The organism is Streptococcus infantis, assembly GCF_019929665.1.
GTDB lineage: Bacteria > Bacillota > Bacilli > Lactobacillales > Streptococcaceae > Streptococcus > Streptococcus infantis_H.
Genome location: NZ_JAHZPZ010000002.1, coordinates 288,358 through 403,700 on the forward strand (window position 1 = coordinate 288,358; position 115,343 = coordinate 403,700).

115 protein-coding genes and 1 pseudogene (1 of these 116 running past the window's edge) are annotated in these 115,343 nt (G+C 40.2%); 28 read left to right on the plus strand and 88 right to left on the minus strand.

Features of this window, described 5'->3' with window-relative positions:
* The first annotated feature begins 133 nt into the window (after positions 1-133).
* From trkA to K1I61_RS04750, 3 genes are all read left to right on the plus strand, one after another.
* The gene (trkA, locus tag K1I61_RS04740) at positions 134-1,483 is read left to right on the plus strand and encodes a Trk system potassium transporter TrkA (RefSeq protein WP_223333620.1); all 1,350 of its coding nucleotides are present in this window, start codon (positions 134-136) and stop codon (positions 1,481-1,483) included.
* Between the two features lie 3 nt (positions 1,484-1,486).
* Positions 1,487-2,926 (plus strand): TrkH family potassium uptake protein, encoded by a 1,440-nt coding sequence (locus K1I61_RS04745; protein WP_223333622.1) that lies wholly within the window; start codon positions 1,487-1,489, stop codon positions 2,924-2,926.
* An 855-nt stretch (positions 2,927-3,781) separates the two neighbouring features.
* Positions 3,782-4,486 carry a CPBP family intramembrane glutamic endopeptidase gene (locus tag K1I61_RS04750; RefSeq protein ID WP_036756939.1) on the plus strand — a complete coding sequence of 235 codons (705 nt, stop codon included), beginning with the start codon at positions 3,782-3,784 and terminating at the stop codon, positions 4,484-4,486.
* Between the two features lie 243 nt (positions 4,487-4,729).
* Here K1I61_RS04750 and K1I61_RS04755 read toward each other — a convergent pair whose 3' ends face one another.
* The 3 genes from K1I61_RS04755 to K1I61_RS04765 all read right to left on the minus strand — a co-directional run bounded on the left by K1I61_RS04755 (position 4,730) and on the right by K1I61_RS04765 (position 7,885).
* Positions 4,730-6,274: a peptide chain release factor 3 gene (locus tag K1I61_RS04755; RefSeq protein WP_223333624.1), complete on the minus strand. Its 1,545-nt coding sequence runs from the start codon at positions 6,272-6,274 to the stop codon at positions 4,730-4,732.
* A gap of 209 nt (positions 6,275-6,483) precedes the next feature.
* Positions 6,484-7,176 (minus strand): YwaF family protein, encoded by a 693-nt coding sequence (locus K1I61_RS04760; RefSeq protein WP_223333626.1) that lies wholly within the window; start codon positions 7,174-7,176, stop codon positions 6,484-6,486.
* Between the two features lie 34 nt (positions 7,177-7,210).
* Positions 7,211-7,885 (minus strand): YwaF family protein, encoded by a 675-nt coding sequence (locus K1I61_RS04765; RefSeq protein ID WP_223333629.1) that lies wholly within the window; start codon positions 7,883-7,885, stop codon positions 7,211-7,213.
* A 212-nt stretch (positions 7,886-8,097) separates the two neighbouring features.
* Here K1I61_RS04765 and gatC point away from each other — a divergent pair, with 212 nt between their 5' ends.
* The 8 genes from gatC (at position 8,098) to nusB (ending at position 15,163) form a co-directional block, all read left to right on the plus strand.
* Positions 8,098-8,400, plus strand: coding sequence for an Asp-tRNA(Asn)/Glu-tRNA(Gln) amidotransferase subunit GatC (gatC, locus tag K1I61_RS04770; RefSeq protein ID WP_036756926.1), 303 nt, complete (start codon positions 8,098-8,100; stop codon positions 8,398-8,400).
* On the plus strand, positions 8,400-9,866 hold the full coding sequence (gatA, locus tag K1I61_RS04775; RefSeq protein ID WP_223333631.1) for an Asp-tRNA(Asn)/Glu-tRNA(Gln) amidotransferase subunit GatA: 1,467 nt from the start codon (positions 8,400-8,402) through the stop codon (positions 9,864-9,866). Before gatC ends, gatA begins: the two co-directional genes overlap by 1 nt.
* Complete coding sequence (gatB, locus tag K1I61_RS04780; RefSeq protein ID WP_036756922.1) at positions 9,866-11,314, plus strand: Asp-tRNA(Asn)/Glu-tRNA(Gln) amidotransferase subunit GatB; 1,449 nt, start codon at positions 9,866-9,868, stop codon at positions 11,312-11,314. Before gatA ends, gatB begins: the two co-directional genes overlap by 1 nt.
* Positions 11,315-11,386: 72 nt before the next feature.
* Positions 11,387-12,373, plus strand: coding sequence for a zinc-ribbon domain-containing transport protein (locus tag K1I61_RS04785; protein WP_223333633.1), 987 nt, complete (start codon positions 11,387-11,389; stop codon positions 12,371-12,373).
* A gap of 9 nt (positions 12,374-12,382) precedes the next feature.
* On the plus strand, positions 12,383-13,696 hold the full coding sequence (locus K1I61_RS04790; protein WP_223333635.1) for an SPFH domain-containing protein: 1,314 nt from the start codon (positions 12,383-12,385) through the stop codon (positions 13,694-13,696).
* A gap of 80 nt (positions 13,697-13,776) precedes the next feature.
* Positions 13,777-14,337 carry an elongation factor P gene (gene efp / locus K1I61_RS04795; protein ID WP_004251910.1) on the plus strand — a complete coding sequence of 187 codons (561 nt, stop codon included), beginning with the start codon at positions 13,777-13,779 and terminating at the stop codon, positions 14,335-14,337.
* Positions 14,338-14,358: 21 nt separating this feature from the next.
* Entirely contained in the window at positions 14,359-14,748 is a 390-nt protein-coding gene (locus K1I61_RS04800; RefSeq protein ID WP_223333637.1) for an Asp23/Gls24 family envelope stress response protein, read from the plus strand.
* Positions 14,741-15,163, plus strand: coding sequence for a transcription antitermination factor NusB (gene nusB / locus K1I61_RS04805; protein WP_075566409.1), 423 nt, complete (start codon positions 14,741-14,743; stop codon positions 15,161-15,163). Before K1I61_RS04800 ends, nusB begins: the two co-directional genes overlap by 8 nt.
* Positions 15,164-15,214: 51 nt before the next feature.
* On the opposite strand, the gene K1I61_RS04810 is transcribed toward nusB, so the two are convergent.
* The 15 genes from K1I61_RS04810 to K1I61_RS04880 form a co-directional block, all read right to left on the minus strand.
* Positions 15,215-15,940, minus strand: a complete 726-nt coding sequence (locus tag K1I61_RS04810) for a CPBP family intramembrane glutamic endopeptidase (protein WP_223333639.1) — start codon at positions 15,938-15,940, stop codon at positions 15,215-15,217.
* A gap of 153 nt (positions 15,941-16,093) precedes the next feature.
* Positions 16,094-16,861, minus strand: coding sequence for an acetyl-CoA carboxylase carboxyl transferase subunit alpha (locus K1I61_RS04815; protein WP_004251895.1), 768 nt, complete (start codon positions 16,859-16,861; stop codon positions 16,094-16,096).
* A complete protein-coding gene (gene accD, locus K1I61_RS04820) occupies positions 16,861-17,724 on the minus strand; it encodes an acetyl-CoA carboxylase, carboxyltransferase subunit beta (RefSeq protein ID WP_004251892.1) in 864 nt (287 codons plus the stop codon). Before accD ends, K1I61_RS04815 begins: the two co-directional genes overlap by 1 nt.
* A gap of 32 nt (positions 17,725-17,756) precedes the next feature.
* Positions 17,757-19,124 carry an acetyl-CoA carboxylase biotin carboxylase subunit gene (accC, locus tag K1I61_RS04825; protein WP_000488670.1) on the minus strand — a complete coding sequence of 456 codons (1,368 nt, stop codon included), beginning with the start codon at positions 19,122-19,124 and terminating at the stop codon, positions 17,757-17,759.
* 11 nt (positions 19,125-19,135) lie between these two features.
* Positions 19,136-19,558, minus strand: coding sequence for a 3-hydroxyacyl-ACP dehydratase FabZ (gene fabZ / locus K1I61_RS04830; RefSeq protein WP_000565515.1), 423 nt, complete (start codon positions 19,556-19,558; stop codon positions 19,136-19,138).
* Positions 19,555-20,034, minus strand: a complete 480-nt coding sequence (gene accB / locus K1I61_RS04835) for an acetyl-CoA carboxylase biotin carboxyl carrier protein (RefSeq protein ID WP_223333641.1) — start codon at positions 20,032-20,034, stop codon at positions 19,555-19,557. Before accB ends, fabZ begins: the two co-directional genes overlap by 4 nt.
* A gap of 2 nt (positions 20,035-20,036) precedes the next feature.
* A complete protein-coding gene (fabF, locus tag K1I61_RS04840) occupies positions 20,037-21,272 on the minus strand; it encodes a beta-ketoacyl-ACP synthase II (RefSeq protein ID WP_223333643.1) in 1,236 nt (411 codons plus the stop codon).
* A gap of 22 nt (positions 21,273-21,294) precedes the next feature.
* Complete coding sequence (fabG, locus tag K1I61_RS04845) at positions 21,295-22,029, minus strand: 3-oxoacyl-[acyl-carrier-protein] reductase (protein WP_036756905.1); 735 nt, start codon at positions 22,027-22,029, stop codon at positions 21,295-21,297.
* Positions 22,030-22,061: 32 nt separating this feature from the next.
* Entirely contained in the window at positions 22,062-22,982 is a 921-nt protein-coding gene (fabD, locus tag K1I61_RS04850; protein WP_223333645.1) for an ACP S-malonyltransferase, read from the minus strand.
* A complete protein-coding gene (gene fabK, locus K1I61_RS04855; RefSeq protein WP_223333647.1) occupies positions 22,975-23,949 on the minus strand; it encodes an enoyl-[acyl-carrier-protein] reductase FabK in 975 nt (324 codons plus the stop codon). Before fabK ends, fabD begins: the two co-directional genes overlap by 8 nt.
* Before the next feature lie 116 nt (positions 23,950-24,065).
* Positions 24,066-24,290, minus strand: a complete 225-nt coding sequence (locus K1I61_RS04860) for an acyl carrier protein (RefSeq protein ID WP_000257840.1) — start codon at positions 24,288-24,290, stop codon at positions 24,066-24,068.
* Positions 24,291-24,348: 58 nt separating this feature from the next.
* Positions 24,349-25,323 carry a beta-ketoacyl-ACP synthase III gene (locus K1I61_RS04865; RefSeq protein WP_006151802.1) on the minus strand — a complete coding sequence of 325 codons (975 nt, stop codon included), beginning with the start codon at positions 25,321-25,323 and terminating at the stop codon, positions 24,349-24,351.
* Complete coding sequence (fabT, locus tag K1I61_RS04870; RefSeq protein ID WP_004251873.1) at positions 25,323-25,757, minus strand: fatty acid biosynthesis transcriptional regulator FabT; 435 nt, start codon at positions 25,755-25,757, stop codon at positions 25,323-25,325. The genes K1I61_RS04865 and fabT overlap by 1 nt, the downstream gene beginning before the upstream one ends.
* Before the next feature lie 91 nt (positions 25,758-25,848).
* Positions 25,849-26,634 (minus strand): enoyl-CoA hydratase, encoded by a 786-nt coding sequence (locus tag K1I61_RS04875; protein ID WP_025170321.1) that lies wholly within the window; start codon positions 26,632-26,634, stop codon positions 25,849-25,851.
* A 108-nt stretch (positions 26,635-26,742) separates the two neighbouring features.
* The gene (locus K1I61_RS04880) at positions 26,743-27,303 is read right to left on the minus strand and encodes a hypothetical protein (protein ID WP_223333648.1); all 561 of its coding nucleotides are present in this window, start codon (positions 27,301-27,303) and stop codon (positions 26,743-26,745) included.
* A gap of 159 nt (positions 27,304-27,462) precedes the next feature.
* Here K1I61_RS04880 and K1I61_RS04885 point away from each other — a divergent pair, with 159 nt between their 5' ends.
* From K1I61_RS04885 to serS, 3 genes are all read left to right on the plus strand, one after another.
* Entirely contained in the window at positions 27,463-28,827 is a 1,365-nt protein-coding gene (locus K1I61_RS04885) for an aspartate kinase (protein ID WP_223333649.1), read from the plus strand.
* 2 nt (positions 28,828-28,829) lie between these two features.
* Complete coding sequence (locus tag K1I61_RS04890) at positions 28,830-29,201, plus strand: DUF956 family protein (RefSeq protein ID WP_075566377.1); 372 nt, start codon at positions 28,830-28,832, stop codon at positions 29,199-29,201.
* A gap of 213 nt (positions 29,202-29,414) precedes the next feature.
* Entirely contained in the window at positions 29,415-30,689 is a 1,275-nt protein-coding gene (gene serS, locus K1I61_RS04895; protein WP_223333651.1) for a serine--tRNA ligase, read from the plus strand.
* A gap of 93 nt (positions 30,690-30,782) precedes the next feature.
* On the opposite strand, the gene groL is transcribed toward serS, so the two are convergent.
* The 22 genes from groL to K1I61_RS05005 all read right to left on the minus strand — a co-directional run bounded on the left by groL (position 30,783) and on the right by K1I61_RS05005 (position 48,896).
* Positions 30,783-32,402: a chaperonin GroEL gene (gene groL, locus K1I61_RS04900; protein WP_223333653.1), complete on the minus strand. Its 1,620-nt coding sequence runs from the start codon at positions 32,400-32,402 to the stop codon at positions 30,783-30,785.
* 15 nt (positions 32,403-32,417) lie between these two features.
* Positions 32,418-32,702, minus strand: a complete 285-nt coding sequence (groES, locus tag K1I61_RS04905; protein ID WP_223333655.1) for a co-chaperone GroES — start codon at positions 32,700-32,702, stop codon at positions 32,418-32,420.
* Between the two features lie 307 nt (positions 32,703-33,009).
* Positions 33,010-33,405: a single-stranded DNA-binding protein gene (locus K1I61_RS04910; protein WP_223333657.1), complete on the minus strand. Its 396-nt coding sequence runs from the start codon at positions 33,403-33,405 to the stop codon at positions 33,010-33,012.
* A gap of 72 nt (positions 33,406-33,477) precedes the next feature.
* The gene (locus K1I61_RS04915; RefSeq protein ID WP_223333659.1) at positions 33,478-34,239 is read right to left on the minus strand and encodes an SDR family NAD(P)-dependent oxidoreductase; all 762 of its coding nucleotides are present in this window, start codon (positions 34,237-34,239) and stop codon (positions 33,478-33,480) included.
* 40 nt (positions 34,240-34,279) lie between these two features.
* Positions 34,280-34,906: a YtpR family tRNA-binding protein gene (ytpR, locus tag K1I61_RS04920; protein WP_223333661.1), complete on the minus strand. Its 627-nt coding sequence runs from the start codon at positions 34,904-34,906 to the stop codon at positions 34,280-34,282.
* A 9-nt stretch (positions 34,907-34,915) separates the two neighbouring features.
* Positions 34,916-35,233, minus strand: a complete 318-nt coding sequence (locus tag K1I61_RS04925) for a thioredoxin family protein (RefSeq protein ID WP_223333663.1) — start codon at positions 35,231-35,233, stop codon at positions 34,916-34,918.
* Positions 35,230-35,520, minus strand: a complete 291-nt coding sequence (locus K1I61_RS04930) for a DUF4651 domain-containing protein (RefSeq protein ID WP_024053819.1) — start codon at positions 35,518-35,520, stop codon at positions 35,230-35,232. Before K1I61_RS04930 ends, K1I61_RS04925 begins: the two co-directional genes overlap by 4 nt.
* A 235-nt stretch (positions 35,521-35,755) precedes the next feature.
* Entirely contained in the window at positions 35,756-36,010 is a 255-nt protein-coding gene (locus K1I61_RS04935; protein WP_223333666.1) for a DUF1912 family protein, read from the minus strand.
* A 9-nt stretch (positions 36,011-36,019) separates the two neighbouring features.
* On the minus strand, positions 36,020-37,354 hold the full coding sequence (locus tag K1I61_RS04940) for a DUF438 domain-containing protein (RefSeq protein WP_223333668.1): 1,335 nt from the start codon (positions 37,352-37,354) through the stop codon (positions 36,020-36,022).
* Complete coding sequence (locus K1I61_RS04945) at positions 37,354-37,587, minus strand: DUF1858 domain-containing protein (protein WP_000368732.1); 234 nt, start codon at positions 37,585-37,587, stop codon at positions 37,354-37,356. Before K1I61_RS04945 ends, K1I61_RS04940 begins: the two co-directional genes overlap by 1 nt.
* A 104-nt stretch (positions 37,588-37,691) precedes the next feature.
* Positions 37,692-38,471, minus strand: coding sequence for a hypothetical protein (locus K1I61_RS04950; protein WP_223333670.1), 780 nt, complete (start codon positions 38,469-38,471; stop codon positions 37,692-37,694).
* Positions 38,472-38,618: 147 nt separating this feature from the next.
* A complete protein-coding gene (gene rbfA, locus K1I61_RS04955; protein WP_223333672.1) occupies positions 38,619-38,969 on the minus strand; it encodes a 30S ribosome-binding factor RbfA in 351 nt (116 codons plus the stop codon).
* Between the two features lie 165 nt (positions 38,970-39,134).
* Positions 39,135-41,876 (minus strand): translation initiation factor IF-2, encoded by a 2,742-nt coding sequence (gene infB, locus K1I61_RS04960; protein ID WP_223333674.1) that lies wholly within the window; start codon positions 41,874-41,876, stop codon positions 39,135-39,137.
* A 16-nt stretch (positions 41,877-41,892) separates the two neighbouring features.
* On the minus strand, positions 41,893-42,192 hold the full coding sequence (locus tag K1I61_RS04965) for a YlxQ-related RNA-binding protein (RefSeq protein ID WP_223333676.1): 300 nt from the start codon (positions 42,190-42,192) through the stop codon (positions 41,893-41,895).
* On the minus strand, positions 42,185-42,478 hold the full coding sequence (gene rnpM, locus K1I61_RS04970; RefSeq protein WP_004251817.1) for an RNase P modulator RnpM: 294 nt from the start codon (positions 42,476-42,478) through the stop codon (positions 42,185-42,187). Before rnpM ends, K1I61_RS04965 begins: the two co-directional genes overlap by 8 nt.
* A gap of 21 nt (positions 42,479-42,499) precedes the next feature.
* Positions 42,500-43,636 (minus strand): transcription termination factor NusA, encoded by a 1,137-nt coding sequence (gene nusA / locus K1I61_RS04975; RefSeq protein WP_004251816.1) that lies wholly within the window; start codon positions 43,634-43,636, stop codon positions 42,500-42,502.
* A 41-nt stretch (positions 43,637-43,677) separates the two neighbouring features.
* Positions 43,678-44,157, minus strand: coding sequence for a ribosome maturation factor RimP (rimP, locus tag K1I61_RS04980; RefSeq protein WP_004251813.1), 480 nt, complete (start codon positions 44,155-44,157; stop codon positions 43,678-43,680).
* A gap of 165 nt (positions 44,158-44,322) precedes the next feature.
* Entirely contained in the window at positions 44,323-45,474 is a 1,152-nt protein-coding gene (locus K1I61_RS04985) for a glycoside hydrolase family 3 protein (RefSeq protein WP_223333678.1), read from the minus strand.
* Positions 45,475-45,644: 170 nt separating this feature from the next.
* Positions 45,645-46,280, minus strand: a complete 636-nt coding sequence (gene trmB / locus K1I61_RS04990) for a tRNA (guanosine(46)-N7)-methyltransferase TrmB (protein WP_223333680.1) — start codon at positions 46,278-46,280, stop codon at positions 45,645-45,647.
* On the minus strand, positions 46,277-47,071 hold the full coding sequence (gene ccrZ / locus K1I61_RS04995) for a cell cycle regulator CcrZ (protein WP_024053516.1): 795 nt from the start codon (positions 47,069-47,071) through the stop codon (positions 46,277-46,279). Before ccrZ ends, trmB begins: the two co-directional genes overlap by 4 nt.
* 47 nt (positions 47,072-47,118) lie before the next feature.
* Complete coding sequence (locus tag K1I61_RS05000) at positions 47,119-48,168, minus strand: ABC transporter permease (protein WP_223333682.1); 1,050 nt, start codon at positions 48,166-48,168, stop codon at positions 47,119-47,121.
* Complete coding sequence (locus K1I61_RS05005) at positions 48,165-48,896, minus strand: ABC transporter ATP-binding protein (protein WP_223333684.1); 732 nt, start codon at positions 48,894-48,896, stop codon at positions 48,165-48,167. The genes K1I61_RS05000 and K1I61_RS05005 overlap by 4 nt, the downstream gene beginning before the upstream one ends.
* A 67-nt stretch (positions 48,897-48,963) precedes the next feature.
* On the opposite strand from K1I61_RS05005, the gene K1I61_RS05010 reads away from it, so the two are divergent.
* From K1I61_RS05010 to K1I61_RS05020, 3 genes are all read left to right on the plus strand, one after another.
* Positions 48,964-49,374, plus strand: a complete 411-nt coding sequence (locus K1I61_RS05010; RefSeq protein WP_223333686.1) for an HIT family protein — start codon at positions 48,964-48,966, stop codon at positions 49,372-49,374.
* Between the two features lie 9 nt (positions 49,375-49,383).
* Positions 49,384-49,671 (plus strand): hypothetical protein, encoded by a 288-nt coding sequence (locus K1I61_RS05015; RefSeq protein ID WP_004251799.1) that lies wholly within the window; start codon positions 49,384-49,386, stop codon positions 49,669-49,671.
* Positions 49,672-49,754: 83 nt separating this feature from the next.
* Entirely contained in the window at positions 49,755-50,396 is a 642-nt protein-coding gene (locus tag K1I61_RS05020; protein ID WP_223333688.1) for a hypothetical protein, read from the plus strand.
* 69 nt (positions 50,397-50,465) lie between these two features.
* Here K1I61_RS05020 and dnaJ read toward each other — a convergent pair whose 3' ends face one another.
* From dnaJ to K1I61_RS05055, 7 genes and pseudogenes are all read right to left on the minus strand, one after another.
* Complete coding sequence (gene dnaJ, locus K1I61_RS05025) at positions 50,466-51,602, minus strand: molecular chaperone DnaJ (protein WP_223333690.1); 1,137 nt, start codon at positions 51,600-51,602, stop codon at positions 50,466-50,468.
* A 198-nt stretch (positions 51,603-51,800) separates the two neighbouring features.
* Complete coding sequence (locus K1I61_RS05030) at positions 51,801-52,433, minus strand: DJ-1/PfpI family protein (RefSeq protein WP_223333692.1); 633 nt, start codon at positions 52,431-52,433, stop codon at positions 51,801-51,803.
* A 298-nt stretch (positions 52,434-52,731) separates the two neighbouring features.
* Complete coding sequence (dnaK, locus tag K1I61_RS05035; RefSeq protein WP_006151653.1) at positions 52,732-54,555, minus strand: molecular chaperone DnaK; 1,824 nt, start codon at positions 54,553-54,555, stop codon at positions 52,732-52,734.
* A gap of 261 nt (positions 54,556-54,816) precedes the next feature.
* Positions 54,817-55,332 carry a nucleotide exchange factor GrpE gene (grpE, locus tag K1I61_RS05040; protein ID WP_223333694.1) on the minus strand — a complete coding sequence of 172 codons (516 nt, stop codon included), beginning with the start codon at positions 55,330-55,332 and terminating at the stop codon, positions 54,817-54,819.
* A gap of 26 nt (positions 55,333-55,358) precedes the next feature.
* On the minus strand, positions 55,359-56,393 hold the full coding sequence (gene hrcA / locus K1I61_RS05045; RefSeq protein ID WP_045763634.1) for a heat-inducible transcriptional repressor HrcA: 1,035 nt from the start codon (positions 56,391-56,393) through the stop codon (positions 55,359-55,361).
* A gap of 161 nt (positions 56,394-56,554) precedes the next feature.
* On the minus strand, positions 56,555-57,067 hold the full coding sequence (locus tag K1I61_RS05050) for a DUF2812 domain-containing protein (protein WP_223333696.1): 513 nt from the start codon (positions 57,065-57,067) through the stop codon (positions 56,555-56,557).
* Positions 57,068-57,088: 21 nt separating this feature from the next.
* A pseudogene (locus tag K1I61_RS05055) lies at positions 57,089-57,307 on the minus strand (DUF2812 domain-containing protein); the annotation flags it as partial.
* A gap of 354 nt (positions 57,308-57,661) precedes the next feature.
* Between K1I61_RS05055 and hsdR the strand changes: the two are divergent.
* From hsdR to K1I61_RS05070, 3 genes are read left to right on the plus strand one after another with little or no spacing between them, the layout of a single operon-like run.
* Positions 57,662-59,995, plus strand: a complete 2,334-nt coding sequence (hsdR, locus tag K1I61_RS05060; protein WP_006147897.1) for an EcoAI/FtnUII family type I restriction enzme subunit R — start codon at positions 57,662-57,664, stop codon at positions 59,993-59,995.
* A gap of 12 nt (positions 59,996-60,007) precedes the next feature.
* Positions 60,008-61,471: a class I SAM-dependent DNA methyltransferase gene (locus K1I61_RS05065; protein ID WP_000029046.1), complete on the plus strand. Its 1,464-nt coding sequence runs from the start codon at positions 60,008-60,010 to the stop codon at positions 61,469-61,471.
* Positions 61,471-63,018 carry a restriction endonuclease subunit S gene (locus K1I61_RS05070; protein WP_223335807.1) on the plus strand — a complete coding sequence of 516 codons (1,548 nt, stop codon included), beginning with the start codon at positions 61,471-61,473 and terminating at the stop codon, positions 63,016-63,018. Before K1I61_RS05065 ends, K1I61_RS05070 begins: the two co-directional genes overlap by 1 nt.
* On the opposite strand, the gene K1I61_RS05075 is transcribed toward K1I61_RS05070, so the two are convergent.
* The 4 genes from K1I61_RS05075 to K1I61_RS09020 form a co-directional block, all read right to left on the minus strand.
* On the minus strand, positions 62,966-63,574 hold the full coding sequence (locus tag K1I61_RS05075) for a restriction endonuclease subunit S (protein WP_223333700.1): 609 nt from the start codon (positions 63,572-63,574) through the stop codon (positions 62,966-62,968). The genes K1I61_RS05070 and K1I61_RS05075 overlap by 53 nt on opposite strands.
* Positions 63,561-64,358, minus strand: coding sequence for a tyrosine-type DNA invertase PsrA (psrA, locus tag K1I61_RS05080; RefSeq protein WP_006147894.1), 798 nt, complete (start codon positions 64,356-64,358; stop codon positions 63,561-63,563). Before psrA ends, K1I61_RS05075 begins: the two co-directional genes overlap by 14 nt.
* Positions 64,359-64,414: 56 nt before the next feature.
* A complete protein-coding gene (locus K1I61_RS09015; protein WP_223335810.1) occupies positions 64,415-65,629 on the minus strand; it encodes a restriction endonuclease subunit S in 1,215 nt (404 codons plus the stop codon).
* A gap of 431 nt (positions 65,630-66,060) precedes the next feature.
* Positions 66,061-66,210, minus strand: a complete 150-nt coding sequence (locus K1I61_RS09020) for a cell envelope (protein WP_080555153.1) — start codon at positions 66,208-66,210, stop codon at positions 66,061-66,063.
* On the opposite strand from K1I61_RS09020, the gene K1I61_RS05095 reads away from it, so the two are divergent.
* Positions 66,157-66,294: a hypothetical protein gene (locus tag K1I61_RS05095; protein ID WP_029689678.1), complete on the plus strand. Its 138-nt coding sequence runs from the start codon at positions 66,157-66,159 to the stop codon at positions 66,292-66,294. The genes K1I61_RS09020 and K1I61_RS05095 overlap by 54 nt on opposite strands.
* Positions 66,295-66,383: 89 nt before the next feature.
* Here K1I61_RS05095 and glnA read toward each other — a convergent pair whose 3' ends face one another.
* The 13 genes from glnA to recJ form a co-directional block, all read right to left on the minus strand.
* Complete coding sequence (gene glnA / locus K1I61_RS05100; RefSeq protein ID WP_004251784.1) at positions 66,384-67,730, minus strand: type I glutamate--ammonia ligase; 1,347 nt, start codon at positions 67,728-67,730, stop codon at positions 66,384-66,386.
* Between the two features lie 35 nt (positions 67,731-67,765).
* Positions 67,766-68,122, minus strand: coding sequence for a transcriptional repressor GlnR (gene glnR, locus K1I61_RS05105; protein ID WP_000659542.1), 357 nt, complete (start codon positions 68,120-68,122; stop codon positions 67,766-67,768).
* An 82-nt stretch (positions 68,123-68,204) separates the two neighbouring features.
* Positions 68,205-68,726 carry an FUSC family protein gene (locus K1I61_RS05110; protein ID WP_223333702.1) on the minus strand — a complete coding sequence of 174 codons (522 nt, stop codon included), beginning with the start codon at positions 68,724-68,726 and terminating at the stop codon, positions 68,205-68,207.
* Between the two features lie 131 nt (positions 68,727-68,857).
* Entirely contained in the window at positions 68,858-69,838 is a 981-nt protein-coding gene (gene mraY, locus K1I61_RS05115) for a phospho-N-acetylmuramoyl-pentapeptide-transferase (RefSeq protein ID WP_223333704.1), read from the minus strand.
* A 1-nt stretch (position 69,839) separates the two neighbouring features.
* On the minus strand, positions 69,840-72,095 hold the full coding sequence (gene pbp2x, locus K1I61_RS05120; RefSeq protein WP_223333706.1) for a penicillin-binding protein PBP2X: 2,256 nt from the start codon (positions 72,093-72,095) through the stop codon (positions 69,840-69,842).
* A 3-nt stretch (positions 72,096-72,098) separates the two neighbouring features.
* Entirely contained in the window at positions 72,099-72,416 is a 318-nt protein-coding gene (ftsL, locus tag K1I61_RS05125) for a cell division protein FtsL (protein ID WP_024053600.1), read from the minus strand.
* 9 nt (positions 72,417-72,425) lie between these two features.
* A complete protein-coding gene (rsmH, locus tag K1I61_RS05130) occupies positions 72,426-73,376 on the minus strand; it encodes a 16S rRNA (cytosine(1402)-N(4))-methyltransferase RsmH (RefSeq protein ID WP_223333708.1) in 951 nt (316 codons plus the stop codon).
* A 68-nt stretch (positions 73,377-73,444) separates the two neighbouring features.
* Complete coding sequence (uvrC, locus tag K1I61_RS05135; protein ID WP_223333710.1) at positions 73,445-75,271, minus strand: excinuclease ABC subunit UvrC; 1,827 nt, start codon at positions 75,269-75,271, stop codon at positions 73,445-73,447.
* A 69-nt stretch (positions 75,272-75,340) separates the two neighbouring features.
* Entirely contained in the window at positions 75,341-76,042 is a 702-nt protein-coding gene (locus K1I61_RS05140) for a M57 family metalloprotease (RefSeq protein WP_223333712.1), read from the minus strand.
* A 107-nt stretch (positions 76,043-76,149) separates the two neighbouring features.
* Positions 76,150-76,929 (minus strand): alpha/beta hydrolase, encoded by a 780-nt coding sequence (locus K1I61_RS05145; protein WP_223333714.1) that lies wholly within the window; start codon positions 76,927-76,929, stop codon positions 76,150-76,152.
* Between the two features lie 68 nt (positions 76,930-76,997).
* A complete protein-coding gene (locus K1I61_RS05150; RefSeq protein ID WP_223333716.1) occupies positions 76,998-78,659 on the minus strand; it encodes a ribonuclease J in 1,662 nt (553 codons plus the stop codon).
* A gap of 324 nt (positions 78,660-78,983) precedes the next feature.
* Complete coding sequence (locus tag K1I61_RS05155; protein ID WP_223333718.1) at positions 78,984-79,640, minus strand: COG3942 and LysM peptidoglycan-binding domain-containing protein; 657 nt, start codon at positions 79,638-79,640, stop codon at positions 78,984-78,986.
* Positions 79,641-79,853: 213 nt separating this feature from the next.
* Positions 79,854-82,073, minus strand: a complete 2,220-nt coding sequence (gene recJ, locus K1I61_RS05160; RefSeq protein WP_223333720.1) for a single-stranded-DNA-specific exonuclease RecJ — start codon at positions 82,071-82,073, stop codon at positions 79,854-79,856.
* 218 nt (positions 82,074-82,291) lie between these two features.
* Between recJ and K1I61_RS05165 the strand changes: the two genes are divergently transcribed.
* Positions 82,292-82,870: a class I SAM-dependent DNA methyltransferase gene (locus tag K1I61_RS05165; RefSeq protein ID WP_223333722.1), complete on the plus strand. Its 579-nt coding sequence runs from the start codon at positions 82,292-82,294 to the stop codon at positions 82,868-82,870.
* A gap of 219 nt (positions 82,871-83,089) precedes the next feature.
* Positions 83,090-86,827 carry a pullulanase gene (locus tag K1I61_RS05170; RefSeq protein ID WP_223333724.1) on the plus strand — a complete coding sequence of 1,246 codons (3,738 nt, stop codon included), beginning with the start codon at positions 83,090-83,092 and terminating at the stop codon, positions 86,825-86,827.
* Between the two features lie 101 nt (positions 86,828-86,928).
* Here K1I61_RS05170 and K1I61_RS05175 read toward each other — a convergent pair whose 3' ends face one another.
* From K1I61_RS05175 to K1I61_RS05185, 3 genes are all read right to left on the minus strand, one after another.
* Positions 86,929-87,072: a hypothetical protein gene (locus tag K1I61_RS05175; protein WP_223333853.1), complete on the minus strand. Its 144-nt coding sequence runs from the start codon at positions 87,070-87,072 to the stop codon at positions 86,929-86,931.
* A 74-nt stretch (positions 87,073-87,146) separates the two neighbouring features.
* Positions 87,147-87,578, minus strand: coding sequence for an Rrf2 family transcriptional regulator (locus K1I61_RS05180; RefSeq protein WP_223333726.1), 432 nt, complete (start codon positions 87,576-87,578; stop codon positions 87,147-87,149).
* Between the two features lie 70 nt (positions 87,579-87,648).
* Positions 87,649-88,488 carry a metallophosphoesterase family protein gene (locus tag K1I61_RS05185; RefSeq protein WP_223333728.1) on the minus strand — a complete coding sequence of 280 codons (840 nt, stop codon included), beginning with the start codon at positions 88,486-88,488 and terminating at the stop codon, positions 87,649-87,651.
* A 144-nt stretch (positions 88,489-88,632) separates the two neighbouring features.
* Here K1I61_RS05185 and K1I61_RS05190 point away from each other — a divergent pair, with 144 nt between their 5' ends.
* Entirely contained in the window at positions 88,633-89,085 is a 453-nt protein-coding gene (locus K1I61_RS05190) for a universal stress protein (protein ID WP_223333731.1), read from the plus strand.
* A gap of 33 nt (positions 89,086-89,118) precedes the next feature.
* Here K1I61_RS05190 and K1I61_RS05195 read toward each other — a convergent pair whose 3' ends face one another.
* The gene (locus K1I61_RS05195) at positions 89,119-90,510 is read right to left on the minus strand and encodes a Cof-type HAD-IIB family hydrolase (RefSeq protein ID WP_223333733.1); all 1,392 of its coding nucleotides are present in this window, start codon (positions 90,508-90,510) and stop codon (positions 89,119-89,121) included.
* A gap of 65 nt (positions 90,511-90,575) precedes the next feature.
* On the opposite strand from K1I61_RS05195, the gene K1I61_RS05200 reads away from it, so the two are divergent.
* Positions 90,576-91,538 (plus strand): asparaginase, encoded by a 963-nt coding sequence (locus K1I61_RS05200; protein WP_223335808.1) that lies wholly within the window; start codon positions 90,576-90,578, stop codon positions 91,536-91,538.
* A gap of 39 nt (positions 91,539-91,577) precedes the next feature.
* On the opposite strand, the gene ccpA is transcribed toward K1I61_RS05200, so the two are convergent.
* Positions 91,578-92,585, minus strand: coding sequence for a catabolite control protein A (ccpA, locus tag K1I61_RS05205; protein ID WP_004251755.1), 1,008 nt, complete (start codon positions 92,583-92,585; stop codon positions 91,578-91,580).
* Between the two features lie 204 nt (positions 92,586-92,789).
* On the opposite strand from ccpA, the gene K1I61_RS05210 reads away from it, so the two are divergent.
* Positions 92,790-93,107: a DUF960 domain-containing protein gene (locus K1I61_RS05210; RefSeq protein ID WP_004251754.1), complete on the plus strand. Its 318-nt coding sequence runs from the start codon at positions 92,790-92,792 to the stop codon at positions 93,105-93,107.
* A gap of 33 nt (positions 93,108-93,140) precedes the next feature.
* Here K1I61_RS05210 and K1I61_RS05215 read toward each other — a convergent pair whose 3' ends face one another.
* The 7 genes from K1I61_RS05215 to K1I61_RS05245 form a co-directional block, all read right to left on the minus strand.
* A complete protein-coding gene (locus K1I61_RS05215; protein ID WP_223333738.1) occupies positions 93,141-94,424 on the minus strand; it encodes a DUF308 domain-containing protein in 1,284 nt (427 codons plus the stop codon).
* Positions 94,408-95,238 (minus strand): dihydroneopterin aldolase, encoded by an 831-nt coding sequence (gene folB / locus K1I61_RS05220; protein ID WP_223333740.1) that lies wholly within the window; start codon positions 95,236-95,238, stop codon positions 94,408-94,410. Before folB ends, K1I61_RS05215 begins: the two co-directional genes overlap by 17 nt.
* A gap of 37 nt (positions 95,239-95,275) precedes the next feature.
* Positions 95,276-95,830 (minus strand): GTP cyclohydrolase I FolE, encoded by a 555-nt coding sequence (folE, locus tag K1I61_RS05225; RefSeq protein WP_004251744.1) that lies wholly within the window; start codon positions 95,828-95,830, stop codon positions 95,276-95,278.
* A gap of 3 nt (positions 95,831-95,833) precedes the next feature.
* Entirely contained in the window at positions 95,834-97,132 is a 1,299-nt protein-coding gene (locus tag K1I61_RS05230; RefSeq protein WP_025170543.1) for a bifunctional folylpolyglutamate synthase/dihydrofolate synthase, read from the minus strand.
* A 1-nt stretch (position 97,133) separates the two neighbouring features.
* The gene (folP, locus tag K1I61_RS05235) at positions 97,134-98,078 is read right to left on the minus strand and encodes a dihydropteroate synthase (protein ID WP_223333742.1); all 945 of its coding nucleotides are present in this window, start codon (positions 98,076-98,078) and stop codon (positions 97,134-97,136) included.
* A 298-nt stretch (positions 98,079-98,376) separates the two neighbouring features.
* On the minus strand, positions 98,377-99,576 hold the full coding sequence (locus K1I61_RS05240) for a phosphoglycerate kinase (protein ID WP_006147868.1): 1,200 nt from the start codon (positions 99,574-99,576) through the stop codon (positions 98,377-98,379).
* Between the two features lie 235 nt (positions 99,577-99,811).
* Positions 99,812-104,581 (minus strand): endo-beta-N-acetylglucosaminidase, encoded by a 4,770-nt coding sequence (locus K1I61_RS05245; protein WP_223335809.1) that lies wholly within the window; start codon positions 104,579-104,581, stop codon positions 99,812-99,814.
* A 298-nt stretch (positions 104,582-104,879) separates the two neighbouring features.
* Here K1I61_RS05245 and K1I61_RS05250 point away from each other — a divergent pair, with 298 nt between their 5' ends.
* Positions 104,880-106,511, plus strand: a complete 1,632-nt coding sequence (locus tag K1I61_RS05250; protein WP_223333746.1) for a Na/Pi cotransporter family protein — start codon at positions 104,880-104,882, stop codon at positions 106,509-106,511.
* Positions 106,512-106,539: 28 nt separating this feature from the next.
* On the opposite strand, the gene K1I61_RS05255 is transcribed toward K1I61_RS05250, so the two are convergent.
* From K1I61_RS05255 to K1I61_RS05310, 12 genes are all read right to left on the minus strand, one after another.
* The gene (locus K1I61_RS05255; protein WP_036751909.1) at positions 106,540-106,836 is read right to left on the minus strand and encodes a bacteriocin immunity family protein; all 297 of its coding nucleotides are present in this window, start codon (positions 106,834-106,836) and stop codon (positions 106,540-106,542) included.
* Positions 106,837-106,860: 24 nt separating this feature from the next.
* Entirely contained in the window at positions 106,861-107,925 is a 1,065-nt protein-coding gene (gene pepA / locus K1I61_RS05260) for a glutamyl aminopeptidase (protein ID WP_223333748.1), read from the minus strand.
* Between the two features lie 114 nt (positions 107,926-108,039).
* The gene (gene yidD, locus K1I61_RS05265) at positions 108,040-108,276 is read right to left on the minus strand and encodes a membrane protein insertion efficiency factor YidD (RefSeq protein ID WP_223333750.1); all 237 of its coding nucleotides are present in this window, start codon (positions 108,274-108,276) and stop codon (positions 108,040-108,042) included.
* The gene (locus K1I61_RS05270) at positions 108,276-109,001 is read right to left on the minus strand and encodes a pseudouridine synthase (RefSeq protein ID WP_223333752.1); all 726 of its coding nucleotides are present in this window, start codon (positions 108,999-109,001) and stop codon (positions 108,276-108,278) included. Before K1I61_RS05270 ends, yidD begins: the two co-directional genes overlap by 1 nt.
* Positions 108,988-109,557, minus strand: coding sequence for an SMC-Scp complex subunit ScpB (scpB, locus tag K1I61_RS05275; RefSeq protein WP_223333755.1), 570 nt, complete (start codon positions 109,555-109,557; stop codon positions 108,988-108,990). Before scpB ends, K1I61_RS05270 begins: the two co-directional genes overlap by 14 nt.
* 12 nt (positions 109,558-109,569) lie before the next feature.
* Complete coding sequence (locus K1I61_RS05280; RefSeq protein WP_223333757.1) at positions 109,570-110,304, minus strand: segregation/condensation protein A; 735 nt, start codon at positions 110,302-110,304, stop codon at positions 109,570-109,572.
* Positions 110,304-111,038, minus strand: coding sequence for a site-specific tyrosine recombinase XerD (gene xerD / locus K1I61_RS05285; RefSeq protein WP_223333759.1), 735 nt, complete (start codon positions 111,036-111,038; stop codon positions 110,304-110,306). The genes K1I61_RS05280 and xerD overlap by 1 nt, the downstream gene beginning before the upstream one ends.
* On the minus strand, positions 111,035-111,496 hold the full coding sequence (cbpB, locus tag K1I61_RS05290; RefSeq protein ID WP_223333762.1) for a cyclic-di-AMP-binding protein CbpB: 462 nt from the start codon (positions 111,494-111,496) through the stop codon (positions 111,035-111,037). Before cbpB ends, xerD begins: the two co-directional genes overlap by 4 nt.
* Entirely contained in the window at positions 111,493-112,014 is a 522-nt protein-coding gene (locus tag K1I61_RS05295) for a metallophosphoesterase (RefSeq protein ID WP_223333764.1), read from the minus strand. The genes cbpB and K1I61_RS05295 overlap by 4 nt, the downstream gene beginning before the upstream one ends.
* Entirely contained in the window at positions 111,990-113,000 is a 1,011-nt protein-coding gene (locus K1I61_RS05300; RefSeq protein ID WP_398576701.1) for a nucleoside-triphosphate diphosphatase, read from the minus strand. The genes K1I61_RS05295 and K1I61_RS05300 overlap by 25 nt, the downstream gene beginning before the upstream one ends.
* Positions 112,958-113,752, minus strand: a complete 795-nt coding sequence (gene racE, locus K1I61_RS05305; RefSeq protein WP_223333768.1) for a glutamate racemase — start codon at positions 113,750-113,752, stop codon at positions 112,958-112,960. The genes K1I61_RS05300 and racE overlap by 43 nt, the downstream gene beginning before the upstream one ends.
* A gap of 207 nt (positions 113,753-113,959) precedes the next feature.
* Complete coding sequence (locus K1I61_RS05310; RefSeq protein WP_004251708.1) at positions 113,960-114,205, minus strand: YneF family protein; 246 nt, start codon at positions 114,203-114,205, stop codon at positions 113,960-113,962.
* 313 nt (positions 114,206-114,518) lie between these two features.
* On the opposite strand from K1I61_RS05310, the gene K1I61_RS05315 reads away from it, so the two are divergent.
* Positions 114,519-115,343: the start of an SIALI-17 repeat-containing surface protein gene (locus tag K1I61_RS05315; protein WP_223333770.1), read on the plus strand. It continues 4,332 nt past the right edge of the window; only the first 825 of its 5,157 coding nucleotides appear in the window; it begins with the start codon at positions 114,519-114,521; its stop codon lies beyond the right edge, outside the window.

Below are 115,343 nucleotides of genomic sequence, written 5' to 3' on the forward strand. Positions count from 1 at the left end.
GATGTTTAAAGCAAAATATTTGTTCGAATTCCCCTAATCCCTTTATTAAAGAAGGAAGCAGTCGGTTGTTAAGTGCATTTTTTTCTAAAAAAAGGTATGATAGAGACATATTGAAAAAGTAGGTTAACTAACTATGAAGATTATTCTTGTCGGAGGGGGAAAAGTAGGTTCTGCCCTCTGTCGTTCACTGGTTGCTGACAACCATGATGTTGTCTTAATTGAACAGAACGAAACTGTTCTAAAATACTTGACCAGCCGTTTTGATATTATGGGAATCGCAGGTAACGGAGCTGACTTTGCTATGTTAGAAGCAGCCAATGTTCAAGATTGTGATATTTTCATTGCTATGACTCAATATGACGAGGTCAATATGGTTTCGGCTGTTTTAGCCAAAAAAATGGGAGCAAAGGAAACCATTGTTCGTGTTCGAAATCCTGAATATTCTAATCCTTACTTTAAAGAAAAAAACATTCTCGGATTTTCACTCATTGTAAACCCTGAACTCCTAGCTGCTCGTGCCATTGCAAATATCATTGACTTCCCGAACGCTCTATCCGTTGAACGTTTCGTGGGTGGCTTGGTTAGCCTGATGGAATTCGTCGTTCGAGAAGATAGCAATATTTGTCAGATGTCCATTGCTGATTTTCGTAAAAAGTTCGGTAACGTTATCATCTGTGCTATTGAACGCGATCATAAACTGATGATTCCTAGTGGCGATGTTATTTTACAAGATAAAGACCGCATCTTTGTAACAGGACATCGTGTCGATATGATGCTATTCCACAACTATCTCAAATCCAGAGTCGTCAAGAGCTTGCTCATCATTGGGGCTGGTAAGATTGCTTACTACCTACTAGGTATTTTAAAAGACAGTCGAATTGACACAAAAGTAATCGAGGTCAACCAAGAAAGAGCTGTCTTCTTTAGTGAAAAATTCCCTAAACTCTATATCGTTCAAGGGGATGGAACAACTAAAGACACGCTCTTAGAAGAAAGTGCTCAGAACTACGATGCTGTTGCCACTCTGACTGGAGTCGACGAGGAAAACATCATTACATCTATGTTCTTGGATAGTATTGGCGTTCAAAAAAACATTACCAAAGTTAACCGTACTAGTCTCTTGGAAATTATCCACGCGACGGATTTCTCAAGTATCATCACCCCTAAAACAATCGCTGTTGATACCATCATGCACTTTATCCATGGTCGTGTAAATGCGCAATATTCTGACCTTCAAGCTATGCACCATCTAGCAAATGGACAGGTAGAAACTCTTCAATTCCTAATCAAGGAAGCCAATAAAATGACTGGCAAGCCTTTAACTCAATTGAAGCTCAAAAAGGATGTCTTGATTGCTGCTATTATCCGCAATGGGAAAACGATCTTCCCAACAGGAGAAGATACCCTCCAGGTCGGTGATAAGCTAGTGGTTATCACTTTGCTTTCAAATATCACCAAGATTTATGATTTGTTAGAGAGGTAAGCTATGAATAGAAGTATGGTACGCTTTCTTCTTGCAAAGCTACTCTTGATTGAAGCTGGGCTACTTTTAGTTCCGGTTGGTATTGCTCTTTACTATCGAGAATCTAATCAAGTTTTTACAGCTCTTTTCTCTACCATCGGGATTCTTGTTGTCCTAGGTCTTCTCGGAATCATCAGTAAGCCTAAAAAACAACGTATCTATGCTAAAGAAGGAGTCTTAATTGTTGCCCTATGTTGGATCCTCTGGTCTTTCTTTGGCTCCCTTCCCTTTGTCTTTTCAGGCCAAATCCCCAATTTTATAGATGCCTTCTTCGAAACTAGTTCCGGCTTCACTACTACGGGAGCAACTATCTTAAATGATGTTTCTGTCTTAAGCCGTTCGCTTCTATTTTGGCGGAGCTTTACCCACCTCATCGGAGGTATGGGGGTGCTAGTTTTTGCCCTAGCTATTATGGACAATGCTAAAAACAGTCACTTAGAGGTTATGAAGGCCGAGGTTCCTGGACCAGTATTTGGTAAGGTGGTGTCTAAGCTAAAAAATACAGCACAAATCCTCTACATCCTATATCTGGCAATGTTCGCCCTCTTTGTAGTGATTTATTATCTGGCTGGTATGCCACTCTACGATAGTTTTGTCATCGCTATGGGAACTGCTGGGACTGGTGGTTTCACTGTTTACAATGATGGAATCGCCCACTATAATAGTTCTCTCATTACCTATCTGACGAGTGTTGGGGTCTTGATGTTTGGTGTCAACTTCAACCTCTACTACTATCTCATGCTTCGTCGAGTCAAGGAATTCTTTTTCGATGAGGAGCTTCGTGCTTATCTCTTGATTGTCGTCGTTTCTACCGGCTTAATTACTCTCAATACACTCCACCTTTATAGTGGCGTTTCACAAAGTTTTGAGATGGCCTTCTTCCATGTTTCTAATATCATCACTACAACTGGTTTCGGTTACGGAAACATAACCAATTGGCCTTTATTTTCTCAGTATATCCTACTGATGTTGATGGCGATTGGTGGTTCTGCTGGCTCTACTGCTGGTGGTCTCAAAGTGATGCGTGGAGTTATTCTAGCTAAAATTGCTAAAAATCAATTTTTGTCTACCATATCCCCTCACCGTGTTTTAACTCTCCATGTTAACCAAACGGTAATTGATAAGGATACCCAGCACAAGATTCTCAAGTACTTTGTAGTTTACGTCATGATTCTACTCAGCTTAATATTCATTATCAGTTTAGATGCTGACAATTTAATGATTGTTACGAGTGCCGTTTTAAGTTGCTTTAACAATATCGGCCCAATTCTCGGAACAACTGCAAGTTTCTCAATTTTTAGTCCATTTTCAAAACTCCTCCTATCCTTTGCAATGATTGCAGGACGTCTTGAAATTTATCCAATCATATTACTCTTTATGAAGCGAACCTGGTCTAAGCGTTAGCAATGTTATTATCAAAAAGCACATCCTTCAAAAAATTGAGGGATGTGCTTTTTATGTGAACAGTATTTTTAAAAAAGACAGTTGAGAGTCAAAAAATAACACTTGGGAAAAAGATGATTTTTCATGAATCATTTTAGTTATAATTTTTAAAAAACGTAGGGGTTTTATATGGAAAAAATGAACAAATCAATCCAACTTCTTTTATTGATTTCCTTGGTCTACTTAGGCTGCTGTAGTTGCTTAGTTTGGCCTGGTATTGCTTTAACACTCAAACAATCCTGCTTTTACTTTTTACTCCTCTTAATGTTATTAGCAGGTATCTGTACATTTATCCACTATCTTTCAGGACATGATCATGTGAATAGTCAGCTACACAATCGTAGTCGATCCTTCTTTTTATTGTATAGCAGCATGGTTATCATTAACGTTGCTGGAGTCTGTTTTATTTTATTTGAAAGCATAAGCACTGACACTCTACTACAAAAAGAAATCGTTGACTTGTTACTCATCTCTTTCTTTTTCCTTTTCGGACTTGATATTGCTACCTTTCTGCCGTTAAACAAATGGAGAAAATTACCAACTCATAAAAAGACAGGCAGGCTAACAACCCTTATCTTTCTTAGTTTATTTTTTCTGCACAATCCTTTAACCATACTTTCTGTCAGTTTTTATATCCTTTTGGGAGTCAGCTTTCTAAACTTTTTATTTCCTAAAACCTTAAGACAAGATTTATCATTTTATAGTCATTTAATTCGAAACATCTTACTTGTATTATCGACACTTATGTTCTGGTAGTTAATAGAATTCCTATCCAAAGTATGCTATAATGAAATAAATTTTTTAGGAGATATATGAATGAATTTTTTTAAAGATTATCGTAAACGATTGATTTGGCTAGGAATCTTTATTGTGGCAATGGCCCTATCGCAAGTTCCTATCGTGACTTTAATGTTACTTCAAAAAACGCAACTTGGATCTATCTGGTCATCTCTAATAGTGGGGCTTGTCTCTACCGCTATTGTTACACTCTTTTTATATGGTGCTCACAAAAGTAAGTTATTAAATCTAAAATCGAAACTCTTTACTATTAATGACGCCCCTCGAATTGCTCTTAGTTATGTAGCCATTGTCACAGGAAATCTGATTGGTGCGATTTGGTTACAACTTCTGAAGCAAACAACTACTTCGAATCAAGAGGCTATCAATAGCATCATGTCAGAAAGCTCTCTAATTTCCAGCATTTTCGTGGTTGCAATAGTGGCACCTATTTGTGAGGAAGTTATCTGTCGAGGTATCATCCCTACTAAACTCTTCGAAGGATACGAGAAAATTGGATATATTTTCGGTTGGTTTCTCTTCACTATAGCCCATATACCAAATAATCTTCCTTCTTTCTTGATCTATGGCTGGATGTCTGCAGTCCTAACTTGGACTGCCTATCGCACCAAACGACTAGAGATGTCTATCTTACTGCACCTAGTGAATAATGGAGTCAGCATTCTATTGCTTATCCTCCTTACATTCCTTATCAAGGTTGTTGGTATAGATGCCATTCAATAAATGAAGGTTCCACTACTAAAAAAAGACTAGGAATTCAATAGTTTCCTAGTCTTTTTGTTTATTCTTTGAGTGATTCCAAACTAAGTTAATGAGGCAGGTAGCTAGACTACTTTCTAACTATTACGACACGAAGAGGCGAAAACGATTATTTTTCGCCGATGAGTTAGTGAGGCAGTTAGGCAAGTCTTATAGGACTTGCCGTAGTCTACTTAGATTGCTTTGCAATCAAGTAGACTTACTGAATCACATCTTCTCTTCCAACTCCACATCTGGATACTTGTCCGCAAACCAGCGGAGGGCAAAGTCATTTTCGAAAAGGAAGACAGGTTGGTCAAAGCGGTCCTTGGCCAAGATGTTTCGACTTGAAGACATACGTTCATCTAAATCTTCTGGTTTAATCCAACGAACTGTCTTTTTACCCATTGGAGTCATGACAACTTCAGCGTTATACTCGCCTTCCATACGGTGTTTAAAGACTTCGAACTGGAGTTGTCCAACAGCACCTAGCATATACTCACCTGTTTGGTAATTCTTATAAAGCTGGATGGCTCCTTCTTGCACCAACTGTTCCATTCCCTTGTGGAAGGATTTTTGTTTCATAACGTTCTTAGGAGAAACCTTCATGAAAATCTCTGGAGTAAAGGTTGGCAGGGGCTCAAACTCAAACTTGTTTTTCCCAACAGTTAACGTATCTCCAACCTGGTAGGTACCTGTATCATAAACCCCGATAATATCTCCAGCTACGGCATTGGTTACATTTTCACGACTTTCAGCCATAAACTGAGTGACGTTAGATAATTTAGCTCCCTTACCAGTACGAGGCAAATTGGCACTCATACCGCGCTCAAATTCACCCGATACAATACGAACAAATGCGATACGGTCACGGTGACGAGGGTCCATGTTGGCTTGAATTTTAAAGACAAATCCTGAGAAGTCCTTATCATAAGGTTCGACAAGTTCACCGTCTGTTTTCTTGTGTCCATGAGGTTCTGGAGCAAACTTGAGGAAGGTTTCAAGGAAGGTCTGCACCCCAAAATTAGTCAAGGCCGAGCCAAAGAAGACTGGTGTCAAATCACCTGCAAGAATGGCTTCCTCTGAGAATTCATTTCCTGCTTCATTCAAAAGCTCAATATCGTCTTTCACTTGTTCGTAGAATGGATTGCTAGCAAAGAGTTTATCGCCATCTTCTAGGCTGGCAAAACGTTCATCCCCTTTATAGAGTTCCAAACGTTGGTTATAGAGGTCATAGAGCCCCTCAAAGGCTTTCCCCATCCCTATTGGCCAGTTCATTGGATAACTTGCAATACCCAAGACTTCTTCCAATTCTTGCAAGAGATCTAGTGGTTCACGACCGTCACGGTCCAACTTATTCATAAAGGTAAAGACTGGAATCCCGCGGTGTTTGACAACCTCAAACAATTTCTTGGTTTGGGTCTCGATACCTTTGGCAGAGTCCACTACCATGACCGCAGCATCCACCGCCATCAAGGTACGATAGGTATCCTCTGAGAAGTCCTCGTGCCCTGGAGTGTCTAGGATGTTTACCCGTTTCCCATCGTAGTCAAACTGCATGACAGATGAGGTTACCGAAATCCCACGTTGTTTCTCGATATCCATCCAGTCTGACTTAGCAAAGTTTCCTGTTTTCTTCCCTTTTACAGTACCTGCCTCACGAATCTCTCCCCCAAAATAGAGCAATTGCTCAGTGATGGTTGTTTTCCCCGCGTCCGGGTGAGAGATGATGGCAAAGGTACGGCGTTTCTTAATTTCTTCTTGAATACTCATAAGTTCTCTTTCTTTCTACTTTTTTAATGATTTCAATTTATAATCACTCTTTATTACATCGGACCCTAACATTCCTTTCAACACTCCATTATATCGGATTTTAGAGAGTTTTTCAATTGCTTACACAAGAAAAAGCAGGTCAAGATACTAGACCTGCTCTTCAGATTCTTTTGTTCAATATTTATTTTGTATCTCTAGTTACAATCTCTTCAAAATTTAATTTTTTCTAGAGCAATTTTCTTTTGCCAACGTTTTTTAAACAAGATATCAAAAAGTACTAGGGCTGCAGATAGAATGATTGAAACCAGAAGATACTTTATCCATATAGGGGCATTTGGAATAAACGGCGTCGTATTCAAAAGCCCGTAATTTCCACCTGTCACTTGATTGACCCCAACTAGGAAAAGGTTGAGAATAAAAGTGTAGGCGATAATTCGATACTTTTTCAGCAAGGTCTTATCGTAGTGATTCATGAGATAGACCAGGGAATTGACCAAGAGGGCATAATGGCCAATCAGGAAAGAAAAGCTGGTAATATGCGGAAAGTCATAGGGGTCAAAAACAGGGTAGCCCAAGGCAAATACTGCTCCACTTGCTCCCAAAAGGGCAAAATACTGCTTGGTCTTCCATTTGTCAGGTAAGAAAACAACCGCGAACATGGCCAAACGGCAATGGTAAAGAGGCAGGCTGTTCGAAAATGGAATGCTAAAACCTATATACCAAGTATAAAGAGCTAGCAGTTGCGCTATTTGAATCCACTTAAACAATCGAACAAATTTGGGGTTTTTGTAGTAAGTAAGAGAAGCATAAATAGACAAGGCGAGAAGGCCTATCATAACTCCATACCAAAAAATCGAAATAGGCGGTGGCGTCGTTTGGGTTCTTGTAATAAAATGATGCATAAAGTCTCCTTAAGGTAACGAATTCAGTTGTATATTAACTATTCTTATGTTTATATTCAGCGAGTTGATTGATAAGGATGAGAATACCTGTCATCAAACTGGTCACTATCAAATAGTTAAGCAAACTACCATGATCCCCAATCACAGGTAGCTTGCTCATAAAGCCATAATTTCCTCCTGTCAAGAGGTTGGCTATCAAGATAATGGCATTAACTCCAAGAGTCATCTGGCATATTTTCCAAGTATCCCCTTTTTCAACTTTATAATATCTAACAAGATAAATCAAGCAGTTAGCCAAGAGGGCCCAATGTCCGAAAACATTGTTCACAGACGAAACATGAGGGAAAGGAAAAGGATAAAAGACTGGATAAACCAAGGCCATAATAGAACCAAAAACTCCAACCAGGGCAAAATATTGCTTGAAAAAGGTCTTATTAGGGGCAAAAAGAATCATCCACATAGCCATGCGACTATGGTAAAAAGGGAGAGCCTCAGATAGGGGCAGACGTGCAGCAATATACCAAGCGTTGATAATAAGCAACTGAATCAATTGTCCCCAATACCAAAAGTTTCTGTAACCTTTAGATGATGCGAAACGAATCGATAAAACAGCTATAATTACCAAAGAAGTAGGTAATAAAAAGTACCAGGCTCCCAAATGAGGAGGAACTGTCTTTTTACTGGTAAAAAGCAACTCCCAAAGCGTCATATGTCATCCTTAACGTGTTCTAGTTGAGTCAATGCTACATCCTTTTTTCCAACTAGAAACGACTGTTATTCTTTCTTCTAATTTCAACCATTATATCGAATTAAAAAGGGTTTGGCAATTTCTATTTCTTTTTAGCTTGACTTGTCTTATTTAGGGGAAAATATGGTAAAATAGAACAGATAAAGAATCATCATTTCACGAAAGGATATCCGATGAAAATTACGCAAGAAGAGGTAACTCACGTTGCCAATCTTTCAAAATTAAAATTCTCAGAAGAAGAAACTGCAGAGTTTGCGACAACACTCTCAAAAATTGTTGATATGGTCGAATTGCTCAGTGAAGTCGACACTACTGGTGTTGCACCTACTACAACGATGGCTGACCGTAAAACTGTTCTCCGACCTGATGTGGCCGAAAAAGGAACAGATCGTGATCGCTTATTTAAAAATGTACCTGAAAAAGATAACTACTATATCAAGGTGCCAGCTATCCTAGATGATGGAGGAGATGCCTAATGACTTTTAATAATAAAACCATTGAAGAGTTGCATAATCTCCTTGTTTCTAAGGAAATTTCAGCAACTGAACTAACTCAAGCAACGCTTGAAGATATCAAATCTCGTGAGGAAGCCCTCAATTCTTTTGTTACAATCGCTGAGGACCAAGCTCTTGCTCAGGCTAAAGCTATTGATGAAACTGGTATTGATGCTGACAATGTCCTTTCAGGAATTCCGCTCGCAGTTAAGGATAACATTTCTACAGATGGTCTCTTAACAACAGCAGCTTCAAAAATGCTCTATAACTACGAGCCCATCTTTGATGCGACAGCTGTTGCCAATGCAAAAGCTAAGGGCATGATCGTTGTTGGGAAAACCAACATGGACGAGTTTGCCATGGGGGGATCAGGTGAGACTTCTTACTACGGTGCTACTAAAAATGCTTGGGACCAGACCAAGGTTCCTGGTGGATCATCAAGTGGTTCAGCTGCAGCTGTAGCTTCTGGACAAGTCCGTTTATCACTTGGTTCCGATACTGGTGGTTCTATCCGCCAACCTGCTGCCTTTAACGGGATTGTTGGTCTCAAACCAACCTACGGAACAGTTTCACGTTTCGGTCTCATTGCCTTTGGTAGCTCATTAGACCAAATTGGTCCTTTTGCACCAACTGTTAAGGAAAATGCTCTCTTGCTCAATGCTATTGCTAGCGAAGATGTCAAAGACTCTACTTCTGCTCCAGTCCGCATTGCTGACTTTACTTCAAAAATCGGCCAAGACATCAAGGGCATGAAAATTGCTTTGCCTAAAGAATATCTTGGTGAAGGGATTGACCCAGAAGTTAAGGAGACCATCCTCAAAGCCGCTAAACACTTTGAAAAACTTGGTGCTATCGTTGAAGAAGTTAGCCTTCCTCACTCTAAATACGGAGTTGCGGTTTACTACATCATCGCTTCTTCAGAAGCTTCATCAAACTTGCAACGTTTTGATGGTATTCGTTACGGCTACCGCGCAGAGGATGCGACAAATCTTGATGAAATCTATGTAAACAGCCGCAGTCAAGGTTTCGGTGAAGAAGTTAAACGTCGTATCATGCTAGGTACTTTCAGCCTTTCATCAGGTTACTATGATGCCTACTACAAGAAGGCTGGACAAGTTCGCACCCTTATCATCCAAGATTTCGAAAAAGTCTTTGCGGATTACGACTTGATTTTGGGACCAACTGCTCCTAGCATTGCCTACAACTTGGATTCGCTCAACCATGACCCAGTTGCTATGTACTTGGCTGACCTCTTGACAATTCCTGTCAACTTAGCTGGTCTTCCTGGGATTTCGCTTCCTGCTGGATTTGTTCAAGGTCTACCAGTAGGACTCCAATTGATTGGTCCTAAGTATTCAGAAGAGACTATTTACCAAGCTGCTGCTGCCTTTGAAGCAACAACAGACTACCACAAACAACAACCCGTGATTTTTGGAGGTGATAACTAATGAACTTTGAAACAGTCATTGGACTTGAAGTCCACGTAGAGCTTAACACCAATTCAAAAATCTTCTCACCTACTTCTGCCCACTTTGGGAATGACCAAAATGCCAACACTAACGTGATTGACTGGTCGTTCCCAGGCGTACTACCAGTTCTCAATAAAGGTGTTGTCGATGCTGGTATCAAGGCTGCACTCGCTCTTAACATGGACATCCACAAGAAGATGCACTTTGACCGCAAGAACTACTTCTACCCTGATAATCCTAAAGCCTACCAAATTTCTCAATTTGATGAGCCAATCGGTTATAACGGTTGGATTGAAGTGGAACTTGAAGATGGTACGACTAAGAAAATCGGTATTGAACGTGCTCACTTGGAAGAAGATGCCGGTAAAAACACGCATGGTACAGATGGTTACTCTTATGTTGACCTCAACCGCCAAGGGGTACCTTTGATTGAGATTGTATCTGAAGCAGATATGCGTTCACCAGAAGAAGCTTATGCTTATCTAACAGCCCTCAAGGAAGTGATCCAATACGCTGGCATTTCTGACGTTAAGATGGAGGAAGGTTCGATGCGTGTGGATGCCAACATCTCGCTTCGTCCATATGGTCAAGAGAAATTCGGTACCAAGACTGAGTTAAAAAACCTTAACTCCTTCTCAAACGTTCGTAAGGGGCTTGAATACGAAGTCCAACGCCAGGCTGAAATCCTTCGCTCAGGTGGTCAAATCCGCCAAGAAACACGCCGTTACGATGAAGCTAATAAAGCTACTATCCTCATGCGTGTTAAGGAAGGCGCTGCAGACTATCGCTACTTCCCGGAACCTGATCTACCACTCTTTGAAATATCAGACGAGTGGATCGAAGAAATGCGTACGGAGTTACCAGAGTTTCCAAAAGAACGCCGTGCCCGCTATGTCTCTCAACTCGGATTATCAGACTACGATGCTAGCCAGTTGACTGCCAATAAAGTCACTTCTGACTTCTTTGAGAAAGCAGTTTCCCTTGGTGGCGATGCTAAGCAAGTCTCTAACTGGCTCCAAGGTGAAGTCGCTCAGTTCTTGAACGCTGAAGGCAAGACACTTGAACAAATCGAATTGACTCCAGAAAACTTGGTCGAAATGATCGCTATCATTGAAGACGGCACGATTTCATCTAAAATCGCTAAGAAAGTCTTTGTCCACCTTGCTAAAAATGGTGGAGGTGCTCGTGAATACGTTGAAAAAGCCGGTTTAGTTCAAATTTCAGATCCAGATATTTTGATTCCAATCATCCATCAAGTCTTTGCCGATAACGAAGCTGCTGTTGCCGACTTTAAATCAGGAAAACGTAACGCTGACAAAGCTTTCACAGGATTCCTCATGAAAGCAACCAAAGGCCAAGCCAACCCACAAGTAGCCCTCAAACTACTTGCCCAAGAATTGGCTAAGTTGAAAGAAGATTCATTATAATATAACTGTCACAAGCTAATAAAAATTCTAGCTTGATGCTTTGCGCTTTGTACTCACATAGTTAGGAGACATATGAAAAAGTTATATACTCTTATCGCTACTTGCTTGCTTCTTCTATTTGTGACACCCCTACAATCCATCGATGCAGGTGTTGGACATTCTCGAAGTGGTAGCTCTAGCCGCAGTAGCTCACGAAGCAGTAGCAGTTCTCGCAGTAGTAGCTCTAGCCGAAGTCGTTCAAGTGGTAGTTCTTCTTCTAGAAGCAGCTATCGTTCTGGCGGTAGTTACTCGAATTTGGGGGATTCTTTAAGCACTGGCATGAACATTCTGATTATGTTTGGTGTCGGAGGTTTCTTACTCTTCATGCTCATCAAATATTTGAGTGACCAGAATTCATCATCTGGTAAATCTTATGGAAGTTCGACTAGCTACCAACCACAACCAACTATCCATCGTCGAGTTGAAAATAATAGCCAAGCTATTGATCGTCTTAGATACTATGATCCAAACTTTGATGCCTCTGCTTTCACTTCATGGGCTAAAGAAGTTTATATCCAGCTGCAGGCTGCTTGGACTAAAAAGGATTGGAACTTGGTGCGTTCTCTTGAAAGTGTTAGTCTCTATACTCAACACAGTGCTCAACTGGAAGACTATATCCAATCTCAAACAACGAATGTTTTGGAACGCGTTTACGTTGAAAATGTTCGAATTAAAGATTTTAATAGTAATCCAGATGGAAATGATACTTTAGTCGTTATCTTATCATCTACCTTACGAGACTATGTCATCGAAGATAAGACTCGTAAGGTTATTGAGGGAGACCCTCAACAAGATCTATTTACAGTTTATCAAATGAACTTCATCCGCAAACATGGCAGTCAAACTGAAAGCTCTGTCCAAGATGAAGCCGTTAGCGACCGCTGTCCAAACTGTGGCGCTCCACTGAAAATATCAGCTATCAGCAAATGTGACTATTGCGGATCTGATATCACCCGTAGTCCTAACCAATGGGTACTCGATACCTACGATGTTGTGGATGAAGACGAACTATATAATTAGGAGGAAATTATGGGATTTATTCGTGCCGCCCTTTCAGCTGGGCTAAATAGTTTTAATGATAGCAAATTCAAGGAAGCCGTTGTGCTTCCAGACCACGTTTCTTCAGATGTTATGGCCATCAAGGGGCAACTTCTTACAAAAGATCCTGACGGTAGTTCAAGACAAAGCAATCAAAATACAGGCCTTTTAACAGATGGTTCGGTGATTATTGTCCCTCAAGGATATGTTGCTGTTCTTGTTAATAATGGTACCTTCCTAGGGGATGTCCTAGAAGCTGGAAGCCATGAATGGCGTGCAGGTGATAACGCTTGGCTCCTTGAAAAAGGTGGAATCAAGGGTACTTGGGAAAACTTCAAAAACCGCTTCTCTTTTGGTGGACAAGTTATTACTCGACAAGAAATCATCTTTATCCGTATGCAACCAATCGCAGGTAATAAATTTGGTACCCAAAACGCTGTAGAGTATTTCAGTGAACGTTACCAACAATTGCTCAATATCCGTTTCTATGGTTTGTTTGATATTAAGGTTGCTGACCCAGTACTTTTCTATGTTAGCTCTATCAGTCAACAAATTGAAGATCACAAACCATTTACAATCCAAGATATCGCTCAAGGAACGCTTCGACAAAATATCTCTCCAAAAATCGCAATTGCTATCGCTAAGTATACCAATGAAAACGGAGTTGATATCTATAGCCTAAATGCTAATCAAGATACTTTTAATGAAATCGCTAAACAAGAAGTTAACAAGGTTTGGACAGGACTTTATGGTATCGAAGCAACCAATATCTTGCTTGAGGATTTGAGCTACGACCAAGAAAGCTTGGAACTTGTTCGTAAACTTGATAGCGAACTCGTTGCTATGAAATACAATACCATCGAAATTGAAGAACGTCGTGCTCGTAACGAAGCTCTTATTGCTGCAGCTAACAACGAAGGTAATGGCAATGGTATGAACATGTTTATGGGTATGAATCTCGGTCAAACTCTCGGTGGCCAACTCACCCAACAAGCTCAACCTGTTAGCCCAAATCAAACCGTTCCCCCAGTACAACCCGCTGATCCAAACCAAGCTTTTACTCCGGTCCAAACTGCAAGTCCTGAGCAAGCTGCTAGCCCAGTAGAGACTGTTAGCCCTGAACAAACCGCTAACTCAGTAGAAACTACTACTCAAGAAGTCACAACTTCTGCAGAAGAATCTACTAGTCCTGAACAAACTACCAACTCTAAACAAACCGCTAATAAAAACTTCTACATCGAAGTCGATGGCAAGTACGTATTGGTAACCAAAGACGAAGAAGGAAACATCGTTCCTGTCAACTAATCTCACTTTCCTGATATTTGAGAAATCTTACGACTTATGATACAATAAAGAGTAAATTATTTTATTAAAGAGGTAAAAACATGATTGAAGCAAGTAAATTAAAGGCTGGTATGACCTTTGAAACAGCTGACGGAAAATTAATCCGCGTTTTGGAAGCTAGCCACCACAAACCAGGTAAAGGAAACACTATCATGCGTATGAAATTGCGTGATGTCCGTACTGGTTCAACATTTGAAACTAGCTACCGCCCAGAGGAAAAATTTGAACAAGCGATTATCGAAACTGTGCCAGCACAATACTTGTACAAAATGGATGATACAGCTTATTTCATGAACACTGAAACTTACGACCAATACGAAATTCCTGTTGTAAATGTTGAAAACGAATTGCTTTACATCCTTGAAAATTCTGAAGTTAAAATTCAATTTTACGGAACTGAAGTAATCGGTGTAACAGTACCTACAACTGTTGAATTGACAGTTGCTGAAACTCAACCATCTATTAAAGGTGCAACTGTTACCGGTTCTGGTAAACCAGCTACAATGGAAACTGGACTTGTCGTTAACGTTCCAGACTTCATCGAAGCAGGACAAAAACTCGTTATCAACACTGCAGAAGGAACTTACGTTTCTCGTGCCTAATCTCTAGAAAGAGGTCATTCTATGGGAATTGAAGAACAATTAGGCGAAATCGTTATCGCCCCACGTGTACTTGAAAAAATCATTGCAATCGCTACAGCCAAAGTTGATGGTGTCCACTCTTTTTCAAACAAATCAGTATCTGACACCCTTTCAAAACTTTCACTCGGTCGCGGTGTATATCTAAAAGAATCTGACGAAGAATTGACAGCTGATATCTATCTATACCTTGAGTATGGTGTTAAGGTACCTAAGGTAGCAATGGCTATCCAAAAAGCCGTTAAGGATGCAGTTCGTAATATGGCAGATGTCGAAATCTCTGCTGTCAACATTCACGTTGCTGGTATTGTGCCTGATAAAACTCCAAAACCAGAATTAAAAGATTTGTTTGATGAGGACTTCCTCAATGACTAGTCCATTATTAGAATCTAGACGCGAACTACGTAAATGTGCTTTCCAAGCACTTATGAGTCTTGAATTTGGTTCTGATTTAGAGACAGCTTGTCGCTTTGCCTACACTCATGATCGTGAAGACGAAGAGGTAAAACTCCCTAGCTTTCTTACAGATCTAGTATCGGGTGTTCAAGCTCAAAAAGAGGATTTAGATAAACAAATTACTCAGCATTTGAAAACAGGTTGGACAATTGATCGTTTAACCTTGGTTGAAAAAAGTATTCTACGTTTAGGAGTTTTTGAAATCACTTCCTTTGATACTCCTCAACTCGTAGCTGTTAATGAGGCTATTGAGCTTGCTAAGAGCTTTTCAGATCAAAAATCTGCCCGTTTTATCAACGGACTCCTTAGTCAATTTGTAACAGAAAAAAATTAAATACAAGAAAAAGTGTTTGACGAATGTCAAACACTTTTTCTTTGCTTCACTCTATCTAAAAAAACGATCATAGATTAAATTAGAAAGCAACAACCAGATGAAATCTGCATGAATGAGCAAGTTAATAAAAATATGGCACAGGATTGTGATTTTTAGATTCTTTGTCCAACGGTAGACTAAAGCAAAGAAAAGACCGAAAAAACAATAAATCATCAAACTGATGGGGTCGCGATGGGACAATACCAAATGACTGAGCCCAAATATAAGAGCTGATAAGATGACATCCAAGTAGTATTTGGACTTAGGGAAAAAGGTATTCATAAAATAGCCTCTATGAACAATCTCCTCCAATATAGGACCCAAAATGACAACTGAGATAAAAGAGAAGCAAGTCGTTAAAATAGTAGATTGCTCACTGAAGGATAGGACCGAAAGAAGGTCTTCAAAGATATAGTTGTTATTAATGAAGCGACTAAACTGTAAGTAAAAAGCACTTAACAACTGACGGACAAAATAAGTAGCCACTAGACTAACTACAAGGTAAAAGAATGTGGATTTTTTCGAGCCCTTTTTTTCAAAAATATAGAGCATTCTTTTCTTTTTTAACCAATAGATAAATAGTCCTAAAAGAGCTAGTTGCTCTACTGCTACAATAATAGAATAGCCATCCATACCCCAGACAAACATCTTAGCCAGATAAAGACTACTGAAATCTAGTAGATAAATTGATAGGAATACCAGTAATGTATATATTCCCAAATGCCCTAGTTTTTTCATACTCACTCCTAAAAATCGTTGTTGACTTATTTTTATAGCACACGCATCCCTTGTTATATTAACAGATATTTTTACAAGAGTCAATTTTTCATCCTGAAGTGTATTTTATAGAATCCAAAAAGCTAGAACCATTTCTTAGTTCTAGCTTTCTTTTTAATATTTTCTAAAGCGTTGGTAACGTTCCTCAATGAGCTGCTCTAGTGGCAGTTTACCAAGTTCATCAAGTTCTGCTCGGAGTTGTTCTTTGACTTGCTTGATCAGATCTTTACTTGATAGACCTACCTCAGAGATAACCTTATCAACAATTTTCATATCTAGCAATTCGAATGAAGTAATTTTCATCAACTCAGCAGCTTCCATAGCACGACTGCCATCCTTCCATAGAATAGACGCAAAGCCTTCAGGACTGAGAACTGCATAGATCGAGTTTTCTAACATCCAAACACGGTCAGCTACTGCAAGAGCTAAAGCCCCTCCTGAGCCACCTTCACCGATAATAATGGCAATAATTGGCACCTTAAGATCGCTCATCTCCATGAGGTTACGGGCAATAGCTTCACCTTGCCCACGCTCTTCTGCTCCGACACCAGGATAGGCACCAGCCGTGTTGATAAAAGTTACAACAGGACGGCCAAATTTTTCAGCCTGCTTCATCAAGCGAAGGGCTTTTCGATAACCTTCAGGATGAGGTTGTCCAAAGTTACGGTTAAGATTATCCTGTAAGCTTTTACCTTTTTGAATTCCAACAACAGTTACTGCTTGGTCTCCCAACCAACCGATACCACCAATAACAGCACCATCATCTCGGAAAGAGCGATCACCATGTAGCTCTACAAAGTCATCAAATATTCCTGTTGCGAAGTCCAAGGCAGTTAAGCGGGTTTGTTCACGTGCTTCTCTGACGATTTTTGCAATATTCATCAACAATCCCCCTTATGTAACCTTACTAATCGAGCAATCATATCTGGCAATTCTCTCCGTTTAACAATCGCATCCACAAATCCATGTTCTAACAAAAACTCTGCCTTCTGGAAATCCTCTGGCAAATCTTCCCTTACGGTATTTTCAATGACACGACGTCCAGCAAATCCTACCAAACTTTGAGGCTCTGCCAAGATAATATCTCCTTCCATAGCAAAGGAAGCTGTAACACCACCAGTTGTTGGATCAGTAAGGATTGTCAGGTAAAAGAGACCTGCATTGGAATGACGTTTGACTGCTGCAGAGATTTTAGCCATCTGCATCAAACTCATGATTCCTTCTTGCATACGTGCTCCACCAGATGCTGTAAACAAGACGACTGGTAATTTTTCAGCTGTCGCGTATTCAAACAAACGAGTGATTTTTTCACCAACTACTGTTCCCATAGACGCCATGATAAAGTTAGAATCCATGATTCCGAGAGCAACTTTTTCGCCCTTAATCAAAGCAGTTCCTGTAACAACAGCCTCATCAAGACCTGTCTTTTCACGCATAGAGGCTAATTTTTTCTGGTAGCCTGGAAATTCCAATGGATCTTGTGTCTCAATTCCTGTAAACATCTCTAGAAAGCTTCCCATGTCAATGGTTAAAGCAAGACGCTCTTGAGCTGAAATACGGAAGGTATAGCCACAGTGAGGACAAATACGGTCACTCCCCAAATCCTTCTGGTAAATGGTATGTTTACAACCAGGACATTTTGAGAAGAGTTCGTCTGGAACCTCAGGCTTGGCTTGGGGCTTTTCTCTAAGTGAACGATTGGGATTAATTCGTATATATTTATCTTTTTTACTAAATAGAGCCATACATCCCCCTTTTCAGTCTCATACTTTTTATATTATTCTTTTTCTTGATAGTGTGGTAAGAAAGTTTCCATCAAGAATGAAGTATCGTAGTCCCCTGCTATCACACGACGATCGGAAATCAAATCGAGTTGAAAATCAGCATTGGTGACGACCCCTTCAATTTCGAGTTCATAAAGAGCTCTTTGCATTTTCATGAGTGCATCAAAACGATTTTCACCATGAACAATAATTTTAGCAATCATACTATCATAGTATGGTGGAATGGTATACCCTGGATAAACTGCAGAGTCAACACGCAAGCCAACACCACCGCTTGGTAGATAAAGATTAGTAATCTTACCTGGGCTCGGTGCAAAATTAAAGGCTGGGTTTTCTGCGTTGATACGGCACTCAATAGCATGTCCTTTTAGAACAATGTCTTCTTGTTTCAGAGTCAAAGGTTGACCTGACGCAATACGGATTTGTTCCTTGACAATATCCACACCAGAAACAAATTCGGTTACTGGATGTTCTACTTGGACACGAGTATTCATCTCCATAAAGTAGAATTTCCCAGTTGCTTCATCTAGTAGGAATTCAATCGTACCCGCATTTTCATAACCAACAGACTCCGCTGCACGGACTGCTGCAGCACCAATTTCATTACGCAGTGTTTTCCCAATGGCAATCGAAGGACTTTCTTCTAAAACCTTTTGGTTATTCCGCTGAAGCGAACAGTCACGCTCACCTAGGTGAATCACATGTCCCATCTGGTCAGCAAGAATCTGTACTTCAATATGACGAGCAGGATAAATCACGCGCTCTAGGTACATAGCTCCATTACCAAAGTTAGCTTTGGCTTCACTAGAGGCTGTTTCAAAGGCTGATACAAGGTCTTCTGCCTTTTCAACCTTACGAATCCCTTTACCACCACCTCCAGCTGAAGCTTTCAGCATAACTGGATAACCAATTTTTTCGGCAACAGCAAGCGCTTCTTCTGCAGTATGGACTTCTCCATCTGATCCTGGAATGACAGGCACGTTTGCCTTAATCATTTGAGCACGGGCGTTAATTTTATCTCCCATGACATCCATTACTCGAGCTGATGGCCCAATAAATTTGATACCGACTTCTTCACACATAGTTGCAAATTTGGAATTTTCACTTAAAAAACCAAATCCAGGGTGAATAGCTTCAGCTTCAGTCAAGACCGCAGCTGATAGGATGGCATTGATGTTCAGATAAGATTCTGTAGCCTTCCCAGGGCCGATACAGATAGCCTCATCAGCCAAAAGCGTGTGGAGAGCTTCCTTGTCAGCAGTCGAATAGACAGCGACTGTTGCGATTCCTAACTCTCGTGCCGCACGAATAATACGAACAGCAATTTCACCACGATTGGCAATTAAAATCTTACGAAACATGGAAAACCTCCCTAGTTTCCAATAGCAAAGGTCAAAGTACCACTTGCTGCAAGCTTACCATCTACTTCTGCCTTCGCTTCTACTACGGCGATTGTGCCACGACGTTTGACAAAAGTTGCTGTCATGACAAGCTGATCACCAGGAACAACTTGTTTCTTAAACTTAACCTTATCCATACCAGCATAGAAGACAAGTTTCCCTTTGTTTTCAGGTTTAGACAATTCCAAAACACCTGCTGTCTGAGCCAAGGCTTCCATAATGAGGACTCCAGGCATAACCGGGTATTGAGGAAAATGACCATTGAAGAAAGGTTCGTTAATCGTCACATTTTTAATGGCAACAATTGTATCTTCACTAACTTCTAAGACACGATCTACTAAAAGCATGGGATAACGGTGTGGCAAAGCTTCTTTAATTCCTTGAATATCAATCATTTGATACGTACCAAGCCTTTCCCAAACTCAACCATTTCTTCATTTTCAACAAGAATTTCTGTTACAACACCGTCTTTAGGTGCTGGAATTTCATTCATAACTTTCATAGCTTCAATGATGACCAAGGTTTGGCCTTTTTTAACAGTATCACCGACTGAAACAAAATTAGGTTTGTCTGGTCCGGCAGCCAAGTAAGCAACACCGACAAGTGGACTTTCTACAAGATCCCCCTCAGCTACAGATTCATTAGCACTTGATTCTGAAACTGCTTCTACAGCTGGTGTAGTTGGAGCTTGTGGTGCAACTGTCGGTACAGCTGCTGGAACTACAGGTTGATGTGCTGGACTTGTTTCTGCCACAAGTTTCGCTTCATTCTTACTGAAGACCAACTCGTCCGTTCCATTTTTATAAGAAAATTCTTTCAAGCTCGACTGGTCAAATTGTGCCATCAAGTCTTTGATTTCATTTAAATTCATTTTTACTTATTCTCCCAACGTTTGAAAGCAAGAACTGCGTTATGTCCACCAAATCCAAAAGTATTTGAGATAGCATAAGGAATTTCATGTTCCAAGCCTTGTCCATAAATAACGTTTGCTTCAATGTAGTCTGACACTTCTGTTGTCCCAGCTGTCATTGGAACATAGTTGTTACGGATTGCTTCAATTGTTGCAATAGCCTCAACTGCACCTGCTGCACCGAGCAAGTGGCCTGTAAATGACTTGGTTGAAGATACAGGTACTTCCTTACCAAGAACCGCTACGATAGCACCACTTTCTCCCTTTTCATTAGCAGGAGTTGATGTACCGTGAGCATTGACATAAGCTACTTGGTCTGGTGTGATTTCAGCTTCGTCCAAGGCAAGTTTGATAGCTTTAATAGCCCCTTGGCCTTCTGGATGTGGTGAAGTCATATGGTAGGCATCACAAGTGTTCCCGTAACCAACAACTTCCGCTAGGATAGTTGCTCCACGTTTTTCAGCATGTTCTAAGCTCTCAAGAACCAACATACCTGATCCTTCACCCATGACAAATCCATTACGGTCTTTATCAAATGGAATAGAAGCACGAGTTGGATCCTCTGTTGTTGAAAGAGCTGTTAAGGCTTGGAAACCAGCGATAGCAAATGGAGTAATTGAAGATTCTGATCCACCAACTAACATGATATCTTGGAAACCAAATTTGATAGAACGGAAGGCGTCTCCGATAGCATCATTTGATGAAGCGCAAGCTGTGTTGATAGATTTACAGATACCATTGGCACCAAAGCGCATAGCTACATTTCCTGCAGCCATATTTGGCAAGGCTTTTGGAAGTGTTAATGGTTTAACACGTTTTGGTCCTTTTTCGTGAAGTCGAAGCACTTGGTCTTCGATTTCTCTGATTCCACCGATACCTGATGCAACGATGACACCAAAGCGGTCTTTATCAAGCGCTTCTACGTCAAGATTTGCATTGTTCACTGCTTCTTGAGCTGCATACAAGGCATATAAAGAATAATCATCGAAACGATTGGTATCTTTTTTTACAAAATATTTTTCAAAAGGAAAATCATTAATCTCTGCTGCATTATGGACGTCAAAAGCACTGTGATCAAACTTGGTGATTTCACCAATCCCAATCTTTCCATTCTTTAAACTGTTCCAAAATTCTTCTGGCGTATTCCCAATTGGAGATGTTAATCCATAACCTGTTACTACTACACGATTTAGTTTCATTTTCATACCTCTATTTTAACTCTTATTGCATGGTAAGTCCACCATCAATTGCAATGACTTGTCCCGTTAGATAATCTTGGCTTGCAAGAAAGGCTGTGACCTCTGCCACTTGCTCAGCTTGACCAAATTGTTTCATCGGAATTTGTGCCAACATGGCATCTTTTACCTTATCAGATAGGACTGCAGTCATATCTGATTCAATCATTCCTGGTGCAATGGCATTGACACGCACATTACGATTGGCTACCTCACGTGCTACTGATTTGGTAAATCCAATTAGACCAGCCTTAGATGCAGCGTAGTTCGCTTGACCGATATTTCCCATCAAACCAACGACACTGGACATATTGATAATGGCCCCTTCACGAGCTTTTATCATCTGCTTCAAGACTGCTTGCGTCATGTTGAAGGCTCCCGTTAGATTGACTTTCAAGACCTTCTCAAAATCTTCTTCTGTCATCTTCAGCATGAGAGTGTCTTGAGTAATCCCGGCGTTATTCACTAGGACGTCAACTGAACCTAGCTCTTCAATGGCTTGATCCACCATTCGTTTTGCATCCGTAAAATCAGAAACATCACCAGAAATAGCAAGGACCTTCACCCCGTATGGTTTAAACTCGTCTAGAAGCTCCTCGGAGATCTCACCACGACTATTCAAGACAACGTTGGCTCCCAAGCTGGCAAATTTATGAGCAATGGCAAGACCAATTCCTCGACTTGAGCCTGTAATAAAGACATTTTTCTGTTCTAGTTTCATTTTTCTCCTTTCAGAACTTCTATCATCCTGATCTAATTTTCTAAGAGTGCTTGTAAACTTGCTTGATCTTCCACATTTGCAAGTTGAGCAGTTTTATCAATCTTTTTAACAAATCCTGACAAGACTTTCCCAGGACCGATCTCGATAAAACGTGTCACACCAGCTTCTTGCATAACTGCAATGCTTTCATAGAAACGAACAGGTTCCTTGACTTGACGAGTCAAGAGTTCTGCAATTCGTTCTTTTTCCATGACTTTTGCTTCTGTATTACCAACAAGGGGACAAGCAAAGTCATTAAACTCAACATCTTCTAGGACTTGAGCTAATTTTTGACTAGCAGATTCCAATAAAGCTGTATGGAAAGGTCCAGAAACATTTAGCGGAATTAAGCGTTTTGCTCCTGCTTCTTGCAAGAGTTCAACTGCACGATCCACAGCAACCACCTCACCACCAATAACAATTTGACTTGGGGTATTGTAGTTAGCTGGAGTCACAACACCAAGTTGAGAAGCTTCTTGACAAGCTTGTTCAATAACTTCAACTGGAGTATTGAGCACGGCTACCATTTTACCAGACCCTGCAGGTGCTGCTTCTTCCATATAAGCTCCACGCTTAGCAACTAGAGCCACCGCATCTTCAAAATCCAAGACGCCACTAGCTACAAGGGCAGAATATTCACCAAGAGACAGGCCTGCCACTATATCTGGTTGGTAACCTTTCTCCTTTAGTAATCGGTAAATGGCAACGGATGTAGCCAAAATAGCTGGTTGTGTGTAACGAGTCTGATTTAGCTTCGTTTCATCGTTATCAATCAAGTCACGAAGATCATAACCTAAGACTTGGCTAGCTTGGTCGATTGTTTCCTTGACGATAGCATATTGGTCGTATAGTTCACGTCCCATTCCAAGGTACTGGGCTCCTTGACCTGCAAATAGAAAGGCTGTTTTAGTCATTTCTTGTAACTCCTGCCCAACGAGCGGCTTCTTTTTGAATTTTCTCAGCTGCACCATAGTAGATATCTTTTAAGATTTCTTCAACTGTTTCTTCTTTCGATACCAAACCTGCAATCTGGCCGGCCATTACTGAACCGCCATCCACATCACCATGGACAACAGCCTTAGCTAAGGCTCCAGCGCCCATTTGTTCAAAGATTTCTAAGTCTGGATTTTCTTGTTTAAAGGCATCTTTTTCAGCTTGCTCGAAATCACGAGTCAATTGATTTTTGATGGCACGAACTGCGTGACCAAAATGTTGTGCTGAAATAGTTGTATCAATATCACGAGCTTTTAAAATCTTAGCTTTGTAGTTTGGATGAGCATTTGATTCTTTAGCAACTACAAAACGAGTTCCTACTTGCACAGCTTCCGCACCAAGCATAAATCCAGCAGCAGCTCCCTCACCGTCTGCAATACCACCTGCAGCGATAACAGGAATTGAAACAGCCGCCGCAACTTGACGAACCAAGGTCATGGTTGTTAATTTACCAATGTGTCCACCGGCTTCCATACCTTCACAAATGACAGCATCTGCACCGATTTTTTCCATACGTTTAGCCAAAGCTACGCTAGGAACTACAGGAATAACGGTGATTCCTGCTTCATGAAATCGATCCATATATTTACTTGGGTTCCCTGCACCAGTTGTGACTACCTTAACCCCTTCTTCAATAACGAGGTCAACAATATCATCAACAAATGGAGACAAGAGCATGATATTGACACCAAAAGGCTTGTCTGTTAAAGATTTAATCTTATCGATGTTGGCTTTAACCACTTCTTTAGGTGCGTTTCCTCCACCAATGACTCCGAGACCACCAGCTTTTGAAACAGCTCCAGCCAAATCGCCATCTGCTACCCAGGCCATTCCACCTTGGAAGATAGGATATTTAATATTTAATAATTCAGTGATACGTGTTTTCATATTGCCTCCATAAGTCTTGCTTACGTAATAGTTCGACTTTATTATAATTTGACGGTCAAACTATTACCTAAACAAGAGGGAGCGGGTCTCCCCTACTCCTTCTTTATTTATTCTAATTATTTAGTTTGCTCTTCAACGTAAGCAACCAAGTCGCCAACTGTTTTCAAGTTGTCTTCAGCTTCGATTTGGATATCAAAAGCGTCTTCAATTTCTGAGATTACTTGGAACAAGTCCAATGAATCTGCATCCAAATCATCAAAAGTAGATTCAAGTGTTACTTCTGATGCATCTTTTCCGAGTTCTTCAACGATAATTTCTTGTACTTTTTCAAATACTGCCATGATAGACTCCTTTAAAATAAATAGTTTTTTTATAACAATGTGATCACCACATGATTACCTAAATTGTAACAATAAGTGTGCCCCATGTCAAACCTCCACCGAAACCTGACAAGAGAATTTTTTGGCTACCATCCAAATGGATGAGTCCTTCTTCTACACACTCAGAAAGTAAAATCGGGATACTTGCCGCACTAGTATTTCCATACTTCATCATATTAGCAGGAAGCTTGTCACGATCGACACCGATTTTTTTAGCCATCTTATCTAAAATTCGAATATTCGCTTGATGAAGCAAGAGATAATCGAGTTCATCTGCTGATATTGGACTTTTTTCGATGGTCTGTTTAATAGATTTAGCCACGTCTCGAATTGCAAAGTCAAAAACTGCTCTCCCATCCATTTTCAAGAAAACATCTGGTTCTTCTTGAATCGAAAATGGTGAAATCAATCCTGTCTGTCCATAAGTGAGACACTCACCACGAGAACCATCGCTATTGAGACTTTCAGCTAAGAAATGTTTTTGGTCACTTGCCTCAAGTAGTACACCACCAGCTCCATCTCCGAACAAGACAGCTGTTGAGCGGTCAGACCAATCCAAAGATTTTGACATGGTCTCACTACCGATAACCAACCCCTTACGATATGTTCCTGAAGAAATGAACTTTTCTGCAGTCGATAGGGCAAAAACAAACCCACTACAAGCAGCTGTTAAATCATAGGCAAAAGCCTTATGAGCGCCAATCTTTGCCTGAACACGAGCTGCGGTTGAGGGCATCATTGAGTCAGGTGTCATAGTCGCTATAATGATGAAATCTAGCTCTTCAGCAGAAATCCCTGCCTTCTCTAGAAGTTGTTTTGCAACCTCTGTAGCCAAATCTCCTGTTGATTCTGTCTTAGAAATATGGCGTTCTTTAATCCCTGTCCGACTTGAAATCCATTCATCACTCGTATCCATGACCTGAGCCAAGTCTTCGTTAGTGATAATCTGCTCTGGAGCATAATGAGCGACCTGGCTTATTTTTGCAAAAGCCATTACTTCAAATCCTCCAAAAAGTGATAAAGATTAGTTAACCCTTTTCCCATAACTTCAATCTCTTCAGGACTCATGCCCTCGATAATTCTTTCGACCATGGCCTTATGGAAACGTTTATGAAGACGGTGAACGAGACGACCTTTCTTTGTCAAATGCAGATGTACTACACGACGATCTTGATCTGAACGGATACGTTCGATGTATCCTTTTCTCTCCAAATTGTTTAAACTCGTTGTCACTGTCCCTAGAGTTACCATCAACTCTTTGGAAACTTGACTCGGAGTCACTTCTGGATACTTACCGATAACATCAATCGTGTGCATTTCTTTGATAGAGATGTCTTTGAAACGACTACCTCGCAAACTTACTTCCTCGATCACTAGGACGTTGTTAAAAATTGATGTTAAATAATCATTGACTTGTTGGTAGTCCATTTCTCTTCCCTCCTTTATCAAAAAAAGTTTAATAATCAAAACATTTGACAAGAAAAGTATATCAAACTTCAAAGAATAGTGCAAGTATTTTTTATTTCCCGATAAATTTTGGACGTCTTCTTTCAGAATGTGCACGAACACCTTCTTTAAAATCTTCCGTATAGGATAGTGATTTTTGTAGTTCCAATTCAAGCTGAGCATATTCATGCCACTGCTTGAACTCACTTTCCCAAACAAGTTTCTTAATCGCAGCATAGGAATTTGAAGAACCACGTCTCAACTTCTTCAACAATTGTTCTCTAGTTTTCTCTAATTGTTCACTAGTACATAGACGATATAGAGCTCCTGCCTCCATTGCCTTTTCAGCGGTGAAAGCTTCTCCAGTCATAGCTAATTGAGTTGCTCTAGTTGCACCGAGCGATCTTGTCAGCAAGAATAATCCACCCGCGTCAGGAGCCAATCCTACACCTACAAAAGCCTGGATAAATTTAGACTTGTCAGATGCGATACAGAAATCAACTGCCAAGGCCATATTGGCTGCAGCTCCAGCAACTGCTCCATCCACCTCCATGATAACAGGTTTAGGAATCTGTTTAATCTTATAAGAAATAGTATTGACCAATTCAGCAATTCGAGTTAAGGAATCAATATCATCCTCATCTACAGCACGTTTCATTTCAACTAAATCGCCACCAACAGAAAACACCTTACCAGCAGCATTGATGAGAATAAATGAAACAGAATCGTCTTTTTCAGCTAATTCCAGTGCTTCTAAAATTTCTTCACACATAGGAATATGGAAACCATTTGCCACCTCGGGACGATTTAAAGTAATCACCGCTAAATCGTCTTGAATTTGAAAGATAATATGATTCATAGCCACTCCTTTAATTTAAAAAGCTGATTAATTTTTTTATCTTCAAAGTATATCTTTTTCTTGTTTATAAGACAAGAGAAAAATCGACCGAAAGTGTCTCGGCCGATTTTAAAACCTTAGTTTGGTCTCTAAAAATACAGGAAAACCAGTACTTGTATCATCAATGAAATCATAAATCACTTCAAGCATTCGTCCTCCTTCTCTCTGATAGAGCTGTTCTTGGTTGGACCCTTTATAGTAGAATTCTCCTGAAACCATGTAAAAAATACGATTTGGATCTTCAAGGTAGGCAAAAAGATTGCCTGTAAAAGGAGCTTCCTTGTCTCCGTCCTTGTTAACCAGACTTGTAGCTAAGAGTTTCGTGATTCCTCTATATTGTCCACTTTCATCTGTTCGACAATAAAACTTGACTCTAGCTTCATAGTTAGGATTGACGATAAGCTTTTCAGAGAGAATTCGATAGTTCCTTGCCTTACTATCTGACAAGCCGATAGATAAGATAATTTTAGCCCTCTCAACTGAAATCTGACGCTCCTGCGCATACCCCATCGCTAATTCTTCTCCGGTCAAACGACCACTGGGAAGAGGATGAGACCTTGCTCCGATATTTGTAGGAATCATCACGAAGGTAAGGACTAGTAAGATTAAACAAACCACTCTTTTAATCATCTTCCCCCAACTCCTTTCATTAGAAGAGTCTTTCCTCCTACATCTTTATTATAAGCTTTCCTGATGAGACTTTCAAACAATTGTATAGGATATTTTCCAGATTGAAAAAAGCCCCTCTTTCTGCTATAATCGTATAAAATACTTACTTTAGGAGTTTTTATGAAGGTTGTAAAATTTGGGGGAAGTTCACTTGCCTCTGCTAGTCAGTTAGAAAAAGTTTTAAATATTGTAAAGAGCGATCCTGAACGACGTTTTGTAGTTGTTTCTGCTCCAGGAAAACGAGATTCTGAAGATACAAAGGTAACAGATGCCTTAATTAAATACTACCGTGACTATGTTGCTGGAAATGATATTAGTAAAAGTCAAAACTGGATTATCGAACGCTATGCTGCCATGGTCAGTGAATTAAAACTCAAACCAACAGTACTAGAGAAAATCTCAAAAAGTATCCGTTCTCTTGCGACCCTTCCGATTGAAGACAATGAGTTTCTTTACGATACTTTCTTGGCTGCGGGAGAAAATAATAACGCCAAACTCATTGCAGCTTACTTTAACCAAAATGGATTAGAGGCTCGCTATGTTCATCCGCGAGAAGCTGGTATTGTTGTAACAAGCGAACCTGGAAATGCTCGTATCATTCCTTCAAGTTATGACAAAATTGAAGAACTCAATAAAAGTCCAGAAGTTCTTGTTATCCCAGGTTTCTTTGGTGTCACTAAGGAAGATCAAATTTGTACCTTCTCTCGTGGTGGATCAGATATTACTGGTTCAATTATCGCAGCTGGAGTTAAAGCTGACCTTTATGAAAACTTTACTGATGTAGATGGAATCTTTGCTGCCCACCCTGGTATCATCCACCAACCACACTCGATTCCAGAATTAACCTACCGTGAGATGCGTGAGTTAGCCTATGCAGGTTTTTCTGTCCTTCACGATGAAGCCCTTCTCCCTGCCTATCGCGGAAAAATTCCTTTGGTTATCAAAAATACTAACAATCCTGACCATCCAGGTACTCGCATCGTCCTTCAACACAGCGATGAAAAATTCCCTGTAGTCGGAATTGCCAGCGATGCTGGATTTGTCAGCATCAATATGTCCAAGTACCTCATGAACCGCGAAGTTGGTTTTGGTCGTAAAGTACTTCAAATTCTAGAAGATCTGAATATTGGTTGGGAACATATGCCAACTGGTATCGATGACCTATCTATCATCCTTCGTGAACGTGAACTCACACCAATCAAAGAAGAAGAAATCCTCCGTCAACTTGTTCAAAAAGCTGAAGTTGACCATGCTGAAATCGAACACGATCTCTCTATTATCATGATTGTTGGCGAAAAAATGAAGAGTCATATCGGGGTAACTGCTACAGCTACTCGCGCACTTTCAGAAAACAAGATCAACATTCAAATGATGTCTCAAGGATCGAGCGAAGTTTCTATCATGTTCGTAGTTCAAAAAGACCAAGAAAAAGCTGCTATCAAGGCTCTATACCATGCCTTTTTCGGTGAAAGTAAGGAAGATTAATCATGGCACAATCTCTTAACAAGGTCATTGACATACAAACTACTGGAACTTCTTACCTCTCTATACAAGGAAAAGTTGGAAAATTTCTGGTAGGAGACCAAGCCTTGGAGTTTTACTCGGATCGCAATATTGAGGATTATATTCAAATCCCATGGTCTAGCGTTAATCAAATCGGAGCCAATGTTTCAGGCCGTAAGGTTAGTCGTCATTTTGAAGTTTTTACAGACCAAGGAAAATTCCTCTTTGCCTCAAAAGACTCCGGAAAAATTCTTAAAATTGCTCGGGAAAAAATCGGAAATGAAAAGGTTGTGAAGCTTCCAACTCTACTCCAAATCATCGGTCGTAAAATTAAAAATCTATTTGCAAAAAAATAGAAAGTTTAGTATAATCATAGAAACGGATAAGTAGGTTATCCTCTTCTTCCAGAAAGTCTGCGGGTGCTGCGAGCAGATAGGAGAGATAGGTGAAATTCTACCGTTGTTTTAAATCAAATACAGAATCAAGTGCACACCTGTGAAGTTGGATGGAACCGTGGCTCTGCCACTCCAACGTTTTGACAGGTGTGCTTTTTTCATAAAGGAGTTTATATGCTAGATATCAAACGTATTCGTACAGACTTTGATGCTGTCGCAGAAAAATTGGCTACACGTGGTGTAGATGCTGCTATCTTGAACGAGATGAAAGAAATCGATGCTAAACGTCGTGACATCTTGGTTAAGGTTGAAACCCTCAAGGCAGAGCGTAACACGGTTTCTGCTGAAATTGCTCAAGCTAAGCGCAACAAGGAAAATGCCGATGATAAGATTGCTGCCATGCAAACCCTATCTGCCGAAGTCAAAGCACTCGATGCAGAATTAGCTGAAATCGATGCTAAATTGACAGAATTTACCACTACTCTTCCAAACATCCCAGCTGATAGTGTTCCTATTGGAGCAGACGAAGATGATAACGTAGAAGTTCGCCGTTGGGGAACTCCTCGTGAGTTTGACTTTGAACCAAAAGCCCACTGGGATCTCGGAGAAGACCTTGGTATTCTTGACTGGGAACGTGGTGGAAAAGTCACTGGAGCTCGTTTCCTCTTCTATAAAGGCCTCGGAGCTCGCTTAGAACGTGCCATCTACAACTTTATGCTAGATGAGCATGGTAAGGAAGGTTATACTGAAGTCATCACCCCTTACATGGTTAACCATGATTCTATGTTTGGTACTGGCCAATATCCAAAATTTAAGGAAGATACTTTTGAGATCAGCGATACCAACTATGTCCTCATTCCTACAGCTGAAGTTCCTCTAACTAACTACTACCGTGATGAAATTCTTGATGGTAAGGAACTGCCAATCTACTTTACTGCTATGAGTCCATCATTCCGTTCTGAAGCTGGTTCTGCTGGTCGCGATACTCGCGGTTTGATTCGTTTGCACCAATTCCACAAGGTAGAAATGGTGAAATTTACCAAACCTGAAGAATCATATGAAGAATTGGAGAAGATGACAGCTAACGCTGAAAACATCCTTCAAAAACTCAACTTGCCATACCGCGTAGTGGCTCTTTCTACAGGAGATATGGGCTTCTCAGCTGCTAAGACTTACGACTTGGAAGTTTGGATCCCAGCACAAAATACCTACCGTGAAATCTCAAGCTGTTCAAATACAGAAGATTTCCAAGCACGTCGTGCCCAAATTCGCTACCGTGATGAAGCCGATGGTAAGGTTAAACTTCTCCACACCTTGAACGGTTCAGGACTTGCTGTTGGACGTACCGTTGCTGCTATTCTTGAAAACTATCAAAACGAAGATGGTTCTGTTACTATTCCTGAAGTCCTTCGTCCATACATGGGTGGAGCTGAAGTTATCAAACCATAAAATAAACAAGAGGAAGCATAACTTCCTCTTTTGCATTTCATGTAAAAAAATAGGTAGAAAATCTTTCATCTCTACCTGTTATTTTTATATTCTCTAGTAACCACCCATCATTGATGGATCCATAGCTGGAGCTGGTGCTACAGGTTCTGGTTTGTTAGCCACAACTGCTTCTGTTGTCAAGATAAGACTTGCTACTGAAGCTGCGTTTTGAAGGGCTGAACGGCTAACCTTAACAGGATCGATAATACCTGCTTCAATCATGTTGACCCATTCACCTGTTGCAGCGTTGAAGCCTGTACCAGCTTCTGCATTTTTCAAACGATCGATAACGATTGAACCTTCATAGCCTGCATTGTAGGCAATTTGGCGAACTGGTTCTTCCAAGGCACGAAGAACAATGCTACGTCCTGTTGCTTCATCACCTGTCAATTCTAAATCTTCAACAGCTGGAATAACATTCACTAAGGCAGTACCCCCACCTGCAACAATACCTTCTTCTACTGCTGCACGAGTAGCGTTAAGGGCATCTTCGATACGGAGTTTCATCTCTTTCAATTCAGTTTCAGTTGCAGCACCGACCTTGATAACTGCTACTCCACCTGATAATTTAGCCAAGCGTTCTTGGAGTTTTTCACGGTCGAATTCTGAAGTTGTTGTTTCGATTTGAGACTTGATGACAGCTACACGGTTAGCAATCGCTTCAGGATTTCCTGCACCTTCAACAATGACTGTGCTATCTTTATCTACAGACACTTTAGCTGCTTGCCCTAAAGCTTCTATGGTAGCATCTTTTAACTCAAGACCAAGGTCTTCAGTGATAACAGTTCCACCTGTCAAGATGGCGATATCTTCTAGCATAGCTTTACGACGATCACCGAAACCAGGAGCCTTAACAGCAACTACGTTGAAAGTCCCACGAATCTTATTCAAGACAAGGGTTGGCAGAGCTTCACCATCAACATCATCTGCAATAATCAAGAGCGGACGGCTGCTTTGAAGAATACTTTCTAGAAGTGGCAAGATTTCTTGGATATTTGAAATCTTCTTGTCAGTGATTAAAATGTACGGATTTTCAAGGTCTGCGACCATTTTTTCATTATCTGTCACCATGTACTGTGATAGATAACCACGGTCAAATTGCATTCCTTCTACCACTTCAAGCTCGGTTTCCATACCACGTGATTCTTCAATAGTGATAACTCCGTCTTTCCCAACTTTTTCCATGGCTTCAGAAATGTATTCACCAACTTTTTCAGAACGAGATGAAACGGCAGCGACCTGCGCAATCGCTTCTTTGTTAGCAACAGGGATAGCCGTATTCTTCAAAGCTTCTACTGCTGCAGCAACTGCTGTTTCAATCCCTCGGCGGATACCAATTGGATTTGCACCGGCAGTTACGTTTTTGATTCCTTCACGAACGATAGCCTGAGTCAAGACAGTTGCAGTAGTTGTTCCGTCACCAGCAATATCATTCGTCTTAGAAGCTACTTCTGATACCAATTTGGCACCCATATTTTCAAAATGGTCTTCCAATTCGATTTCTTTAGCGATTGTTACACCATCATTGGTAATCAATGGAGAACCAAATGATTTTTCAAGCACAACGTTACGACCTTTAGGTCCCAAAGTTACTTTAACAGTATCTGCTAGGATATCAACACCACGAACCATAGCTGAACGAGCATCTGATGAAAATTTAATATCTTTTGCCATACTTACTTTCTCCTTCTATTCTTCGATAATTGCCAAGATACTAGCTTCACCTACAATGATGTATTTTTCATCCCCATCTTTAACATCAATACCCGCATGTGCTTCAACTAAAACATGATCTCCAGCTTTTACACTTGGAGCGACTAACTCACCGCTCAAGGTACGAACACCCTGCCCAGTAGCCACTACAGTAGCTGTTTTCGTTTCTTCTTGGGCTGATTTTGCGAGGACGAATCCCCCAGCAGTTTGTTCTTTTTCTTCAATTTTCAAGACCACACGGTCTCCTAATGGTTTCAACATTTGTCTTCCTCCATAATACAATCATATTATTAGCACTCTTTGTATATGAGTGCTAAACCATAGTTCTATTGTATCACTTGGTCAAAAATAGTCAAGAAAAAAGTCTGATTTATAGCATAAAAAAGAGAGTGGGACAGAAATCGGTAATTCGTTAGAATTCGATTTCGTCGTCCCACCTCCGCACAGTTGAGTAGGGCTGTAAAAGCTGATGAAATCAGCGTAGTAGAGCCCACTCAACCACTGCGTCTTGCTCGACAACCCAAAGACAATTGAGAGGCTAGGACTTTTGTCCCAGCCTCCTATCATTTTAAAAGGGAAGTTCCTCCTCTTCCAAAACTAGATCTGCTAAGTCTTGGCCTGCATTATTTTCACGCATAGCACGTTGGGCACGACTTTCTAAAAGTTGGAAGCCTGTAGCGAGAACTTCGGTCACATAGTTGGTTTGACCATTTTTCTCGAACTTACGGGTACGAAGCTCCCCATCGACAGAAATGAGACTGCCTTTAGTCGCGTAGCTAGCCAAGGTTTCAGCAAGTTTTCCCCAAATAACAATATTGATGAAGTCAGCTTCACGTTCCCCATTCTGGTCCTTGAAACGACGGTTAATAGCAATAGTCGCACGAGCCACTGACTTGTCATTGTTGGTTTTGTGCAATTCTGGTGTAGACGTTAAACGTCCGATCATGATAACTTTATTATACATTTTTCATCCTCCTACTTATCTATTCGAAGGAAAAGAAAAAAAGTTACAAGATTTGTAACTTTTTTAATAATATTAATCTCTATGAATCATAAATCCAGTTGCTTGTTGATTGGCCATGATGGTCATATCTGTGATTTGTACTCGTCGTGGTTGACTGGTCACATAAACTACAGTATCAGCGATATCTTGCGCCTGCAAGGCTTCGAGTCCCTGATAGACCGTCGCCGCCCGTGCCTCATCTCCATGGAAACGGACTTTTGAAAAATCAGTTTCTACAATTCCTGGCTGAATAGTGGTCACCTTGATATCTGTCGCAATGGTGTCAATCCGAAGCCCGTCTGAAAAAGTTTTGACTGCAGCCTTGGTTGCTGAATAGACTGCTGCACCAGCATATGCGTAAATCCCTGCAGTAGAACCCATATTGATAATGTGCCCTTGATTAGCTGCTACCATGGAAGGCAAGAGACAACGAGTAACCGCCATCAAGCCCTTGACATTGGTATCCAGCATGGTCAGCATATCCAACTCTTCATAGTCCTGATAGGGTGCTAAACCGAGAGCCAGCCCAGCATTATTGACCAAGATATCAACCTGACCTACAGTTTCTAAAATTTCTGAACAAACAGTCTTTACCATGCTCATATCTGTAACATCTAACGGAAAGGTCCAGACTTTTTGATTTGGAAAGGCTTCTACAAACTCAGTTTTAAGAGATTCGAGTCTTTCTGTTCGACGCCCTGTAAGAACGATATTCTCACCTTCTTTTAGATAAGCACGCGCAATGGCTTCACCAATACCTGATGTTGCACCTGTAATGACTACATTTTTTGCCATCCTATTTTCCTCAAGCAAAGATTATAAATCACTTTAGTGATTAAGCAGTCCAGTGTGTAGCTGGGTCAAAGGGTGTTCCAACTACCTGGTCGTCTGACAATTCAATGACACCACGTTTTTGGGGAGCATTTGGTAAGGCAAGTTCACGAGGACTACACATCATACCAAAACTCTTTTCCCCACGAAGTTCCCCTGGGAAAATGAGATTGCCTTTTGGCATCATGGCTCCAGGAAGAGCAACAATGGTTTTCAAACCAACACGTGCATTGGGAGCACCAGCAACGATTTGTACTGTTTTGTCATTCCCAACAGCAACTTGGCAGATATTGAGGTGGTCACTATCTGGATGCGCAACCATTTCTACAATCTCACCAACCACAAATTTGGGTTCCTTGTCATTGATGATTTCTTCAGTAAATCCTTCTTCTTGCAATTCTTGGTTCAAACGAGCTACTTGGTCGTCAGTTAAAAAGACTTGCCCGCGCTCAGCGATTTCAAACATGCTAGAAACTTCAAAAATGTTCCATGCGACAGTTTCACCAGTTTCCTTTAGGAAAACACGCGCTACATTACCTTTACGCTCAACATCTAGCTTGGCATCTCCACTGTTTTTCACGATGACCATAAGGACATCGCCGACATGTTCTTTATTATATGTAAAAATCATTCTTTTCTCCTATTTCAAACTTGCTAAAAAGTCATTGATTTGCCCCTTGGTTTTTCGGTCACGATTGACAAAACGTCCAATCTCCTTGTCCTTGTCTAAAACAACAAGACTTGGAATTCCGTATACATCCCAAACTTTAGCAAGTTCCATATACTCATCTCGGTCTACCCGTATAAAAGTGAACTCTGGATTTGCCTCTTCAATCTCTGGCAAGGCAGGATAGATATAACGGCAGTCGCCGCACCAATCCGCAACAAAAAGGAAGACCTTCTTGCCATCTTGCTCTACTAAATTTGCTAATTCTTCTATATTTTTAGGAGAAATCATAAGACTTCCTCCTCGTAGATGAGATCTTCATCTTCATAGACAAAGGTATAGTGACGACCATCTTCAAAAATGACACCACCAACAAGGCGTTCAAGGCTACTTTCGTATACTTGGACATAGAGAGTCCCAATCTCACCCATTTCTGAGAAATAGTCACGCACAATAGCAGTTAACTCTTCCTGTGTCTTCATGAGTTTGTGATCATCAGCTACTTTCTTAGCACCAAAGGCAAGTGCTCCAAGCCCTGCCACAACTAAACCTGTTTTAATAATATTTTTCGTTTTCATGCTAACATTGTAACACAAAAAGGCTCAAGGAACAATGAAAAAGAGAGTGGGACAGAAATCGGTAATTCGTTAGAATTCGATTTCGTCGTCCCACCTCCGCACAGTTGAGTAGGGCTGTAAAAGCTGATGAAATCAGCGTAGTAGAGTCCACTCAACCACTGCGTCTTGCTCGACAATCCAAAGACAATTGAGAGGCTAGGACTTTTGTCCCAGCCTCCTTTCTAATTTCTAAACATTAATAATTTCTCTCGCCAAACAAACCTTCTGGTAAATCATGGAATCCCTTGCCTGCTTTGAAGTTTTCAAATTTAGCTAGTAAGAACTGGTAGGCATCCAAGCGACTCTCGTAGCGAATCATGGCATCTTTAGCGCGCTCATCTTGATCTTCTTCATAGACCTTTTGACTTTCCTTAAGAGCCATATCGTTGATCATAATCTGGGTATTAACCCAGGCTTCAAATTCCTTCATAAATTCTTGCTCGTAACTCATTTTTTCTCCTTATTCTAATCCACGGTAAAAGTCTGTATCAATCTCACGGTAGGGTTGGATGTCCTGAACATACTCCAATACACCTTGAAATTCCCCGTTTTCATCATGTACTGCAGCGTAGGTGATGTGGACAAACTTTCCACGTGATTCTGACTTGAACCACATCTCGTACTTGTCTTTTTTCCCTTCACGAAGACCTCGCATAATCGCTTTGACCTTCTCCAAATATTTTGGTGGATGACATAGTTCGACATTTCGTCCAACTTGAGACGGTGTCCGCTTGAAAATCATTTCATCCGCTGGAGTATTGTCATTATAATACTGGAAAATATCATCCTTATTAACAAAGGTAATCTCCATCGGCAAATGATTAAGGATAAGATTTGCCTGCTCAACTGATAGATAACCATTGCCAAAAGCCTGCTGGCTATTGCGATCTAGCACCGTTTCCTTTTCCTTTGGTGTAAAGGTGATAGTAAACTGACCTTCTGGTGTATCAATCACTTGCTGAACTTGTCCATCTACAGTTTCTGGCTGAGTTGCTTCTTCTACACTTTTTTCCTCAATAAAATGTTGACGTTCAGGAACCCATTTCTCAGACGGACGGATAATAGCATATCCATAGGCATCACTTTCCTCAGCAATCTGAATCCAGTCATCCTGGGTAAAGGATTCAAGCAGAATCATGAGAAGGATTGATTCTTCCTTAAAAATCATACTTTCAAACTCTGTCGCAAAAGCTTCAAAAGCTTCCTTTACGGTGGAAATTGGCACTTCTGGGAGCGACTTAGTTGCCACTAAGGCTGTTTGAAAGAGATCCCTAATCTGATCATCCACTCCCCACATAACTTTGGGAGGTGAATCATGTCCATAACGTTCCATGATAGGAAAAAAGAGCTCTTCCTTGCGCTGGTAGTGGATATCAAATTGACCAACAAGCCCCATCTGACGTACCAAGCCTTTGCGCATCTCAACCAGCATTTCCTCATCGTCCACAGATTCATAAGTCGAGAGCAATCTACGGACCCGAATCAAAGCAGCACGGAGAGCTAGATTTTCATCCTTAAAGACACGCACAGGGTGACCAGGATGCTCGGTGTCCTCAACTTCGACACCCTTAACAGCATTCTTAAAGAGATTGGCATGCACATCACATAACTCCATGACATCTTCAAAGGTAACGCCTGAGTCCGAGTTCATCAACTCGTGCTCCATGAGTGAAATCTCAACAGCAGATACACCTGTAAAAGTAGCATCAAATCGTTCCTGAACGGACTCCGGAGAGGCTCCATTATGCAATTCTAATAAAATATCCCGCAGGATATGAATACGTTCATCTGTCATTAGTCTAACCCGATCACTTCGTAACCATTTGCTTCAAGCGTACGCACAATCTTATCCATAGGAGTCCCTTCAAGCTTCGATCCTTGTTTGAGCGATACTTTTCGCCCTACAGTATTACGCATCAAGGGATTTGCAAGAGGTTTAAAACCAAGCTCAACCAAAATATCTAAAACTTCTGGATGTTTATCCACCACTTCCGCAACTGGAATTGATACATCGATTATATTGTCCATGAGAACCTCCATGAGTCTATTTCTAATCATCTAACTGTTTTTATTATACCATAAGGATTGGGATTAAAAAAACTAGCAACACCAGACTTGCTAGTTTCATCATATCAGTCAGCTTCGATTATCTCAGCCTCTTTTCGAATAATTGCCATATCATTTTGATATTGCACTTCAGAATAGTTCACTAATTTGGATAATTCTTTTTGCAATCTTTCGCCCATGGGTTTCATAGTCGCATAGGTTAATCCCCCTGAAATAACTCCACCTAGAATAGGAATCGCTTTTCCCATTCCCTTTGCCAAGCCTCTCCTTGTAAGAGTAACCCCAAAAATTTTCATAACCTTTTTTAAAATAGGGTACCAGCCAGCTTTGGCTACGGCTTTCTGAGGTACTGTGGTCATTACATGTTTAGCGACTGTAACACCACCAGAACGAAGCAAGGCACCCGCTCCGTTTACCCCAATCATGACCCCTAGATAAAGTAATAGTGTGTTTTTAGCTTCTTCACTTAAGTCATTTCTTGATGCCCAAAGATCATTAAATCCATAAATATATCCCAATTCTTGGGCTAATTTCAAGGAAAAAGCATAAAACTGAGCTACATCCGTTGGAATAGTAAGCGCCATTAGAATACCTCCAGGTAGACCTGCTAGAACAGATGTTCCACTTGCTCGTAAAACATTATCCTTTATGCAGGACCTGGCTACCCTATCTAAGGTTTCCTGGGGTAATAATGAAGGAGGACCTTGTTCTAACAATTTGGCAATATCCTTCTTATCTAATTCTTTAGAGAACTTCTCCACTAAAAATTTTTCTCTATTTACTTTCACGACAGGAAGCTTTACAACTTGTTGTAAAACTTTTATAGCTATATCTTGTTTAGCCATCTATATCTCCATTTTATATTCAAGTTAAGCTTTATCATATCATACTATTAGAGATTTATACATTTTTTTAACCGACTTTTAAGAAGGGCAACTAATTAATCCATCATCATGTTTAAAGTAATAAAAAAGAGGGATTCCCCTCTTTTTTTATTTCTTATCCAGATTGCGTAACATTTCGTCAATCTTGTTTCCATACTCGATGGATTCGTCTTTAACGAAAGTTAAGTCTGGAATTTTATACAATTTCAAATTGCGACCAAGTTCACGTTTGATAGTTCCGGTTGCTTTTTCAAGCCCGATTTGGGCCTTTTGATTATCTGAAGCAAGATTACTCAAAATAGTGTAGTAAACCTTGGCCATTGATAAATCACCAAGCATCTGAACATCTGTGATGGTCACTCCTTGGACACGCGGATCACGGACTTTCTTTTGTAAAATCTCATTGACTTCACGCTTGATTTCCATGCCCACACGGTCCGTACGGAAATGATTTCCCATGCTATTCCTTCCTCTCTATTGAATCAAAAGCTAGGCCAGCAGACCTAGCTATTTTTAGAAGATAGAGGAACTAGAGCCATTTGAATCTAGGAAACAAGCCTTAGATAGAACTGAAGTTCATAAAGGCGCTGTTGACAACGAGTCAAATGAGCTATCGTTTCTCTATTATCGTTTAATTTCTTCCATGACATAGGCCTCAATCACATCATCCATCTTGATATCATTGTAGCCATCAATCATGAGACCACCTTCACGGCCGTTTGTAACTTCTTTGACGTCATCTTTATAGTGTTTCAAGCTTGCAAGTTCACCGTCGTAAATAACGACTCCGTCACGAATAACACGGACTTTAGAGTCACGGGTAACTTTACCGCTAGTAACCATAAATCCACCAATCGTTCCAACTTTAGACACTTTGAAGGTTTCACGGATAATCGCTTCACCGATAACTTTTTCTTCAAATTCTGGATCAAGCATACCTTTCATGGCTTCTTCCATCTCTTCGATAACCTTGTAGATGATGCTGTGGAGACGGATTTCTACATCGTCTGCTTCTGCTTGTTGACGAGCTTGCGGTGTAGGACGTACGTTGAAACCAATGATAAAGGCATTTGAAGCTTCAGCAAGAGTCACGTCAGATTCGTTGATAGCACCAACTGCTGAGTGGACGATGGTAACTTTTACACCTTCCACATCAATCTTTTGAAGGGAAGCAGCAAGGGCTTCAACTGAACCTTGTACATCGGCTTTGATGATAACATTAACAGATTTAAGTTCACCAGCTTTAAGAGTGTCAAAGAGGTTTTCTAGGCTGACACGTTGTGTAGCTTGACGTTGCTTCATAAGAGCACGTTTAGCACGTTCTTCACCAGCTGCACGAGCAGATTTTTCATCTTCGTATACAGCAAAGTGATCACCCGCCATAGGTGCTTCATTCAAACCTGTAATAGATACTGGTGTTGATGGTCCTGCAACCTTAACACGACGTCCAAGGTCATTGGTCATGGCACGGACACGACCAAAGGTATTTCCGACAACGATTGGGTCTTGAACGTTCAAAGTACCTTGTTGAACAAGGAGGGTTGCAACCGCACCTTTTCCTTTATCCAAGCGCGCTTCGATAACAGTACCGATGGCGCGAACGGTTGGGTCTGCTTTAAGTTCTTGGATTTCAGCCACAAGAAGAACAGTTTCCAAGAGTTCATCGATATTTTGGTTGAATTTAGCTGAGATCTCTACAAACTCAGAATCTCCACCCCAAGCTGTTGACATAACACCGTGTTCAGCCAATTCACCGATAACGCGCTCTGGATTTGCACCTGGTTTATCAATCTTGTTAATAGCTACGATAATTGGAACATTAGCTGCTTTTGAGTGGTTAATGGCTTCGATAGTCTGAGGCATAACCCCGTCATCTGCCGCTACGACTAGGATAGTAATGTCGGTAACAGAAGCACCACGTGCACGCATGGAAGTAAAGGCCGCGTGTCCTGGTGTATCAAGGAAGGTAATCTTCTTACCATTTTCCTCAATCTGATAGGCACCGATATGCTGAGTGATACCACCAGCTTCTCCCGTAGCAACACGAGAATTACGTAGAGTGTCCAAAAGTGTTGTCTTACCATGGTCAACGTGTCCCATGATAGTTACAACTGGTGGACGTTCTACCAACTCATCCTCATTCAGATAATCATCTTCTACGAAGAAACGTTCGATATCGGCATTGTCCACTTCAACCTTTTGTTTAGCTTCAATTCCGTAATCAACCATGAGGAGTTCAATTGTTTCCCCATCCAAAGATTGGTTTTGAGTGGCCATAACGCCCATCATAAATAGTTTCTTAACAATCTCAGCTGGTTCACGTTTGATACGTTTTGCGATTTCCGCAACAGTCATACCATCTGTATACTCAAATTCTGTTGGCAATTCATGGAATTTACGTTCTGTAATAGGTTTTGGAGCCTGATTACGATTGTTTTGTTTGTTGCCTTTTTTATTTTTCTTATTGTTATTCCAGTTACTATTTCTTTGATTTCTCACTTGATTCTGACTACTTCGATTCTTTTGTTGTTTTCTAGGACCATCTTCTTCACGATCGTAATCATCACGATCTTTGTCTGGTCGGGCTTGTTTTTTACGACGTGTATCCACTACAGGCTCTTTGACTACAGGAGCTACTTCAACCACTTGCTGAGTTTGTTCAGCTAGCTTAGCAGCTTCTTCAAAGATTTCCTCTGGTTCTTTGCGTTTATTAGCTTGAGCAAAAGCTTCTTTAGCTGCTTGTGACTGTTTGAAACGTTCCTCGCTTGAGCGTGCGTATTCGGCATTTTGTTCTGCCTTCAGGGCTGCTGCACGAGCCTTGAAATCAATACGTGGACCAGCTTGGTTCGGACGATTTTCCGCTTGTTGGCGACGATCATTGCCACGATTTCCTTGACCTTGTGGTTTCTTCCCTTGGTCGTTAAAACGACGGTTGTCGCGGTTTCCTTGACCTGTTTTTCCACCATTACGGTTCTCATTTTTTTGACGGTTCCCGTTTTGTTGTTGGTCGCGGTTGTTGCCCTTGTTTTGCTTGCGTCGCTCTGCTTGCTCTTTGGCACGAGCTTCACGCTCTGCCTTGAAGTTTCGGCTTTGTGGTCTAGCAGCTACTACTTTTTCTTCCTTCGGAGTTGCTGGCGTAGTTGGTTTACTTTCCACCTTCGCTTCACTTGCTTTTGGTGCTACAGGTTTTGCTTCTGTTTTTGGAGTAGCAGGCTTAAAGCTAGCTACGATTTTTTCAGCAACAGCAGCCTCTACGCTTGAAGCATGGCTTTTCACTTCCAAGCCCAGCTCTTTTGCACGCGCTACAACTTCCTTACTTTCTTTTCCAAGTTCTTTTGCGATTTCGTACAATCTTTTCTTAGACAAATCATGTCCTCCTCTTCTATTCCATAAGAGACCTCATTTTCTTTGTAAATCCAGCATCTGTCACAGCCAATACTTTTCTTGATTTTCCGACTGCTATGCTTAATTCCAGTGTTGAAAACACGGTAATAACTTCTACTTGATAATAGTGACTTTTATCTTGAATCTTCTTGGTCAGGTTGGGAGCAGCATCATGCGCTAGAAATACCAGCTTAGCTTTCTGTTCCTGAATGGCTTTGACAACCATTTCTTCACCCGAGATAATTTTCCCTGCTCGTTGAGCCAATCCCAAGAGATTACTTACTTTTTGCTTATTCAAGTCCTAACTCTCTTCTTTTTACTTTGTGATCAACATAGGCGATCAACTCGTCATAAAAACTTTCTTCAACTTCCATGTTAAAGCTACGGTTAAAGACTTTTTTCTTTTTAGCCTCTAGGGCTTCTGCATTGTCTAGCTTGATATAAGCGCCCCGGCCATTGGCCTTGCCTGTCGGGTCGATAAAGACCTCACCTTCTTTATTCTTGACAATACGAAGTAAATCTCGCTTATCAATCACATCGTTGGAAACAACAGACTTGCGCAAAGGGATTTTTCTTGTTTTCATCTTTCCCTCCTCTTGCAGATCTTATTCTTCAGTCAATTCGTCTGTTTCAGCGTAATCCACTTGACCTGCTTCTTCCATCGCTTCAAATTCACTTGCAGACTTGATATCGATACGGTAACCAGTCAAATGTGCTGCTAAGCGAACATTTTGTCCACGACGACCGATAGCAAGAGATAGCTTGTTATCCGGCACAACGACTAAGGCACGTTTGCTGTCATTTTCATCAAAGATAACTTGGTCAACTTCGGCAGGAGCAATGGCATTGTAGATAAACTCAGCTGGATCTGCTACCCATTCGATAACGTCGATGTTTTCTTCCACAGGAATCATGCGGTCGCTCTTAGCATCGTAGCGAGCTGGATGGAATTTGCTAGTGATTTTCTTGATGTTAGCACCACCACGTCCAACGATTGTTCCGATAGCATCCACGTTAGGATTGTGACTACGAACAGCAACCTTTGTACGGTCACCTGCTTCACGAGCTACGCTCATGATTTCAACGGTTCCATCGTAAACTTCTGGAATTTCTTGTTCCATCAAACGTTTGATCATTTCTGGGTGGCTACGGCTAACAAAGACGTTAACTCCACGAGGGTTGTCTTCCACTTTGTAGACATAGACTTCAATACGGTCATGAGAAGCAAAAACTTCTCCAGGAATTTGGTCTTGCTTAGACAATTGGGCCTCGATGCTACCAAGGTTAACGTAAATGAAGCGGTTGTCAAAACGTTCTACTGTACCTGACATGATTTCTTGTTCATGCTCTTTGTATGTATTGTAGGTAATGGCACGTGTTTGCTTACGCATTTTTTCCATGATTGTTTGTTTAGCAGATTGGGCTGCTACACGACCAAACTCTCCTGGTGCTTCTTCAAATTTGATTTTGTCACCAAGCTCATAGGCTGAATTAATAGCAAGGGCATCTTTTAAACTGATTTCCAAACGGCTATCAAATACTTCATCAACAACTTCACGAACAGTATAGACAGTAAAGTCCCCTGTCTTTTCGTTGAAATCAATAGCTACACTATCAGATTGACCATAGCGTCTACGGTAAGCAGAACGAAGTGATTCTACTACTGCGTCGATGATATCTTCTTTCTTGATTCCCTTGTCTTCTTCCAAAATGCGGAAGGCCTCTAGCATTTCTTTACTCATGTTCTTTTTACTTTTGAATTCTCAAAAGCTATCCTTTCTTTCTATAATTTTACTGCTAAACGTGCTTTTGATACCAAGTTATATGGAATTTGGACTGTTTTCTTGCGAGTTTTATCCATATATTCCATAGTCAACTCATCCTCTTCAAAGGACAACAAGGTTCCTTCAAAAACCTTTTGCTTATCGATGGCTTGATAGAGCCCGACATGGATGTATTTCCCAACCGCTCCAGCGACTGCTTCCTTGGTTTTCAAAGGACGCTCCAATCCTGGACTTGTAATTTCTAGGAAATATTGTTCTGGGAAGGGATCCGGCTTGATAGTATCTAGGACAGGACTGATAATTTCAGTCAAGTCTGCCGTATCATTCAAGGTGATTCCTTCAGGCTTGTCTACAAAAATACTAAGAATCATGTCACTGCCAATCTTTCCGTACTCGATATCTACGAGTTCAAAAGGAGCTTCAATAACAGGTTCTACGACTTCTCTGACTAATTCAACGATAGTTGCGATTGCGTCCACCTCCTCATAAGCAAGAGGCGAAGATATCTCCCCGCCTCTCTTTCTTATATTCTTGTTATTAGTATAACACAAATCAATCCAATCTGCAAGGATTTGACCTTTTCACAACCAATAGAAGGCTTTCCTTCAAAGGTTTCTGCATGATTTTAAAAATGACGTTTCCTTTTACTGAGACGTATCGAATAATCCCAAGTCATATTTCCATGCTAAAATACGTCGTACAGACTCATCAATACGATCTTCTGTCAAGTCCCCGGAAGAAATTTTCTGTAATAGATAAGGAATCTGCGTTTGATAGGAAGATCCTAAAATCAAATCATTGCCTGCTAAAATCACTTGGAGAGCAGCTTCATCCTGACTGACAAAATCCGCTAATCCTGCCATATCTAAATCATCCGTCATTATGACCCCTTTAAAATTCAGCTCCTTGCGAAGAATTTCGTTGATTTTTGGCGAGATAGATGACGGCACTGTATCAATTTTAGTCAGGATGTTGTGAGAAACTAAAATACTATCCGCACCTGCATCTATGCCAGCTTGAAAGGGTAGAAAATCTGCTTGCCTTAAATCATCCAAAGAGCGGTTGTCTTGGATAATGTCGGTATGACTGTCTCCATTATCACCATATCCTGGGAAATGCTTCAAGGTTGAACCGACCTTATTCTTTTGAAGTTCTTCTACAACTTGCTTAACATAACTTGCAGTTGTTTGGGCATCTTGTCCAATGGTCCGATCGTAAATAAAGGCTGATGAATCACCTGCAAGATCCGCAACTGGAAAGAGTCCAGCATTGATACCAACAGATTTCAGCACCTCTGCCTTTTTCCTAGTATCAGAAAGAACAGCCTCCATCCCTCCTTGATGATAAAGGGTCATAGGAGATTGGAAAGGAGTATCCAAAATCGAACTGATACGAGTTACTGTTCCCCCTTCTTCATCGGAACCAATCAATAAAGGAGTCTTTGAAGCAGCTTGGTAGCGACTTGTCAAAACTTTCATATCCTCTAAGGTTCGTCCTTCAAAATCTCGTCCAAATAAGATATAACCTGACAAATGATAGGATTTGAGATCTTCTATTTGATAATCGGCAGGAACTCTGGCCCAGAATAATTGCCCGACTTTCTCCTCCAAGGTCATTGTGGCTAATCTATCTTCAACAACCTTTTCCTTATCTGTTTCACTGGTTTGAGTAGTTTTCTCAGCTTTTTCTACTTGCACATCTGCCTGTCGATGATGTTGATGATCCAAAAAAATCAAACCACCTATCACAAGGAGAAAGAAAAGATAGACTACAAAAGGTTTTATGCTTCTTCTCATAACCCCTTCATTATACCACTTATCAGGGCACAAGTACACACTTATCAAAATCCCAAATCTATTAAAAAAACTCAAGGATTTAGTCCTGTCGAAGACAAAACTAAATCCTTGAGGTACATATTTACATTATATTTGAGTGAACGACAGTTTTTCACTAACAAGTCTTTACATTAAAACTGAGCTTCAACTCTATAAATGACTTGACCCTTGCTTGAAAACTTTTGCTCATACTCAGTCATGACATTTCCTTCAAAGTCGATGGCATGTAAATCTAACCAAACGCCCTTGAGTTTCATGCCATATTGTGAAAAGCTCACTAAGCTATATTCAAACAAGCCACGATTATCTGTCTTGAAATGAATTTCACCGTGTTCAGGTAAGATTCGTTTGAAAGTGTCCAAGAAGCTCTTATAAGTCAAACGACGCTTCTCATGGCGTTTTTTAGGCCATGGATCCGAGAAATTCAAATACAAACGGTCAATTTCACCATCTTCAAAATAATTGGTCAATTCTGAACCATCAACCCATAGAAGTTTGATGTTGGGAACTCCAACTTCTAAGACCTTGTCTAATGCATAGCTTAATACAGACTTCTGAATATCAATCCCGATATAGTTGATGCCAGGATTTTGTTTGGCCATTCCTGTTACGAAAGCACCTTTGCCACTACCAACCTCTACATGGATTGGATTGTCATTGCCAAATAAATCTCGCCACTTTCCTTTAGCTTCTGCGGGGTTTAAGACAACATACTGCGGATTAGCCTCTAACAGTTCTGTTGCCCCTTTACGATTTCTAACTCTCATTTTTTCTTTCCATACTTATCTCGGAAACTACGCAAAGCATAGATTTCCCGATTTACATTATCCAAATCTTGATTTTCATAGTATTTGGTAATGAGGCTCAAAAATGACAGTTGAGCATACCAATATAACTTATTCAAGACAGTTTGATTATACTTATAGCCATAATTAGCTAGCCATTCTTGCCACTGATACTCTGGAATATAGTGACAGAGCAGATAGGCCACATCAAACATACGATCAGTCAAGCGAACAGAATCCCAATCTACTAAATAAATCAAGCCACTCTCTGTCTCAAACCAGTTGCTATGACGGACATCCCCATGAACTATGGTTGCATAGTCTTCCCTAAAGCCAGGAAGATTCTCACGCAAATCACCTAAAACCATACGTAGATACTGGTTGTTTTTTAAAGCATCCGGAGCCTTGTTTACCCATGACTGAAGTAAATCCGAAGGTGTTTCCATTGCATATCCCAATCGTGTCAACTGGGTCATTAAGGGACGTGAACAGTGTAAACGTGTCAAAATATCGATAATTTGTTTACGGTTCATATCGCTTGGCGTCAAAATTTTTCCTGTCAACCATTCCTGAGCAGACATATCACGGCCGTCTGGTAAACGACGGCTCCAGAGCAATTGTGGTGCAATTTGCTCTCTAGCTAAACCAGGCAGGATTGGAGAAGTATTCATTTTTATAAAAACACGTTTTCCATCAGGATAACTTCCCATATAAGCTTTTCCGCTCTTCCCAGATATCGGGGTTAGCGTTAGCTCAATATCACCCAAGTCCATTTCTTTCCTCCGAATAAAGTTTCCTTATTATTCTACTAATTTTTATGCTATTCGTCAACCAATCTTCTCAGTTGATACGGCAAATAAAGAAATTGCAAGACAAGACTTGCTCCCACAAGTGCTAGAACAAGAATTTTGTCCTTAAAAACAAGCAATCCTATGAGACTTTCCAAGATTAATACAAAGACCCCAATCGCTCTCAAAATTTCCTTCAAGCCTTTCTCTTTTTGCCCCTTACCTACTGGGAATAATTGCGTCAAATATTGATAGTCAAAGGCATGATAGAGGGCTAGAAGCTGGAATAACAAAAGATAATTGAATAAAATTACAATTGCGACTGCAATCCAAGATTGCTCAATGAAGATGAGAGCGGTCAAAGATAGGATTATGAGTCGCAGACTAAGGGCGAATAAATCTCCATTTCTCAGATAGGAACGAAGATAGAGGTTCTGCCATATTTTTCCTGGTACTTTCTGAACTCCCCTGAGAATAAAGTCCAGATAAGCTCGGCGCTTAACACTATTTGAAATCCCCTTGACCTGGGTAAAGAGAGCAAAAAATCGAAGCAAGAACTGCTTCCGTTTGCTTTCCTGGGCAATAACATAATCCCAGTCAAGTCCATTTCCAAGGAAAAAGTTGCTAGACTTTTGGCGAAAAATCACATATTTTACTATTCCCAAGACAAGGAGATAGACTCCAAAAATCGGCAAACCAAGACCCATGGCTAAGAATAAAGGCGCAAACAGGAGCAAAAAGAGAGTCTGTACACTGACCCAAAAGATGAAAGAAATCAGACTTTGCTTCTGGATGTGTTCTCTCACTTCTTCTTCAGCAACTAAAAGAAATAGTTTATCAGGTGCTTCTAGATAGGTCGCAATACCACCCCAAAGCAAAAGTAAAATAGATATCATCCCAATCAAAATTAGGATTGGGAAATGATTCTCAGGAAAGTGTTGGAGCAACTGGTTGTACTGGTAGGCCAAAAATCCTAACAACACCAACAAAAATAAGACAAAATGGTCATTGAGCACATAACGGAGATAGCCCAAGCATTCCTTGCGAAATTCCTGCTTTCGTTTTAAAAACAAGTCCTTCATAGCTCCTCCTCTTTGGTCAGAGCCAAATAGATATCATTGAGGCTTGCTTCTGGCATATCAAAGGCTTCTCGGAGTTGTTGGAGATTTCCTTTGGCTCTTACTTGACCTTTGTGAAGAATGACAAAAGAGTCACACATCTTTTCAGCAGAATCAAGAACGTGGGTACTCATAAGGATAGACTTTCCTTTTTTCTTTTCCGCTTCTAGAAGTTGAATCAAATCTGAAATCGCCAAAGGATCAAGACCAAGGAAAGGTTCGTCTACGATAAAGAGACTAGGATCCACGACAAAGGCACAGATAATCATAACCTTTTGCTTCATCCCTTTGGAAAAATGAACCGGGAACCAATCCAATTTTTGATCCAAACGGAACATTTTTAAAAGCGGCTCTACACGTTCAAAAGCTAGATTTTGCTCGATACCATAGGCCATAGCAACCGTCTCAATATGCTCTCTGAGAGTCAATTCCTCGTACAAGCTAGGAGTTTCAGGGATATAACCAATTTTCTTGCGATAGCTCGTAGCATCCTCTCCTAGAGTCGATCCGTCAATCTTAATCTCCCCACTATATGGCGTCAAAAGACCAATAATCTCATTGATAGTCGTAGATTTCCCCGCACCATTCAAACCTATCAAACCTACCAACCGTCCGCTCTCAACTGTAAAGGACACATCTTTCAAGACAGGGACATGAACATAGCCTCCTGTCAGATTTTTAATTTCTAACATATTTTCTCCGAATCTGGTATAATGTAGCTATATTATATCAAAATTCAATACACTAGAGGTGGTTTTTATGTCAGATTGTATTTTTTGTAAGATTATCGCAGGAGAAATCCCTGCAGCCAAAGTTTATGAGGATGAGCAAGTCCTTGCCTTTCTTGATATTTCTCAAGTAACACCTGGTCATACCTTGGTCGTACCTAAAGAACACTATCGCAACCTTTTAGAAATGGATGCTGCGAGCGCTAGCCAACTCTTTGCTAAGGTTCCATTGGTAGCACAAAAAGTCATGACTGCTACTAAAGCCAAGGGTATGAATATCATTACCAACTGCGAAGAGGTAGCTGGACAAACCGTTTTCCATACCCATGTCCACCTCGTTCCTCGTTATGGTGCCGAGGATGACCTAAAAATTGACTTTGTTGCCCATGAACCTGACTTTGACAAACTTGCCCAAGTCGCTGAAACGATCAAAAACGCTTAAGGAGTTCCTATGAAACTATCAAATTTACTACTTTTTGCTGGATCAGCAGTCGGATCTTACCTCCTCGTTAAAAATCGTGAAGTTATCACTGAAGAAGTTTTAGATACAACTGATCGCGTTGAAGCAATCAAAGGCGATTTAGATGTTATCCAAAATAGCTTACAAATTATCAATCAACAAAAAGAAGTCATCAAAGAGTATCAAGAAGACCTCACTTACAAATTTAAAGTCTTAGAGAAAGACCTCCAAGCAAGACTTGCTGTCATAAAAGAACTACGAGAAACTGAAGAAAACTAAAAAAGAAAGCATCCAACTTTCCTTATATCCCCTTAAATCCATCTTGGATTACCAGCTCCTAACAGAAAAGGGAGGGACTAAACATGAAACAGTTTTTAAAAGTCATCTTGATTATTTCTGGTTGCTTCTGTCTTTTTGTAACCCTAGCTTTTCTACTTGTGGCCAATCTTTTCAAGGCCTCATCAAGTGACATTCGAGAAGGAAATGAAACCTTAAAACAAATCTTTATCTCCCTTGACCTGCCTCCTGAGAAAGTTGAATCAAACGGACACTATCAATACGAGGGGGGAGGCTTGGATTTTTATGTGACTTTTTCAGATGAGGTTATCAATAGCCACCCTGTCCTTAAAGAAAGTCCAAACCTCACTAAAAATCGACTCAAAGTCTATGTTCTACAGACAGGAGATATTTCTTACTATAAAGTAGGGGATAACTTGTTCAATCATGGTTTAATACAATTTTTAGAGGAGGAAGGCGAGAAGTATTTCCGAGAAAACGGAAAGAAATCACATTCTTCTTACACAATTCTAACTTTGAACGATCCGGAAAGCATGAAAAAGGGAATCGCATTCTATGAAAAAGCGTTGACCTTGGTGGATATCCAGGATAATTCAGCGATTAAGCACATTGATACTGTAACTGTGAAACCTGGCAAAGAAGCGGAAATCAAGCAACTCATCCAGGAAATGGATAAAGCCGGCTTGCTCATTCAAAAATATCAATAGCAGATCAGTCAGAGAATCTTTTCTCCGATACTAACTACAAACAAAAAAGAGCCTTATGGCTCTTTTGTTTTATTCTCCCTCAAAGGCATCTTTTATATGGTCAAAGAAGCCTTTTTTCTTTGGATTGACTTTCAAATCACCTGCAGCTGCGAATTCTTTCAAGGCTGCTTTTTGGCGATCGTTCAAACCTGTTGGAGTCACGACATTAACAGTGACGTATTGGTCACCAACAGCACCACCACGAAGACTCGGTGCTCCCTTACCACGTAGGCGGAATTTCTTGCCAGTCTGCGTTCCTTCTGGGATGACTAACTCAACATCCCCATGAACTGTTGGAATATCTACTGTATCTCCAAGGGCTGCTTGGACAATATTGAGATTTAACTTGTAGAAAATAGTTGTTCCTTCACGCTCAAATTTATCGCTCGGCTCAACATTAACAACGACATACAAGTCACCATAAGGTCCTCCGTTAAATCCGGCCTCCCCTTGACCAGCTAGACGAATTTGTTGACCAGTTTCGACACCTGCTGGAATTTTCACATGGACACTGTGGGCTTGTTTTTCATGACCTGTTCCATGACAAGTTGTACATGGATCTTTGATTTCTTTTCCGCGACCATGACAGACATCACAGGTTACTTGGCGACGCATCATACCAAGCGGTGTTTGAGTATCGACGTTGATAACACCAGAACCGTGACAGCGTCCACAAGTAACTGGACTTGTTCCAGGTTTAGCACCTGATCCGTTACAAGTACGACAGCTTGATTCACGATTGTATTTGACTTCTTTTTCAGTACCAAAGATGGCTTCTTCAAAAGTCAAATTGACGCGATACTGGAGGTCATCACCTTGACGAGGAGCGTTTGGATTGCGAGAAGAACCGCCTCCGCCGAAAAAACTTGAGAAGATATCTTCAAATCCACCAAAACCGCCTGCACCATCGAAGCCACCGAAACCGCCTGCACCACCAAAGCCACCGTTGGCTCCAGCCGCACCGTATTGGTCATAGGCTGCCCGTTTCTGTTCATCGCTCAAAGTCTCATAGGCTTCTTGAACTTCCTTGTACTTTTCCTCAGCACCAGGCTCTTTATTGATATCTGGGTGATATTTTTTAGATAATTTCCGATAGGCTTTCTTGATCTCATCTTGAGATGCATTCTTTGAAACGCCCAAACGGTCATAAAATTCAGTATTGTTCATTTAAGATACCAAGACCGTAAAATTCGACTGAAAAATAGGAAATCTGACGCAGGAGCGATGCTCCTAGACAGATTTATCTTTTTTCCGAGAATTTAGGTCGGGTTCAATTCCTTTCTTTCATATTGAGTAAGAAACTTTAGAACTCGTGTTCAATTTCCTGAACACACTTGTTCCTTTCTATTATTTTCATGTAAAACTTTAGAGGCTGTTTTCTATACTCTGCTTCACTTGATCAAATTCTTCATCTGATAGAGTAAATATCAAATCCTCTTCTGCATACTCGTTTTGTTCTTTAAAATAGTTGTCCGTACTCTCTGCCAGCCCTAAACTTAGAATCACTTTTCTAGCAAACTCTTGATGTGCAAAACCGATAGCCGTAATGATTTGTTTATCTTGCACAAGAACTTTCGGTTGGAAATTCTCACGTGGAAGAAATTCAAAATAGTCAAAGAAATTTTGCCAAATTCCACCTGTAAATTTCGTGTCCTTCAACAGACCTGCTTTCGCTAATAAAAGAGGCGCTGAAGAAATGGCTGCAATTAGGATATCTTGCTCACCAAGATCCCTCAAAAACGAAATCAATTTCTCATCCTGTAGAGCAGGTCCAATGTTAACCATTCCGGGCAAAATCACACAAGAATACTCTTCTATACGGATTTGATCCAATGTTTTCGTCGGTTGACAGGGCAAACCATCCTCAGAGACCACCATCGAATGCTCAGAAGCTACATAATCAATCGTGATGTCAAAAGACAGAGCTAAAGTACTCGTTAAAGCAGTTATCTCATAAAGAGAAAAATTAGGATAAATCAAGCAAAGTACTTTTTTCATACGCAACATCCTCTATTTTACCGAAAAACAGAGGCTGGGTTGCAACCTCTGGATTTCTTCCTATCATTACGACATTCTAAAACAAAGTCGATTATACTTTGTTTTTGAACTAGTAAGGCTGAATTGAGTTTCGGATTAAATCGAGCACGCCCTAACCTCTTGGTGAAAAAGAGACGTAGCTGTTTTCGCTTTAGCGAATTACAGATATGGCTACCTTTAGGTGTAAATCTTTCTAGAAACTAAAGTTTCTGCGTCAGATTTCCTATTTTCACTGTGAGGTTTTAACGGGCTTTGCATCTTATTTTTCCGTAAACTCTCCGTCTACGACGTCATCGCCTGCGTTTCCTGTTGCTTGTGCGCCTTCTGCTCCTGATTGAGCTTGTTGCGCTGCTGCGGCTTGTTCGTAGAGTTTCACAGCAAGTCCTTGAGCTTTTTCGTTCAATGCTTCAAGTTTTGCTTTCATTTCGTCCAAGTTGTTGTCTTCTTGAGCTTTCTTAAGATCATCAAGGGCAGCTTGTGCAGCATCACGTTCTGCATCGAAGCCTTTACCTTCAGTTTCTTTGATTGTCTTTTCAGTCGCAAAGATAGCTTGGTCTACTTCGTTACGAAGGTCAACTTCTTCTTTACGTTTCTTATCTGCTTCAGCATTTGCTTCTGCATCTTTCATCATGCGGTCGATTTCTTCGTCCGTCAAACCTGAGTTAGATTGGATAACGATTGTTTGTTCCTTTTGAGTTCCAAGGTCTTTAGCTTTAACAGATACGATACCGTTCTTGTCGATGTCAAATGTTACTTCGATTTGAGGAATTCCACGAGGTGCAGCTGGGATATCTGTCAATTGGAAACGTCCAAGAGTCTTGTTATCTGCTGCCATTGGGCGTTCCCCTTGAAGAACGTGGATATCAACGGCTGGTTGATTGTCTGCTGCAGTTGAGAAGACTTGTGATTTAGATGTTGGAATTGTTGTGTTGCGGTCGATGAGTTTTGTGAAGACTCCACCCATTGTTTCAATACCCAGTGACAATGGTGTTACGTCAAGAAGGACAACGTCTTTGACATCACCAGTGATAACACCACCTTGGATCGCAGCACCCATAGCAACAACTTCGTCAGGGTTCACTGATTTGTTTGGTTCTTTACCAGTTTCAGCCTTAACAGCTTCTACAACGGCAGGGATACGAGTTGAACCACCGACAAGGATAACTTCGTCGATTTCTGACAAGCTCAAACCTGCATCAGAAAGGGCTTGGCGAACTGGAACTTTTGTACGTTCCACAAGGTCACGAGTCAAATCGTCGAATTTAGCACGAGTCAAGGTCATTTCCAAGTGAAGAGGTCCAGCCTCACCAGCAGTGATAAATGGCAAGCTGATTTGAGTTGAAGTCACTCCAGAAAGGTCTTTCTTCGCTTTTTCAGCCGCATCTTTCAAACGTTGAAGAGCCATCTTGTCGTTTGACAAGTCGATACCATTTTCTTTCTTGAATTCTGCTACTAAGTAGTCGATGATTTTTTGGTCAAAGTCGTCACCACCGAGTTTGTTATCCCCTGCAGTTGCCAATACATCGAAGACACCATCACCCAATTCAAGGATAGATACGTCGAATGTACCACCACCAAGGTCGAATACCAAGATTTTTTCTTCTTTGTCAGTCTTATCCAAACCGTAAGCAAGAGCTGCTGCAGTTGGTTCGTTGACGATACGTTCTACTTCAAGACCAGCGATTTTACCAGCGTCTTTAGTTGCTTGACGTTGAGCATCGTTAAAGTAAGCTGGAACTGTGATAACAGCCTTGGTTACTTTTTCACCAAGGTATTCTTCAGCATAACCTTTCAAATATTGAAGGATCATAGCTGAGATTTCTTGTGGAGTGTATTCTTTGCCGTTAGCAGAAACTTTTTCAGAAGTACCCATCTTAGATTTGATAGAGATAACTGTATCTGGGTTTGTGACTGCTTGACGTTTTGCAGCGTCACCAACGATGATTTCACCGTTTTTGAAAGAAACTACAGATGGAGTTGTGCGGTTTCCTTCTGGGTTTGCGATGATTTTTGATTCAGTTCCTTCAAGAACTGCAACTGCTGAGTTTGTTGTACCTAAGTCAATACCGATAATTTTAGACATGTGTTTTTCTCCTTAAATTTTATATTCTATTTTTGATTTTTCTTTTTGATACTCTTCTTAGGTGGCGGCGCCGTCAGAGCTTAACTTCGTTAATCTCTTTGACTAAACTTTGAGCCTAAGGTCTCAAAGTTTGCGTAAATAGCGCCACGGCGAAGAGTATCGCCAATGGTTCGCTTCGCTCACTATTGCAAAGCTGAATAATTTTTTATCTTTCTTTCATAGTTTATTGTCATTTCGGACAAGGTTTTTAAGTTCTTTAGCCTAGTTATAAACAACTACCATGGCTGGACGTAGAATACGGTCATGGAGTTTGTAGCCTTTTTGAAAGACTTGTGCGATGGTGTCTGCTGGATGCTCGTCATCCGCTGGAACTGTTTGAATAGCCATATGATAGTTATGGTCGAATTCTCCGTCCGCTGGAATTTCTTCAATTCCTTCTTCTTTTAAGGCATGTACCAAACTTTCTTGGACCATTTCCAAGCCCTTCTTCACATCATCTGTCAAACCTTCAACTGCAAGGGCGCGTTCAAGATTATCAAGCGATGGCAAGATTGCTTTTGCCAAATCTTGGCTGCGATAGCGTTGCAAGAGTTGGCGTTCTTCATTGGCACGACGCTGAATGTTTTGCATTTCTGCATGGGCACGAAGATATTTGTTTTCAAATTCCTCGGCACGTTCATTAGCCAAGTCCAATTCCGACTTCTCGGAAGTTGTTTCTTCTACTGGTTCAACAACTTCCTCTTCTTTTACTTCTTCATTTTTTATATCTTGGGCCATTTTCGCCTCCTTTAATGATTTCAATCTTAATTCACTTCATAGTGATTGCTACTGAGATAGCGGTAAAAATCCGTCAACTTCATAGTCAAAACTCGATTAACTACATTGAGTTGATTGACCAATTGTTGATAATCCAGATTGACCGGACCTATAATCGCAAGGATTCCAAATCCACGATAGGGAATCAGGAACTTACTGCTAATAACTGCTAAGTCAGCTAAACAGGATTCTTGGCTATCCGCAACTCGGACACTTTGCATCTGGTCACCAATCAGATTCTCTCGAATTTCCAAAGCAACCTTTTGTGGCTGATCAAAAAACTGATAAGCTGCTAGATTAGCGAAATTCAAAAGATTGACTTTGCCAGAAACCACGATATTTTCATTGAACATTTCTTTGAAGATATGCTCAATAAGATCCATAACGTTATCCGTTGTTGTGAAGTAACGTTGGATAATTTGTGGAATCTCTGTCCGAATCTTGTAGTGAATATCCAAAACAGTCTGATCCAGGAAACGTTCTTGAATCATGGTCTTGAGGCGATTTAAATCCTCCTGCAAGAAATTTCTCGGAATCAAAAACTGACTGGTAACTGTTCTAGACTCATCAAGCGTAAAAACAGCAAGAGCTGTATGTTGCCCGAGGACAACAATATCAAAAGCTGTCAGCTTCTGCCTACTTGGTTCTACATCCAGCGCTACAACCGTACAACCACTCAAGTCTGACAAAATTTTCGTCGCCTCTTGAAGAATATCCTCTAGCTTGAAGAATTCTTGATCAAAGGCTTTTACAATCTCATAAACTTGATTTTCAGCTAAACGGTCAAAGGATAGGGAGTGTTTGACATAGTATTGAAAACCAGCCACACTCGGCATCCGACCACTGGAAGTATGAGCCTTTTCAAGTAAACCTTGCTTTTCTAGAGCTGCCATGTCATTTCGAATGGTAGCACTACTAGAGTTGATAGACTCTTGCAAGGCTTTGGATCCAACAGGTTCGTGCGTTTTGGTAAAGATGTCAATAATCAGATTTAAAATATTCTGCTGACGTTCTGTAACCATCTCGCTACTCCTCTCTGATAGATCTTTTTAGCACTCGAGGCATCCAAGTGCTAACTTATGATTCTATTATACACCCTTAGAAAAGAATGTCAAGACAAAAACTCAAAAAATTAGCACTCTTTTACCAAGAGTGCTAAAAATCGGTCTGAGGACCTAGAAAATCATCCTACATTCTCAAGATATTTCTTTTTAAGTCTGTAAAAACTATAGATTAGATAGGAAATCATGAGGGCATAAAGGGCGAAAATAAGGAAGAAAGATTGAGAGAGACTTTCTCGAAACAAGCTCATACAAATAACTAGACCGCCAGAGATAGAAACTGTAGATGTACGAAGTCTAGATTTCACATCAGCCCACCGAAGACGATTGTCCATGAAAGAATGATCATTTAAATCTACATCACAAGTTGCTTTTCGAAAAACAGTATAAGAACAATTTTCCACAAATTCCCATCCTCTATCCTTAATACTTTGTAACACCATCTCATTCTTTCCAAGGTAGCTAGTATTCCACACACGGTAAATCACATCATCTGGTCGGCATGGTTCAAAATAGAAAAAGCCAAAACGATTTGCTTTAAATTTCCAACCTTTCAAATGCATCTCATGCAAATAATCTTCTACCTTATCCAAATCAAAAATGGTAAACATTCGAAATTGTACTTTGCTATTCATTGTCTAACCTCCAAAATGGTTTTATATATCAGATAATTCTTTCCACTTTTGAAACAATCTCCAAAAAATATAAGAAATCTGAATCGTGAAAACTATCAATAAAGTACAGTCTATGATAACAATCAAAAACATTCCCCAACTGAAATAACTTCTTCCACTGAGCAACTTTGAGAAAACCGGTAGTAGCGCTGAAAAGAGAAGCAAAACAGGAAGCATCCGCATTGTTAAAATCCGTTTGACATAAAAAAATCTTTATTTAAACAAAAATATTATGGTAAAATTTACGCCAATTTTTGAACGGCTGATGTAGATATTTTATACTTTCAAAATGTTTAAATGTGATTATTTATTTTTGAAAAATAGCTCACCAGCCCGACTGAAAGTGCTTGTAGAATGATAATAAGTCGCCTGCCGAAAACAGCGAAAAATAGCGGTGTTATGCGGAGATAATCTGACTCGATGCTAAAGTATATTGTATACTTATTTTCAACAATTTAGCAGAGTATTTTTATAAATATGATATAATAGAAGTATAATTTGTTCTGATAGTTTATTTTATGGAGAAGTAGATTTTTAGAATGCGGAGGGTTCAATATGGTTGAGTTTATAAAGTCTAAGAAAGAAATGAGTGAGGAGGATATTAAAGCAAATTTCATCACTCCTGCTATTGTATCCAAAGGATGGAAAAATGGTGAGCATATCGCTTACGAAGAATACTTCACTGATGGTCGAATTGAGGTTAGAGGAGATAAGGCTCGTCGTAAAGAAGGAAAAAAATCAGACTATTCACTGTATTACCAATTTGGAACTCGAATTGCAATTGTTGAGGCAAAGGATAATAAACACAGCGTTCGAGCAGGATTACAACAAGCTATTGAATATGGAGAGATTTTAGATGTTCCATTTGTTTATTCTTCGAATGGTGATGGCTTTATTGAACACGACCGTATCACGAGAGAAGAACGTGAACTGGAGTTAGACGAATTCCCTACTCGTGAAGAATTATTTTCTCGTATGACGAAGGAAAAAGGATTGACGTACGAAATTACAGAAGCTATCTCAACTCCATACTATACAGACGCCTTCTCAATGAAAACGCCACGCTATTATCAGCAAATAGCTATCAACCGTACTATTGAAACAGTTGCCAGAGGACAAAAACGAGTAATGTTTGTGATGGCAACAGGAACGGGGAAAACGTTCATGGCTTTTCAAATTATTCATCGCCTTCGAAAAGCTGGTTTGGCTAAACGAGTTTTATTCTTAGCGGATAGAAACATCTTAGTAGACCAAACGATGGCTGAAGACTTTAAGCCATTCGAAAAGGTAATGACGAAAATTACACCAAAACTTTTGACTGCTCCTGAAAAATTAAATTCTTTTGAAATTTATCTGGGGCTTTATCAGCAACTAACTGGTGAAGATGGAACTGAAACACATTATCAAAAGTTCGACAAAGATTTCTTTGATTTAATCATAATTGATGAAGCGCACCGTGGCTCAGCTAAGGAAGACAGTAACTGGCGCAAGGTGATTGATTATTTCAGTTCTGCTACACAAATTGGGATGACCGCTACTCCTACAGAAACCAAGAATGCTTCCAATATGGAATACTTTGGTGAGCCAATCTATACTTATAGTTTAAAACAGGGAATCGAGGATGGTTTTTTGGCTCCATATCGTGTTATGAGGGTTAATTTAGATGTGGATGTGGATGGTTATCGTCCAGAAACTGGAAAAGTTGATACTAACGGACAATTAATAGAAGATAGGTACTACGGCAGGAAAGATTTTGACAAAACCATTGTCATTGATGATAGAACGCAAAGAGTTGCCAAGTTTGTTTCTGATTATATGAAGCAAAACAATGCACGATTTGATAAGACAATTGTTTTTTGTGTTGATATTGACCATGCCGAGCGAATGCGTGCTGCGCTTGTAAAAGAGAATCTAGACTTAGTCCAAGAAGACTATCGTTATGTCATGCAAGTAACTGGTGACAACGCTGAAGGAAAAGCTCAACTGGATAACTTTATGGATGTCAATTCTAATTTTCCCGCTATTGTAACAACATCTAAATTATTAACGACAGGAGTTAATGCTAAAACATGTCGTTTGATTGTTTTAGACTCTAATATCCAATCCATGACTGAATTTAAACAAATTATTGGTCGTGGCACACGTCTTTATCCTCAAAAGGGGAAAGAATTTTTTACGATTATTGATTTTCGAAATGTTACCAATTTGTTTGCTGACCCTGATTTTGATGGTGAACCAGTGAAGGTTCTGGAAACGGGCGCAAAAACAAACAATGGTACTACACCTGGTTTTGTAAACGAAGGTGGTGACCCAGTAGAAAAATATATCGTTACAGATAAGCAGGTTACCATTCTTAATTCTACTGTTCAAGTATTGGACGAAAATGGGAAACTGATTACCGAAAGCCTGACCGACTACACTCGGAAGAACATCTTAGGTAGCTACGCCACTTTGAACGATTTTATCACAGTTTGGCATACGGCGGATAAAAAGAAGCTTATCTTAGACGAACTTTATAAAAAAGGAGTTTATCTAGATGCTATTCGAGAGTCGGAGGGAATATCAGAACAAGAAATCGATGATTTTGATTTACTCCTAAAACTTGCCTATGGTCAAAAAGAATTAACCAAAACGGAACGTGTCAATAAACTCAAACAAAGCGGATATTTATATAAATATAGTGAGGAAGCGCGTGCTGTTTTGGAAATTTTACTGGACAAATACATGGATAAAGGTATTGGAGAACTCGAAAGCATTGAAACATTAAAACTTCCAGAATTTCAGATATATGGTGGAACCTTCAAAATCATCAATACTTATTTTGGAGATAAAAAACGATATTTACAAGCAATTAAAGAATTGGAGAAAGAGCTATTTACAGTAGCTTAATGAAAGGAAAGTATGTCAATTACATCATTTGTAAAAAGAATTCAAGATATCACTCGAAACGATGCTGGTGTTAATGGTGATGCTCAACGTATTGAGCAAATGTCTTGGTTATTATTCTTAAAAATTTATGATAGCCGTGAAATGGTTTGGGAATTAGAAGAAGACGAGTATGAGTCAATTATCCCAGAGGAATTAAAATGGCGGAATTGGGCTCATGCTCAAAATGGGGAACGGGTATTGACAGGCGATGAATTACTTGATTTTGTCAATAACAAGTTATTCAAAGAGTTGAAAGAGCTTGAAATAACTTCAAATATGCCTATTCGAAAAACGATTGTTAAATCAGCTTTTGAAGATGCGAACAACTATATGAAAAATGGCGTCTTGTTACGCCAAGTCATCAATGTTATTGATGAAGTTGATTTCAATAGCCCTGAAGATCGTCATTCGTTTAATGATATTTACGAAAAAATTCTTAAAGATATTCAAAATGCTGGGAACTCAGGAGAATTTTATACGCCACGTGCAGCGACTGATTTTATCGCCGAAGTTCTTGACCCAAAGCTTGGAGAATCAATGGCAGACCTTGCTTGCGGAACAGGAGGCTTCTTAACTTCGACTCTGAACCGTTTAAGTAGTCAACGTAAAACTAGTGAAGATACCAAAAAATATAATACAGCTGTTTTTGGTATTGAAAAGAAAGCATTTCCTCATCTTTTAGCAGTTACAAATCTGTTTCTTCACGAAATCGATGACCCTAAAATTGTTCATGGAAATACTTTGGAGAAAAATGTTCGTGAATATACGGATGATGAAAAATTTGACATTATTATGATGAATCCACCTTTTGGAGGGTCAGAATTAGAAACAATAAAAAATAACTTTCCAGCAGAATTACGGAGTTCTGAAACGGCTGATTTATTTATGGCTGTCATTATGTATCGTTTGAAAGAAAATGGTCGTGTTGGAGTTATTTTACCTGATGGTTTTCTATTTGGTGAAGGTGTAAAAACTCGCTTGAAACAAAAACTGGTAGATGAGTTCAACTTGCATACGATTATTAGGTTGCCTCATAGTGTCTTTGCACCGTATACAGGAATCCATACGAACATTCTTTTCTTTGATAAAACAAAGAAAACAGAAGAAACTTGGTTTTATCGTTTAGATATGCCAGATGGTTATAAAAATTTCTCGAAAACTAAGCCGATGAAGTCAGAACACTTCAATCCTGTTCGTGACTGGTGGGAAAATCGTGAAGAGATTCTGGAAGGTAAGTTCTACAAATCTAAATCATTTACACCTAGTGAATTGGCTGAGTTGAATTATAATTTAGACCAGTGTGGTTTTCCAAAAGAGGAAGAGGAAATCTTAAATCCCTTTGAGTTGATTCAGAATTATCAAGCGGAAAGAGCAACTTTAAATCATAAGATTGATAATGTATTAGCTGATATTTTGCAGTTGTTGGAGGACAAATAATGACACCAGAACAACTTAAAGCAAGCATTCTCCAAAGAGCGATGGAAGGGAAATTAGTGCCGCAAAATCCCAATGACGAACCTGCAAGTGAATTGTTAAAGAGAATTAAAGCTGAAAAAGAAAAACTTATCAGTGAAGGAAAAATCAAACGAGATAAAAAGGAAACCGAGATATTTCGTGGTGATGATGGGAAACATTATGAGAAGTTCGCTGATGGAAGCACTCAAGAAATTGATGTTCCTTATGATATTCCTGAGAATTGGAAGTGGGTGAGGATAAAATCAATTTATTGGAATTTTGGGCAAAATAAGCCAGAGAAATTCTTTAGGTATATAGATACGTCTAGTATTGATAGAAAAAAGAATATAATCAACTATAAAAATCTACAATATCTTTCACCTGAACAAGCTCCTTCCCGTGCTAGAAAATTAGTTTCGCAGAATAGTGTCTTATTTTCAACAGTTAGACCATATCTAAAAAATATTGCTGTAGTTAGAGAACTTAAAGAGTATTTGATAGCTAGTACAGCATTTATTGTTTTGGATACTTTACTTAACGAAACATATTTGAAATATTATTTATTATCAGATAATTTTATCAATCGTGTTAATAATAAATCTACTGGAACAAGTTATCCTGCAATCAATGATTATAATTTTAATCTATTGTTAATTGCTATCCCTCCGCTAGCCGAACAACAACGAATAGTAGAAGTAATCGAATCAGCTTTAGAAAAAGTAGATGAATATGCTGAAAGTTATAATAGACTAGAACAGCTAGATAAAGAATTTCCAGATAAACTAAAAAAATCTATTCTTCAATATGCTATGCAAGGAAAATTAGTTGAACAAGACCCAAATGATGAATCAGTCGAAGTTTTACTTGAAAAAATACGAGCAGAAAAACAAAAACTCTTCGAAGAAGGCAAGATTAAAAAGAAAGATTTAGAGATTTCAATTGTTTCCCAAGGAGATGATAACTCTTATTATGGGAATATACCTATGAATTGGGTTGTTATAAAAATAAAAGATATTTTTTCAATAAATACAGGTCTTTCTTACAAGAAGGGCGATTTAAGCATTAATAATAAAGGTGTTAGAATTATACGTGGTGGTAATATTAAGCCTTTAGAATTTTCTCTTTTAGATAATGATTACTACATTGATACACAATTCATCTCCTCTGAGCAAGTTTATTTAAAACATAATCAGCTAATAACACCTGTATCAACCTCTTTAGAACATATTGGAAAGTTTGCAAGAATCGATAAAGATTATGATGGTGTTGTGGCTGGTGGATTTATTTTCCAATTAACACCATTCGAAAGTTCAGAGATTACTTCAAAATTTCTATTATTTAACTTGTCCTCTCCGTTATTTTATAAACAATTGAAATCAATAACTAAACTATCAGGTCAAGCTTTATATAATATTTCTAAAACTACACTGAGCGAGCTATTAATTCCGTTAGCTCCTTTTGAGGTACAGGAACTTATTACTCAGAAAGTTGAGAAACTTTTTGAAAAAGTAAGTCAATTCCCTGAGTAATACGCATTTGTTCATTCCTAGGTAATACAGGAATCAATATGTTCCCCAAGTTATTTTTACTAACACCTCCAATTATTCCAGATTTATTTTTTTGGAAATCACTTAAAAATTGTGGACTTTGAAGAAAATAATAAAGAAATTTATTTTCTCCGTAGTAAAATGATAAATTGCACAACTTATTACCAAAGCAGACATCTTGTTTCAACAGTCCTATTTTGCGTCCAGCACTGCCACCTTCTAAGCACAGCAATACAGAATTGAAATAGCTAATTTTGAATTTTGACAAATAGTTATCGGGAATTCTAATGCCGTTATCATAATTAATGGTATTATCAAAATTGACATCCTTGGTAGCAATATAATTAATCCCATCTACTCCAGAAAAATATTTTTTCTTTTCAGTAGAGTTAATACTATTTCCAGTGTAGAGATTGGAGACGCTGTCTAGAGTTGAAAGCATCCAGTTTCTCGGTAACTGCTCATAATAAGAGCCATAATCACAAAAAAATAGCAGATAGTCAATTTGACCACCTGTTATTTTTTTACCAATTAACAATTTTATCTACAATATTTTGTTGTTCGGTAGCTGTTTTTCTTAGATAAATTCGAGTAGTTTCTATACTTTCATGCCCCATCAAATCTGCTAGCAAAGCAATATCGTTATACTTCGCTAAAAAATTCTTAGCAAATAAATGTCTAAAAGAATGAGGATAGACTACTTTAGAATTCATTTTGTATTTATCTGCATAATTTTTTAACTGTTGAGCAACTCCTCTTGCTGTAATTGGTTCGTTAAATTTATTCAAAAATAAATAACCACTTCGGCGATTTTCTGATTCTAACCAACTAAGACAACTATTTCTTAATTTTTTAGGAATGTACAGTCTACGAATTTTACCACCTTTTGAGTAAATGTCAAAATAACCGATTTCTACATGCTCTACTTTTAGTTTAATAAGTTCACTTACACGAGCCCCAGTTGCACCTAAAAACCAAACGACAAAATGCCATTTTAAAATACCATCTTTTTTCAAACTACGTTTAAGAAAAAGGTAATCAGCATGGCTAATGACATCTTCTAAAAACGGTTTTTGCTGTACTTTGACAAATTTTAATTTCAAATCATCATGACCAATAAAGACCAGATATTTATTTACTCCTTGTAGTCGCAAATTGACAGTTTTAGGTTTAAAATTGTCTAATAAATATCCCTTGTATTCAAATAAATCTTCCATTTTGAGTTCGTAATTCTCCAAGAAAAATCGAACACCATAAAGGTACGAACGCACAGTATTTTCAGCTAAACCATCTTTCTTCAAATGTAATTCAAAATCTTTCAACGTAAAACTCCTATCTTATGTTTGATAGAAATTCCACCGCACGTAAAACTATTATACTAAATTAGTCGATTAATTTGTGAGAATATTTGAGTGATTTTACTTGATATACGTTTTTGTTCTTGGATTGGAGGAAGGGCGACTATAAGTTCTTTAAATAATGTTTTATTAAGATGAGGGATCGCAGATCCAGTTTTTGAATTTTTTAAAAGTTCTTTTTTACTGTCTATATATAAATCTATATATTTCTTTGACCCAGCTTCTAGATAGTGAATTTTCTTAAACGTTGACCCCATATATCCATCATGAGGTATTATAAATAACTCTCCTGAATTTTCTCCATCTACAAGAATTACTGTATCTTTTGAATGTACTTTATTGCCTTTTTCTTTAAATTCAGCATCCTTAATCCCTCGTAAAGTCTTTACATCCCAATAAATAAGACGTTCATTTTGTTGTTTAGTTCCATTATCCAATTGCAATAAATTTTTTAATTTAAAAAGTTGCCAAGTATTTGGTACTTCCTCATAATAAGAGTTATCATCTCCTTGGGAAACAATTGAAATCTCTAAATCTTTCTTTTTAATCTTGCCTTCTTCGAAGAGTTTTTGTTTTTCTGCTCGTATTTTTTCAAGTAAAACTTCGACTGATTCATCATTTGGGTCTTGTTCAACTAATTTTCCTTGCATAGCATATTGAAGAATAGATTTTTTTAGTTTATCTGGAAATTCTTTATCTAGCTGTTCTAGTCTATTATAACTTTCAGCATATTCATCTACTTTTTCTAAAGCTGATTCGATTGCTTCTACTATTCGTTGTTGTTCGGATAGTGGGGGGAGAGGGATAATGATATTTCTTAGTCTAGTTAAAGATACAAAACTTTGCACTGCACCAGAAGCATTCTTTTTCAATTCATTAGTATGATATACAATAAAGAAATAGATATACTTCATATTTAAGCTGTTCATATTTTTAAAAATAGCTATATTTTTAACAGAAAAGTCGTAACTGATTTTCGGTACAAGAACGGGATTTCCTATTGTGCCAATCATTGCTAATAAAATATCGTTTTTATCAACTTTTGAACGTTTATTAATTTCCAAAGAGTCTTCAATGCTAATAAGTTTTGATGGTTCTTTGACAAGCTTGCCATCTACTAGATTTTTACTTGTTAATAGAGGTACTCCTTTGTTAACATATTTAGGTGTAGAGTGAGTTCCGTCTCGGACATCTAATACATTATTTATCCTCCTCCACTCCCAACTATCAGGAATATCATAAGGAACATCAATTTCTTGAGTGCTTCCATCAGCAAACTTCTCATAATGTTTCTTATGTGCTTCAAATATATAAAAAGGCGTAAAAATACGCCTATAGATAATGGAGTTAAAATAGGTTTATTGTTGATGAGATTGTAGATAGTTTAATTTTTTACTTCCAAACGAATATTCAAAACCTCCACTTTTTCTGCCTATAGTTGTTCGTCCTAAAATTCAATATTTTCAGGTTTTTTCGTTTAGCAACCTCGGCAGAAATATTCTTCTGGTCGTTCAAGATTCAAAAATCGACAAGCATAAACAAAACGATCGCCATCATCATTTATTGGGATAATATAGTAGATTGAAATAAGATGTGAACAAATCGATTAGGAAAGTTAAATTAATTTCTAGAAATGTTTTAGCAGATGCAGTGTACTATTCTAGTCTCAATTCACTATAGGTTCAAATATATCTTTCAAAAAAATATTTACAGATGTGTAATTTTGAAGCTTGCAAAAGTTAGTGAGCTTGTAGATTTCGATTTGAGGCAGTTTGTTTTCTTTCCCGATATTGTTTTCAAAATTGAATTTTTCTATAATGACTCCTTGGTTTTCTTCTACACGTTTGATGATAGATTTAATTTGCAAAAGAATCAAGAGGATTTTTCGAAAAATAAATAGCGACCGAAATCGCTAATTTAGGGGTTATAAGTATTCGATTGCTTAGACTGCTGTATGACTGCTTACCCTCAGACAATCTTTCTTCTCTATTAGTAAAGGTCTAAATAATTATCAATTTCCCATTGTGAAACGAAGGTTGCATAGCTTGCCCATTCAATTCGTTTGGCTTCAAGGAAGCTAGTGTAGATGTGTTCACCTAGAGCTGCTTTAACCACTTCGTCTTCTGTCATAGCCTTCAAAGCGTTGTGAAGAGTTGATGGAAGATCTGTGATACCAGCCTCTTTACGCTCTTCTGCAGTCATGATATAGATGTTTTCTTCGATTGGCGCTGGTGCTTCGATTTTGTTTTCAATACCGTGCAAACCAACTTCCAAAAGAACAGCCATTGCGATATATGGATTTGCCATTGGGTCTACTGAGCGCAATTCCAAACGAGTTCCCATTCCACGAGTAGCAGGAACGCGCACCAACGGTGAACGGTTACGACCAGCCCAAGCGATGTAAACCGGCGCTTCGTAGCCTGGAACCAAACGTTTGTATGAGTTAACTGTCGGGTTCATGATAGCTGTGTAGTTGTAGGCGTGCTTGATCAAACCACCAAGGAAATGATAGGCTGTTTCTGACAATTGCATTCCTTTTGGATCATTTGGATCAAAGAAAGCGTTGTTCCCTTCATCATCAAACAAGGACATATTGCAGTGCATTCCTGAACCAGCGATACCAAATTTAGGTTTAGCCATAAAGGTTGCATACAAACCATGTTTACGCGCAATTGTCTTTACAACAAGTTTAAAGATTTGAATCTTGTCACATGCACGAAGAACTTCATCATACTTAAAGTCAATCTCATGTTGACCTACGGCAACTTCGTGGTGACTGGCCTCTACTTCAAATCCCATCTTGGTCAAGACATTCACAATCTCACGACGAGTATTGTCGGCAAGGTCAGTAGGTGCCAAGTCAAAGTAACCGCCCTTGTCATTTACTTCAAGAGTTGGGTCTCCATTTTCATCAAGCTTAAATAGGAAGAATTCTGGTTCCGGACCAAGGTTGAAAGATTTGAATCCAACTTTCTCCATGTGATGAAGAGCTCGTTTAAGGTTGCTTCGAGGATCTCCAGCAAATGGCTCTCCTTCTGTTGTATAGACATCACAGATTAATCCTGCAACACTACCGTTCTCATCTCCCCAAGGGAAGACAGTCCATGTGTCCAGGTCAGGGTACAAGTACATATCTGATTCATTGATACGAACAAACCCTTCAATAGAAGATCCATCAAACATAGCCTTGTTTGACAAGACCTTGTCTAGTTGTTCATCTGTAGCAGGAATTTCGACGTTTTTCATTGTTCCCAAAATATCTGAAAACATGAGACGGATAAAGGTTACATTTTTTTCCTTAACTTCACGACGAATATCTGCAGCTGTGATTGGCATGGTTTTTCTCCTTATATATGACGATTTGCGGTTGCCTAACCGCGACCAAAAGGTGATTGTTGAGAAGCAAAGCGACTTTGTTGAAGAACTTCATTCCGAAGGGCCCGACGAACCTCAGTTTGACTAACTGGTTTCTTGGCTTTCGCCTCACGTTCGGCATATTTTTTCTTGATAGCAGCAATGTTCAGACCTTCAGAGATATAGTCCTTAATCTCAAGCAACCGATCCATATCATTTAAAGAATACATCCGGCGGTTACCTTCGTTTCGATCAGGTTTTATCAACTCCTGATCTTCATAATAACGAATTTGACGCGCCGAAAGATCGGTCAGCTTCATAACACTACCAATGGGGAAAACTGCCATATTGCGACGAAATTCTTTTTCCTTCATGTGCACTTCCTCTTCTTTCTGTCTATTATAGTCTAAAAAAAATCAATCGTCAATTGTTAATGTCATATCTTGTGACATTATTTTATTTTTTCTGTATGAGACTCCGCAAGCGATCAATATCATAATTTACTAGAATTGCTACAAAAACTCCCATAAAAGTCTCAAAAACTCGAGCAAACACGTACAAAACAGTCTCTCCGCTCGGAATTGATAGGGTAATAATCAGCATAGCTGCAACTCCCCCAATGACTCCCGACTTATTGTTCATGGCAACATTTGTCATGATGGTTAACATGGTACATATCGGAACCACAAGGAGAGTTACCCAAAAGGCTCCATGAAAAAAGTTGTTCAAGAGAAAGAAAATCAGCGCATAAAAACCACCGATACTATTCCCTAAGATACGAGATGTCCCAAAGTGGACACTCTTATCAAAGTCTTCTCTCAAGCTAAAAACGGCTGTAAGAGCTCCAATCTGAAGTCCCTTCCATCCAAAAAAACCAAAAATCATGAGGACCAAAAAAACAGCGATTCCTGTTTTAAAGGTGCGCATCCCCAACTTGAACTTGTTTTTATCAAATCTATACTTTTTAAAATAACTCATCATTTCATCTTTCTTTTTTTCCATTTTATCATAATTTTACTTTTTTGAGAAAAGGATTCGTCAAATGAAGAAAATAAGAACTAAAAAGAGAAGGGAATAAACCCTTCTCTTTTTCAATTCGATATTCTATTTTAGAATAAATACATGAAAGCCAAGGCCACGAGACTGGCAAGCAAGCCCACTCCCCAGAAGAAGAAATCGACCTTCCACTCACTCCAGGCTTGGCCTTTACCAGAAAACCCACCCAACTCAAAATGGTGATGAACTGGTGTCATTCGGAAGATACGTTTTCCTCCAGTCAACTTAAAGTAGGCAACTTGCATCATGACAGATGTTGTTTCAAAAACATACACTATACCAATCAGAAGTAGCGTCCATTCTTGGTGCAGAGCCATAGAAATAGCGGCCAACATCCCTCCAAGAGCAAGACTTCCGACATCTCCCATGAATACCTTAGCAGGCTTATGGTTAAAGACAAAGAAACCAAGAAGACCACCAATCATGGCAAGAATCACTAGGAGAATATCCAATTGGTTTTGTACATAAGCAATGATTCCATAGGCAGACAGACTAATCACCACTGAAATACTTGCCAAGCCATCAATTCCGTCAGTCAAGTTAACAGCATTTGAAAAACCAACTAACCAGAAGAGAGCAAAGAAAATGTAAAGAGCGCCTAAGTGCAATGGATACCCAAATACATTTAAGACATCCCCTCCTCTTTCATAAAAGAGATAGAAGATAACTCCTCCTACTAATTGAAGCAAGAGCTTTTGTTTAGGATTGAGCCCTTCATTGATTTTACGAAAAACCTTGAGGAAATCATCTAAGAAGCCAACCAAACCATACAAAACGAGAATAAAGAGTATCATTCCAACATTGTTGGTTAGTTGATTAGTTAAAAGTGCAAGAACTAAACTAACTAAAACGCTTGTTACGAGGAAGACAATTCCTCCCATTGTCGGCGTCCCAGCTTTTGCCTGGTGTTGTTTAACATCCTCATGCATCTGTTGACCAGTAATCTGTGCTTTACGGTAAAAACGGATAAAAGCTGGAATTCCTACCACTGTAAGAACAAAAGTAAGGATTCCAGGAAAGATAGAAACTAGCATTCTAATCTCCTAAAGTTATTTTTATTTTCTGTATATTTTTTAAAGCTGTATTGGTACGAACACTTTGTTTTTTTACAGTTTCTCCTGTACCTTCAAATTCTACTTCGATATCCAGCCATTTTGCAAAAGTTTCGACATTCTTCTTAGACCATCCGTACAAATCAGGCATTTCTTCTACCTTATCAGAAAGGAGTAAGATCTGCTCATTTGCGTCTAAATTGGTTCCTTCTGCCGCTGAACTTTCTTTGATTTTCGTTCCTGAACCGATAACGATTGGTTGAACAAGGTTACGTCGTAGTTCTTCTGCTAAATCTCCAGGGCTATAGTCTTTTGTCGAAGGCATAGCATAGTTAGTCGTAGTTGTAACCTGATCCAGACTTTTAGCAGTTGATTGAAGATTGAGAGATTCTTTCATCGCAGAAGCACGCTCCAAGATAGGGTTAGCGAACTCACCCAACTGAATCCCAGAATAATGCTGAGGTTGTTGAACTGTCACATAGAGAATAAAATCAGGATTTTCAGAAGGATGCATGGTTACTACAGAAAAGATATGATTGGTTTCCCCAACTAAGTATCCTCCATTTTTCTCATCTGCAATCTGAGCAGTCCCTGATTTCAAGGCTACATTATAGCCAGGAACATTGACTGTTCCCTTACCTGTACTGTGGTTGTACATCGTACCATAGGTAGGATCCGTACCAACCATAACCATGTGATCCCGAGTCAAGCTAGCTGCTTCTTTAGAGACCGGATTTCCCACGACTTCTTTTTGTGATTTACGAACCGTTTGATCATTTGGATCATAGAGCGCACTGATAAACTTAGGCTCCAACATAATCCCATCATTAGCTATCGCAGTAAAGGCACGAAGCATCTGAGTTTGTGTAACGGAAATACCTTGACCGAAGGAACTCATGGCAATATTAACGATATTGTCCTCAGGTAATTGCCCAGCATACTCATCACTCATACCAAAACGAGTCGGCACTCCAAATTTGAAACGACTGAGGTAATCCAACCAAGTGGTATCCCCCATTTTTTGTTCGAGCAAGGTCATACCGACATTACTAGAGTGAGCAAAACCTTGCGAGAAGGTCATCATTCCACCGCTTGTCAAACCTTCGTTAACGTCCCAGTCCTTGATAGTGGCATCAGCTACCTTCAATTCGCTACTGTTGAAATATTCTCCTCCAGGGAAGGTATTATTGTCAATTGCTGAAGCTAAAGTAATCACCTTCATGGTTGAACCTGGTTCATAGTTACTTTGGTAAAGGATATCACGCCAGACAAAGTCCTCTGTAATCCCTTCTTTGGTATCAGCATCAAAGGTTGGTCTTTGAGTTGTAGCGAGAATCTCTCCCGTTTTAGCACTAACCAAGGTCGCAGTCATATATTTACCCTTGACTTTTTCTTGGAAGGCATCCATTTGACTTTCCATGAAAGATTGTAAAGGACTAGATAGGGTCGTATATACGTCTTTCCCGTTTACAGTCTGTCGGGTAACTTGCTCCGTTCCTGGAACAATATTCCCTAAGCGGTCTTTTTCATAGGTAATGATACCATCTGTTCCCGCTAACAAGCTATTCAAGGAACTCTCAACACCAGACGTCCCAATGAGACTCTTTGAACCATCCTCATTTTCGTGCAACTGCGCTAGTCCGATGAAAGATGAAGCAAATTTTCCATTAGGATAGCTTCGATTTGGGCTTGTTGTAAAATCAACTCCCTCAACCTTAGCTGTTTCCAAATCCTTTTTAATGGACATCATATTGGCATAGGTAATACCATTCCCCTTTACACCAAAGGAAACTTGCTTAAGATTAGGTTGAGAAAGTTGTTCCTTGACGTAGGACTCATCCATATCTAGATATTTATGGAAGACTTCTGCAACCTTGCTATACTGAGACTCCTCTACATAAAGAATTTTCCCATTTGCAGATTTATATTCCTTATCGATAATCGCATAAATGTTGTAGGATGTTGCATCCTCAGCAATTGGTGTACCATTACGGTCATAGATAGTTCCTCGTTTTGCAGGAACTGTCCGAGTTGTTTGGTGGACCCTGCTTGCTTCCTTAACTAGGTCAACACCAAATTTTGAGCCTGTACCAATAATTACCGCAAAGTTAACCAAAAAAACAGCAAAGAGAAAGACAGCCAGAAGGCTCAAATTCTTTCCCACTAGTCTGCGGTTTTCTGTTGGGGATTTGCGATTTTTAATGGCAAAGCGTATGATTCGTTCTTTCCAGTTTTTCATTTACTACTCCGCCGATCGGATATTTTCATTATTTAATTGCAAGTCTTGTGAGTCTGCAATTCCGGTCAAACGTTCTGATCGGATCAATTCATTAACTTCTTGTTTAGCATCATCCAGCTCTGTCTTTTTTTCCTCAATTTGTGAATTGACTGTTGTCAAATCACTCTGAACCTGCAAAAGTTGAGTCTGCATATAGACTACACTGATTGCTAAGACGAGAGCTGTGATGGCAATTGAAAAGTAAAAGGCCTTTTCAACACGTGAAAATTTTTTTATACGAGCTTGTAGCAATTGGCTCGTTGTTCCTCTGTTTTCTGCCATTATTTCCTCTTACTTGTGAATTTTTCTTGCCACTCGAAGCTTGGCCGAGTGGGAACGATTATTGGCTTCCAATTCTTCCTTGCTTGGTAAAATCGGTTTTCGAGATACCAATTCCATTTTGGGCTTGAGATCGTCTGGGATGAAGGGCAAACCTTTAGGAACTTCAACTGTGGAAGCTTCCTTAAATAACTGTTTGGTCAAGCGGTCCTCCAGCGAATGGAAGGTAATCACTGATATTCTGCCATCTAGAGCCAGCATATCCATAGCTTGCTGGATTGATTCATCTGCAGCACCCAGTTCATCATTGACCTCTATACGGATAGCTTGGAAAATTTGTTTGGCTGGGTGGCCTTTTTTCTTGAGCTCCTTTGCCGGTTTGGCAGATTTAATAATCTCTGCCAATTCCGTCGTGGTCTCAATTGGTTTCTGTTCACGCGCCTGTTCAATTTTTCGAGCAATCTGTTTGGAAAACTTGTCCTCTCCATATTTGAAAAAGATTCTTACCAAATCATGGTAGTCGTAGTGATTAACGACTTCATAAGCGGTCAAACTAGCTTCCTGATTCATGCGCATATCCAGCGGTGCATCCTTCTTATAGGAAAAACCACGTTCACGCTGATCCAACTGCGGGCTTGACACACCTAAATCATAACAAATTCCATCAATTTCAGTCACACCTAAGTCATGTAAGCGGTCCTTCAAATGACGGAAATTATCCTTGATGAAGGTGACCATTCCCTTTTCGATATAAGGAGCCAAACGTTTTTGCGCATTATCAATGGCATTCTGGTCTTGGTCAAAGGCATAGAGATGCCCTTTCTCGTTTAACTTACTTAATAAATACTCGCTGTGGCCCGCTCCACCCAAAGTCGCATCAACATAAATACCGTCAGGTTTTACATCTAGCATATCAATTGTTTCATAAAGCATAACCGTTACATGATGAAATTCTTTAGTCATATCTTATCTATTTTACCATAATTCTGACAAGCTTGCACCCGCTAAAGCCAAAACATTCCATTGCTACTTTATTCCTTGTATTCAAGAGGTTTCTCAGCTACTTGAGCTAGCGCTGAGTCTACTTCTAGATTTAAGTGTTGATGAACTGCCTCTGCCACTGCTCTTGGTATACCAACTGCAACAATCTCGTCCACACTGGCTTCCTTGATTTTTGTCAGAGATTTGAAATATTTCATCAAATTCTGCTTGCGTTTGGGGCCTAAGCCTTCAATTCCATCCAATTGAGAGGAGAAGGAATTTTTAGAACGAAGTTGACGGTGGAATGTAATGGCAAAGCGGTGTACCTCATCCTGAATGCGTTGCAAGAGGAAAAATTCCTGAGAATTGCGAGACAACTCTACCACCTCAAGCGGATCTCCAAAGAGTAATTCATGGGTTTGGTGCTTGTCATTTTTTTGAAGTCCTGCGATCGGAATATCTAAGCCTAACTCTTCTTGAATAACCTGCTTAGCAATATTTACTTGACCTTGTCCCCCATCGATGACGATTAGATCTGGCGGTGTCAAACCGTCACGCTGAACCCGTCCATAACGTCTACGAATGACCTCTCGCATACTTGCATAGTCATCTGGTCCGACCACAGTCTTGATTTTATACTTACGGTAATCCTTCTTGCTCGGTTTTCCGTTGACAAAAACAACCATAGCAGAGACTGGACTAGTCCCCATAATATTAGAGTTATCAAAAGACTCGATACGGACTGGGATTGGAATTTGTAGAAGTCGCCCAAGATTTTCAATAGCCCCTTGAGTCTTTTCAACTGATTTCTCTAACAGATTAAATTTCTGCTCTAAGCTAACACGAGCATTTTTGATAGCTAGATTGACTAGTTGCTTCTTCTCACCACGTTGGGGCTTAAGAACCTTGGTATCTACCAAGGCCTTAACGGCTTCTTCATCAATATCCTGAGGTATCAAAATTTCATTAGGTACCAAGTGAGATTTCTCCTGGTAAAACTGCCCCACATAGGTCAAGAAATCCTCGTCTGGATCGTTGTAGTAAGGGAAGAGATTGACATCGCGTTCAATCAGTTTACCTTGACGGACAAAGAAAACCTGAACACACATCCAACCCTTATCCACGTAGTAACCAAATACATCACGATTTTGGAGGTCTTTAGCCATGACTCGTTGCTTAGTCCGCAGAGTGCCGATGGCCTGGATTAGATCACGATATTCCGCCGCACGCTCAAACTCCATACTTTGGGCTGCCACAGCCATCTTCTCCTTGAGGTCATCAATGATTTTATCGTCTTGTCCCTTGAGAAAATCAGAGACTTCTTGGGACATAGCTTTAAAATAGGCTTCATCCTTTCGACAAACCGTGTGAGCCATGCACTGCCCTATATGGTAATAAAAACAAACCTTTGATGGAGGATTGGTACACTTGCGAAAAGGGAAAATCCGATCCAATAGCCGTTTGATTTCATTGGCTGCCCCCACATCCGGATAGGGACCAAAATAGAGACCTCCGTCTTTTTTGACCTGACGGGTGATAATCAAGCGAGGATAGCGCTCATTGGTGATTTTGATGAAAGGATAGGACTTATCATCCTTGAGCATAATATTGTACTTAGGCTTGTTTTCCTTGATGAGATTAATCTCTAAAAGAAGGGCCTCAATATTAGACTCCGTGACAATAAACTCAAAATCCACAATCTCAGATACCAGGGCTTCTGTCTTGGTATCATGGCTCCCACGGAAGTAGGACCGCACCCGATTGCGCAGATTTTTAGCCTTTCCTACATAAATGATAGTGCCGTTTTTATCTTTGTGAATGTAACAACCAGGGCTAGTCGGCAAGAGCTCCAGTTTTGATTTGATCAAGTTATTCATAGTTCCATTATAGCAAAAAGCCCCCTGTATTGCTTAAATCAGAGGGCTCCTGTTTCCTTAGAAAATCACTTATTCTCCAGACTCATATAGTTCTTGAACTTCTTTTACATCTTGAGCTTGGATTCCATAATAGGAGCCTGCTGGTTGCATAACCGAAACTTCATTGGTATGTTCCAAACCGATCGCATGACCGAGTTCATGCTCTGCTGTATGCATGATACGATCATAGCTATAGCCATAGTTTGGGTTGGATAGATAATAATGATTTAAACGAACCGTTACTGAAGTAAATTGTTTGGTTAGGAGATTTGTCTGACTCTCCGCCTCACCTGCTACAGCTGTCGAACCGTCATTCATTTCAGTAGCGAAAATATCGGCCTGGTCCGCTTCTGTTACAAGCTCAAAGTTAAAAGCCCCTGTCTGATTCCAGTTAGCAATAGCTTCAAGGTAGGCCTTTTGGAAAGTAGCATCCTTTTGAGGATCAATATAGATAGTTGCTTGCGCCTTTGACCATTTCGCTCCTGAAGCCTGATGATGATCTGTCTGAGACAGACCTTGTAATTTACCAGTTTCTTGCCATTGTTGCCAACCTGCTTGGCCGACTTGAACCACTTTGCTAACTTGATTTAGAGTAGCAGGTAAATTACCTGTCACATACCAGAGAATCCCAAAAGTGATGAGAATGAAGAAGATTAGCGTCCATACCAGGCGCCAAAACATACGCAAAATTCCTAGTAAGAATCGATATAAAACACGAATAATCCAGCCCATGATTTGCCCACCTTTCAAAAAAAATAAGAACCTATCTTTAAGCCATGGATTTCCATCCTAAAGATAGGTTCACTATTCTACTAAAACAAACTGAAAGAAAGCTAAAATTAAGACAAGCGTTCTTCTAAAACAAAATCGATTGGCAGAGTAGTCAAAAAACGTTCCAATTGTTTTTCCCAATAATACCACTCGTGGGTTCCTGCACTATGGGTGTAGGTCACATCAAAACCAAGTTTCTTGAGGTTTTTCACTGCTAGGTTATTGGCAGCATACAAGAAATCTTGCTCGCCACACCATACCCAGAGTTTGGTTTTCTTATCAGACTTTTTAGCCAGTGTTTCAAGTGAGTAAGGACTATTCACCCAATCATTAACTTTTCCAAACACACCTCTCCAGTAAGCACGCGTTCCTAAATCTTGACTCTCAGGAGAAAACTCCTCGAAACTAAGTGCCCCAGAAAAGCTAGCGGCATGGGAGAAACGGTCAGTTGACAATGCTAGCTTAAAGGAACCGTAGCCTCCCATTGATAAACCAGCAATGAAGGTCTTTTCTCGTTTGTTGGTCATATTGGGGAAGAAGCGTTTGAGCACCTTAGGCAATTCTTCTGCTAGAGCTGTGTAGTAGTTATAGCCGTACTGAGTATCTGTATACCAGCCGTTACTTGTATTCGGCATGACAACAATTAGATTAGTCCCTCGCACCAAGCGCTCTACATTGGTTCGTTTGAGCCAGCTGTTGTGGTTCCCTGACATTCCGTGAAGGAGATAGAGAACGGGAATATCTGTACTGTTTGGCTCTGTCACCCGAGATGCATCAGGATAGAGAACATTTACTCCCCACTCCATATCTAAAACTTCTGAGTAATACTCAATCTTCATTACTGCCATAACTTGCTCCTTATTCGTTTGAGATAAGAAAAAGCCGAAACTCGACTTTCTCTCTTGCTATTGAATCCTTATTTTGCTTCCATGACTACTGGTAAAATGGCTGGACGACGTTTGGTTTGATCAAAGAGGAACTTAGCCAAATTATCACGTACTTTACCTTTAAGATCAGCCCAGTCAAAGTCCTCACCTTGGAGATAGTCCTCAACTGTTTGGTTCACCAACTCTGTACTCTCGCGCAGAATATCTCGACTCTTCTTGAGGTAGACAAATCCACGTGTATGCACTCGAGCCTTGGCAATGATTTTCTTCTCGCGACGGTTAACAGTAATAGCCACAATGAAAATACCATCTTCTGACAAGACCTTACGGTCACGAAGAACGACATTCCCAACATCCCCAATGGCATTTCCGTCAATCAAGACATCTCCTGCAGCAACTGCACCAGACGGGACAAAGTCCCCATGTTCATAAGACATGGTTGTACCCTTTTTCGGGATAAAAATGCGTTCTGGCAACAACCCAACAGCCATAGCTGCCTTGGCATGAGCGTCCAACTCACGGTATTCTCCCTGGATTGGGAAGAGATACTGAGGATGCAAGAGATTGATCATTAATTGAAGATCACGCGCATTCCCATGTCCTGATACACGTAAACTTTGAGTAATCGGTTTAACGACACCACCTGCTTGGTAGACCATATTTTCTACACGTGCCATCACAGCTTCTTTAGCGATTGATGGCGTTGTAACGATATAGACCAAGTCACCATCTTTGATTTCGACATAGCGGTGACGACCGATTGACATTTTACGGAGTCCATTAATCGGTTCACCCATACGACCGGTTTCAAGGATGATTAACTCGTGGTCTTCAAAACGAGACATATCTTTAGGTTTAATCAAGAGACTTTCGTTAGCCAATGACAATTTTTTCAAGCGAATGGCTGTACGAACGATATTTTCAATATCAAATCCAGTCAAAACAACGCGACGTCCTGTCTCTGCAGCAGCATCAAAGACTTGCTGAATGCGAGAAAGGTTACTTGCAACAGCGGCTACAATGATACGTCCATCCCAGTCAGAAATGGTTTGCGTAATTTCATCACCAACTTCACTTTCGCTGGCTACTTGAATATTACTGTCTGCGTTTGCTGAGTCGCTTAGAAGAGCTAAAACTCCTTCGCGACCAATTTCTGCTAAACGACCAAAGTCAGTCGCATATGATTCGCTAGCCGTTTGGTCAAATTTGAAGTCCCCTGTATAAACGATACTTCCTTCAGATGTTTTCAAAACGACACCCAGACTCTCTGGGATAGAGTGAGTTGTGCGGAAGAAGGAAACCTCCGTACCGCCAAAGTCGATTTCTGTATTTTCATCAATAACATGGAAATCATCGAATTTTTTAGCACTATCATTTCCTTTAACAAAAAGCTTAGCAAGCTCAATTGTCAACTCTGAGCCAAAAACAGGAACTTTCACTTCTGACAAAAGATAAGGAAGAGCTCCAATCGCATCCGCATGTCCGTGCGTTAAAAAGACACCTGCAATACGGTCGCTATTTTCAAACAGATATTCCATATTTGGAATAACGACATCGACACCCAACTGCTCATTTTCAGGATATTTTAAACCTGCATCTAAAACAAAGATTGAATCGTTAATTTCTGCGATGTACATGTTTTTCCCGTTTTCACGAACACCGCCTAAAGTTGTTAATTTAATATTGGTCATTTTCCCTCCGAAGTATTACTATAACGTGTTTGTAGAGTCTTCACAACTCTCTTTTTGTAAAAGTCCAATTTACTTTTATCCGAATCTTTTCCTCTCATTATACCATTTTTTTACTAATTTTCAAAATGAAGATAGGATTTCAACTAGAGAACATTCACCACTGATAACCGAATCGCTTTGCTTTGTTTTCCCTTTGCGAAATCGCTGTCCGCCAAGGGACCTAGGGCCTTACTTCACAAACAGCTACTCGGCAAAAAATCGTAATAAGGAGCTTACTCACAAATAAAAAAAAGATTTAGAAACTCTAAATCTTTTTAATCATCTTTAGTTTGGATAAATGTAAGTAACTTTACCTAAAAATTCATGTGGATTAAAGAAACCACGATAGTTAGCAATTTGTTTTTGACGTCTGTAGTTTGCTTCCAATACCTGGATAGAGTTTTCACTTTGTACATCTGTCACATAAGCAACGTGTCCATATTCGCCACCGTCCCAAACGGCGATTGCGCCGACTACTGGAACATCTCCTACACGATAACCTTGAGCACTAGCATAAATGGCCCAAGTATTAGCATTTCCCCACCAGTTGCTAGCCCAAGGAGCCAATTCTTTTACGCCCCATGTACACTGACCAACAGGATATGAGTTCCCATAGTCTGTCGGAGTATTCACGACAACATCATCATCTGAGGCAGGATTCAAAGTACTAGTTGCCTCAGAAGCCGGAGCACCGTATGAATAAGTAGCCTGAGCTGGACCGCTTACTTCTAGCACATCCCCTGGGTGGATCATATCATAAATGCTTTTTCCATTATTTGCTGCCAACTCATAAGGATCCATGCCATTTGCAGTAGCAATAGCAAAAAATGAATCTCCATCCTGAACTACGTAAGAAGATGCACTAACAGTTTGAGCACCTACTGACGCTAAAATAGCTGTAGATGTTAAACCAAGAGTCAGTTTAGCAACTGTTTTTTTCATAATAAATTTCTCCCTTTATTTTGTTTATCATTTCTTATTTGTTGTTTACAAAGAGAATCATACCTGATTTAGATGACATTTGTTTTAGAGTTATATTTAAGTCATGTTACAAATAGTTATATTTTTAATACATGTATTTTTAACAAACACAAATAATTAAATCAATAAGAGTAGTTAAAAAAACTGAGATAGATTATCTCAGCTTCTTTTCTTCTATTTTTCCATTAAAAAGTCATAGATTTCCTGCACCGTACCTAGTGCCATCATTTCTTGATCTTTAACAGTTTGTTTGAGATTTTGATAAATCTGACTTTCAGCGATGTCCCGCTTGGCAGCATCTTTATTTACTTTCATTACACCATTTTCAATCGTAACAAAACCAAGTTCTTCAAAAATCTGAATCATTTTGACTAGCAAGATCTGTTCTATCTTCAAAAAAGCTGATAAGTCCTTGAGCTTATAACGAATATCAAATTCTGGGAACTGGTAGATTGTCTTATAAAGCTTAGCGAATTGCTCTCTTGTTCCATAACCTGTCAAATAGTATGCTTTAGCGATATCATTTTTAAAGTAAATAGCAGAGAAATCCTGTTCTTGCAACACTTGTTTGAGTAGACTGAGATCCTCGGGAATATTTTTTACAACGATTGCTGGGCTAGAAAGTATTTCTGGCAAAGCACTGGTAAAATCTAGGACAGGTACTCCCTCTGGTATCTCTACACTCTTACTACGGATGTTAAAAAGTTGAACACCGTCCACACGGGCATCTACCATCATCAACTGGAGGGTTGTTTGCCCATTCCATTGGTTAACAGAAAGGGTAACTGCCAATTCCAGTTGTTTTACCTGAGAAAACTCTGTAGCCTTTGATCCTTGACCAAAAGCTACTACCTCAAAACTAGCGGTCCCTTTAGAAATCTTCAATTTTAGATGACTATCTCCCGCTCCCATAGAACGAGCATTTTCAACTTGAAAATCTCGAATATAAAAAACAGGTTTTTGGTTATCCATTCCAAAAGGAGCTAATCGTTCAAAACTTTTAACCGTCTCTAAACTTAGGCTTTCCAAATCTAATTCTTCATCTAGATATAATGTATTCTTGCCCTTGGCATCTATTCCTTTATCTTTTACATAAATTTCTAAAATTTCCGATAAGGCGTCTAGCTGTTCCGCTTCAAGTGTCATACCTGCAGCGCCTGCATGCCCACCAAAGGCGATAAAAAGTTCCCGATGCGGGTCCAAGGCTTCAAAGATATCGACTGCTTCAATACTTCGAGCACTACCCTTGGCACGACCATCTTCAATATTCAGAACAATAACTGTCTGCCCTAATTCTTCCAACAAGCGACCAGCCACAATCCCAAGAACTCCTGGGTTCCAACCTTCCTTGGCCAAAACTTGAACACTTTTGTTAGGGTCTACCAAGCTTTTAGCTTCTTCATAAATAGCCTGAACAATTTCCTTACGTTCTTCATTTTTATCTTGAATCATGAGGGCAATCTCACGCACCTCTTCATCATCAAAGCCAGTTAGTAACTCAATAGCAGGATTAGGATCATCCAAGCGTCCTAGGGCATTCAAGCGAGGCGCCAACTGAAAACCAACCGTCTCTTCTGTAAGGTCACTACTAGAAATCCCTGCAATTTCAAATAGTTCTTGGAGGCCTAGTCTCTGGGTATTGCGTAAAACTTCTAGACCGTATTGAACCATGATTCGATTTTCATCTGTCAAGCTGACCATATCAGCAATTGTCCCAATAGCAACCAAATCAAGCAACTCAATCTGCACTTCCTCCAAGAGGGCACAAGCTAGTTTAAAAGCCACCCCACAACCCGCCAAATGTTTAAAAGGGTAGTCTGCTTCAGGATGCTCCGGATGAACGATTGCATAAGCATCAGGTAAGACCTCCGGTAGAGAATGGTGATCCGTTACAATAACATCCACTCCCATAGATTGAGCCAAGTCAATAGCCTCATGACCTGCAACTCCATTATCTACGGTTACAATCAAGGATATCCCTTGTTGCTCAATGAAGTACTTGTAGACACTGGCATTAGGACCATAACCATCTGTAAAACGATTAGGAAGATAGACTAAACACTCGGCTCCTAATTGTTCTAATGTTTCTTTAAGGATAGAAGCTGATGTCATCCCATCTGCATCGTAGTCTCCATAAACGAGGATAAATTCCCCCTGCTCTATAGCACGACGAATACGATTCACTGCCTTGTCCATATCGTGGAGAAGATAGGGATCATGTAAATCATCTAGACTTGGTGCCAAAAAACGAGACAAACTATCCTCATCCTTAATACCTCGGCTAAATAATAAACGAGCAGGTTCAGGCCCTAGCCCCGCTTTCTTGGCGATTTTTGTAAAATCCGCATCCTCAACTTGAGGTGCAAATTGCCAATTATAAGTCGGAATAATCAAAATTCATCCACTCTTTCTTACGATTCTATCCCTTTATTATAACATGATTTTTAGTTTTTCTCCTCTTTATTTCCTTAACTCTTTCAATCAAAATCCCAAAAAACTCCGGTCTTTATCAAGCTTAAAAAAAAGCTAAACACCAGTCGATAACTCTATCCCTTTCCAACAAGACGTAGCCAACATTTTAAAACATCTTCTCTTTATGCTACACTATTGATATGGAACATCATTTTAATCATCGAGCAGAATCTTTCGATTCTCCCAAAAATCAATTTCTAGCAGACCTTGTAAATGCAGAGATCAAGCAACAAGTCCCTGAACTATCTACCAAATCAATCCTGGATTTTGGAGGAGGAACTGGACTTATCGCTCTTCCTCTAGCCAAACAAGCCAAGTCAGTGACCTTGGTTGACATCGCAGAAAAAATGCTGGAGCAAGCTCGTATCAAGGTTAAAAACCAAAAACTTGAAAATCTACACTTGATTCAACAAGACTTAGTGCTTAAGCCATTAGAGCAAACATTCGATCTCATTATCGTTAGTCGTGTTCTTCATCACATGCCTCATCTTGATTCTAGTCTAGCTATGTTTCAGGAACATTTGACTCCCGGAGGTCAACTATTTATCGCTGATTATACCGTACCAGATGGAGAAAACCATGGTTTTATTATTTCGGAACTTGAGGAGACTCTTAAAAATCATGGCTTCTCAGACATTCAGACCCAAATACTTTATAGTTCCGACCATCTTTTCCTTGATAAACCTTCTCAACTATTTCTCACATCGGCGATAAGATAATCACTTCTTAGAACAAGCGCTGAAATAATGCTACTTCATTTTTTCTTCAGTCATCAAGCTTTTCTGTCTACTTCTTTCCAACTATTTCTATTATAAAAACTCTCCTTAAAAAATAAGGAGAGTTTCTTGTTGCCACAAAACAAGTATCTAGGAAAACGCTTGCATAATTTTTTACCCCGTGTTATACTAATTTTAAAATAAATTTATAGGAGACTATTGATGAAAAACATATTCCCTCAACGCGAGAAAAAAATGGTTTATAGTATCCGTTCTTTGAAAAACGGAACAGGATCAGTCCTTATTGGCGCTAGCTTTATTCTATTTGCTATTGCGGCGCCTCATGTTGCTGCAGATGAGAATTTATCAAACACTAGAGAAAATGTAAGCGCTGTTACTGTTGAACCTGTAGATACAGATTCTATGCCAACTCCAAGTCCTGTTTCTGGCCAAAATAATGAAAACGATTCCCTTAAAACTGAAGAAAAGGCTAAAGAATCTGAAGTAGCTTTAACTACTGAAAGTGCTAAAGCTGAGGGTGCAACAACCAATCCTTCTAGCGACCAAGTAGAAAAGAGAGACGAGCCAGCCACAACTTCAGAGGATAAAAAAACTGAAGTAGCTGCAAGTCCAGTTTCAGATGAAAAAATAAAAGAGGAAGCTAGTTCTGAAACACCAATCGCAGACAACTACTTCCGCATCCATGTAAAAAAACTCCCAGAAAAAGCTAAGGATTCTCAAGGTCTCTGGACTTGGGACGATGTCGAAAAACCATCTGAAAATTGGCCAAATGGAGCCCAGTCCTTCAAAGATGCCAAACAAGACGACTATGGCTATTACCTAGATGTCAAACTCAAAAACGAACAAGCCAAGAAAGTCAGCTTCCTCATCAATAATAGCAAAGGGGATAACCTTACTGGAGACCGTTCGGTAGAGCTTCTTTCTCCAAAGATGAATGAAGCCTGGCTAGATGAAAGCTACAAAGTATACAACTATCAACCTCAACCAGCTGGAACAATCCGCGTCAACTATTTCCGCACCGATGGAAATTACGACAAAAAATCACTCTGGTATTGGGGAGATGTTAAAAACCCAAGTAATGGAGAATGGCCTGACGGTACTGACTTTACCGCAACTGGAAAATATGGTCGTTACATTGATATCCCACTCAATGAAGCTGCAAGAGAATTTGGATTTTTACTATTAGATAAAAGCAAGAAAGGCGATGATGTGAAAATCAGAAAAGAAGACTATAAATTCACAGATTTGAAAAATCACAGTCAAATTTTCCTCAAAGATGATGACGAAACCATCTACACCAACCCCTACTATGTGCACGATATCCGCATGACTGGTGCCCAACACGTGGCTAAATCTCGTATCGAAAGCAGCTTTTCTACCCTAGTTGGAGCTAAGAAAGAAGATATCCTCAAACGTTCAAACATTACGGACCATCAAGGAAACAAGGTGACCATCACTGATGTTGAACTCGATGAAGCTGGTAAAAAAGTAACCTACATTGGTAATTTCTCTGATACTCAAAACCCTTACACAGTTGCCTACGATTCAGACCGCTTTACCACACGTTCAAGCTGGCGCCTCAAAGATGAGACCTACAGTTATGACGGTCCACTCGGTGCTCATCTAAAAAACGATGGTAAACGTGTTGACCTCACTCTTTGGTCTCCAAGTGCCGATAAGGTTTCAGTTGTCGTCTACGACAAGAAGGACCCTGAAAAAGTTGTTGGAACCGTTGCTCTTGAAAAGGGAGAAAAAGGAACCTGGAAACAAACTCTGGATGCAAGCTCTGGTCTCGGCATCAGCAACTACACTGGCTACTACTACCACTACCAAATCGAACGCCAAGGTAAAACTGTCCTCGTTCTTGACCCTTATGCCAAATCATTAGCGGCTTGGAATAGTGATCTAGCAAAAACAGACCCTGCCCATAAAGTAGCTAAAGCTGCCTTTGTGGACCCATCAAAACTAGGTCCGCAAAACTTGACTTATGGTAAGATTCGCAACTTCAAATCGCGTGAAGATGCCGTCATCTATGAAGCTCATGTTCGCGACTTCACTTCAGATCCTGCCATCGCAAAAGATTTGACTAAACCATTTGGTACCTTTGAAGCCTTTATCGAGAAGCTCGATTATCTCAAAGATCTAGGGGTTACTCATATCCAACTCCTCCCAGTCTTGTCTTACTATTATGTTAATGAATTGAAAAACCAAGAACGTTTGTCTGCCTATGCTTCAAGCAACAGTAACTACAACTGGGGTTATGATCCTCAAAACTACTTCTCTTTGACTGGTATGTACTCAAGTAATCCTAAGGACCCAGAAAAACGTATCGCAGAATTTAAAAACCTCGTCAACGAGATTCATAAACGTGGCATGGGTGCTATCTTAGACGTAGTTTACAACCATACTGCCAATGTTGACATTTTTGAGGATATTGAGCCAAACTACTATCACTTCATGGATTCTGATGGTTCGCCACGTACTAGCTTTGGTGGTGGTCGTTTAGGGACAACCCACTACATGTCTAAACGTGTCTTGGTAGACTCTATCAAGTATCTGGTTGACACCTACAAAGTGGATGGTTTCCGTTTCGATATGATGGGAGATCATGATGCGGCTTCAATCGAAGAAGCTTACAAGGCTGCACGCGCCCTCAATCCAAACCTTATCATGTTAGGTGAAGGCTGGAGAACCTACACTGGTGACGAGAACATGCCTACCAAACCTGCTGATCAGGATTGGATGAAACACACAGATACTGTTGCTGTATTTTCAGATGATATCCGCAACAACCTCAAGTCTGGCTATCCAAACGAAGGGCAGCCTGCCTTTATCACAGGTGGAAAACGTGATGTCAATACCATTTTTAAAAATCTCATTGCTCAACCAACCAACTTTGAAGCGGACAACCCAGGAGATGTTATTCAGTATATCGCAGCCCACGATAACTTGACCCTCTTTGACATCATTGCCCAATCTATCAAAAAAGACCCAAGTAAGGCCGAAAACTATGCGGAAATCCATCGTCGTTTGCGACTTGGAAACCTCATGGTCTTAACAGCACAAGGAACACCATTTATCCACTCTGGTCAGGAATACGGACGTACCAAACAATTCTTGGACCCAGCCTACAAAACTCCTGTTTCAGAGGATAAGGTTCCAAACAAGTCCCACTTGTTGCGTGATAAAGACGGCAATCCATTTGTCTATCCATACTTCATCCATGACTCTTATGACTCTAGCGATGCTGTCAACAAGTTTGACTGGACTAAGGCAACAGATAAAAAAGCATATCCTGAAAATGTCAAGAGTCGTGACTACATGAAAGGTTTGATTGCCCTTCGTCAATCTACAGATGCCTTCCGACTCAAGAGTCTACAAGATATCAAGGAGCGTGTCCGCCTCATTACTGTCCCAGGACAAAATGGTGTTGAAAAAGAAGACGTGGTCATCGGCTACCAAATTACTGCTCCAAATGGAGATATCTACGCTGTCTTTGTCAATGCAGACGATAAAGAACGTGAATTCACTCTAGGAAGAGACTTTGCCCACTTGAGAAAGGCCGAAGTCTTGGCTGATGAAAACCAAGCAGGACCAGTAGGAATTGCCAACCCGCAAGGTCTCGAATGGACTGAAAAAGGCTTGCAATTGAACGCTCTCACTGCTGTCGTTCTCCGCTTGTCTCAAGGTGGTGCCATTGTCGCTCCAGCTGTTGAAGAAAAGCCAGAATTTGATCTTTCTAGCTTGAAAGTAGAACAAAATCAGGCCCAAAACCTAGCTGTAAATCCTGAAACTCAAGAAACTGTTGTAGAGGCTCTTTCTCAAAAAGTCCTTCCAAACACAGGAACTGAAAACAAATCACCTCTTGCTCTTGCTGGATTCAGCATTCTGTCCCTTCTTGGACTTGGAAGCTTCCTAAAGAAAAAAGAGGAAAAATAGGGCTATAGACTTCAATAAAACAGCACGTCACAAATAATTAATAAAAAAGCAAGAATTAAAAATTCTTGCTTTTTTACATGAGCGAGTTAAAATAGAGACTTTTATGACCAAAGTATTCCCTTATAGGATAAAAGAAGAGCTAGGAATAATAATCCGTAGAAGAACATACAAAGCCACTTCAATTTCACGCATAGAGCTACAAATTCACGGATAAAGGCTGATACAATCCCTATAACAAGATACATCTTCTTCTCCTTTATCTAATTACATTTCATCATAATTAGCAAAAATAAAAAGAGGAACTAAATTCCTCTTAACTTTAAATCCTTGCTTCTGCATCTGCCACCACTTGAGCAAGACTGGTTTGGCTTAATTCTTCTTCCATGGCTTCTTGAATTTTATCTAACTTTTCATCTAAAACCCCATGGATGTTAGCTCCTACTGGACAGTCAGGATTAGGATTATCATGGAAACTAAAGAGTTGTCCAGTCTTTCCAAGGCATTCCACCGCTTGATAAATATCTAAAAGACTAATATCCTCAAGATTTTTGATAATCTCTGCCCCTCCGGTTCCACGCGCGACGGAAATCAATTCTGCTTTTTTCAGTTGGGACAAAGTTTTTCGGATAATAACAGGATTGACTCCAACACTACTAGCTAGAAAATCACTAGTCACCTTGCTTTCCTTTCCTTTTAGGGCAATGATTACCAACATATGTGTCGCAATGGTAAATCGGCTTGAAATTTGCATGCAGTCCTCCTTTATTATCAACCAAGCTCATTCTTCTCTTATATTTATTATATCTCCTAGAGTTGTAATGTCAAGAGTTACGACTAAGCCAGTCGTCCAATTCAACATCATGTCCTTGACTCTGAGCGATTTCGTGCAACAAGTCCTGATTATGGGTATGGTGAATTCCATTGACTAAGCTTTCATAGTACACCTCATAGTAGGGCAATTTCAAATCTCTAGCCAATTGTAATTCTGACTCAACATCGTAATCAACACGACGAAAATCTATATCCTTCAAACCTTTGTCATCAAAATCTAAAATCATATATTGCGCCCGCAAATCCTCACGTAGACTTGCTGATAAAAAGAAGGGTTGCCCAATTGATCCTGGATTTAAAATGAGTTGTCCCTCGCTCCCATAGCGAAGAAATTGCTGGTGAATATGCCCATAAATGGCAATATCACAGTCAGGATTGGTTACCAAACGGTCAAAATCCTCCTGCTTGCCAAGATGGATCAGTTCTCTTCCCCAATTTTTATCCGGCAAATGATGGCTTATCCCTACCTTCAGATTTCCAAACTGGCGGTGTGTGTGCATAGGAAATGCCTGTAGAGCTTCAATCTCATCTAGACTAATTTCTTCCATAATATACTGGCATTGGCGCAAGAGGTAGCGATGGCTAGGTCTACTTGTATCTAATTTTCGATGAGCAGCTCGCCATAAACTCTCTTCCCAATTTCCCAGAACTCGAATCGTAATCGGCAAGTCCTCTAATCGTCTGAGAATATTTTTTCGTCCTGTCCCAGGCATGAGAATATCTCCCAAAAGCCAATATTCCTCAACTCCTGCCTTTTCCGCATCTGCGAGAACTGCTTCCAATGCTCCTGTGTTGCCATGAATATCTGAAAGTACCGCAATTTTTGTCATATGATCCCCTCTTGCCTTCTCTCCTTTAATTATAACACTCTCAAAACCAAAGTCAAAAGCATCTTGTTTGCTATCATTTTTTACTTTACTTTTTTAGTGAAAAGGATTACAATGAAGGTGATAAGAAATAAGGAGGTTTTTGCTATGACACAACGTTACGAAAACATCATGGTAGCAGTCGACGGTTCAAAAGAAGCTGATTTGGCTTTTGTCAAAGGAGTTCAATCAGCAGTGCGTAACCAGGCTAAATTAACCATTGCCCATGTCATTGATACTCGTGGTATTCAAAGCATTTCAACTTTCGATGCAGAAGTTTACGAAGAGTTACAAGTTGAGGCCCAAGATTTGATGGCAGAATATGAAAAACGTGCAAGAGACGCTGGTCTTACAGATATTCAAGTTGTCATCGAAATGGGAAATCCTAAAACTCTATTAGCCAAAACAATCCCTGAACAAGAACATGTTGATTTGATTTTGGTTGGAGCAACAGGGCTTAACGCCTTCGAACGTTTACTTGTCGGCTCTTCATCTGAATATATCCTTCGCCACACAAGCGTTGACCTTCTCGTCGTCCGAGACAAGGATAAAACTTTATAATTAGACTAAAAAAAGGAGCCAATGCGCTCCTTTTTATTGTTTATTTTTTCTTTCTTTATGACGTTCATAAGCTCTAATCTGACGCTCAAGTTCCTTCTTGATAGCTGGTTCTGGAGCATACTTCTCCTCCCAGCCTTCTGGCTTAAGTATCTTGTGAGTCACAGGATCAAACTGTGCCTTGCCATCTGGGAATATTTTACCCATGTTTGCTTGATGGACAATCTCGAATATCCGCTCTGGATCTACTCCCATCAGTACAAAACTACCATACGTAAAATAGAGAGTATCAATCAAGGCATCGACTTGTCCAACCAAAGTACTTTTAGCCGGTATTTTTTGAGAAACTTTATCTGCTGATACATCAAGTGCCTGGTGCAAATCTTGAACAGCTTGTTGAAATTCCTCTTCAGAATTGCTGGCAGCACGGACAAATTCAACTAACTCTTCAATCTTAAAGCCGGCGCGATAAGTTGCCCCTTGCAAATCCCAAGCTATTGGTTCTTCTTGAGTTCGCTCGTCCATCATATGATGGAAGGTTTTAACCTTGTTAAAATGATAGTCACGACTGACAAAGACTTTTTCAGAAGATAAAACTCCAAAATATTCCAAAGCCTTGTGAATCCCATCGTTTTGGTTGCTGGCAGTAATATGCTTGGCAACTTCTTTTACGCTGCTACTACCATTTCCCATGGCAACAGACATCCCAACACCAGCCAACATTTCCAAATCATTATCCGAGTCTCCAAAAGCCATGACTTGGTTGAGATCAAAACCATACTCTTTCCCTACACGACGGATACCCTCTAACTTAGAATTTCCTTGATTGATAATATCGGCCGCGAATGGATTACTTCTGGTAAATTTCAAATGATTTAATACTTCAGCAGCATGGTTTGTCTCCTCAGGCGTCATCAACATAAGCACCTGATAGATCGGCTGATTAATTAAGTCCAACAAATCATCTTCCTTCTGAGGAAGGGCCTTACTGACCATACGATTAAAGGAATGACTAACAGTACGAGTCAAAAATTTAGGTACAAATCGACTAACTAGCTGTGAAAGAGGGCTGAGTCCAAAGGACATAATCCGAGAACCGACAACGTCTTGTCGCGTTCCCATAGCAATCTCTTTTCGATTTTCCTTGGCATAAGAGATGATTTGTCTGAGGCTTCTCTTATCAATAGGGCTAGCAAAAAGAACACGATCTTTGTTAAAGATATATTGGCCATTGTAGGTCACTGCAAAATCCAGATCCAAATCATCCATCAAATCCTTAACAAAAAAAGGTCCTCGCCCTGTTGCCACCCCAACAAGCACCCCTTGTTCTTTCACAATCTTGATAGCTTCCTTAGTGGACTTCAAAACACTCTTACTGTCATTTACAAGCGTTCCATCAATATCAAAAAATACAGCTTTGACTTCCATTCTATCTCATTCCTTTCTTTTATGATACAATGATTATACCACATTTCAGAAAAAGTGAGTGAATCATGACTAAGAAAATCCTTGTTTTACATACCGGTGGCACTATTTCCATGCAGGCAGATGAATCTGGAGCTGTAAGGACTAGTGCTGATAACCCTATGAATCATATCTCTAATCCTCTCGAAGGTATCGAAGTCCATTCCTTGGATTTTTTAAATTTGCCCAGCCCACACATCAAGCCTAAGCATATGTTAGCCCTCTACCATAAAATTAAACAAGAGGCATCGTCCTATGATGGTGTTGTCATTACACATGGGACAGATACACTAGAAGAAACGGCTTATTTCCTCGATACCATGGAAGTACCTCATATGCCTATCGTCCTGACAGGTGCCATGAGATCTTCCAATGAACTGGGAAGTGATGGTGTCTACAACTATCTTAGCGCCTTACGCGTTGCGAGTGATGACAAGGCTGCAGATAAGGGTGTCTTGGTCGTTATGAACGATGAAATTCACGCCGCCAAATATGTTACAAAAACGCATACTACTAACGTTAGTACCTTTCAAACACCAACTCATGGACCACTCGGGCTCATTATGAAGCAGGAAATTCTCTACTTCAAAACGGCAGAACCTCGTGTTCGTTTTGACCTTGAGAGCATTCAAGGGCTGGTCCCTATTATCCCTGTTTATGCGGGCATGACCGATGAACTTCTCGATTTACTTCCTGTTGACCAACTAGATGGATTGATTATTCAGGCTTTTGGCGCTGGAAATGTACCAAAGGAAACAGCTGAAAAATTAAAGTCTCTCAGTCAAGCAGGACTTCCTATTGCACTAGTCTCACGTTGTTTCAATGGGATTGCAGAACCTGTTTACGCCTACGAAGGCGGTGGTGTTTGTCTTCAGAATGATGGTGTATATTTTGTAAAAGAACTAAACGCTCAAAAAGCACGACTGAAACTTCTTATCGCAATCAATGCTGGGCTTAAGGGTGATGAGCTCCAAGCTTATATGGAAGGATAATAAAAAACCAGGAAATCAGCTAGATTCCTGGTTTTTTTATTACTTTTTGCGAGTTGATTTGCGCTCTGTCAAACCATGAGGTAGGAGGACTTCACGTTCTTCTAATTCCTCTTTATGCATAATTTTAGTCAACATACGCATACTAATCGCACCTAAATCATACAAGGGTTGTGCGATAGTTGTAAGGCTTGGTCGAGTAAAGCGTGCGATTTGAGAATCATCACTCGTAATGATTTCAAAGTCTTCTGGGACTGAAACTCCATGATCAGCCAAGCCGTTCAAGAGACCAGCTGCCAATTCATCACCAGTCACAATCGCTGCTGTTGCTTTTGAAGAAACTAAGCGCTCTGCCAGAGCATAACCATCATCATAGCGATATTTAGACTCAAATACAAGTCCTTCACTATAGTTGACTCCTGCTGCTTTCAAAGCTTCTTTGTAGCCAACCAAGCGAATTTTACCGTTAATATCATCTACCAACGGGCCACTCACAAAGGCAATTTTTTTGTTACGCTTCAACAAATGGCGAACAGCATCCGCAGTAGCATTCTTATAGTCAATATTAACACTTGGAAGCTGGTGTTCTACATCCACTGTTCCCGCAAGAACTACAGGGGTACGTGAACGTGAAAACTCTGAGCGAATTTTCTCTGTTAAGTGATAGCCCATAAAGATAATACCATCAACTTGTTTTGAAAAGAGTGTATTCACTACTGCCACTTCTTTTTCATCATCCTCATCACTATTCGCAAGGACGATGTTATATTTGTACATCTCTGCAATATCATCAATCCCTTTTGCTAGCGCAGCAAAATACGTGTTAGTGATATCTGGAATGACAACCCCAACAGTTGTTGTTCGTTTGCTTGCCAAGCCACGAGCTACTGCATTTGGACGATAGTCTAGGCGATCAATCACCTCTAGAACTTTCTTACGAGTGTTTTCTTTGACATTCTTATTGCCATTGACTACACGACTGACAGTTGCCATTGAAACTCCTGCTTCTCGGGCTACGTCATAAATTGTTACTGTATCATCTGTGTTCATACCGTTTCCTTTCTAATGTTGAAAATTTTGTTTTCATGTTTACACCACTACTAGTTTACCACTAATTGTAAGCATTTTCAAGGATTATTTGAACTTTCTTTGAAAAAATTTCACCGATAATCATATTTTTGTAAATTAGTTTACTTTTCTTGATTTTTAGGCCAGTTTGCAGTATGATAATAAAAAATTAAGTAGGAGGAATGGATGGCTTTTACGGATTCTCATAGACGTTGTGCCAGCTTTGGTGTGGTAACTAATCTCCCAGACGATGTGATTGACTCAATCTGGTACATTATCGATCATTTTTTAAAGCATGTTTTTGAATTAGAAGATGAGTTGGAATTTCAGCTCTTAAACAGTAACGGTTCCATCACCTTCCGTTTTTCAAGTGAGCATCTACCTACAACGATTGACTTCGATTTTAATCATCCCTTTGACCCATTGTACCCACCGAAAGTACTTGTTATGGATATGGACGGTAAGGAAACCATCCTCCTACCTGAAGAAAATGACCTATTTTAAAAACTCTAGCCTTCTGACTAGAGTTTTCTTTTTTTAATAAATAGAACGACTGACCACGATACCACTCGGTTTTTTAAATTCTAAATCAAGATAGTCCTGATAGGTCCCAGGGACGATAAAACCTTGGGGACTAAGGATATCAGTTCCAGCCTCTCCAACAATAGAGTCGGCCAATAGAACACAGTTTGTACTGAGAACAAAGTAGGTTTTAAATTTAGATGATGTGAACTTATAGAGGGATGCATCAGCCTCGTGTTTCAGCTGATAAGAGTAGGTATGTTTGATCTCTCCTTCCCTTCTTTTCAGTAGTTGTGAACTTGGCTCCCAAGGTATCAAGAGGCTTTCTATCTCTCTCAATCGTTCTTCGATGGCCTTTTTCTGTTGTTCAGACAGGCTTAAACCATAGGCGAATAGGGTTTTCTGGCTTTCTATCTTACAAAGTTCAATATATTTTTCACGATTGGCCTTAAATAAAACCCCGTCGCCAATTGTACCAAACAAGCGTTCTGAATGTGGGTCATAAGAGCCGTAGGAAATAACCTGACCTTGATAGCAGATATCTACATGACCCATGGCCAAGAAGAAAGATGATTCTGAAGTATGGATGAAAATTTCTAAATCAACAGATTTTTCATTTTTTCTCTCCAAATGCACTTCATTTTCTTCTACCTGATGACTAGATAACCTTTCATTCCATCGGCGTAAGGTGCTGATGGGAATCAAAGCAGTCATGAATATAGGCAGGGTCATTCTCATTCTACGCTTGAGCTTAGGATTGCTCCTCCCTTTTTCAAAAAAGAAACCATCTCTGAGACTACTTGCCCCTAACATCAGTAAGTAAAAACCAAGTAAGAGTAATTCAAAATTTGTCGCATCATGAAAGGGGGAAATACTATAGAAACCAAATCCCATCATCCATACAGCATCAAATAAGTAATTAATCCTTGGATGAATATGATTTTTCCGGTATAGCAACCAGGTAATCAGACTGATTAGGCCTGTAAAAAGCTGATAACTTCCAATGAGAATAACCAAGAGATAGAGAGCGATGTCCTGCAAGATGACTGAATCAAATAGGATGACTGCAAGAAAGAGCTTGGCTAGAGTTACAAATATATTTTCTCTACGGGACTTTTCTTGAAACCATCGCGTCAATAGTTGCCAAACTGCCGACAAGAAAAAGTAGGCCATCAGGAGTTGGTAACCCAGTATCGGAACTACCTGCCCAAAACAAACTAAGAGAAGGCCTAAGACAATAGCTACAAGACCTTCCCCTATACTTTTCCATTTACTATAAGTTTCAGAAACCTTGGCCATTTTCTTTCTCCAATTGAAGATATAAGTGACGAATCGGTTGTCCTAAGACTGGATGGATAAAATGAGGCGCTATTTCTTGAAGTGACTCTAGGACAAAGAGTCGCTCAGCAAGATAAGGATGCGGCAAGATGAGGTCATCTGTATAAATAACTTGATCCTCCATAAAAAGCAAGTCCAAATCAATCAAACGAGGTCCCCAATGCACTTCTCTAACCCGACCCATTTCTGCCTCAATGCTTAACAAGGTATCTAACAATATTGGAGCCGGCAGCCAAGTTTCTACTTCAACCACCTGATTGGCGAAACTTTCTTGTTCTACACCACCCCATGGCTCAGTTGTAATCACACTAGATTCTTTGAGAATACGAATCCCTCGAGTACGCATCTTGTCAAGAGCTAGTTCGAGATTAGCCGTCTTATCCCCCATATTGCTACCTAGAGCAATAAAGGCTCTTTGTTTGCGGCGATGGATGGTTACTGAACAGGTGTCCAGTGGTAGATGAATAGGCGCCCATGGTTTTTTGAGTTCCAGTTTAATTTCTTGAACTTTTGGATAGGTTTCAAAAGTGCGCTCTACTAGTTTGTAGGCAACTGTTTCAACCAAGTCTTCAGTGGTTTCCTGAAACCAAGTCGTCCATTGCTGACAGAGCTCGCCATAATGGACAGAAGCTTCTAAATCTAGGTCCGTAGCAGCCTTGGTCATATCATAGGATAAGCTTGCATCAATGATAAATTTTTGGCCCAGTTCCTTCTCACTCGGGAAAAGACCATGATAGGCAAAAATTTCCAAATCCTTAATGCGCAATTGATCCATAACTAGTCCTTTCTAGAAAAATCGTTTGAATCGATTTTTATAATCCCATAAGACGGTATGCTTGATCTCGAAGATCTTTATCCGTTTCAAACACTCCACGAGCTACTGTTGTCAAGGTTGCAGTTCCTGGTTTTCGAACACCACGCATGCTCATACACATATGCTCTGCTTCAATAACAACGAAAGCACCTTTGGCACCTAGATAGTCCATCAAAGCATCTGCCACTTCGATATTCAAGCGTTCTTGAATCTGTGGCTTTTTAGAGTAGACTTCCACCGTACGAGCTAACTTTGATAAGCCTGCTACACGGCCATCTGGAATGTAGGCAATATGAGCTCGACCATAAAATGGTAAAAAGTGGTGTTCACACATGGTATGGAAAAAGATATCCTTTTCCACTACCATATTGTCATCAATAATTTCAAAGGATTTTGACAAATGCTCCTCCGCAGTTTGACCAAGTCCTGAAAAAATCTCCTGGTACATGCGAGCTACACGTGCAGGAGTTTCCTGCAAGCCTTCGCGGTTAACATCTTCACCGACCGCTTCGATAATCATTTTTACAGCCGTCTCAATTTTTTGTGTATCCATTTTCTAGTTTTTCCTCTCCATTAGATAGGCTCTCACCTGGCTCAAGAAATACAAGGAGCCCGTTACTATCCTAACTGTTTTTTTCTCTTCATTTTCTGTCATTTTTTGGTCTAGAAATTCCTGCCAACTTTGATAGTTGAGATTTCTAGAATAAGCTACTTTTTTTAGTACTTTTTCGTCTGTCGCTCGACCATCATCAAAGTGAGTCAATGTCAGCTCAGTATCTGGCAAAGTTCCTAACAAGTCTAACATATCCTCCAAGGCCTTGGTTTTGATACATGTAAAAAGTATTTCCTTGTGATAATCAGCAAATCGTTCTTGCAAGGTTGCTACTAAAGCCTTTATGGCATGAGGATTGTGGGCCCCATCCAAGATCATTAAGGGTTCTCTACAAACAACTTCAAAGCGTCCTGGCCAACTTGTTTCTTCTAAGGCTTGAGCCACTATGTTATTACTAGCTAATTCTCGACCATCTTCTTTACAAAAAGTATCAAGTAAAGCTATGGCCATCCCAGCATTCTCTATCTGGTGCAAACCCAGCAATCCTGTCTGAAAGCGACCTTGTCTAAGCGGGCTTGAATAATCAAAGATTTCACCCGTCTCCACACTCTCATGATGGCTAACTTGATAATCTTCCCCATAAACAAGCCTAGGAGCCTCTTTCGCTTTCGCGATTTGGTTGATAACTGCTAAGCCTTCTGGGACAATATTCCCCGTTACCAGGGGAACTCCTTGTTTGATAATTCCAGCTTTCTGCTCCGCGATAGCTTCCAAGCTATCCCCTAGTAAAGCTACGTGATCCAGGCCAATGGTCGTAATACCTGTTAAGATAGGCTGACAAACATTGGTACTATCCAAAAGTCCACCCATACCTACTTCCATAATGGCCACATCGACTTGCTCAGAAGCAAAATAGTCATAGGCTATAGCAGTGATAATCTCAAACTCTGTCGTCCCCTGCAAATCATGAGCATGCTCCCCTTCAAGTAGTGAGCGATAGTCTACCATCAAGGCCTCTAATCTTGCTTCTGGGATAGATTCCTCATTAATGGCAATCTGATCGGTATAATGAATCAGATAGGGTGAGCTAAAGACTCCAACTCTTAGCCCCATCTTTCCCAATATATTCTTCAAAAAGGCTATAGTAGACCCCTTACCATTGGTTCCTCCGATATGGATAACCTTGAGTTTCAGATGGGGATTGCCACGTAGGGCTAATAGCTCCACCATCCTCTCCAAACCAAAATGCGGTTGGTCTGTCCGATAGTTAGCTATCCACTGATTCGTTTCGTTTTTATTCATCTTATTTATATTGTTTCAAGTTTAAATTTTCCGCATCATCTGCCAGACGAATAGCAGACGCGATCTCGACTGCCATCTTGTGGCTGGCTACATCGTGTACACGCACCACTTCTACACCCTGTCTAGCAGCGATACTGGTCACATGAGCTGAAGCAGTATCACGATTGCGGAAGCCTGCTTCAGTTTCTGGGTTTACTTCAAAACCATTTTCTTCCAGAATATTGATGACAAAGCGCTTGCGAGAGACTCCTAAAAAGATAGGATAGCCCATCTCGTGTAATTTATCAAGGTCACGTAGAAGTATGAGATTTTCCTTTTTGGTCAAGCCAAAGCCAATCCCAGAATCTAGCATGATCTTTTCTTTCGAAATTCCTGCTTTTTCCGCTCTTACTAGAGCACGGTCAAAGAAAGCTGTCATCAATTCTTCTACTGGTAGTTGTTCAAAGTCTGCTAACTCTTCCTTTGTAAAAGGCTCTCTAAAGCCAAAATGAGGGAAGATAAGTGAACTAGGGTGCTGAGGGCGTGCCATGACTGGATTAAACATGATGACTACCTGAGCTCCAGCTTTGGCAACAACTTCCGCCATCTTCTCATCCCCCATAAGACCTGTAATGTCATTGACTATATGGGCCCCAGCCTTTAGAGCTGCTTCTGCAACTTGACTTTTCCAAGTGTCTACCGAAATCAAAACATCACTTTCTTGACGGATAGCCTCAATGACTGGGACGACACGTTGGATTTCCTCTTCAATCTCAACATAGCTACTTCCAGGTCGAGTAGACTCTCCACCGATATCTAAAATAGTGGCACCTTCAGCAATCAATTTTCGAGCCTGCTTCAAAGCTTCCTCAACAGCAAAAAACTGGCCCCCATCAGAAAAAGAATCTGGGGTGACATTGATAATACCGCAAATAGCTGTTTTTGTATGATTGTCTCTTTTTTCCACGATTATCACTCAAATTTCATTTAGATTGGTATTCCTCTATTTTACTGTTTTTTTTTGATTCTGTCCAATTATCCCTCGCTACTCTCAAACTTTAAAAGAGCGCAAAAAAAGAGAGTGGGACAGAAATCGGTAATTCGTTAGAATTCGATTTCGTCGTCCCACCTCCGCACAGTTGAGTAGGGCTGTAAAAGCTGATAAAATCAGCGTAGTAGAGGCCACTCAACCACTGCGTCTTGCTCGAAACTCCAAAGACAATTGAGAGGCTAGGACTTTTGTCCCAGCCTCCTTTTTTATATTCTTATTTTTCAGTCAAAGCTGCAAGTCCTGGAAGAACTTTACCTTCAAGAAGTTCCATTGAAGCTCCACCACCAGTAGAAATCCATGAGAACTTGTCTGCACGACCAAGGTTGATAGCTGCGGCAGCTGAATCACCACCACCGATGATTGATTTAACGCCTGGTTGTTTCACGATAGCGTCCATCACACCGATTGTACCAGCTTGGAAGTCAGGGTTTTCAAATACACCCATTGGTCCGTTCCATACAACTGTTTTAGCACCAGTCAAAGCTTCGTCAAATTTAGCGATAGATTTAGGACCGATATCCAAACCAAGGAATCCTGGGTCTACTGCTTCACCTTCAGTGTCTTTCACTTCAGTGTAGTCAGCAAATGCGTTTGCTTCTTTTGAGTCAACTGGCAAGATCAATTTGCCGTTTGCTTTTTCAAGAAGAGCTTTAGCGACATCCAATTTGTCTTCTTCTACAAGTGAGTTACCGATTTCGATCCCTTGTGCTTTGTAGAATGTGTAAGTCATCCCACCACCGATAAGAACTTTATCAGCTTTTTCAAGCAAGTTTTCGATAACACCGATCTTGTCTGAAACTTTTGAACCACCAAGGATAGCTACGAATGGACGTTCTGGAGCTTCAACTGCTTCTTGAATGTAGGCAATTTCGTTTTCAAGAAGGAATCCAGCAACTGCTTTTTCAACGTTTGCTGAGATACCAACGTTAGATGCGTGTGCACGGTGAGCTGTACCGAATGCATCGTTTACGAAGATACCATCTCCAAGTGATGCCCAGTATTTACCAAGTTCAGGATCGTTTTTAGATTCTTTCTTACCGTCAACATCTTCAAAACGAGTGTTTTCTACCAAGAGAACTTGTCCATCCTCAAGAGCGTTAATCGCTGCTTCCAATTCAGCACCACGAGTAACACCTGGAAGGAATGTAACTTCTTGACCCAATTTAGCAGCCAAGTCAGCAGCTACAGGAGCAAGTGATTTACCTTCTTTGTCTGCTTCTTCTTTAACACGTCCAAGGTGAGAGAAGAGGATTGCACGTCCACCTTGTTCAAGGATGTACTTGATAGTTGGAAGAGCTGCAGTGATACGGTTATCGTTAGTGATCACACCATCTTTTACAGGTACGTTGAAGTCAACACGAACGAGAACTTTTTTCCCTTTCAAGTCAACGTCTTTAACAGTCAATTTTGCCATTAGATATGACTCCTTCTTTTTTTTTACGTGTTAATTATATCACAAAATCAATAAAAGAGATAGCAAAACCTTAAACTTTTCCCCAACCATTTCACAAGATTAAATAAGGATAACCTTTGAAGCTATGACAGTATACACCACAATTTTTTCCTCATCTACTATGCAAAAAAGATTTGACTCTTAAAAGTCAAATCTTTTTTATTGTATGAAGTCAATTTTAGATCAAAATTCTAGCTTAATCTTCTTTTTTCTTTTGCGCTAGAAGTCCAAAGCCACCTAGGACTCCAACCAATCCAAGGGCAAGGAGATTTGCATCTGCTCCTTCACCTGTACTTGGGAGTTGTTTTCCTTCAGGTTTTTCAGCTTGTGCTTCTGCTTTTGCTGGTTCCTGCTTAGCTGCTTGTGCTACTGGAGCAGGTGCAAGAGGTTTGTCATCTTGGACATCCACTTTTGGCCCAATCTCAACAATCTCAGTTACAGTTTCTTTGATAAGCTCTGTTCCCTTAAGACTGCGGTTGCCTTCAGTGTCAACTTCTACAAGATTTCGACGAAGTCCTTCAACTCCTGCTTGAACCAAGCGACGCTCTCCTGCATGAAGGCTAGGATTTACTCGTTCTTCATGGTCGTATGCAACTTTTTCTTCTTCAATCACCAATGTTGGATTGCTGATAGTCAAATCTTTGACTCCGTCTAGCGGTTGAACACGGCTTTCTACCTTGGTACCAACTTCAGTAATCTCAGCCACTGCTTCCTTGACTACTTCTGTTTCAAGAAGAGTGCGGTTGCCTTTGGCATCAACTTCAATCAGACGACGAGTCTGACCTTCTACACCTGCCTGAACGATTCTACGTTCACCCACCAAGAGGTCGCCTGACGGACGTTCTTGGCGTTCGAAGGCTTGAGTTTCTGTTTCAACCACTAGCTCAGGTAGAGCTTCAACTGTTGGAGCAGTTTCACCTTCTTCTAAGCTACCCACATGGTGGCTTTCTTCTGCAGGAGCTAGTTTCTTGCTCAGCTTTTCTTTCATGTCCGCAAAGGCTTCTGGACTTGGATTTGTTGAGCCAATAAGAGTTTCTGCTTGAGCGATGATTGGATCGTCTGCATTTTTCTCACGAACTTTTCCTAGAAGAGTTTCAAGCTCTTCCTTAGCTGTTTGATAAAGCTGTACACCATCCAAGTCTGCACCAGCTTGTTTCAAGTCATTCAAGGCTTGGTTGACTGTTTCTTGACTAGCATTATGGTTTTCTAAGATGGCTTTTGCTGCAGCAAGCTTCTCAACTAGAGCTGCTTGTTTTGCTGCATCCGCAAATGTATAAGCTAATGTTTCTTTGCGTCCTTGAGCAGATGTGATTTCTTGTTTCAGATATTCGTCGTTAATGGCTACCTTAGGTGATACTAGAACATCAAATTCGACAGTTTGTCCTTGATAGTGCAACTCAAGTTTTTGACGGCCTGTCTTTTGAGGATTATAGCCTGTAATTTCGACTCCTTGGTCTGTAAAGCTATGTTCTGTCTCAGTTTCATCGTCATACAAGACCTTGAAGCGTCCTTCTGATAAATCAAGAGCATCGCCTACAAAGTAATCAATCTTCGGTTGTTTACTAATATACAGGGCTGCGACTTCTTTTGGACCAGCTTCTTCACCAGTCACTTGAACCTTGACGCTTCCTGCAACTGGAAGACCAAGATAGGTTACTGTTAACTCTTGTTCACCATGATGGTGAGCATCATAGCCGTTAACAACTACACCTGCATGACTGAGGTTGATGACTTCATCTGCTTCTTCTCCCTCATATTTGACACGGAGAAGACCACCTTTGAGATTCAATTCCTCGCCATCTTGGTAAGTCGTCTTTTTAGGTGTTGCTTCTAGACTGATAGCCTTAATCTTTCTCTCATCCTGAGGAATCGTCACAGCAAGAGTATTACTGATTTCTTTCCCTGGCAATTGTGTACGATAGTAAAGAAGGCTTGGACGTTTTTCAAAACTCAATGGTTCTGTTGCTAAATCCCCTCCAACTACTGTGTTTAAAGTAGCGATTGGAGTTTGTGAATCTGCCTTGTCATAGACTGTAATGGTTGCTCCAGCAGGAACTTCTGAGAAGCCGAGCTGAACCTTATTGTCTGTCAGAACACGCGCTGCAACTTTAGCCATTGGAATGTTTTGGCTCTCCGTATCAAGAGTTTCATACATCTTCCAGTTGTAGATACGAATGGCTTTCCATGGTGTTCCATTGTCAGATGTAATAACGTGCAAACGCCAGTCTTGCGCTGTAATTGGGCTATCAAGGGTAATATCTGAAACATGGGCTCTATTGCCACGAACAGCCTTGGCTAGTTTCCATTCTCCAGCTTCATCCTTATAGTAGAGGTCAAAATCCTTAGTATTCATCAAACCATCGTTGACAGATTCTCCACCCGCACCAGCATGGTCCATGACCCATCTAACGACACGGCGTGGTTGTGTCAAACGGATATCAACGCTACCACTCAACTGAGCAGAAGACCATTTATCAGATAAGCTAGTGATAGTTCCATTCAACATACCTTCGATACCTTCGCCGCCTTCTGTGTCTGGGAAGGTACTTCCGATAACAGTCGCTCCTGGAACGATATTTTCTGCTAATGGTCTTGGAAGACTTGTGTCTTGGACAGTCATTCCCCACTCAAAGTTTGTAGTTGCTGCTTCAGAACGAAGACCGTTCTTCCCAACTGCGACAACCTTCAACTCCTGACTAGTACCAGTTGCACTAGCTGAACGGCTAACTTTTGGTAGGTAGATCGTAGTTGCAGATGAGCCTGTTAATAGGCGCCAAGCATCGCCATCCTTCTCATAAACTTCATAGAAATCAGCATCTTTATTTCCAGTAAATTGGACAATGGCTTCTGCTTCTTGGGCATTTTTAAGGGATTGTTTAGCTACTTTAAGAGCTGTTGGTGCTTGAGGAGCCTCTTGATTATCTGTTACAGTCAACTCACCCAAGTTAAATTGATAGCCCTTAAGGGCAGCAGTATTTTCAAAAGTGAGCTTGATACCGTAAATAGTCTGACCTGCCAAGGCACTCAAATCAAATTCATCTTTTGTCCAATCGTCAGATAGGGTCAGTTCTTTACGAGCATGCTCTCCACCATAAGTATAGTTTTTCTGAGTCGCAAACTCTACATAGACCTTGCTTCCCTTACCACCTTTATGAGCAACACGAAGTTTTGTTTTATCTGTTACTTCCAGTTTTGTAGAGTAGAGACGAACATCTTGGTTGGTATTTTCAGCTAAATCACCCGCAAATTTGAGTGAGTTACCACCATTGTAGGCATCTTCAAAGTCATAGTCAGCTTGAAGTTTAGCACCTGATGAAGTTTGCCACCAGCGCCATGTAGGCAAGATACCTGATACAGAACGATAGTTCCATTCAGAATCCTTAGAAACTTTGCCGTCTACAAACCATTTTTTACCATGTCCTGTGTTAAAGGATGTTGTAAAGGTACGGCCTACTGCTGGTGTACGGTCAGCTACAAGGTTGGCAATTCCGTACCAGTCCTTGTCCTCTGGTTTTTGACCAGTTGGATCTCCTTGATAACCTGTAAAGAAGATATTTTCATTCTTATGGTAGTCTTCGCCTGTCTTACCAAGACTAGTAATAGTATCAGGTGCAAAGAGTCCAAGCGACAAGCGGAGCTTGCCATTTTCATCTAGAAGGGCATCCCATTTCACTTTTGTCTTGTAGGAACCACCTTGTTGCAATTCCAAACCTGCAAAAACATCATACTGACTACGTCCAAGCCATTTTGCCATAGTTACAGAGTAGTCATTTTTCTCTTTGGTCCAGTTAAAGTTGGCAAAGAAGTGATCCGCAGGGACTTTGTCTCCCTCTTTTTCCATGAATTGGTAATTGTATTCACCCAAACCATCTTCATGATAGCGACCATATTCATAGGTCATGGCATCATACCAAGAATATTTCACTGGATGATTGACTTGAGCCGAATATTCCTTGGTATAGAGCATGAAGTCACGCATTTTCTTACCAAGAGGCGTTACGATATCTCCTGTTGTTTCTTGGTTGATAAAATATCCATCAAATCCATAGTATTTAGCCAAATCAACCAACTTACGAGCGATAGGGAAAGTTCCGTCTTCGTCTTGTTTAAGGGCTTCGGCAAATTTTTCTTGGTCTGCAATACTATTAGACCAGTTGAAGAAGAGTGTACCCAATACAGGGACCCCATTACGGTGACCAGCATCAATCACGTCCGGAGTTGGAACGAGCCCTTCCCAGAAGACCATTGAATTCAAATATTGCCAGTAGTCAAAAGCATAGGCTTTAAACTCTTCACCACCTACAGAAGCATGGTCTTTAGCCTTAGAGTTGGTATTGGCAAGAGCTTCAACCTTGGCATCCTTATTGGCTTTTTCGTTGACTACATGCCCACGGTAACGTTTAGCCAATTCAACTGAAGAACGATTAATAGCGTCGTCTTCACGGGCACCCGGTTCCCATTTCAACAAATCTTCCCAAGTGTCAAACTTAATTTCTTTTGGTCGAAGACTTTTTTCTTCTTTCTTAGGAACATCTGAAACAGTTGCTTTCTCTTCAGCCTTATTTTCTGTAGCCACAGGTGCTTCTTCAACCTTATTTTCTGTAGCTACAGGTGTTTCTTCAGCCTTAGGCGCTTCAGCAACCGGACTAGCTACTTCCTTATCAGCTGCAGTCAATTGGTCCAAGGTTGGTTTTTCTTCTGAAATAGGTTGTTCACTAACCTTGTTTTCTGTCTCTTCCAACTGCTTTAATACCTCAGGTGAAGCTGTAGTTGGTTGCTCTGATGTGGCAGGCGATGCTTGCTCTGTAGCCACAGCAGTAGTCTTTGTTTCATTCGCCGGGATTGCAACTTCTTCTGCTAGAGCTTGGTTGGCAAATAAAACCGAACCAATCATCAAAGAGCAGGCACCCACTGATAATTTTCGAATACTATAGCGGCAACGTTTTTCAAAAAATGGATTCTTCATTTTTTCCCCTTTCACTTCCAAAAAGTAAGCGCTTTATTTTTATTTTAAAAAAGTAACTGCCCTTAAAATAGCAGAACTGTTCATTTTTATTTTACGCTATTTATAAGTAGAGTCAACAGTCATCCTAAAATATCTATAAAGGGGTGAATAAATGATATAAATTAGACAATCAATTACCTTTTTTTACATTTTAATGATATTTTTCTAAAAAAATACGTTTACTACTTGTTAGATTGCTTAGAATCCTTTAAAATAGAATGGGAGAAATTCCGCGATTAGTTTTCGGAGGGAAAATAAAATGTCCATTAATTGGCAGGAAATTGCATTTCACTTTTTAGGTGGCCTGGGACTATTCTTATATAGTATCAAAACCATGGGGGACGGTTTGCAACAAGCAGCTGGAGATCGTCTTCGATTTTACATTGACAAATATACTAGCAATCCTTTCTTTGGAATTTTAGTTGGAATTGGGATGACTGCCCTGATTCAATCGAGTTCAGGTGTTACGGTTATTACAGTTGGTCTGGTTAGCGCTGGACTATTGACTTTACGTCAGGCTATTGGGATTGTTATGGGAGCCAATATTGGAACAACCGTCACATCCTTTATCATTGGTTTTAAATTGGGAGACTACGCATTACCTATGCTCTTTCTCGGAGCAGTCTGTCTCTTCTTCACAAAAAATAGAACCATCAATAACATCGGACGAATTGTCTTTGGTGTCGGTGGTATCTTCTTTGCCCTCAATCTTATGAGTGGCGCTATGGAACCCCTTAAGGATTTACAAGTCTTTAAAGACTACATGGTAGAACTTAGTAAAAATCCAATCTTGGGTGTTCTTGTCGGAACAGGTTTGACCCTTCTGATTCAAGCCTCCTCAGCGACCATCGGGATTCTACAAAATCTCTACGCTAGCAATCTGATTGACCTTCAAGGAGCCCTACCAGTGCTCTTTGGAGATAACATTGGAACAACCATCACTGCTATTATCGCTTCCTTGGGTGCTAATATTGCAGCCAAACGTGTGGCAGCAGCCCATGTGGCCTTTAACGTTATCGGGACTGTTATCTGTATTATCTTCCTCGTTCCATTTACAGGCTTAATCCAATGGTTTGAGAGCTTCTTAAATCTAGCACCAGAAATGACCATTGCCTTCGCCCACGGAACCTTCAACATTACCAATACAATCATTCAGTTTCCATTCATCGGAGCTCTTGCCTTCATGGTAACCAAACTTATCCCTGGAGAAGACGAAGTTGTCAAATACGAGCCACTTTACCTTGATGAGCAACTGATCAAACAAGCTCCATCTATCGCTCTTGGAAATGCTAAAAAAGAGCTTCTACACTTGGGTAATTATGCTGCGAAAGCCTTTGACCTCTCCTACGACTATATCATCAACTCTAATGAAAAAGTTGCAGAAAAGGGACATAAGACTGAAGAAGCTATCAATACCATTGATGAAAAATTGACTCGTTACCTCATTAGTTTATCTGGTGAAGCTTTGAGCCAAAAGGAAAGTGAAGTCTTAACAAATATCCTTGACTCTTCACGAGACTTGGAACGTATCGGAGACCACGCAGAAGCCCTGCTCAATCTTAACGATTACTTGCAACGCAAGAATGTTCAATTCTCTGAGGCTGCCTTAGAAGAACTAGCAGAGATTTATCTTAAAACTAGTGATTTCGTCAAAGATGCTCTCGAGAGTGTGGAAAACAACGACCTCGAGAAAGCTCAAGCTCTTATCGAGCGACACGAAGACATCAACAACATGGAACGTGTCCTTCGTAAGACTCACATCAAACGTCTAAATAACGGAGAATGTTCTACCCAAGCAGGTGTCAACTTTATCGATATTATTTCACACTACACTCGTGTATCTGACCACGCTATGAACCTTGCTGAAAAGGTCTTGGCTGAACAAATTTAAGATAAAAAAATGCTTTGATTCTTTCGAATCAAAGCATTTTAAATAGCTCTCCAATCATAAAGGAAGATGCGGCTGCACCCCTGTATCTCGCTTCTTCCTTTTTGATAAAGCGGGCCAGATTGACTAACTCTGGCGCTGGGGTCTTGGGATTCTTGAGAAGTTCAATAGTGACCAGACCCGATAGCCGTACTGCTAGCAAGCGCTCATTGGTACTGGGCAATTGCTTAGCAGTTTCTAGGAGCGCAGCCACTAGATCTTCACTTAGGTTTTGACGGGCATTATTGTATAGATCCCGTATCAAGGTTTCTAGGTTTGGTTCTTCCATCCCTATTACCTCCGTCATTTCTGTTTAATAATTTTTGATTAAATCTACTGTAGAACGATCCAATTTTTTAACTAAGGCTTGTAAGAAAGCTTGAGCTTCAAGAAAATCGTCCATAGCATAAAGGGTTTGGTGAGAGTGGATATAACGGGCACAAACACCGATTGTTGTTGATGGGACACCACCATTTTTCAGATGAGCTGCACCTGCGTCAGTTCCACCTTTTCCACAGTAGTATTGGTACTTGATTCCAGCTTCTTCAGCTGTCGTCAAAAGGAAATCCTTCATACCTGGGAGAAGCAAGTGACCTGGATCGTAAAAACGAATCAAGGTTCCATCACCAATCTTACCTTGACCACCATAAACATCACCAGCAGGTGAACAGTCAACTGCCAAAAATACTTCTGGATCAAATTTAGTTGTTGATGTATGGGCACCACGAAGTCCGACTTCTTCTTGGACATTGGCACCAAGATAAAGTTCATTGCCTAGTTTTTGACCTGACAAGTTTTCTGCCAATTCACTAACCATGAGAACTCCGTAACGGTTATCCCATGCTTTTGAGATAATATTTTTTTCGTTAGCTGTTAGGATTGCGCTACTATCTGGAACGATGGTGTCTCCTGGGCGGATACCAAAACTTTCAGCCTCAGCCTTATCCGCAAAACCACCATCAAAGACGATATCTGAAATAGCTGGCATGGTTGGTCCGCCTGTCCCACGAGTCAAATGTGGAGGTACTGAACCTGAGATGACTGGAATTTCACGTCCTTGGCGCGTAAAGAGTTTAAATCGTTGGCTGCTGACAACCATCGGGTTCCAACCACCGATTTCAACTACTCGGAAGGTTCCATCTGGTTTTATTTCACTTACCATAAAACCAACTTCATCCATGTGAGATGCTACCAAGACACGAGGTGCATCGACTGCTTCTGAATGTTTGATACCAAAAATACCACCTAGGCCATCTGTTACCACTTCATCCATGTGAGGAGTTATTTTCTCACGAAGATAAGCGCGTACAGGTGCTTCATGACCTGAGATAGCAGAAAGTTCTGTTACTTCTTTGATTTTAGAAAATAATGTTGTCATTTCTATCCCTTCTTTCTTTCAACCATTTTACCACTTTTTATAGGAGAAGTGTAGTGAAAATCATCAATCTATAGATCTATCTACACCAAAAAAGAATCACGACTGTGATTCTTTTTATTTTGAATTTCTCTTTAAAGAAAAGTGATCTGGTACGGGGTCCTTACCTATTTCAGACCAAGGATGACATCGTAATATCCGTGCCAATCCCATCAGAACCCCCTTAAGTCCATGCTTTTCAATAGCCTGAATCATGTAGTTTGAACAAGTAGGCTCAAATCTACAAGAAGGTGGGAATGCTGGGGATATAAAGCGTTGGTAAAAGCGCACAGGCGCAATTAAAATTCGTTTCATTATTTATTAGTTGTTACAGCCATGGTATGTAGTTGGCTGATTTCTTTTTTGTTAAGACGACGGGATTCTCCTGGACGGAGACCTGTCAAGTCTAGGTGCCCAAAACGTGTCCGTGATAACTTATCCACTTGGAGGCCAACAGCTTCAAACATCTTTTTAACCTGGTGATTGCGCCCTTCATGGATGGTCAACTGTACCACAGAGCGATTTTTAACCGGATCTACTTTGAGAATTTCGTAAACAGCTGGCTTGGTCTTTTTGCCATCAATCTCTACTCCACGAGTCAAAGGACGGAGATTTTCTTTATTGGCAATTCCTTTCACACGCGCAACATAGACCTTATCAATCTCATTACGAGGATGAATCATCTCATCTGTAAAGTCACCATCGTTGGTCAAAATCAAGACTCCAGACGTATCCCAGTCTAAGCGCCCCACAGGATAGATGCGCTCTTTCACATTGGGCAAAAGATCGACAACTGTCTTGCGGCCCTTATCATCTGTCACGCTAGAAATCACACCGCGCGGTTTGTTAAGCAGATAGTAGACTTTTTCTTCGTTATAGATTGGTTGACCTTCAACTTCGACCTTGTCGCCTGACTTGATGGTCGTTGCTAGTTCACGCACGACTTGACCGTTAACCGTCACCAAGCCTTGCTTGATCAACTCCTCTGCTTTTCTCCTACTGGCCACTCCTGCGTGGGCAATATATTTATTGATTCTCATCTTCTTCTATCCTTTCACCAAATAATTGGCTTTCTTGTGCTTGAATTTCAAGCTCATCAATCACAGGCAATTCTTCCAAATGGTTAATACCCATGTAATCTAGAAAATAATCCGTCGTTACATAGAGATTAGGTCGTCCAAGAACTTCTTTTTTCCCATCTTCTCGTATCAAATCGAAGGCCTGTAACTTAGCTATAGCTCCGCTTGAATTAACCCCACGAATAGCATCGATTTCTATACGTGTGATAGGTTGCTTATAAGCAATGATGGACAAGGTTTCAAGGGCAGCCCGAGATAGACTCTGGTTAATGGGCGCCTTAGAATATTCCTTCAAAATAGCTGCAAATTGAGGCTTGGTCACCAATCTGTAGGCCCCTCCTGTCTCAATCAGTGCCAAACTAGAATCCTGGTCTTTTTCATACTTTTTGGCTAATTTTTCTAAGCTTTGCTGAATTCCTGTTGGTGGTAACGATAAGAGTTCTGCCAACTGGCGAGCCCTAATCCCATCTTCACCTGACACAAACAGGAGTGCTTCTATTTTTGCTAAAGTACTCATACTTCCTCTCTATCAAGCCTGACTTTGCTCTACTTGATTTTCCTCATTCTTTTTCATGAGATAGATATCTCCAAAACTCTCTTTTTGAATCAAGAGAATTTCTTGGGTTTTAATCAACTCCAAGGTCGCCAAAAAAAGTGTAATCACCTCTTGTAAATCCTTGGTTTCTTTAAACAAATCCTGCAGGCATAGTTGCTGCCCCTCTACCAAGGCTTCCCGAACAATGACCATCATATCCTCAATCTTATACTCATCTCGTAAAATGGTTGTATGGTTTTTCGAGAATTCTTCCTTTTTCTTGGTCAGTAAGGTTGAAAAGGCTAAGAAAAGATCAATCGTGGTCTTATCATGCACAAGTTCTGCATCCTCGTAAATCAACTCTGTCGGTGCTTTAGAATAATACTGGGCTCGATCCTGGTGCTTAGCTTCTAACTGCTCTCCCAAAAGTTTAAACTTGCGGTATTCTTCAATCTGAGAAAGGAGATCCTGCTCTAGGTCATCCTCTAAATCAGACACTTCCGCAACCTTTGGCAAGAGCTTACGACTTTTGATCAGCATCAGTTGGCTAGCCATTACCATATATTCACCTGCCACTTCTAAACGCATGGCTTGTAAGGTTGATATGTAGGCTAGATACTGCTCAATAACTTCTGTAATCGGTACATCATAGATATCCATCTGATACTTTGAAACTAAGTGTAAGAGCAAGTCCAAAGGCCCTTCAAAATCTTTTAATTTAATATCCATTATCTATATTTTTCTAAGGTCATGACTGTTTTTAATCCCAATTTTTTGGCGATTTCATACAAGTCAACCTTCTCTTCAATTTGTCTCAGTATAAACTGTTCTCTCAATCCTTGAGCCGATAAATCTGCAAAACCTTTTTCCTTTAGAAAGGCTTCTAACTGACGAAAGGCCCATTGACGAGAGTATCGCTTACCAGTTTTTTCAAAGAGGTAGGTCTGTCCCATCAAGGGTTCTAACTCTGCAAGTAATTTTGTGGGAAGACTCAAGATTCTTTGTTGAGAGGCTTTATTGATTCTCAACACTTGAAAATCTAGATTCACATCACTTATTTTTATGGTTAGAATTTCACTAGGCAAGAGGCCTAATTCAACTATCAATAAGGCTATTAAACGCCCTTCTGGATAGGTACTTTCTTGCCAGAAAGAACTCAAGTCTAAAAGCTCTGACTTGACTTGTTTTTTCTCAGCCTGTTTCGGCAATTCTAAACGATAAAAGGTGTCAATCTTTCCTTTCTGGTATAAAAAGAAGAGAAATTGATTACAAGCAGAAACTTTACGCTTTTGGGCACTAATTTTAAAATTTGATAGTTGAGCTTGGTAGATTTTTAAACTTGTCTCAGAAATTCGTTCTCCAATAAGATCTAAAAACTGCTCCAAGTCATATTTATAAGACTGTTTAGAATTACTAGATAGATTTTGCTTTTCTTCTAAAAATGTTAAAATCCATTCTCTCATTTGCTTCGAATCTCATATTCCTTACTAAAATCATGCAGGAGGGCATTGACAGCCTTGAGGATTGACTTTCGCGTGATAATCCCTTGGAAAAGACCATCCTTACCAACCACTGGCAGGAAAGACTCATCCACTAGCTTATGTAAAACATCCGTCAATGTATAGTTTGGATTAACTACCGCGACATCCTTCTTTGTCATGTGAACAATATCCATATCCGCCATGACTTCCTGACTCAAACCCTGCTCCATTTGATATGCAAAAATATCTCTAAGCCCTATGGTCCCAACAAATTTTTTCTCAGCAGTCACTACTGGTACTCTGGTATAAGTCATCTGGCTTAGAAGGAGAGTTGCATGATCTGCATTGTGAGTATCAATCAAGACTGCCAAATTTTCAGCAGGTGTCAAAAAGGTTTCCTCTTGCTCCAATAAGAAGAGTTCAAATTCCTTAGCGATCATCGAGTGAACTCCTTGGACAAGCCTGGATACACCTCATGGTCACGTGTCAAAAAGTTTACTTTATAGTAGCTATCATCAATCTCTACACGGGCATAGAGGCATTCTCTGATAGTCCCACGTGGCTGACTGATAGAACCTGGATTTAGAAAGAGGGTCTTCCCTTCCATCCAAGCATTTGGCACATGCAAGTGACCATAGAGACAGATATCAGCATCTTCCTCTTGGGCCCAAAAATCTAATTTTTGGAAATTGAAGTTAATGTCAAATAAGTGTCCGTGAGTTTGGATAATCTTGGTAGGCCCAAGTTGAGTCACCAAGCGTTCTGGGTAACCTGCATAAAAGTCCATGTTACCTTTGACGACCTGAATGCCCTCCCAGAGGGGTGAGTCGGGACGGAGTTCTGAGTCTCCATCGTGAAAAATGGCATCAACTTTACCCAGATAGCGGTCACGAATTTCTTCCACAATCAAGCTATCTCCATGAGAGTCGCTCATTACAATGATGGTTTGCTTTGCCATGATGGAAATACCTCCAAAAGTTTCTTAACGGCTAAGGCACGGTGGGATTGACTATTTTTTTCTTCAAGGGTTAATTCAGCTGATGACTTGCCTGTTTCTCCTACTAAGAAGAGCGGATCATAGCCAAAACCATTTTCCCCCTTAGGTTCAAAGTTAATATAACCTGGCCAGTCAGCTTCGACAACCAAGCTTTCCTTACCTGGACTAGCTACGACCAAGGTTGTGTGGAATTGTGCCGAACGGTCCTTGAGTTCAAAGACCATGGCTAATTCGTGCAAGAGTTTAGCATTGTTTTCCTGGTCAGTGGCTCCCACCCCTGCAAATCGAGCTGACCAAACGCCTGGCAATCCACCGAGGACATCGACTTTAAGACCAGAATCATCTGCTAGAACCATCTTGCCTGTCAATTTGGAGATGGTTTCAGCCTTAAGGCGAGCATTTTCTTCAAAGGTCATACCAGTTTCAGCAACTTCAGGTAGATCTGGGTAATCATTGAGATTCTCCACATCATATCCAAGTTTGTCAAAGATAGCACGAAATTCCTTGGTCTTCCCTTCATTACGAGTCGCTATCAACAAGGTTTCTCTGACTTTGTTAGTCTCAAAGAAATCTTGGACATTAACCCCTTCTTTAGGCAATTCAACATACAAGAGTTGCCCATTTTCAACTAAGAGCAAAGCCCCCTGACGTTGAATGACTTCCAAGTTTCGACCGGCTTCTGCATTTAAAATCTCAACGATAAAAGATAGCAAGCGGAAGTTGGAAGACCAGCGCATTACCGTAATCGTGATTGGAAAACCATTTTCCTCATCACGGAAAATACGAGCCAAATCCATAAAATCGAGATCAAGAGGATCTTTTATGAGGCTATAGATTCCACCGTAGACGTCCCAGACACCTACATACCAGTCCTGGTCGTCCTTATATTCATAAATTTTGTTTGTCATAATGTTACATGCTCCACATGAATCTCTTTTTCTAGCCATTCCGCTCCAATCTGAGTAAAACTATGGCTATTTGCAGTCGTATAAAAACGGTGTTGTAGAGGCCCTGCATCGCGGCCACGATTAATCTCGAAATAATTGAGTAAGACAGAGATATCCCGCACGCACTCTGCACCACTATCAATCAGTTTTACCTCTGGTCCCATCACATTTTGGATAATGGGTCTGAGAAGCGGGTAGTGGGTACAGCCCAGAATCAAGCTGTCTACCTTGCCCACTAATGGACGCAGGGTTTCATAAACTACTTTCTTGGTCACACTGGTTGAAAGGGCACCAGACTCAACCAAGGGAGCAAACTTAGGGCAGGCCAAACTTTCAACTTGCAAATTTGGATCTAGGTCATGAATTTTTTGACGATAGATATCTGATTGTACTGTCATCGGTGTTCCAATCACACCGATTCTCCCACCCTGACTAGCTTTGATAGCAGCTGAAGCGCCCGGTAAGATGACACCCAGGACAGGGATATCCAACCTAGCCTTAACTTCTTCCCAAACAACTGCTGTTGCAGTATTACAAGCGATGACAATCATCTTGACATCCTTAGTCAAAAGAAAGTTGACCAACTGCCAAGTATATTCACGAATTTGCTCAGCAGGACGAGGCCCGTAAGGTGCCCGTGCTGAATCTCCAATATAGACGATTTCTTCATGAGGAAGCTGGCGCATGAGCTCACGTACAACGGTCAAGCCTCCAACGCCCGAATCCAAAAAACCAATTGGTCGATTATCCATACAGTCTTCTTTCTAGTCTTATTTTTCTGATTGATAGTTCATTATCATTACATTTCTCGCTGAAATTTCTGACAGTCTGGTAAACTCCAGACTATCTCCCTCTTAATCATAATCAAATATCAATAGAATGCAAGGAAAAAGTCTTATCCTTAAATATCAGTTGAACATAGTGAGAAGTCTGGAATTTTCATCCCAGACTTTTCCTATTTATTTCTTTTTATTGTTAGCAAGGGCTGCTTTTTGTTGGCGAATGATTTGGTGGTACACTTGTTGTACCTTAGCTTCGCTTGGCTTTTGACCATTTGCACTCAACAGAGTACGAACTGCTTCTGCATTCAAACGTGGGTTATCAGCAAATTCTTTTTCAATTTGCTTGCGTACCAAGTACATTCCTCCAAGAGCTCCACCTAGAAAAGCTAAAACAATCAAGACAATTGCTAAAATAAGGTCCATAATATTTCTCCTGTTTCTTTTTGAATCTTCTATATTATACCATAAAGTCCCACGCCTGACTAGTTTGATTTACGCTTTCAAAAGGGTCGGGCATTACTCAGATTCTTTTTCAGCTCTAATCTTTTTTAATTCAATAAAATTAAAAAAGAACTAAAATTTGGTAAAATAATTCAGTTTTTCCTAAAAAACCTTGCATTGAATCGATTTATTTGCTATATTAAGATTATACAAAACAAAGGAAACATCTTTCTGCAAGGCTTATTTTTTTTTACAAGAAAATGTATGCGCTTACAGATTTAAGAAGGGAGTTTTTATGAAGAAGAGCTATTGGGAAAAATCCTGTAAGTATAGCATCCGAAAATTGACCGTTGGAACTGCTTCTGTTCTACTGGGAGCTGTTTTTCTAGCAACACAGAATGTAGCTGCCGATGGCATCGAAGTGAAAGAAAATCAAGCAAGTGTCAGTGAGACTACGGTTCAAGTGAATACAAAAGTAGAGGAACCCACTCAAGAGGGTAAGGAAAATCAACCAAGCACAGAAAATCAAACCTCTACTGAATTAGCTGACAAAGAGGTAAAACCTGAAAAGGAAACACCTCAAATACATCATCAATCAGAGACTAACGCTGTAGTTGAACCTTCTGAAAATAAGGAGAGTGAAAAACCAGAACTTCCTATGACTAAGCAAGAAAACTATCAACTTCATTACGACCAACCAACCGCTCCTTCTTATGACGGCTGGGAAAAACAAGCCCTGCCAGTCGGAAATGGAGAAATGGGGGCAAAAGTTTTTGGGCTCATCGGTGAAGAAAGAATCCAATACAATGAAAAAACTCTCTGGTCTGGTGGACCGCAACCGGATAGCACCGATTACAATGGAGGGAACTATCAAGACCGCTATAAGGTCTTAGCAGAAATTCGTAAGGCATTAGAAGAAGGAAACCGCCAAAAAGCAAAACAATTAGCGGAGCGCAACCTCGTCGGACCAAACAATGCTCAGTATGGTCGTTACTTATCTTTTGGTGATATCTTTATGGTCTTTAACAACCAAAAGAAAGGCTTGGAGAATGTTACCGACTATTATCGTGGCTTAGATATTTCTGAGGCCATCTCGACCACTTCTTATACCCAAGACGGT

What these genes read in the sequence shown, in the direction of transcription:
- K1I61_RS05245 (WP_223335809.1), bottom strand. Translation starts at nt 104,581, where the DNA reads ATGAAGAATCCATTTTTTGAAAAACGTTGCCGCTATAGTATTCGAAAA.
- K1I61_RS04860 (WP_000257840.1), bottom strand. Translation starts at nt 24,290, where the DNA reads ATGGCAGTATTTGAAAAAGTACAAGAAATTATCGTTGAAGAACTCGGA.
- K1I61_RS04785 (WP_223333633.1), top strand. Translation starts at nt 11,387, where the DNA reads ATGAAAAAGTTATATACTCTTATCGCTACTTGCTTGCTTCTTCTATTT.
- trmB (WP_223333680.1), bottom strand. Translation starts at nt 46,280, where the DNA reads ATGAGAGTTAGAAATCGTAAAGGGGCAACAGAACTGTTAGAGGCTAAT.
- K1I61_RS05145 (WP_223333714.1), bottom strand. Translation starts at nt 76,929, where the DNA reads ATGGCAGTAATGAAGATTGAGTATTACTCAGAAGTTTTAGATATGGAG.
- K1I61_RS04985 (WP_223333678.1), bottom strand. Translation starts at nt 45,474, where the DNA reads ATGAGAAGAAGCATAAAACCTTTTGTAGTCTATCTTTTCTTTCTCCTT.
- K1I61_RS05250 (WP_223333746.1), top strand. Translation starts at nt 104,880, where the DNA reads ATGTCCATTAATTGGCAGGAAATTGCATTTCACTTTTTAGGTGGCCTG.
- K1I61_RS04925 (WP_223333663.1), bottom strand. Translation starts at nt 35,233, where the DNA reads ATGATTTCTCCTAAAAATATAGAAGAATTAGCAAATTTAGTAGAGCAA.
- ytpR (WP_223333661.1), bottom strand. Translation starts at nt 34,906, where the DNA reads ATGATTTTTACATATAATAAAGAACATGTCGGCGATGTCCTTATGGTC.
- mraY (WP_223333704.1), bottom strand. Translation starts at nt 69,838, where the DNA reads ATGCTAGTTTCTATCTTTCCTGGAATCCTTACTTTTGTTCTTACAGTG.
- K1I61_RS04800 (WP_223333637.1), top strand. Translation starts at nt 14,359, where the DNA reads ATGGGAATTGAAGAACAATTAGGCGAAATCGTTATCGCCCCACGTGTA.
- K1I61_RS04945 (WP_000368732.1), bottom strand. Translation starts at nt 37,587, where the DNA reads ATGGACAATATAATCGATGTATCAATTCCAGTTGCGGAAGTGGTGGAT.
- efp (WP_004251910.1), top strand. Translation starts at nt 13,777, where the DNA reads ATGATTGAAGCAAGTAAATTAAAGGCTGGTATGACCTTTGAAACAGCT.
- accD (WP_004251892.1), bottom strand. Translation starts at nt 17,724, where the DNA reads ATGGCTCTATTTAGTAAAAAAGATAAATATATACGAATTAATCCCAAT.
- yidD (WP_223333750.1), bottom strand. Translation starts at nt 108,276, where the DNA reads ATGAAACGAATTTTAATTGCGCCTGTGCGCTTTTACCAACGCTTTATA.
- fabG (WP_036756905.1), bottom strand. Translation starts at nt 22,029, where the DNA reads ATGAAACTAGAACAGAAAAATGTCTTTATTACAGGCTCAAGTCGAGGA.
- K1I61_RS05255 (WP_036751909.1), bottom strand. Translation starts at nt 106,836, where the DNA reads ATGGAAGAACCAAACCTAGAAACCTTGATACGGGATCTATACAATAAT.
- K1I61_RS05110 (WP_223333702.1), bottom strand. Translation starts at nt 68,726, where the DNA reads ATGAGTTATTTTAAAAAGTATAGATTTGATAAAAACAAGTTCAAGTTG.
- K1I61_RS05140 (WP_223333712.1), bottom strand. Translation starts at nt 76,042, where the DNA reads ATGGGCTGGATTATTCGTGTTTTATATCGATTCTTACTAGGAATTTTG.
- glnA (WP_004251784.1), bottom strand. Translation starts at nt 67,730, where the DNA reads ATGCCAATCACAGCTGCAGATATTCGTCGTGAAGTTAAGGAAAAAAAT.
- serS (WP_223333651.1), top strand. Translation starts at nt 29,415, where the DNA reads ATGCTAGATATCAAACGTATTCGTACAGACTTTGATGCTGTCGCAGAA.
- K1I61_RS05065 (WP_000029046.1), top strand. Translation starts at nt 60,008, where the DNA reads ATGTCAATTACATCATTTGTAAAAAGAATTCAAGATATCACTCGAAAC.
- K1I61_RS04910 (WP_223333657.1), bottom strand. Translation starts at nt 33,405, where the DNA reads ATGTATAATAAAGTTATCATGATCGGACGTTTAACGTCTACACCAGAA.
- fabZ (WP_000565515.1), bottom strand. Translation starts at nt 19,558, where the DNA reads ATGATTGATATTCAAGGAATTAAAGAAGCTTTGCCACACCGTTATCCC.
- rbfA (WP_223333672.1), bottom strand. Translation starts at nt 38,969, where the DNA reads ATGGGAAATCATTTCCGTACGGACCGTGTGGGCATGGAAATCAAGCGT.
- K1I61_RS04815 (WP_004251895.1), bottom strand. Translation starts at nt 16,861, where the DNA reads ATGAATATTGCAAAAATCGTCAGAGAAGCACGTGAACAAACCCGCTTA.
- K1I61_RS04760 (WP_223333626.1), bottom strand. Translation starts at nt 7,176, where the DNA reads ATGCATCATTTTATTACAAGAACCCAAACGACGCCACCGCCTATTTCG.
- ftsL (WP_024053600.1), bottom strand. Translation starts at nt 72,416, where the DNA reads ATGGCAGAAAACAGAGGAACAACGAGCCAATTGCTACAAGCTCGTATA.
- K1I61_RS04745 (WP_223333622.1), top strand. Translation starts at nt 1,487, where the DNA reads ATGAATAGAAGTATGGTACGCTTTCTTCTTGCAAAGCTACTCTTGATT.
- K1I61_RS05295 (WP_223333764.1), bottom strand. Translation starts at nt 112,014, where the DNA reads ATGGCAAAGCAAACCATCATTGTAATGAGCGACTCTCATGGAGATAGC.
- rsmH (WP_223333708.1), bottom strand. Translation starts at nt 73,376, where the DNA reads ATGACTAAAGAATTTCATCATGTAACGGTTATGCTTTATGAAACAATT.
- accB (WP_223333641.1), bottom strand. Translation starts at nt 20,034, where the DNA reads ATGAATTTAAATGAAATCAAAGACTTGATGGCACAATTTGACCAGTCG.
- uvrC (WP_223333710.1), bottom strand. Translation starts at nt 75,271, where the DNA reads ATGAATAACTTGATCAAATCAAAACTGGAGCTCTTGCCGACTAGCCCT.
- K1I61_RS05180 (WP_223333726.1), bottom strand. Translation starts at nt 87,578, where the DNA reads ATGCAAATTTCAAGCCGATTTACCATTGCGACACATATGTTGGTAATC.
- K1I61_RS05015 (WP_004251799.1), top strand. Translation starts at nt 49,384, where the DNA reads ATGAAACTATCAAATTTACTACTTTTTGCTGGATCAGCAGTCGGATCT.
- fabT (WP_004251873.1), bottom strand. Translation starts at nt 25,757, where the DNA reads ATGGACTACCAACAAGTCAATGATTATTTAACATCAATTTTTAACAAC.
- fabK (WP_223333647.1), bottom strand. Translation starts at nt 23,949, where the DNA reads ATGAAAACACGTATCACTGAATTATTAAATATTAAATATCCTATCTTC.
- K1I61_RS05150 (WP_223333716.1), bottom strand. Translation starts at nt 78,659, where the DNA reads ATGACCAATATTAAATTAACAACTTTAGGCGGTGTTCGTGAAAACGGG.
- K1I61_RS05170 (WP_223333724.1), top strand. Translation starts at nt 83,090, where the DNA reads ATGAAAAACATATTCCCTCAACGCGAGAAAAAAATGGTTTATAGTATC.
- K1I61_RS04940 (WP_223333668.1), bottom strand. Translation starts at nt 37,354, where the DNA reads ATGACAGATGAACGTATTCATATCCTGCGGGATATTTTATTAGAATTG.
- racE (WP_223333768.1), bottom strand. Translation starts at nt 113,752, where the DNA reads ATGGATAATCGACCAATTGGTTTTTTGGATTCGGGCGTTGGAGGCTTG.
- accC (WP_000488670.1), bottom strand. Translation starts at nt 19,124, where the DNA reads ATGTTTCGTAAGATTTTAATTGCCAATCGTGGTGAAATTGCTGTTCGT.
- scpB (WP_223333755.1), bottom strand. Translation starts at nt 109,557, where the DNA reads ATGAGTACTTTAGCAAAAATAGAAGCACTCCTGTTTGTGTCAGGTGAA.
- folE (WP_004251744.1), bottom strand. Translation starts at nt 95,830, where the DNA reads ATGGATACACAAAAAATTGAGACGGCTGTAAAAATGATTATCGAAGCG.
- groES (WP_223333655.1), bottom strand. Translation starts at nt 32,702, where the DNA reads ATGTTGAAACCATTAGGAGACCGTGTGGTCTTGAAAATTGAAGAAAAA.
- K1I61_RS04755 (WP_223333624.1), bottom strand. Translation starts at nt 6,274, where the DNA reads ATGAGTATTCAAGAAGAAATTAAGAAACGCCGTACCTTTGCCATCATC.
- K1I61_RS05050 (WP_223333696.1), bottom strand. Translation starts at nt 57,067, where the DNA reads ATGAATAGCAAAGTACAATTTCGAATGTTTACCATTTTTGATTTGGAT.
- K1I61_RS05215 (WP_223333738.1), bottom strand. Translation starts at nt 94,424, where the DNA reads ATGGCCAAGGTTTCTGAAACTTATAGTAAATGGAAAAGTATAGGGGAA.
- K1I61_RS05020 (WP_223333688.1), top strand. Translation starts at nt 49,755, where the DNA reads ATGAAACAGTTTTTAAAAGTCATCTTGATTATTTCTGGTTGCTTCTGT.
- K1I61_RS04950 (WP_223333670.1), bottom strand. Translation starts at nt 38,471, where the DNA reads ATGGCTAAACAAGATATAGCTATAAAAGTTTTACAACAAGTTGTAAAG.
- K1I61_RS05175 (WP_223333853.1), bottom strand. Translation starts at nt 87,072, where the DNA reads ATGTATCTTGTTATAGGGATTGTATCAGCCTTTATCCGTGAATTTGTA.
- folB (WP_223333740.1), bottom strand. Translation starts at nt 95,238, where the DNA reads ATGGATCAATTGCGCATTAAGGATTTGGAAATTTTTGCCTATCATGGT.
- K1I61_RS04810 (WP_223333639.1), bottom strand. Translation starts at nt 15,940, where the DNA reads ATGAAAAAACTAGGGCATTTGGGAATATATACATTACTGGTATTCCTA.
- K1I61_RS05190 (WP_223333731.1), top strand. Translation starts at nt 88,633, where the DNA reads ATGACACAACGTTACGAAAACATCATGGTAGCAGTCGACGGTTCAAAA.
- K1I61_RS05000 (WP_223333682.1), bottom strand. Translation starts at nt 48,168, where the DNA reads ATGAAGGACTTGTTTTTAAAACGAAAGCAGGAATTTCGCAAGGAATGC.
- rnpM (WP_004251817.1), bottom strand. Translation starts at nt 42,478, where the DNA reads ATGAAAACAAGAAAAATCCCTTTGCGCAAGTCTGTTGTTTCCAACGAT.
- K1I61_RS04930 (WP_024053819.1), bottom strand. Translation starts at nt 35,520, where the DNA reads ATGAAAACGAAAAATATTATTAAAACAGGTTTAGTTGTGGCAGGGCTT.
- K1I61_RS05270 (WP_223333752.1), bottom strand. Translation starts at nt 109,001, where the DNA reads ATGAGAATCAATAAATATATTGCCCACGCAGGAGTGGCCAGTAGGAGA.
- hrcA (WP_045763634.1), bottom strand. Translation starts at nt 56,393, where the DNA reads ATGGTTACAGAACGTCAGCAGAATATTTTAAATCTGATTATTGACATC.
- K1I61_RS05230 (WP_025170543.1), bottom strand. Translation starts at nt 97,132, where the DNA reads ATGAATAAAAACGAAACGAATCAGTGGATAGCTAACTATCGGACAGAC.
- K1I61_RS05200 (WP_223335808.1), top strand. Translation starts at nt 90,576, where the DNA reads ATGACTAAGAAAATCCTTGTTTTACATACCGGTGGCACTATTTCCATG.
- K1I61_RS05165 (WP_223333722.1), top strand. Translation starts at nt 82,292, where the DNA reads ATGGAACATCATTTTAATCATCGAGCAGAATCTTTCGATTCTCCCAAA.
- K1I61_RS05155 (WP_223333718.1), bottom strand. Translation starts at nt 79,640, where the DNA reads ATGAAAAAAACAGTTGCTAAACTGACTCTTGGTTTAACATCTACAGCT.
- K1I61_RS05185 (WP_223333728.1), bottom strand. Translation starts at nt 88,488, where the DNA reads ATGACAAAAATTGCGGTACTTTCAGATATTCATGGCAACACAGGAGCA.
- K1I61_RS04765 (WP_223333629.1), bottom strand. Translation starts at nt 7,885, where the DNA reads ATGACGCTTTGGGAGTTGCTTTTTACCAGTAAAAAGACAGTTCCTCCT.
- trkA (WP_223333620.1), top strand. Translation starts at nt 134, where the DNA reads ATGAAGATTATTCTTGTCGGAGGGGGAAAAGTAGGTTCTGCCCTCTGT.
- nusB (WP_075566409.1), top strand. Translation starts at nt 14,741, where the DNA reads ATGACTAGTCCATTATTAGAATCTAGACGCGAACTACGTAAATGTGCT.
- hsdR (WP_006147897.1), top strand. Translation starts at nt 57,662, where the DNA reads ATGGTTGAGTTTATAAAGTCTAAGAAAGAAATGAGTGAGGAGGATATT.
- K1I61_RS04935 (WP_223333666.1), bottom strand. Translation starts at nt 36,010, where the DNA reads ATGAGTTACGAGCAAGAATTTATGAAGGAATTTGAAGCCTGGGTTAAT.
- K1I61_RS05030 (WP_223333692.1), bottom strand. Translation starts at nt 52,433, where the DNA reads ATGAAAAAAGTACTTTGCTTGATTTATCCTAATTTTTCTCTTTATGAG.
- nusA (WP_004251816.1), bottom strand. Translation starts at nt 43,636, where the DNA reads ATGAGTAAAGAAATGCTAGAGGCCTTCCGCATTTTGGAAGAAGACAAG.
- K1I61_RS04875 (WP_025170321.1), bottom strand. Translation starts at nt 26,634, where the DNA reads ATGAATCATATTATCTTTCAAATTCAAGACGATTTAGCGGTGATTACT.
- ccpA (WP_004251755.1), bottom strand. Translation starts at nt 92,585, where the DNA reads ATGAACACAGATGATACAGTAACAATTTATGACGTAGCCCGAGAAGCA.
- dnaK (WP_006151653.1), bottom strand. Translation starts at nt 54,555, where the DNA reads ATGTCTAAAATTATCGGTATTGACTTAGGTACAACAAACTCAGCAGTT.
- K1I61_RS04790 (WP_223333635.1), top strand. Translation starts at nt 12,383, where the DNA reads ATGGGATTTATTCGTGCCGCCCTTTCAGCTGGGCTAAATAGTTTTAAT.
- K1I61_RS05005 (WP_223333684.1), bottom strand. Translation starts at nt 48,896, where the DNA reads ATGTTAGAAATTAAAAATCTGACAGGAGGCTATGTTCATGTCCCTGTC.
- gatB (WP_036756922.1), top strand. Translation starts at nt 9,866, where the DNA reads ATGAACTTTGAAACAGTCATTGGACTTGAAGTCCACGTAGAGCTTAAC.
- K1I61_RS04885 (WP_223333649.1), top strand. Translation starts at nt 27,463, where the DNA reads ATGAAGGTTGTAAAATTTGGGGGAAGTTCACTTGCCTCTGCTAGTCAG.
- dnaJ (WP_223333690.1), bottom strand. Translation starts at nt 51,602, where the DNA reads ATGAACAATACTGAATTTTATGACCGTTTGGGCGTTTCAAAGAATGCA.
- pbp2x (WP_223333706.1), bottom strand. Translation starts at nt 72,095, where the DNA reads ATGAAAAACTGGAAAGAACGAATCATACGCTTTGCCATTAAAAATCGC.
- K1I61_RS04890 (WP_075566377.1), top strand. Translation starts at nt 28,830, where the DNA reads ATGGCACAATCTCTTAACAAGGTCATTGACATACAAACTACTGGAACT.
- K1I61_RS05300 (WP_398576701.1), bottom strand. Translation starts at nt 113,000, where the DNA reads ATGGCTAGAAAAAGAGATTCATGTGGAGCATGTAACATTATGACAAAC.
- K1I61_RS05210 (WP_004251754.1), top strand. Translation starts at nt 92,790, where the DNA reads ATGGCTTTTACGGATTCTCATAGACGTTGTGCCAGCTTTGGTGTGGTA.
- cbpB (WP_223333762.1), bottom strand. Translation starts at nt 111,496, where the DNA reads ATGATCGCTAAGGAATTTGAACTCTTCTTATTGGAGCAAGAGGAAACC.
- fabF (WP_223333643.1), bottom strand. Translation starts at nt 21,272, where the DNA reads ATGAAACTAAATCGTGTAGTAGTAACAGGTTATGGATTAACATCTCCA.
- K1I61_RS04865 (WP_006151802.1), bottom strand. Translation starts at nt 25,323, where the DNA reads ATGGCTTTTGCAAAAATAAGCCAGGTCGCTCATTATGCTCCAGAGCAG.
- K1I61_RS05195 (WP_223333733.1), bottom strand. Translation starts at nt 90,510, where the DNA reads ATGGAAGTCAAAGCTGTATTTTTTGATATTGATGGAACGCTTGTAAAT.
- K1I61_RS05070 (WP_223335807.1), top strand. Translation starts at nt 61,471, where the DNA reads ATGACACCAGAACAACTTAAAGCAAGCATTCTCCAAAGAGCGATGGAA.
- groL (WP_223333653.1), bottom strand. Translation starts at nt 32,402, where the DNA reads ATGGCAAAAGATATTAAATTTTCATCAGATGCTCGTTCAGCTATGGTT.
- K1I61_RS05310 (WP_004251708.1), bottom strand. Translation starts at nt 114,205, where the DNA reads ATGGACCTTATTTTAGCAATTGTCTTGATTGTTTTAGCTTTTCTAGGT.
- K1I61_RS05240 (WP_006147868.1), bottom strand. Translation starts at nt 99,576, where the DNA reads ATGGCAAAATTGACTGTTAAAGACGTTGACTTGAAAGGGAAAAAAGTT.
- glnR (WP_000659542.1), bottom strand. Translation starts at nt 68,122, where the DNA reads ATGAAGGAAAAAGAATTTCGTCGCAATATGGCAGTTTTCCCCATTGGT.
- gatC (WP_036756926.1), top strand. Translation starts at nt 8,098, where the DNA reads ATGAAAATTACGCAAGAAGAGGTAACTCACGTTGCCAATCTTTCAAAA.
- K1I61_RS05010 (WP_223333686.1), top strand. Translation starts at nt 48,964, where the DNA reads ATGTCAGATTGTATTTTTTGTAAGATTATCGCAGGAGAAATCCCTGCA.
- fabD (WP_223333645.1), bottom strand. Translation starts at nt 22,982, where the DNA reads ATGACTAAAACAGCCTTTCTATTTGCAGGTCAAGGAGCCCAGTACCTT.
- grpE (WP_223333694.1), bottom strand. Translation starts at nt 55,332, where the DNA reads ATGGCCCAAGATATAAAAAATGAAGAAGTAAAAGAAGAGGAAGTTGTT.
- xerD (WP_223333759.1), bottom strand. Translation starts at nt 111,038, where the DNA reads ATGAGAGAATGGATTTTAACATTTTTAGAAGAAAAGCAAAATCTATCT.
- K1I61_RS04750 (WP_036756939.1), top strand. Translation starts at nt 3,782, where the DNA reads ATGAATTTTTTTAAAGATTATCGTAAACGATTGATTTGGCTAGGAATC.
- K1I61_RS04915 (WP_223333659.1), bottom strand. Translation starts at nt 34,239, where the DNA reads ATGGCAAAAAATGTAGTCATTACAGGTGCAACATCAGGTATTGGTGAA.
- ccrZ (WP_024053516.1), bottom strand. Translation starts at nt 47,071, where the DNA reads ATGGACTTGGGTGATATTGAGCTAACGCTAACCCCGATATCTGGGAAG.
- K1I61_RS05280 (WP_223333757.1), bottom strand. Translation starts at nt 110,304, where the DNA reads ATGGATATTAAATTAAAAGATTTTGAAGGGCCTTTGGACTTGCTCTTA.
- gatA (WP_223333631.1), top strand. Translation starts at nt 8,400, where the DNA reads ATGACTTTTAATAATAAAACCATTGAAGAGTTGCATAATCTCCTTGTT.
- K1I61_RS04880 (WP_223333648.1), bottom strand. Translation starts at nt 27,303, where the DNA reads ATGATTAAAAGAGTGGTTTGTTTAATCTTACTAGTCCTTACCTTCGTG.
- pepA (WP_223333748.1), bottom strand. Translation starts at nt 107,925, where the DNA reads ATGACAACATTATTTTCTAAAATCAAAGAAGTAACAGAACTTTCTGCT.